The organism is Phytohabitans sp. LJ34 (assembly GCF_052068095.1).
In the GTDB taxonomy this organism is placed as follows: domain Bacteria; phylum Actinomycetota; class Actinomycetes; order Mycobacteriales; family Micromonosporaceae; genus Phytohabitans.
In genome coordinates this window covers 390,339-485,542 of record NZ_JBQHDG010000005.1, presented here as the reverse complement: position 1 = coordinate 485,542, position 95,204 = coordinate 390,339, and the positions used below count along the sequence as shown (strand labels likewise).

General features: G+C 70.5%; 76 protein-coding genes (1 of these 76 only partly in view). 25 read left to right on the top strand and 51 right to left on the bottom strand.

Going from position 1 to position 95,204, the window contains the following annotated elements:
- Positions 1-125 precede the first annotated feature (125 nt).
- Positions 126-1,451, top strand: a complete 1,326-nt coding sequence (locus tag ACTMTJ_RS12240; RefSeq protein WP_441216302.1) for an outer membrane protein assembly factor BamB family protein — start codon at positions 126-128, stop codon at positions 1,449-1,451.
- 73 nt (positions 1,452-1,524) lie between these two features.
- A complete protein-coding gene (locus ACTMTJ_RS12235) occupies positions 1,525-1,980 on the top strand; it encodes an SRPBCC family protein (protein ID WP_441216300.1) in 456 nt (151 codons plus the stop codon).
- Here ACTMTJ_RS12235 and ACTMTJ_RS12230 read toward each other — a convergent pair.
- Together ACTMTJ_RS12230 and ACTMTJ_RS12225 are read right to left on the bottom strand one after the other, a co-directional pair.
- On the bottom strand, positions 1,970-2,578 hold the full coding sequence (locus ACTMTJ_RS12230; RefSeq protein ID WP_441216299.1) for a histidine phosphatase family protein: 609 nt from the start codon (positions 2,576-2,578) through the stop codon (positions 1,970-1,972). The two genes, ACTMTJ_RS12235 and ACTMTJ_RS12230, sit on opposite strands and share 11 nt — an antisense overlap.
- A gap of 11 nt (positions 2,579-2,589) precedes the next feature.
- Entirely contained in the window at positions 2,590-3,768 is a 1,179-nt protein-coding gene (locus ACTMTJ_RS12225) for a PEP/pyruvate-binding domain-containing protein (RefSeq protein WP_441216297.1), read from the bottom strand.
- Between the two features lie 58 nt (positions 3,769-3,826).
- Between ACTMTJ_RS12225 and ACTMTJ_RS12220 the strand changes: the two genes are divergently transcribed.
- Positions 3,827-4,204 (top strand): DNA-binding protein, encoded by a 378-nt coding sequence (locus ACTMTJ_RS12220; protein WP_441216295.1) that lies wholly within the window; start codon positions 3,827-3,829, stop codon positions 4,202-4,204.
- Positions 4,201-4,836: a transcriptional regulator gene (locus tag ACTMTJ_RS12215; protein ID WP_441216294.1), complete on the top strand. Its 636-nt coding sequence runs from the start codon at positions 4,201-4,203 to the stop codon at positions 4,834-4,836. The genes ACTMTJ_RS12220 and ACTMTJ_RS12215 overlap by 4 nt, the downstream gene beginning before the upstream one ends.
- A gap of 9 nt (positions 4,837-4,845) precedes the next feature.
- Here ACTMTJ_RS12215 and ACTMTJ_RS12210 read toward each other — a convergent pair whose 3' ends face one another.
- The 4 genes from ACTMTJ_RS12210 to ACTMTJ_RS12195 form a co-directional block, all read right to left on the bottom strand.
- Positions 4,846-5,229, bottom strand: coding sequence for a DUF6582 domain-containing protein (locus ACTMTJ_RS12210; RefSeq protein WP_441216293.1), 384 nt, complete (start codon positions 5,227-5,229; stop codon positions 4,846-4,848).
- Positions 5,230-5,324: 95 nt separating this feature from the next.
- Positions 5,325-6,455: a hypothetical protein gene (locus ACTMTJ_RS12205; RefSeq protein WP_441216292.1), complete on the bottom strand. Its 1,131-nt coding sequence runs from the start codon at positions 6,453-6,455 to the stop codon at positions 5,325-5,327.
- Positions 6,452-7,546: a helix-turn-helix domain-containing protein gene (locus ACTMTJ_RS12200; RefSeq protein WP_441216290.1), complete on the bottom strand. Its 1,095-nt coding sequence runs from the start codon at positions 7,544-7,546 to the stop codon at positions 6,452-6,454. Before ACTMTJ_RS12200 ends, ACTMTJ_RS12205 begins: the two co-directional genes overlap by 4 nt.
- Before the next feature lie 518 nt (positions 7,547-8,064).
- On the bottom strand, positions 8,065-8,199 hold the full coding sequence (locus ACTMTJ_RS12195) for a hypothetical protein (RefSeq protein WP_441216289.1): 135 nt from the start codon (positions 8,197-8,199) through the stop codon (positions 8,065-8,067).
- A gap of 28 nt (positions 8,200-8,227) precedes the next feature.
- On the opposite strand from ACTMTJ_RS12195, the gene ACTMTJ_RS12190 reads away from it, so the two are divergent.
- Entirely contained in the window at positions 8,228-8,734 is a 507-nt protein-coding gene (locus ACTMTJ_RS12190; protein WP_441216287.1) for a GNAT family N-acetyltransferase, read from the top strand.
- Here the strand turns inward: ACTMTJ_RS12190 and ACTMTJ_RS12185 are convergent.
- A complete protein-coding gene (locus ACTMTJ_RS12185) occupies positions 8,731-11,064 on the bottom strand; it encodes a PKD domain-containing protein (RefSeq protein ID WP_441216285.1) in 2,334 nt (777 codons plus the stop codon). The two genes, ACTMTJ_RS12190 and ACTMTJ_RS12185, sit on opposite strands and share 4 nt — an antisense overlap.
- Before the next feature lie 172 nt (positions 11,065-11,236).
- On the opposite strand from ACTMTJ_RS12185, the gene ACTMTJ_RS12180 reads away from it, so the two are divergent.
- Positions 11,237-13,093 carry a Xaa-Pro dipeptidyl-peptidase gene (locus ACTMTJ_RS12180; RefSeq protein WP_441216284.1) on the top strand — a complete coding sequence of 619 codons (1,857 nt, stop codon included), beginning with the start codon at positions 11,237-11,239 and terminating at the stop codon, positions 13,091-13,093.
- Between the two features lie 7 nt (positions 13,094-13,100).
- Here ACTMTJ_RS12180 and ACTMTJ_RS12175 read toward each other — a convergent pair whose 3' ends face one another.
- Entirely contained in the window at positions 13,101-15,884 is a 2,784-nt protein-coding gene (locus ACTMTJ_RS12175; protein WP_441216283.1) for a BTAD domain-containing putative transcriptional regulator, read from the bottom strand.
- 75 nt (positions 15,885-15,959) lie between these two features.
- Positions 15,960-18,134, bottom strand: a complete 2,175-nt coding sequence (gene katG, locus ACTMTJ_RS12170; protein WP_441216281.1) for a catalase/peroxidase HPI — start codon at positions 18,132-18,134, stop codon at positions 15,960-15,962.
- A 308-nt stretch (positions 18,135-18,442) separates the two neighbouring features.
- On the opposite strand from katG, the gene ACTMTJ_RS12165 reads away from it, so the two are divergent.
- The 6 genes from ACTMTJ_RS12165 (at position 18,443) to ACTMTJ_RS12140 (ending at position 26,697) form a co-directional block, all read left to right on the top strand.
- Complete coding sequence (locus tag ACTMTJ_RS12165; protein WP_441216279.1) at positions 18,443-19,453, top strand: coiled-coil domain-containing protein; 1,011 nt, start codon at positions 18,443-18,445, stop codon at positions 19,451-19,453.
- A gap of 180 nt (positions 19,454-19,633) precedes the next feature.
- Positions 19,634-20,617: a TerC family protein gene (locus tag ACTMTJ_RS12160; RefSeq protein ID WP_441216277.1), complete on the top strand. Its 984-nt coding sequence runs from the start codon at positions 19,634-19,636 to the stop codon at positions 20,615-20,617.
- A gap of 182 nt (positions 20,618-20,799) precedes the next feature.
- Positions 20,800-21,645, top strand: coding sequence for a S1 family peptidase (locus tag ACTMTJ_RS12155; RefSeq protein ID WP_441216276.1), 846 nt, complete (start codon positions 20,800-20,802; stop codon positions 21,643-21,645).
- Between the two features lie 97 nt (positions 21,646-21,742).
- Entirely contained in the window at positions 21,743-23,179 is a 1,437-nt protein-coding gene (locus ACTMTJ_RS12150) for a serine/threonine-protein kinase (protein ID WP_441216275.1), read from the top strand.
- Positions 23,180-23,248: 69 nt separating this feature from the next.
- On the top strand, positions 23,249-23,488 hold the full coding sequence (locus ACTMTJ_RS12145) for a DUF6458 family protein (RefSeq protein ID WP_441216274.1): 240 nt from the start codon (positions 23,249-23,251) through the stop codon (positions 23,486-23,488).
- Between the two features lie 221 nt (positions 23,489-23,709).
- Entirely contained in the window at positions 23,710-26,697 is a 2,988-nt protein-coding gene (locus ACTMTJ_RS12140) for a tetratricopeptide repeat protein (RefSeq protein ID WP_441216272.1), read from the top strand.
- 52 nt (positions 26,698-26,749) lie between these two features.
- On the opposite strand, the gene ACTMTJ_RS12135 is transcribed toward ACTMTJ_RS12140, so the two are convergent.
- The 16 genes from ACTMTJ_RS12135 to ACTMTJ_RS12060 all read right to left on the bottom strand — a co-directional run bounded on the left by ACTMTJ_RS12135 (position 26,750) and on the right by ACTMTJ_RS12060 (position 47,610).
- Positions 26,750-27,505, bottom strand: a complete 756-nt coding sequence (locus ACTMTJ_RS12135; RefSeq protein WP_441216270.1) for a hypothetical protein — start codon at positions 27,503-27,505, stop codon at positions 26,750-26,752.
- Between the two features lie 94 nt (positions 27,506-27,599).
- Positions 27,600-28,739 (bottom strand): molybdopterin molybdotransferase MoeA, encoded by a 1,140-nt coding sequence (locus ACTMTJ_RS12130; protein ID WP_441216268.1) that lies wholly within the window; start codon positions 28,737-28,739, stop codon positions 27,600-27,602.
- 170 nt (positions 28,740-28,909) lie between these two features.
- Positions 28,910-30,370, bottom strand: a complete 1,461-nt coding sequence (gene ahcY / locus ACTMTJ_RS12125; RefSeq protein WP_441216266.1) for an adenosylhomocysteinase — start codon at positions 30,368-30,370, stop codon at positions 28,910-28,912.
- 184 nt (positions 30,371-30,554) lie between these two features.
- On the bottom strand, positions 30,555-32,729 hold the full coding sequence (locus ACTMTJ_RS12120) for an MMPL family transporter (RefSeq protein WP_441216264.1): 2,175 nt from the start codon (positions 32,727-32,729) through the stop codon (positions 30,555-30,557).
- An 84-nt stretch (positions 32,730-32,813) separates the two neighbouring features.
- On the bottom strand, positions 32,814-33,416 hold the full coding sequence (locus ACTMTJ_RS12115) for a TetR/AcrR family transcriptional regulator (RefSeq protein WP_441216262.1): 603 nt from the start codon (positions 33,414-33,416) through the stop codon (positions 32,814-32,816).
- Between the two features lie 135 nt (positions 33,417-33,551).
- Positions 33,552-34,985 (bottom strand): RICIN domain-containing protein, encoded by a 1,434-nt coding sequence (locus ACTMTJ_RS12110; RefSeq protein ID WP_441216261.1) that lies wholly within the window; start codon positions 34,983-34,985, stop codon positions 33,552-33,554.
- A 26-nt stretch (positions 34,986-35,011) separates the two neighbouring features.
- Positions 35,012-36,457 (bottom strand): pectinesterase family protein, encoded by a 1,446-nt coding sequence (locus ACTMTJ_RS12105; RefSeq protein WP_441216260.1) that lies wholly within the window; start codon positions 36,455-36,457, stop codon positions 35,012-35,014.
- A 219-nt stretch (positions 36,458-36,676) separates the two neighbouring features.
- A complete protein-coding gene (locus tag ACTMTJ_RS12100) occupies positions 36,677-37,912 on the bottom strand; it encodes an ROK family protein (RefSeq protein WP_441216258.1) in 1,236 nt (411 codons plus the stop codon).
- Positions 37,909-38,856 (bottom strand): PmoA family protein, encoded by a 948-nt coding sequence (locus ACTMTJ_RS12095; protein WP_441216257.1) that lies wholly within the window; start codon positions 38,854-38,856, stop codon positions 37,909-37,911. Before ACTMTJ_RS12095 ends, ACTMTJ_RS12100 begins: the two co-directional genes overlap by 4 nt.
- Positions 38,853-39,713, bottom strand: a complete 861-nt coding sequence (locus ACTMTJ_RS12090; protein ID WP_441216256.1) for a PmoA family protein — start codon at positions 39,711-39,713, stop codon at positions 38,853-38,855. Before ACTMTJ_RS12090 ends, ACTMTJ_RS12095 begins: the two co-directional genes overlap by 4 nt.
- Positions 39,710-41,146, bottom strand: a complete 1,437-nt coding sequence (locus ACTMTJ_RS12085; RefSeq protein ID WP_441216254.1) for a family 43 glycosylhydrolase — start codon at positions 41,144-41,146, stop codon at positions 39,710-39,712. The genes ACTMTJ_RS12090 and ACTMTJ_RS12085 overlap by 4 nt, the downstream gene beginning before the upstream one ends.
- Positions 41,143-42,342, bottom strand: coding sequence for a Gfo/Idh/MocA family protein (locus ACTMTJ_RS12080; protein WP_441216252.1), 1,200 nt, complete (start codon positions 42,340-42,342; stop codon positions 41,143-41,145). The genes ACTMTJ_RS12085 and ACTMTJ_RS12080 overlap by 4 nt, the downstream gene beginning before the upstream one ends.
- Entirely contained in the window at positions 42,339-43,166 is an 828-nt protein-coding gene (locus tag ACTMTJ_RS12075; protein ID WP_441216250.1) for a carbohydrate ABC transporter permease, read from the bottom strand. The genes ACTMTJ_RS12080 and ACTMTJ_RS12075 overlap by 4 nt, the downstream gene beginning before the upstream one ends.
- Positions 43,156-44,097, bottom strand: coding sequence for a carbohydrate ABC transporter permease (locus ACTMTJ_RS12070; RefSeq protein ID WP_441216249.1), 942 nt, complete (start codon positions 44,095-44,097; stop codon positions 43,156-43,158). The genes ACTMTJ_RS12075 and ACTMTJ_RS12070 overlap by 11 nt, the downstream gene beginning before the upstream one ends.
- The gene (locus ACTMTJ_RS12065) at positions 44,094-45,410 is read right to left on the bottom strand and encodes an ABC transporter substrate-binding protein (RefSeq protein ID WP_441216248.1); all 1,317 of its coding nucleotides are present in this window, start codon (positions 45,408-45,410) and stop codon (positions 44,094-44,096) included. The genes ACTMTJ_RS12070 and ACTMTJ_RS12065 overlap by 4 nt, the downstream gene beginning before the upstream one ends.
- 193 nt (positions 45,411-45,603) lie before the next feature.
- Positions 45,604-47,610, bottom strand: coding sequence for a glycosyl hydrolase family 28-related protein (locus ACTMTJ_RS12060; protein ID WP_441216247.1), 2,007 nt, complete (start codon positions 47,608-47,610; stop codon positions 45,604-45,606).
- A gap of 77 nt (positions 47,611-47,687) precedes the next feature.
- Between ACTMTJ_RS12060 and ACTMTJ_RS12055 the strand changes: the two genes are divergently transcribed.
- The gene (locus tag ACTMTJ_RS12055; protein WP_441216246.1) at positions 47,688-48,347 is read left to right on the top strand and encodes a hypothetical protein; all 660 of its coding nucleotides are present in this window, start codon (positions 47,688-47,690) and stop codon (positions 48,345-48,347) included.
- Positions 48,348-48,378: 31 nt separating this feature from the next.
- On the opposite strand, the gene ACTMTJ_RS12050 is transcribed toward ACTMTJ_RS12055, so the two are convergent.
- Together ACTMTJ_RS12050 and ACTMTJ_RS12045 are read right to left on the bottom strand one after the other, a co-directional pair.
- A complete protein-coding gene (locus ACTMTJ_RS12050) occupies positions 48,379-50,223 on the bottom strand; it encodes an adenylyl cyclase (RefSeq protein WP_441216245.1) in 1,845 nt (614 codons plus the stop codon).
- A 174-nt stretch (positions 50,224-50,397) separates the two neighbouring features.
- A complete protein-coding gene (locus ACTMTJ_RS12045) occupies positions 50,398-51,402 on the bottom strand; it encodes an NAD(P)-dependent alcohol dehydrogenase (protein WP_441216244.1) in 1,005 nt (334 codons plus the stop codon).
- Between the two features lie 401 nt (positions 51,403-51,803).
- Between ACTMTJ_RS12045 and ACTMTJ_RS12040 the strand changes: the two genes are divergently transcribed.
- Together ACTMTJ_RS12040 and ACTMTJ_RS12035 are read left to right on the top strand one after the other, a co-directional pair.
- The gene (locus tag ACTMTJ_RS12040) at positions 51,804-52,133 is read left to right on the top strand and encodes a hypothetical protein (protein WP_441216242.1); all 330 of its coding nucleotides are present in this window, start codon (positions 51,804-51,806) and stop codon (positions 52,131-52,133) included.
- A 96-nt stretch (positions 52,134-52,229) separates the two neighbouring features.
- A complete protein-coding gene (locus ACTMTJ_RS12035) occupies positions 52,230-53,159 on the top strand; it encodes an aldo/keto reductase (RefSeq protein ID WP_441216240.1) in 930 nt (309 codons plus the stop codon).
- A 104-nt stretch (positions 53,160-53,263) separates the two neighbouring features.
- On the opposite strand, the gene ACTMTJ_RS12030 is transcribed toward ACTMTJ_RS12035, so the two are convergent.
- Positions 53,264-54,601 carry an MFS transporter gene (locus tag ACTMTJ_RS12030; protein WP_441216239.1) on the bottom strand — a complete coding sequence of 446 codons (1,338 nt, stop codon included), beginning with the start codon at positions 54,599-54,601 and terminating at the stop codon, positions 53,264-53,266.
- 727 nt (positions 54,602-55,328) lie between these two features.
- Between ACTMTJ_RS12030 and ACTMTJ_RS12025 the strand changes: the two genes are divergently transcribed.
- Positions 55,329-55,931, top strand: a complete 603-nt coding sequence (locus ACTMTJ_RS12025; RefSeq protein WP_441216237.1) for an RNA polymerase sigma factor — start codon at positions 55,329-55,331, stop codon at positions 55,929-55,931.
- Positions 55,932-55,935: 4 nt separating this feature from the next.
- Positions 55,936-56,616 (top strand): hypothetical protein, encoded by a 681-nt coding sequence (locus ACTMTJ_RS12020; RefSeq protein WP_441216235.1) that lies wholly within the window; start codon positions 55,936-55,938, stop codon positions 56,614-56,616.
- Here ACTMTJ_RS12020 and ACTMTJ_RS12015 read toward each other — a convergent pair.
- Together ACTMTJ_RS12015 and ACTMTJ_RS12010 are read right to left on the bottom strand one after the other, a co-directional pair.
- Positions 56,613-60,653 (bottom strand): galactose-binding domain-containing protein, encoded by a 4,041-nt coding sequence (locus ACTMTJ_RS12015; RefSeq protein WP_441216233.1) that lies wholly within the window; start codon positions 60,651-60,653, stop codon positions 56,613-56,615. The genes ACTMTJ_RS12020 and ACTMTJ_RS12015 overlap by 4 nt on opposite strands.
- A 153-nt stretch (positions 60,654-60,806) precedes the next feature.
- Positions 60,807-61,772: an oxidoreductase gene (locus ACTMTJ_RS12010; protein WP_441216232.1), complete on the bottom strand. Its 966-nt coding sequence runs from the start codon at positions 61,770-61,772 to the stop codon at positions 60,807-60,809.
- A gap of 91 nt (positions 61,773-61,863) precedes the next feature.
- On the opposite strand from ACTMTJ_RS12010, the gene ACTMTJ_RS12005 reads away from it, so the two are divergent.
- On the top strand, positions 61,864-62,418 hold the full coding sequence (locus ACTMTJ_RS12005) for a TetR/AcrR family transcriptional regulator (RefSeq protein ID WP_441216230.1): 555 nt from the start codon (positions 61,864-61,866) through the stop codon (positions 62,416-62,418).
- A 48-nt stretch (positions 62,419-62,466) separates the two neighbouring features.
- On the opposite strand, the gene ACTMTJ_RS12000 is transcribed toward ACTMTJ_RS12005, so the two are convergent.
- The 4 genes from ACTMTJ_RS12000 to ACTMTJ_RS11985 form a co-directional block, all read right to left on the bottom strand.
- Positions 62,467-62,778 (bottom strand): hypothetical protein, encoded by a 312-nt coding sequence (locus ACTMTJ_RS12000; protein ID WP_441216228.1) that lies wholly within the window; start codon positions 62,776-62,778, stop codon positions 62,467-62,469.
- A 3-nt stretch (positions 62,779-62,781) separates the two neighbouring features.
- Positions 62,782-63,201 carry a protein-tyrosine phosphatase family protein gene (locus ACTMTJ_RS11995; protein WP_441216226.1) on the bottom strand — a complete coding sequence of 140 codons (420 nt, stop codon included), beginning with the start codon at positions 63,199-63,201 and terminating at the stop codon, positions 62,782-62,784.
- Between the two features lie 76 nt (positions 63,202-63,277).
- Positions 63,278-66,814: a choice-of-anchor D domain-containing protein gene (locus tag ACTMTJ_RS11990; RefSeq protein ID WP_441216225.1), complete on the bottom strand. Its 3,537-nt coding sequence runs from the start codon at positions 66,812-66,814 to the stop codon at positions 63,278-63,280.
- A 106-nt stretch (positions 66,815-66,920) separates the two neighbouring features.
- A complete protein-coding gene (locus ACTMTJ_RS11985) occupies positions 66,921-68,462 on the bottom strand; it encodes an MFS transporter (RefSeq protein ID WP_441216224.1) in 1,542 nt (513 codons plus the stop codon).
- 113 nt (positions 68,463-68,575) lie between these two features.
- Between ACTMTJ_RS11985 and ACTMTJ_RS11980 the strand changes: the two genes are divergently transcribed.
- Positions 68,576-69,829: a chloride channel protein gene (locus ACTMTJ_RS11980; protein WP_441216223.1), complete on the top strand. Its 1,254-nt coding sequence runs from the start codon at positions 68,576-68,578 to the stop codon at positions 69,827-69,829.
- A gap of 300 nt (positions 69,830-70,129) precedes the next feature.
- On the opposite strand, the gene ACTMTJ_RS11975 is transcribed toward ACTMTJ_RS11980, so the two are convergent.
- The 4 genes from ACTMTJ_RS11975 to ACTMTJ_RS11960 are packed head-to-tail and all read right to left on the bottom strand — an operon-like array spanning position 70,130 to position 74,616.
- Complete coding sequence (locus tag ACTMTJ_RS11975; protein ID WP_441216222.1) at positions 70,130-72,355, bottom strand: FtsX-like permease family protein; 2,226 nt, start codon at positions 72,353-72,355, stop codon at positions 70,130-70,132.
- Positions 72,352-73,029, bottom strand: a complete 678-nt coding sequence (locus tag ACTMTJ_RS11970; RefSeq protein ID WP_441216221.1) for an ABC transporter ATP-binding protein — start codon at positions 73,027-73,029, stop codon at positions 72,352-72,354. The genes ACTMTJ_RS11975 and ACTMTJ_RS11970 overlap by 4 nt, the downstream gene beginning before the upstream one ends.
- Before the next feature lie 53 nt (positions 73,030-73,082).
- A complete protein-coding gene (locus ACTMTJ_RS11965; protein ID WP_441216220.1) occupies positions 73,083-73,610 on the bottom strand; it encodes a PadR family transcriptional regulator in 528 nt (175 codons plus the stop codon).
- Between the two features lie 58 nt (positions 73,611-73,668).
- Complete coding sequence (locus ACTMTJ_RS11960) at positions 73,669-74,616, bottom strand: LLM class F420-dependent oxidoreductase (RefSeq protein WP_441216219.1); 948 nt, start codon at positions 74,614-74,616, stop codon at positions 73,669-73,671.
- A gap of 152 nt (positions 74,617-74,768) precedes the next feature.
- Here ACTMTJ_RS11960 and fgd point away from each other — a divergent pair, with 152 nt between their 5' ends.
- Together fgd and ACTMTJ_RS11950 are read left to right on the top strand one after the other, a co-directional pair.
- Positions 74,769-75,773: a glucose-6-phosphate dehydrogenase (coenzyme-F420) gene (fgd, locus tag ACTMTJ_RS11955; protein ID WP_441216218.1), complete on the top strand. Its 1,005-nt coding sequence runs from the start codon at positions 74,769-74,771 to the stop codon at positions 75,771-75,773.
- A gap of 5 nt (positions 75,774-75,778) precedes the next feature.
- Positions 75,779-76,609, top strand: coding sequence for an alpha/beta fold hydrolase (locus ACTMTJ_RS11950; RefSeq protein WP_441216217.1), 831 nt, complete (start codon positions 75,779-75,781; stop codon positions 76,607-76,609).
- Here ACTMTJ_RS11950 and ACTMTJ_RS11945 read toward each other — a convergent pair.
- Genes ACTMTJ_RS11945 through ACTMTJ_RS11935 form a run of 3 tightly spaced genes read right to left on the bottom strand, consistent with a single transcriptional unit; the run spans position 76,590 to position 77,959 of the window.
- A complete protein-coding gene (locus ACTMTJ_RS11945) occupies positions 76,590-77,120 on the bottom strand; it encodes a TetR/AcrR family transcriptional regulator (RefSeq protein ID WP_441216216.1) in 531 nt (176 codons plus the stop codon). The genes ACTMTJ_RS11950 and ACTMTJ_RS11945 overlap by 20 nt on opposite strands.
- Positions 77,117-77,440, bottom strand: a complete 324-nt coding sequence (locus tag ACTMTJ_RS11940) for a DMT family transporter (protein WP_441216215.1) — start codon at positions 77,438-77,440, stop codon at positions 77,117-77,119. The genes ACTMTJ_RS11945 and ACTMTJ_RS11940 overlap by 4 nt, the downstream gene beginning before the upstream one ends.
- Before the next feature lie 51 nt (positions 77,441-77,491).
- On the bottom strand, positions 77,492-77,959 hold the full coding sequence (locus ACTMTJ_RS11935) for an aminoacyl-tRNA deacylase (RefSeq protein ID WP_441216214.1): 468 nt from the start codon (positions 77,957-77,959) through the stop codon (positions 77,492-77,494).
- An 18-nt stretch (positions 77,960-77,977) separates the two neighbouring features.
- Between ACTMTJ_RS11935 and ACTMTJ_RS11930 the strand changes: the two genes are divergently transcribed.
- Positions 77,978-80,545, top strand: a complete 2,568-nt coding sequence (locus ACTMTJ_RS11930; RefSeq protein WP_441216213.1) for a hypothetical protein — start codon at positions 77,978-77,980, stop codon at positions 80,543-80,545.
- On the opposite strand, the gene ACTMTJ_RS11925 is transcribed toward ACTMTJ_RS11930, so the two are convergent.
- Positions 80,490-81,512, bottom strand: coding sequence for an alcohol dehydrogenase catalytic domain-containing protein (locus tag ACTMTJ_RS11925; RefSeq protein ID WP_441216212.1), 1,023 nt, complete (start codon positions 81,510-81,512; stop codon positions 80,490-80,492). The two genes, ACTMTJ_RS11930 and ACTMTJ_RS11925, sit on opposite strands and share 56 nt — an antisense overlap.
- Positions 81,512-82,144 carry an adenylate kinase family protein gene (locus ACTMTJ_RS11920; RefSeq protein ID WP_441216211.1) on the bottom strand — a complete coding sequence of 211 codons (633 nt, stop codon included), beginning with the start codon at positions 82,142-82,144 and terminating at the stop codon, positions 81,512-81,514. Before ACTMTJ_RS11920 ends, ACTMTJ_RS11925 begins: the two co-directional genes overlap by 1 nt.
- A gap of 28 nt (positions 82,145-82,172) precedes the next feature.
- Here ACTMTJ_RS11920 and ACTMTJ_RS11915 point away from each other — a divergent pair, with 28 nt between their 5' ends.
- Together ACTMTJ_RS11915 and ACTMTJ_RS11910 are read left to right on the top strand one after the other, a co-directional pair.
- A complete protein-coding gene (locus ACTMTJ_RS11915) occupies positions 82,173-83,168 on the top strand; it encodes a Kelch repeat-containing protein (protein ID WP_441216210.1) in 996 nt (331 codons plus the stop codon).
- 71 nt (positions 83,169-83,239) lie between these two features.
- A complete protein-coding gene (locus ACTMTJ_RS11910) occupies positions 83,240-84,739 on the top strand; it encodes an Nramp family divalent metal transporter (RefSeq protein ID WP_441216209.1) in 1,500 nt (499 codons plus the stop codon).
- A 331-nt stretch (positions 84,740-85,070) separates the two neighbouring features.
- On the opposite strand, the gene ACTMTJ_RS11905 is transcribed toward ACTMTJ_RS11910, so the two are convergent.
- From ACTMTJ_RS11905 to ACTMTJ_RS11870, 8 genes are all read right to left on the bottom strand, one after another.
- The gene (locus tag ACTMTJ_RS11905) at positions 85,071-85,622 is read right to left on the bottom strand and encodes a sigma-70 family RNA polymerase sigma factor (protein WP_441216208.1); all 552 of its coding nucleotides are present in this window, start codon (positions 85,620-85,622) and stop codon (positions 85,071-85,073) included.
- A 147-nt stretch (positions 85,623-85,769) separates the two neighbouring features.
- Complete coding sequence (locus ACTMTJ_RS11900; RefSeq protein WP_441216207.1) at positions 85,770-88,100, bottom strand: Tex family protein; 2,331 nt, start codon at positions 88,098-88,100, stop codon at positions 85,770-85,772.
- A gap of 202 nt (positions 88,101-88,302) precedes the next feature.
- Positions 88,303-88,557 carry a helix-turn-helix transcriptional regulator gene (locus ACTMTJ_RS11895; RefSeq protein WP_441216206.1) on the bottom strand — a complete coding sequence of 85 codons (255 nt, stop codon included), beginning with the start codon at positions 88,555-88,557 and terminating at the stop codon, positions 88,303-88,305.
- A gap of 12 nt (positions 88,558-88,569) precedes the next feature.
- Positions 88,570-89,439 (bottom strand): ABC transporter permease, encoded by an 870-nt coding sequence (locus ACTMTJ_RS11890; protein WP_441216205.1) that lies wholly within the window; start codon positions 89,437-89,439, stop codon positions 88,570-88,572.
- Complete coding sequence (locus tag ACTMTJ_RS11885; RefSeq protein ID WP_441216204.1) at positions 89,436-90,407, bottom strand: ABC transporter ATP-binding protein; 972 nt, start codon at positions 90,405-90,407, stop codon at positions 89,436-89,438. Before ACTMTJ_RS11885 ends, ACTMTJ_RS11890 begins: the two co-directional genes overlap by 4 nt.
- Before the next feature lie 49 nt (positions 90,408-90,456).
- Positions 90,457-90,684 carry a hypothetical protein gene (locus ACTMTJ_RS11880; RefSeq protein ID WP_441216203.1) on the bottom strand — a complete coding sequence of 76 codons (228 nt, stop codon included), beginning with the start codon at positions 90,682-90,684 and terminating at the stop codon, positions 90,457-90,459.
- Positions 90,685-90,802: 118 nt separating this feature from the next.
- Positions 90,803-91,993 (bottom strand): helix-turn-helix domain-containing protein, encoded by a 1,191-nt coding sequence (locus ACTMTJ_RS11875; protein WP_441216202.1) that lies wholly within the window; start codon positions 91,991-91,993, stop codon positions 90,803-90,805.
- Positions 91,994-92,315: 322 nt separating this feature from the next.
- Positions 92,316-93,830 carry a deoxyguanosinetriphosphate triphosphohydrolase family protein gene (locus tag ACTMTJ_RS11870; RefSeq protein WP_441216201.1) on the bottom strand — a complete coding sequence of 505 codons (1,515 nt, stop codon included), beginning with the start codon at positions 93,828-93,830 and terminating at the stop codon, positions 92,316-92,318.
- Between the two features lie 118 nt (positions 93,831-93,948).
- On the opposite strand from ACTMTJ_RS11870, the gene ACTMTJ_RS11865 reads away from it, so the two are divergent.
- Positions 93,949-95,204: the 5' portion of a S8 family serine peptidase gene (locus tag ACTMTJ_RS11865; RefSeq protein ID WP_441216200.1), read on the top strand. 448 nt of this gene lie beyond the right edge of the window; the window shows 1,256 of its 1,704 coding nt (coding positions 1-1,256); the start codon lies at positions 93,949-93,951; its stop codon lies off the right edge, out of view.

Below are 95,204 nucleotides of genomic sequence, written 5' to 3'. Positions count from 1 at the left end.
GCAACGGGTGTGACGTACAAGTTCGAGGGCAACGGCGAGCTTGACCCCACCCAGGTCATCGTCTGGGCGTTCAAGGTCCAGGCCGGGAAACTGGTCCCGGACCAGGAGATCGCGAAGGCCTGACTGTGGTAGCGGCGGTGGCGGCCGGCGGCGTCATCGACCTCGGCGAGATGCGGCACGAGACCGAGGTGTCCATGCCCGAGCCACGGCGCATGCCGGTCCGGTGGCGGTTGGCCTGGGCGCTCGCCGGGCTTGTCGCGCTGGCCGCCGCGCTCGGGCCGGCTGTGCCCACGCCGGCGGCGCTGATCGAGGCCACCATCCCGGCGCGGCTGGGCGATATGACGTTCGCGACGGGTGAGCAGTTCTACGTGGTCACCTCCGACCGGGCCGAGGGGGCCGGGCCGCGGACCATCACCGCCTACGCCCTACCGGACGCCCAACGGCTGTGGCAGGCGCCGCTCCCGCTGTCCGGCGCGCTGCGCGGGGTCGGCGCCACGGCCGGGCAGCTGCTCGTCCGGACCCAGCCCGAGCTTCCGCAACAGGTCGAGACCGTCTCCATCCGGGAGGCGACGGGCCAGATCGCGTGGCGCCGCCGGGCACTTTTCGAGGGTATGACGCCGGTGCGTGGTCAGGTGCTGCTCTGGACGTCGCCGGACGGCACGCCCACCGCCAGCACCGGGCAGGACACTCTGGAGGCCGTCGACCCGGTGACCGGCGCGGTCCGCTGGTCCTACCGGGTGCCGAACGGGGGATGGCTCTCCTACCGGTACGCCGGCCAGGCACTCACCCACGTTGTCACGCTCCTGCCCGCGGGGCGGGTCGAGGTGCGCGACGCCGAGGATGGGCGGATCCTGTCGGCCGCCGACCTCCTGCCGCCACGCCCGCCGTCGGTGCCGGCGACCTACGTGCAGTTCACCGGCGACCTGATGCTGGTGCGCCAGGAATCGATGGTCACCGCATACGACCTGAACGGCCTCGACCGGCGGTGGACGGCCGCGGTCGACCTGCCGACGGAGTACGTCCCGGACTGCGGCGACACGCTTTGCGTCACCTCCCAACTCGGCGGCGTGCGCGTGCTCGACCCCGCGACCGGTCGGACGCTGTGGTCAGACCCGACCCGGACATATGCCGGCCGGTCCGGCGGCCACCTCGTGGCGGCGGTCCGCACTCGGGACGGCCTCACCGACCTGACCGTGCTCGATCCGGAGACCGGCCGCACGGTGGAACACCTCGGCGTCTGGACCCTCATCAGCCCGCCCGGCGCCGATGGCAAGCTGATCGGGATGCGCACCGACCTGGCCACCTCGCGCGCCTGGCTGGCCCACCTCGACCCGGCCAGCGGCAGGGCGCGCTTCTTCGGCCTGGTCGGGGGCGTCACCCGCGACTGCGAGGTACAAGCCGGTGCGGTCATCTGCCGCCGCCTCGACGCCACGATCGGCGTGTGGCGCTAATCCCGCCGTACGCCTGCGCTTAATCCGGTAAGGGACGGGAAACGAGCGGAAACGGCTTCGAGAGGGGAAGGCGATGCCGCGGAAATCGAGGATGTTCGGCACATCGCCGGAGCGTGTGTTCGCTGTGCTGGCTGACGGTTGGACCTACGCCAGCTGGGTCGTCGGTGCGTCGCACATCCGCGATGTCGACGACGGCTGGCCCGCCGCGGGGACCCGGATACACCATCAGGTCGGACCGTGGCCGCTGCACGTCAAAGACACGACCTGGGTACACGCGGTCGTCCCAGGACGGATGCTCGAGCTGCACGCCAGGGCTTGGCCACTCGGGGAGGCGATGGTCCGATTGGATCTCGAACCGGTCAACGGGGCGACCCGAGTGACGTTGACGTACGACCTGATCGCCGGCGTCGGCCGGTTTGTGCCGCACCTGGTGCAGTCGGTCCTGCTCGGTCCGCGCAGCACCGAGATGCTCAGCCGTTTGAACGACATAGCGGTACGGCGGCGCGTAGGCGGGCAGGTCATGGCCTGACGGCGTCCGGAAACCCGGTCCAGCGCAGGTCGGCCGGGAGGTGGCTCATGTCGTTGAACATGATGACCGCGGGTGGCAGGCCGGCGCGGCACTCGATGACGGTCAGGCCCGTGTTGGCGCTGTTGAGGCCGAGCCACCGGGATGGCGGCGCCTCCAGCGCGTGACGCACCAGCCAGGCGACCTGGTACGCGTGGGTTATCAGCACCTCGTGGGTGTCCGCCGGGTGCGTGGTCGGATCCAGTGCCGTCGTGAAGCGGGCGACGAGGGCTTGTGCCAGCCGGTGCCCCGAGGCGGCTTCGGCGTCGTCGTACCCGTCGAAGAAGGCTGTCCAGGCCGGGTGCCTTTCGGCCACGCTGGGCACGTACGGCACGTGGTCGACGAGCTCGACGGCCTCGGCCACGGGCACGTGGGGTAGATGTCGGGCGAGTTCGTGCGCGGTGGCGACCGCGCGCGGCAGCGGCGAGTGCCATACGGCGTCGACGGGGATGCCGGCGAGGCGTTCGCCCAGCAGGTTCGCCTGCTGGCGCCCGGTGTCGGTGAGCGTACCGAACGCGTCAGCCGAGCCGTGGCGGGCGAGATAGAGGTGTCGAGTTCCCATGAGGCCTCCCATCAGGAGATGGTCACGGTGCCGGTGGTGCCGTCGATGGTGATGGTGGCGCCGTCGTGGAGCGTGGTGGTCGCGTTCGCCATGCCGAGCACGGCGGGGATTTGACGCTCGCGGGCCACGATCGCGGCGTGGGAGAGCACGCCACCGACTTCGGTCACGACGCCCGCGGCGAGGCGCAGCAAGGGCGTCCAGGCCGGGTCGGTGTAGCGGCAGACGAGGATGTCACCGGAGCGCACGCGGGCGAACTCGCCGGGACCGCGGACGACCCGCGCCGTGCCGGTCGCGATCCCGTGGCTGCCAGGGATCCCGGCCAGCGTGGCGGCCGAGGTCGTCGAGGCGCCGGACGGTGGTGGCGGCGGAGCGGCGGTGACCGGCCGGGCCTGAAGCAACCAGATCGTCCGGCCAGCGATCGCCCACTCGATGTCCTGCGCACCACCGAGCACGGCGGCGACCTGCTGCCCGAGCCGGGCGAGCCGCACGGCAGTCGCGTCGTCGAGCGAGGGCTGGCGCCGGGCGGCGGTGGGCACGTCGTGCGCGACGAGGCCCGTGCCGCGCCGGTCAAGGCGGGTCCTCTTGTCAGCCACGGTGCGGGTGACCAACCCGCCCTCCGTCACGCGGTAGGCGTCCGGAGTGACCGTGCCGCCGACGACGCTGGGGCCGAGGCCCCAAGACGCCTCGATCCGGGTCACGCCGCCCGGGCCCGTGGGGGTGAACATGACCCCGGAGACATCTGCGTCCACGTGGCACTGGACGAGGACCGCCATCGCCAGAACGCCGGCCGGTCGGTCGTGGCCGACCGCGTCCCGGTACGCGACGGCGCGGTGCGAGTGGAGCGAGGCCCAGCAGGCACGCACCGCCTGCACGACCGCACCGATGCCGTACACGGCGAGGGTGCTCTCGTGCTGGCCGGCCGCCGACGCCGCGGCCGTGTCCTCGCCCACAGCTGACGAGCGCACCGCGACCGGCGGATCGCCGAGCGCTTCGAGCGCGCGACCGAGGGCCTCGAGCAGGCCGGGGTCGAGTGGGCCGGCCTCGATCGCCCGCCGTGACGCGTCGCGGTACGCGCTGAAGGGAATCACGAAGCCGTCGGGCACCGGGAGGCCCGTGCGAAGGAGCACACCGAGGACACCCGCCTTGCCCCCGCAGGTCCCTACATCCGCGTCCGCGAGCGGCACGATCATCCAGACACCCTTCAACGAAGCGTTGACAACAATTTGTTGATTGTGCAGGATCGGCGGCATGCCAGGCAAGGAAGACGCCGATCACGCTCAAGCACGCCGCGAACAGGACGCGACCAAGCGCCTACTGGGCCTTGGCGCGAGTGCGCTTGACGCCCGCCCGTGGCGACCCGCCCCCGTCCCGCCGTCGGCGGTCGACCTGACGCACTTCGCGCTCTGGCGCGCCGCCGACCTGGCCGCGGGAGACATCCTGAGCGCGCTCGCTCTCCTGCCGGCGGCGCGTGCCGAGATCGAAGGGATCGAGGCCGGCCTGCTGTTCGTGGCCCGCGGTGCGGGTCTCACCTGGGCGCAGATGGCGGAGGCGATGGGGTTCAACTCCCCGCAGGCGTGCCAGCAGCACTACACCCGGCTGACGGCACGGCAGGAGGCTGACTCGTGACTCACGAGTCGCCGCTTGAACTGCTGGTGCTGCACGCGGTCCGCATCACGGGGTTCGCCGACACTCCGGTGATCGCCCGGCGGTTCGGGCTCGACGCCGCCGAGACCACCGAGATCCTGCTCGACGCCGAGGCACACGGGTGGGTGACCCACGCCGCGTTCGCCGATGTTGGAGGCTGGTCACTGACCGAGTCCGGCCGTGCGGAAAACGAACGCCAGCTGGCAGCCGAGCTGGCCCGCGCCGGGGCGGCGGAGGAGGTTCGCGAGGTCTACCGCGAGTTTCTCCCGCTGAACGCCCGCCTACAGCGCGCCTGCACCGACTGGCAGCTCCGGCCGACCGCCGGCGACCGGCTCGCCGTCAACGACCACACCGATCCCGCCTGGGACGCCGGTGTCCTCGACGAGCTCGCCGCCATCGACGCCGCCCTCGCCCCACTCGCCGACCGGCTCGGACACGTCCTCGCCCGGCTGGGCGGCTACCACAGGCGATTCGCGGCGGCACGACAGCGCGTGCTCGCGGGCGAAGGCGGCTGGGTCGACCGCACCGACGTCGACTCCTGCCACCGCGTCTGGTTCGAGCTCCACGAAGACCTCATCGCGACGCTCGGCCTCGATCGCACGGCGGAAGCCTGAACGCCGACCTCAGGCGCGGTCGAGTGCGCGTTGCAGTTGGGCCTTGGTCATGGTCGACCGGCCCTTGACGCCACGGCGCTGCGCCTCGCTGTAGAGCTCGTCCCGGGAACGGTCGCCGCGGCGTGCCGCCGCGCGTTCGGCCTTCGTCGGGGTGCGGGGCTTGTCGGACGACTTCATCGTCGCGGTCGGCTTGCCCAGGTCTTGCCAGCGCTTCGCGGTCATCTCCACGCCGAACTTGTCGGCCGCCTTGCGGATCCGCCGGAACGCTTCGCGCCGCTCGTCGTCCGTCACGTCCCGGACCTGATCGAATCGGGCGATCGCGTTGCGCACATGGGACGCGTCGTTGAGTGGCTCCTTGCGTACCCGGGGAAACGCGTAGGCGCTGTCTGACATCGAGTTGCGCTTGGCGGCGTCTAGCTCGCGTGTTGCTCGTTTCGCAGCCATAAGCGGGACCTACCCCGGTCGGGTGGGTTCTATGCGCTCGGGCGCTATCTGGTGAGCGCTATGTGGGCGGACAGGCCGAGGTGTTCCAGCGCCTTACGCGGCGTCAGCCCGGTCGGGAGGTGAAGCACGTAATCCCGCCACGTCTTACGGTCCGCCTGCCAGGCGTCCAGGTACTCCACGCAGAAGGCCGGGGTGATGAGCTGCCGCCGGCCCTGGGCCGCTTTGAGCGCTTCGACCATCCGGATCTTGTCCTTCGGATGCATGTCGAGCCCGGGCACCTTCTCCAGGACGCGCTGGATCAGCAGGTAGCGGTCGTGGAGGAAGCCGCGCCAGAACTCTTCGTCGGCGTCGGCCAGCGACTTGCCGTCGTCGAGGAGGGCATAAACGCCCTCTGCCAGGCAGTCGCCCAGCTCCTCAGCCCGCGCGCGACGCGGATCGGAGAAGGGGTCGAACTCCTTCTGCGCCACCTTGCCGGTGACCGCTACCCGGCCGAATCCGGTGTCGTCGAGGAGGAAGAACCAGTCTTCGTTGTAGATGTTGGGGAAGAACGAGGTGGATCGGCCCGGCACCGCCATCGCCCCGCCGCCGACGAAGCTGTCCTGGTACTCGCCCACGGCGCGGTACGCGTGGCAGACGACGGAGTTGTCGGGGAAGCCGACATTCTCCAGGCCGACAGCGCTGTAGCTCGACAACAGGGCGGCCGCCGAACGCATGTCATCCGGGCGGATGTCCGTGATGTCGTCGTCGAGAAACACCACGTTGTCCCACCCGACCATGCGGGCCAGGGCGAGGCCGAGGTTGCGCTTGAGGCTCACGTCCGTCGACCGGGCGAACTTCGTGCCGGCCAGCAACACGGACGTCTTGAGCGGTATCTGGCCCGAGGCCTCGGGCACGTCCGCCGCGATCAGAGTCGCGTTCATGCCACGCGCCTCGCGAAACGCCCTGTCCGCGTGGGCCCATTTGCTGCACAGGGCGACGACCGGACAGCCAAGCTCCATGGCCAGGCTCATCGCGTCTCTGAGATAGGCCGACGGGCGTGCCGTCGGGACGAGGATGGCATCGACATGGGCGTAATCGGCTGAGACGACAGGGTCGAGCAGCAACGAGTGAGAGGGGTGGTGGCTGGGCTGCCCAGACGCCGGATTCGCGTCTGTGTCGACCAGGGCAGTTGTCATGTGGCAATCCCTACCCACTCGTGCAGCCGGGTGTCGGCCTCTGTCCAATCTGGAGTGACCACCGTACCCGCCGTCACCTTCGCACGGGCCAGAATGCTGTACGTGGCTCCGTCTGGCACCCGCGAACGGATGAACTCGGCGTTGCGGTCCCGGAAGACAGCGTCAGTCAGGGTGCGGACCGCGGCGTATGTTCCGCGCCCGTACATGCCGTTGCAGATCGTGACGGTCAGTTTCCGGTTGTGCGGGTTGGGTCCGCGGACGAACTGTGCGACATCCTCGACGAGGACCGTGCCGCCCTTGTTCTTGAACACCGGCTCGAAGACGCGGCGCCGACCGTCCTCGTCGACCGCGAAGGCACCCGTGTCACGGTCGCCCTCCCGGGCTACTTGCGTGACGGGCACACCAAGAAGCTCCACCATGTCGCGCGTCAACGGATTCCAGTCCACGCCGCCCAGAAGCACCAGGTGCTTGGTGAGATCGTCGCGATCTATGACATGGTCCGGCTCGGCCAGATGGAAGGTCACCTGGCTACGCGGATTCGCCGCCCGCACATGCCCGTACAGCTCGACGAGCGCGTCGAGGTCGGCGTAGTTGTACAGCTCGATGTAATCCGGGCTGTGCGGGTTCGTGTACGACTCGTCGGCTCGCAGCTCCGGCGGCAGGGAAGCACAGATGATCGTCACCGGCGCCCCGTCAGGGAAGTGCCACGGCCCAGTGTTGAGCGCGGCCGTTTGGGCACCCGGGCCGTTGTCACTCACGATGCCGGTCGCGCTTGCTCGCAACGCGGTCAGTTCGCGAAGCAGCTCTTCTCTACGGGCGCGCTCCGACTCTGTCAGGTCATCGATGTCGATCAGCCGTGGCCGGCCGCCGTCCATCGAGCGCGTCGTCGAGAAGAACAGGGCATAGTGCTCCAAGTGCTGCGGTGGGGGAATCGTCAGCTTCTTCAGGCTTTCCCACGAAGAGATCAGCGGGACGCTCACTCCGAACGCCTTGGCCAGGACGGGTTGAGTGACGGCTTGGCTCCACTCTTCAGTCCGCAGTCTCCGGAGGCGCCGGGCGAGGGCAGTAGCGTTGTCGGCTTTCGTCGCCATCGGGGCCCACCTCCTCCAGTAAAGTTCAGCCTGCTACTGAAGCCTGCTCCACCGTGTCAATAGCGCCGACCTACGACTCCTACTTGGTTAGCAGCGCATGAGGCATGACTAATACCGCATTTTCCTCGATATGGTGATTCAAGGGACAGCCGACAAGTAAGGTAACGCTTGATTCAGTGGTTCACTGAAGTTTACTCTGAAGATCCAAAGTTTCCTGGACTTCACCAAAGTCCGCTGAGGTACCGGGGGATCATACCATGATCTTCAGCCTCTTACTACGCGGAAACGTCGTCGCGTCAGCGGCAAGAGCGCCGCCACGCATCGATCATCGACTACTCCCGCGGAGCACGCGGGGGTCGCCACGGGGACGGATCACGCGACGAAAGACACCCCCGGATCGCGGCCAGGGGTGTCCGGAACGGCAAGGCCCCTGCTCAGGATGCCGAGGAACTCGCCATGCCAAGCCTAGCCCCATTCAACCCTTTGTTGGGTCACCTTTTTGACGCAAGTGCCCCCCATCAGCGTCCGCAACCGCGTCCGACCACCGGTTCGGACGCGGCCGCCCTGACCGTCGTCGCACTGGCGATAGCTTTGGTGATGCTGGTGTGGATGGCGTGCCTGCTGTTGGTCATCGTCTTGATCGTCTCGGCCACCTAATCCATCGAGAGGAATCATTAGGTCGTGAGTGATGACGAGGACCTTGACATCCGCTACGTCGACTCCGAGGACCTGCCTGAGCTCGGACAGGTCCTCGGTATGACGCATGCGCACTTCTACCGGGCCCGGCTCGCTCGGCGCGGTGTAGTGCTGTCCGCCTGGCGAAAAGACGAACTCGCCGGCGCGATCCTCGTCTCCTGGGAGCCGGCGGACGAGCCGGAAATCCGACTGCACCTGCCCGGCGTTCCGCTGCTCTACCGGCTTCAGGTGCGCACCGAGATGCGCCGGCGCGGGGTGGCGACCGCGCTGGTGCGAGCGGCTGAGGAGTTGCTGATCGGCCGCGGCCACCACGCGGTGGCCTCGGGCGTCGACCGGCAGAACGAACCCGCCGTCCAGCTCTACCGGTCGCTGGGTTTCGAGCAGTGGGCCCACGGCGAGATCACAACAGTCCGCGAGCACTACGACGACGACGGCCGGCTGGTCACCACACCGGACCGATGCCTGATCTTCGTCCGGCCGCTCTCCGCCTAGCCGAGCGTGAACCTCTCCCAGGTGCCGATCGCCGTGCGGCCGGCGAGCAGCGGCTTTGTGCCCGCGCCCTCCGCCGCGACGTAGCGGTCGTTGACCACCGCCTTGAGGCTCACCGAGCCGTCGCTGTTTTGGACCATCGTGAACCGTTCCCACCCACCGACGGCCACCCGCCCGGCGAGCAGCGGCTGCGTTCCGGCGCTCTCCGCGGATACGAATCGGTTGTTGGCGCGGGCGAAGAGGGCGATCTGGCCGTTGCCGAGGTCGACGATGTCGAACCGCTCCCAGGTGTTGGCGGCCGGCCGGCTCGCGATCAGCGGCTTGGTGCCGGCACTCTCGGCCGATACGAAGTTGCCGTTCGCGTGGGCCTTCAGCGTGCGCGCGGCATCCGTGAGCCGCACCTGGTGAAACTTCTCCCACGTGCCGATCGCGGTGCGGCTGGCTATCAGGAACGGGGTGAACGCCGGTTGGAGGCTCACGTACCGGCCGTTGTACTTCGACCGCAGGCTGATGCTGCCGTCCGCGTTGCGGATCAGGGCGAACCGCTCCCGCTCTCCGATCGCCACCTGGGTGATCCCGAGCGGGTCGGTGTCGGTCAGGCCAGTCGTGACGTAGCGTCCGAGCGACCGAGCGAAGAGGGCCACGTCCGCCTGGCCCGCGTCCACGAGGTCGAAGTGGCCGGCCGCCGTCACACCCGCCTGGCTCGGTTCGAGGGTCGGATACTCGGTGTTCGTGGCGACGTACTTGTGGTTGTAGAGCGACAGCAGGCCGAAGCTGCCGATGACCGGCAGCATGCTGATCGAGGTGTCCATCTGGCCGGACCGGCCGTCGGTGTCGGTCACCTTTATGACGATCGAGTAGCGGCCCGTCTGGGCATAGGTGTGTGTGATGACCGGCGAGGTCTGCGTGACGACCGAGCCGTCACCAAGCCTGAACTCGTACGAGGCGATCGGCGCGATGCCCGGCTGGGTCGCGGAGGCGTCGACGGTCACCGTGCGCGTGGCGACGTTCAAGGTGGTGTCGGACCAGACCACCGGGACGCGGATGTTCTCGACGGCGCCGCGGTCGGCATACGCCACCGGGCCGGTCCCCACGTTCGGCATCGCCGGGTCGTCGATCCGGGCCCGGCCGGCCATGTCGGTCGCCCGGTATCCGGGCGCCGCCGAGTTGGCCGAGTCGGTGTTGTCGCGGGTCTGGCCCATGGTCTCTTTGTCGTGCGCGGCCTGCCCGGAGGCGGTGCGGAAGGCGGCCATGCTCATCCGGGTGCCGTTCCACGCGTAGATCCTCGGCGACTTCGCCTCGCTGTCGCCGTGGTTGGCGTTGTTGTAGTCGACCGTGGTGCGCCCGACGGCGCCGTCGAATACCCCGATCTCGAAGCCGTCGGTGGGCACGCCCGCGCACTGGGACTGGCCGTAGTTGAAGTTGAGCTGGAGCACGTTGTTCTGCACCGATACGCCGGACGAGGCGCCGTCGACCCGGATCCCGCCGCGGCAGTAGGCCGTGACCGAGTTGTTGGTGATCGCGGTGCCGGTGGCGCCCCTGTTGTGGATGCCGTAAGTGCTGCCGAACTGCACCAGGTTGTTGGCCACGACGGTGTCGACGGCCCCGGACTCGATCGCGATCGCGGCGCCGGTGAAGCCGATGACGAAGTTGTTGACGATCGTGTTGGCCGGACCGGCGACGTCGATCCCCACGGCCCCGGTGATCGGCCCCGACCCGGGCTGAGAGAGTTCGAGGTGGTCGACCGTCACCCCGGAGGTGGCGGCGTCGAGGCTCACACCACCGCCGGCCATGCGGCCGTTGACGGTGATGTTCCTCAGCCGTGAGTTGGTCACGCCGGCGAGCCGCACGGGCGGCACGGTCGTCGCGTCGTCCACGGTGAGGTTGCCGCCCTCGACCGTGATGGCCGACGAATCGCGGATGTCCAGCACCGGGACGTCCCTGGTGCCGTACGTCTCGATATTTCGGATCCTGAGGTCGTGCTGGCCGTCGATGACGAACCCGGCCGTCGGCCCGGACATGTGGACGCCGGCAAACAGCTGAGCCTGGAAGGTGATCGGCTCCCCCGGTGCTCCGGAGGTGGCGACCGTGACCCGCTCGGCGTACCGGCCGGCGCCGATGTCGACGGTCTGCCCGGCGGCGACGACCGCGGCTGCCGCGCCGATCGTGCAAAACGGCTGCTGTGACGTGCCCGCGCCGCTGTCCGAACATGTGGAGGACGCCTGGCGGACGTACAGGGTGGTGACGGCGGCCTCCGCGGGAGCCGCCGCACCTACGAGGGTGCCGCCGGTCAGGGCCAGCGCGGTGATTCCGGCACGAAGCGATAAGCGCATGCTGCCCTCGTGTGATCAAGGAAGGGGAACCGGATAACACCACACGGATCCCGGTGTTCACAACTGCGCGAACGTGCAAACAGTCCCGCTGCCACCGGCGAGAGGTAGACGCCCGGTACATCCGTCGATATGTTCTGGGCCTCCATCAAAAGTGGACACTTCGGGGGTTCTCATGCCGCAAGCTCGACATCTGCTCCTCGCCAGCGCCGCCGTCGCCAGTGGACTCGTGTTCGCCGCGCCGGCGAGCGTGGCCGCCGCGCCGGCCGATTCGCCGCCGAAGATCGTCGTCGAGGACGGGATGACCCAGCCGGTCTTCTCGTTCGCCGACGCGATCGAGGAGCGGGTCTACGTGGAGACTCCGCTCGACACCAACCACGACGGCAAACGTGACCGGGTGGCGATCGACATCTCCCGGCCCCGGGAGACGGCCACGGCCGGCTTCAAGGTGCCGGTGATTTTCGAGCACAGCCCGTACCGCAAGGGTGTCTGGGGCGACGTGCCGTATCACAGTGTCCTGGTCGACGAGCTGCCCCAGAACGGTCTGGGCGACCGCGCCGGGGCGCGGTCGGCGGACGCCGGCGTCCAGGCCGCACAGGCCAAGGCCGACCTGCCCGGCTCGCTCGACAACTACTACGTGCCGCGCGGATACGCGGTCGTGCTCGGCCAGAGCGTCGGCACCGCCGACTCCGACGGCTGCTCGACCAGCGGAGACTCGGCCGAGACCCTGGGCACCAAGGCCGTCATCGACTGGCTCAACGGGCGCGTCAGGGGATGGGACGCCAACGGCGCCCCGGCCAGGGCGACGTGGACCACCGGCGCGGTCGGCATGACCGGCGGCTCGTACGCGGGCACCCTGCCGAACCAGGTCGCCACGACCGGCGTCGAGGGCCTCAAGACGATCGTCCCGGTGGCCGCGATCAGCAGCTGGTACGACTACTACCGGGCCAACGGGCTCGTCGTCGCGCCCGGCACCTTCCAGGGCGAAGACCTCGACGTGCTGGCCAAGTTCACCGCCGGGCAGGCCCGCTCCGAAGGAGACTGCGCCGACGAGATGGCCACCATCACGACCAAGCAGGACCGGGTCACCGGCGACTACTCGCGGTTCTGGGCCGAGCGCGACTACCTCGACGCGCGCCGGGTCAAGGCCAGCGTGTTCGTGGTGCACGGGCTCAACGACTGGAACGTCAAGACCGAGCACTTCGGCGGCTGGTGGGACCAGCTCACCAAGTGGCACGTGCCGCGCAAGATCTGGCTGCACCAGGGCGGGCACAGCAGCCCCAGCGGAGTGCCCGTCACGCTGCCGAACGGCAAGGCCTGGACGTACAAGCAGACCGAAAACCGGTGGTTCGACTACTGGCTCTGGGGTGTCCGCAACGGCATCATGAGCGAGCCGACGGCTGTCGTACAGCGGGAAAACCTCGCGTACACCACGTACCGCAACTGGCCCGACCCCGGCGCCCGCGACGTGGCGGTGCGCCTTGCCGCGCCCGGCTCGCTGACCACCGGCAGGACCCGCGGTGACGTCGAGCAGTCCTTTGTGGACGAGGGTCGCACCATCCACCCGGACGCCCTGGTCGCCAACCCGGACGCGGCGAGCCCCAACCGCCTCGCGTACACCTCACCTGTACTCACCCGCGACGTGCGGCTCTCCGGGCGTCCGGAGATGCGGCTGCGGATGGCGATCGACAACAAGCCGGACGCCAACCTGACCGCGTACCTCGTCGACTACGGTCCGGCCGGCTCGACCGCCGCGCCGTTCGTGGTCACGCGCGGCTGGATGGACCCGCAAAACCGCAAGGCCGCCAACCGCAGCGAGCCGGTCCGCACCGGCAAGCTGTACGACTACCGCTGGACCATGCAGCCCAAGGACTACGTCTTCCCAGCCGGCCACCGGATCGGGGTCGTGGTCTTCTCCACCGACCAGGAGTACACGCTGCTCCCGCTCGGCGGCACCCGCCTGCGGGTCGCGCCGCACGACAGCGAGCTGCACATCCCGGTCGTCGGCGGGCGGCGGGCGCTCGGCTTCTGACCCGGTGTCACGGCTGGTCCGCGCGCAGCTTGAGGTTGGCGCGGACCAGCTGGGCGTCGGGGTGGTCAAGCTCTTCGAGGATCGGGAGCGCGCGCCGCCACGCCTCGTGCGCGGCGTCGTGTTCACCGGCCGCGTGATGCGCGTCGCCCTTGTGCACGAGGTTTTCCGCGGCGAACCGGCGGTCGCCGATTTCCTCGTGCATCTGGGCGGAGCGCTCGAAGCAGGCGATGGCCTCGGCGTACCGGCCGAGCTGGTGCTGGGCAAAGCCGATGCTGTCCCAGACGTCCGCCGCGCCGGCGTAGTCGCCGAGCTCCTCAAGGAGCGCGAGAGACCGCTGGCAGTCGACCAGCGCCTGCTGTGGCTCCCCGAGCTGGGCCCGGTACCAGCCGATCGCGTTGAGCGCGGCAGCCTGACCGTGCCGGTGCCCCACCTCGGTGTAGAGGCGCAGCGCCGTCTTGACATGCTCCAGCGCCGCGGTGCGTTCGCCCTGCCGCCCGAGGAGCGACGCCAGGGCGTGGTGCGTGTGCGCCTGCCCGACCGGGTCGCCGTCCCGCTCGCACAGTGCCAGTGCGAGCCTCATGTGCCGGTTGGTGTCATCGAGGCGCCGCAGCTGGTAAAGCGCTCGGGCGAAGAAGCGGTGTGCGCGGGCCTGGGCACCGATTGACGCCGACCGCTCGGCGGCGGCCACGGCGGCACCGGCGACGGCGGCCCAGTCGTGCCCGTACCCGTTGCGGTCGAGGAAGTCGGTCAGGGTCCAGGCCAGTTGCCACGTGTGGGTGTCCAGCTCGGCGGCCACGGCACGGTCGACGGCCGCGAGCAGGACAGTGTGCTCGGCGACGAACCATTCCATCGCCTGCTCGACGGAGTCGAGACTCTCCGGCACGACGCCGGGCTGCGCCGGTGCGAGGTCGATGGGGTCTCGGGCCGAGTACAGGAGCCGGGCCGCGGTGTACGCGGTGTGGAGGTAGTGGTCGAGCACGCGGAGGACCGCCGCCTGCCGCTCGGCCTCGGGGTCGGTCTCCGCGGCGAGGTCGGCGGCGTACGCCCGGAGCAGGTCGTGAAACGTGTACCGGCCGGGGTGGTGCTCGAAGAGCAGGTGCGCACCGGTCAGCTCGGCGAGCAGGCCGCGGGTGAGCCGCGGGGGCAGCGCCGCCAGGCTGGCCGCCCCCGCGGCGGAGGTGTCCGGGCCGGGATGCAGCCCGAGGAGCCGAAACAGGCGGGCTGCCTGCGGCGAGAGCGTGCGGTACGACCAGGAGAAGACCTCTCGGACGTTCGCCAGGGCGTCGAGCCGGCCGGCGGGCTCGCGCAGCTCGGCGGCGAGCGCGCTGAGCGGAAACTCCGGATAGGTGGCCGCGCGGGCGGCGACGATAGCCAGCGCGAGCGGCAGCTGCGCGCAGCGGTTGACGATGTCGTCGACCGCCTCCGGCTCGGCGGCGACCCGGCCGGCGCCGAGCCGGGTCGACAGCAGCTGCCGCGCCTCGGTGTACGTGAGCAGGTCGATGGTGACCGGAACGGCGGCCTTCGCGGCGACGAGACCGGAGAGCTGGCTGCGGCTCGTCACCACCACGAGGCTGCCAGGCGCGCCGGGCAGCAGCGGGCGGACCTGCTCCGCGTCGCGCGCGTTGTCGAGCAGGATGAGTATCCGTTTGCCGGCCACCAGGCTGCGGAACATGGCGGCCTGCGCCTCCAGGCCCGGCGGGATGCGCTGCGGCGGCACACCGAGCGCATGGAGAAACCCGCGGACCGCCTCGCCCGCGTCCATGAACCGGCCGGAGTGGTCGAAGCCGCGGAGGTTCACATACAGCTGGCCGTCCGGGAAGCGGTTGGCCACCCGGTGCGCCCAGTGCAGCGCGAGGGCCGTCTTGCCGACGCCGGCGGTGCCGATGACCGCCGAGATCACCACCGCTGCCGGCTCCGGCGTGCCCGTGTCCGGCAGTAGTGCGTCGAGCCGGTCCAGCGCCTCGGACCGTCCGGCGAAGTCGGCGACGCCTGGCGGCATCTGCCGCGGCACCGGACCGTCCGCGAGCCGGGAGTCGACCGGCTCGGCGAGCGCGCTGTCCTCGGTGAGGATCCGCCGGTGCAGCTCGCGGAGCGCCGGCTCGGGCTCGAGGCCCAGCTCGTCGTCGAGCACCTGGCGTAGCCGCTGGTAGGCGTTGAGCGCGTCGGACCGCCGCCCGGCGCGAAACAGGGCCTGCATCAGCAGGGCACACAGCCTCTCCCGCGTCGGGTGCTGCGCGGTCAAACGGCTCAGCTGCGGGATGAGCTCTTCGTGGCGGCCCTGCGCCAACTCCAGCTCGGCGCGGCGTTCCACGGCGGTCAGGTGGCGCTCGACGAGGCCTGGCGCGTCGACCGACTCCAGCCACGCCGAGCGTGCGCCCTCGAACGGCGCCCCGCGCCACAGGGCCAGCGCCTCGCCGAGCCGCGCACGCTCCACTGTGGTGTCAGGCACGGTGGCCGCGGCGTCGAGCAACTGTCCAAATCGGACGGCGTCGACCTGCTCGGGCTCGATCATCAGCGCGTACCCGGCTGGTTCGGTGCGGATCCGGTCGGCGCCGAGCGCGCCCCGCAGCCGGGTGACGTAGAGCTGGACCGCGCGGCGCGCGTTGGCCGGCAGGTCTTCGTCCCAGATCGCGGTGGCCAACCGATCGACCGAGACCGGCCGGCCCGGGGCGAGGGCCAGCACCGCGAGCAGCGTGCGAAGCCGCGCCGATGTCAGGGGGACGGTGTGCCCGCCCATCGAAACGTCGAGCGGCCCCAGCAACCGGATCGTCAGGTTTGAATCCCCGCTCACCCGCCGATGGTACGCGTTCCAGAAACGGCGAGGCGCCGTGCCAGATCGCACGGCGCCTCCGCGGATCGGTTGGGATTACTTGACGTCGAACCGGTCGAGCATCATCACCTTGTTCCACGCGGCGACGAAGTCGTGCACGAACTTCTCCTGCGCGTCGTCGCTGGCGTAGACCTCGGCCAGCGCGCGCAGGATGGAGTTCGAGCCGAAGATCAGGTCGGCCCGGGTGGCGGTCCACTTGACCTCGCCCGTCGCGGTGTCGCGGCCCTCGAACGTCTCCTCCGCGTCCGAGGTCGCTTCCCACGTGGTGCCGAAGTCGAGCAGGTTGACGAAGAAGTCGGTGGTCAACGCCTCCGGCCGCTGCGTCAGCACACCGTCCTGCGACTGCTGGAAGTTGGCGTTCAGCACGCGCAGGCCGCCCACGAGCACGGTCATCTCGGGGGCGCTGAGCGTGAGCAGCTGCGCCCGGTCGACGAGCAGCTGCTCGGTCGGCTTCACCTGCCCCTTGGCGAGGTAGTTGCGGAAGCCGTCGGCGGTCGGCTCCAGGACGGCGAAGGACTCGACGTCGGTCTGCTCCTGCGACGCGTCGGTGCGACCCGGCGTGAAGGGAACCACGACGTCGTACCCGGCGGCCTTCGCGGCCTTCTCGACGGCCGCGTTGCCGGCCAGCACGATGAGGTCGGCGAGCGAGACCGTGCCGTCGAACTCCCGCTGGATGCCCTCCAGGACACCGAGCACCCGCCGCAGCTGCGCCGGGTCGTTGACCTCCCACGCGTTCTGCGGAGCGAGCCGGATGCGCGCACCGTTGGCACCACCGCGCTTGTCGGTGCCCCGGAACGTCGAAGCCGACGCCCAGGCGGTCGCGACGAGCTCGGAGACGGACAGCCCGGAGGCGAGGACCTTCTCCTTGAGGGCGGCGACGTCCTCGGCACCGATCAGCTCGTGCGTGACCGGAGGCACCGGGTCCTGCCAGATCTGCGGTTCGGCCGGCACCAGCGGGCCCAGGTACCGCGTGATCGGTCCCATGTCGCGGTGGGTGAGCTTGAACCACGCCTTGGCGAACGCGTCGGCGAACTCCTGCGGGTTTTCGTAGAAGCGGCGCGCGATCGGCTCGTAAATCGGGTCGACGCGGAGCGCGAGGTCGGTCGTGAGCATCATCGGCGCGTGGCGCTTCGACGCATCGTGGGCGTCCGGCACCAGCTCGCCCGCGGCCGGGTCGGTCGGCTCCCACTGCTTCGCGCCGGCCGGGCTCGTGGTCTGCTGCCACTCGAAGCTGAACAGCGTCTCGAAGAAGCTGTTGTCCCACGCCGTCGGCGTCGGCGTCCACGCACCCTCGAGGCCCGAGGTGATGGTGTCGCCACCCTTGCCGGAGCCGTGCGCGTTCTTCCAGCCGAGGCCCATCTCCTGGATCGGGGCGGCCTCGGGCTCCGGACCGACGTTGCGGTCGGGGTTGGCGGCACCGTGCGCCTTGCCGAACGTGTGCCCGCCGGCGATGAGCGCGACGGTCTCTTCGTCGTTCATGGCCATCCGGCCGAACGTCTCCCGGATGTCGCGGGCCGCGGCGAGCGCGTCCGGGTTGCCGTTGGGGCCTTCCGGGTTGACGTAGATCAGGCCCATCTGCACCGCGCCGTACGGCTTGGCCAGCTCGCGGTCGCCGCTGTAGCGCTTGTCACCGAGCCACGTGTCCTCGGTGCCCCAGTTGATCTCCTCGGGCTCCCAGACGTCCGCGCGGCCGCCGGCGAAGCCGAAGGTCCTGAAGCCCATCGACTCCAGGGCCACGTTGCCGGCGAGGATCATCAGGTCGGCCCACGAGATCTTCTTGCCGTACTTCTTCTTCACCGGCCACAGCAGGCGCCGGGCCTTGTCGAGGCTCGCGTTGTCCGGCCAGCTGTTCAGCGGTGCGAAGCGCTGGTCGCCGGAGCCCCCGCCGCCACGACCGTCGCTGGTGCGGTAGGTGCCCGCGCTGTGCCAGGCCATCCGGATGAAGAGCGGCCCGTAGTGCCCGAAGTCGGCCGGCCACCAGTCCTGCGAGGTGGTCATCACCGCGTGGATGTCCGCCTTCAGCGCGTCGAGATCGAGGCTCTTGAACTCGGCGGCGTAGTCGAACCCCTGGCTCATGGGGTCGCCCGATGGCGGGTTCTGGTGGAGGACGCCCACGTCCAGCTGGTTGGGCCACCAGTCCCGGTTGGACCGGGCTTTCGGCGGGCGGACCGGCGCTTCACCGGAGATGAGGCCGTCGTGCTCAGTTCCCACGTGTGCTCTCCTTGCGCTAGAAAGGGTGCCGGTCGCGTGAGATTGTCGATCACTTTTCTGGACTCAGTCAAGAATATTGGTTGCCCTTCTCCCGCCAAGGTCCGACGAACCGATTCAGTCGCACGTGATCCTGCTCACAGCGTTGATCCGCTTTCGCGGCTATGCACGTGGTGCTTCATCGATGTCTGAAAGCATCGAGACGGTCACTGAAAGTCGTTGTGGTGTAACGGATTCTTTGTGCGCCTGGCTACCAGTGCCGTTGGGTAAGCTGGCCGCCGGTCACACGCAGCACGCAGGGAAGGGAAGGTATGACGGCGCCTGTCCGACGGTGGTGCACCCTCGCACTAGTGGCGATCGCCGCCGCGACCTTGTTCCTCACCGCGCCGACCGGTGCGCTGGCCAAGCCGGGCGACCCGGCCGTGCCGAACGAGAGCGGACCAGCGCTCCTCGGCGACGTCCTGACCGCCACCGGCAAGCGGCACGCGCAGGCCAAGGCCGCGCTCAACAAGTCGCGGGCCAAGCAGCTCCAGCTCAGCCTGGAGCTACGCAAGGCCAACGAGCGGTTGAACGAACTCGCGCCGCAGATCGGCGAGATGGCCGCCACCTCCTACCGCACAGGCAAGCTCACCGCGGTGTCGGCGCTGCTCGACACCAGCTCCCGCGACCAGTTCGTCGAGCGGGCATCCATGCTCACCGAGATCAACATGGTCAACGACCGAAAGCTCGCCGACCTCAACGCCGCACGCGACAAGGCAGCACAGGCCAAGAAGGCGCTCGACGCCGAGGTCGCCGAGGAGCAGCGCCAGCTGGCGGTCATCGCGCGGCAGAAGACCGAGGCGGAAAAGGCCCTCGCCCTAGTCGGCGGCACCAAGCTGACCGGCGGTTTCGTCTCCGCCACCTCACCGGTGGCCAAGGCCGCGCCGCGCGCCTCGGACGGCTCGTGGCCGGACGAGTCGTGCAGCGTCAACGACCCGACCACCTCGGGCTGCATCACGCCACGCACACTCAACGCGTATACGGAGGTCCGTAAGGCGGGCTTCCGCCGGTTCGTCGGGTGCTACCGGCCGGGTGGACCGTTCGAGCATCCCAAGGGCCGCGCGTGTGACTGGTCACTTCAGGGCAGCGGTTTCTCCAACGCGCACAACGACGACATGCGGCTATACGGCAACAACCTGACCGCGTTCCTTGTGCGCAACGCCGACCGGCTCGGCGTCCTCTACGTCATCTGGTATCGACAGATCTGGTTCCCGGCCACCGGTTGGAAGAGCTACAGCGGGCCGCAGGACCACAAGGACCACGTCCATATGTCGATCATCTGAGCCGATTCCCAGCGAGCTTTCAGGTCCCGCCCATATCCTGACCAGGAGGGGAGTACTTCGCCAAGATCGTTCCGGTCAGTACGGGCTTTGCAATACCGCCCCCGGAGCGAGCACCCGCCAGCGCCTGGCGGGTGAGGGAGACCTCGGACGTTGCCGTGTGTCCGAGGGAGGGATTGGCGAGTGCTGGAATCGATCGGGTCGCCGCTGCTGTGGGCGGTGACCATCGCGGTCCTGGTTGTGCTGCTGGCGCTGGATTTCGCCGTGACGAGGCGCCCGCACGACGTGCCGATGCGCGAGGCCGTCGGCTGGACAGTGTTCTATCTCGCACTTCCGGCCGTCTTCGGTGTGGTGGTCTGGTGGGCCTACGGCGGCACACCGGCCGTCGAGTTCTTCACCGGATACGTGGTGGAAAAGTCGCTGTCGGTCGACAACCTGTTCGTGTTCATGCTGCTGCTGGCGTCGTTCGCGGTGCCGCCGGCGCTCGCCCAGCGGGTCCTGCTGTACGGAATCGTCGGCGCCCTCGTGCTGCGCGGCATCTTCATCGCCGCCGGCGCCGCGGTGATCGCCAGCGGGGCGTGGGCGTTCCTGCTCTTCGGTGCGGTGCTGCTCGTGACGGCGGTGAAGGTGATCCGCGACGCGGTCCGGGGCGCCGACCACGAGATCGACATCGACAAGATGCGCGCGGTGCGCCTGCTCCGCCGGCTGATGCCGGTCACCTCCGACTACCACGGGTCCAAGCTGACCGTCCGCGTCGCCGGCCGCCGGGCGCTGACGCCGATGGCGCTGGTCGTCGCCGCGGTGTTCATGACCGACGTGGTCTTCGCGGTCGACTCCGTCCCCGCCGTGTACGGCGTGACCGAGGACCCGTACCTGGTGTTCGTCACCAACGCGTTCGCGCTGCTCGGCCTCCGCGCCCTGTACTTCGTGCTGCGCAACGTCCTCGCGCGGCTGCGTCACCTCAACTACGGCCTCGGCCTGATCCTCGCATTCATCGGGGTCAAGCTGGTGCTGCACTGGGCGCACGGCGTCTGGGACCAGGTGCCCGAGGTGCCGACCCCGCTGTCGCTGGGTGTCATCCTCGTCACCCTCGCGACAGTAACCGTGACGAGCATGGCCGCCAACCGCCGCGACAGCCTTGCCCCAGCCTCCCAGTCGCCCCACTGACCTGCGAACGGCGATCCGTTGAGGTCCGTGGCGAGTTTTGGCCCCCATGGGGGCGCATTTTCGCCACGGACATAGGTGTCCGCTAGCGACGTGACGCGTTGTCGGGGTAGGGCGTAACGCCTGGTGGCGCCGGTTCGCTTCTCCGAGTGGCAGCAAGCTCTCCACCGAGAGGACCGTTCCATATGCGTAATATCCGGCGCACCCTGGCCGCCCTCGCCCTCACCGGCGCCACCCTGGTCGCCACCGCACAGCCCGCCGCCGCCATCACCGGAGGGGAGCCGGACGGAAACCGGCACCCCAATGTCGGGTTGATCCTGTTCTACAGCGCCGAGGGCCGCTTCCGGTGCTCCGCGACGCTCGTCACGCCGACCGTGCTGGCCACCGCCGCGCACTGCACCGACGGCACGCTGGGCAAGACCCTCGTGACGTTCGACTCGGTGATCGCCGAGGCGCCGCCCAGCCCGTTCCCGGTCGCGGCCGACCCGAGCGCCGGCTACACCTCCGCCGAGATCACCGCTGCCGGGTATCTCGCCGGCACCGCGCTGACCCACCCGGAGTACTCGGACTTCACCGACCTCCGCAACTGGAACGACTTCGGCGTCGTGGTGCTGGACAAGCCGGTCACCGGTATCGCACCCGCCACGATCGCTCCCGAGGGGTACCTGGACCAGGTCGCGCAGCCGGCCCTCAACAGCACCCTCTTCGACGTGGTCGGGTACGGCACCGAGGTCCGCAAGCCGGAGTCGGGTCCGCAGAAGCCGCAGCCGATGAGCTACCCGCTGATCCGGCGCTACACGACCTCGCCCGGCCAGAAGCTGACTCCGCAGATCCTCCAGCTCAACGGCACGGTCAACGACACCCGCGGAGGCGGCGGCACCTGCTTCGGCGACTCCGGCGGCCCGGTGTTCCTGGACGGCTACCTGGTCGCGGTCACCAGCTACGGCTACACCCAGAACTGCCGCTACCTCGGCGGTTACCAGCGCGTCGACATCCCCGTCGTGCAGGACTGGTTCGCCAGCGTCAGCTAGCCAGCCACCCCCACCGGGGTGATACGGCCGGTGCCCAGCTCCGGAGGGCACCGGCCGTACCCCGTCTATCGCCAATCGCACGGAGGGACCGCGACGCATGGGGGACCGCATCATCGGCGACCGGTACCGGCTGGAGGAAGAAGTAGGCCGCGGCGGGACCGCGACCGTCTGGCGCGCCGTCGACCTCGACACCGGTGTGCCGGTAGCCGTGAAGATCCTGGACCGCGAGCAGGCGGCCCGGCCGGTGGCGCTGGAGCGGCTGCGCCGGGAGGCCGAGACCGTGGCCCGGCTGGAGCACCCGAACATCGTCGCCAGTCACGACCTCGGCGCCGGGTTTCTGGCCATGGAGCTCGTCGAGGGCCACACCGTGGCGCAGCTGCTGACGGGCGGCGGGCGGCTGCCGGTCGACCAGGCCCTGTCGATCGCCGAGCAGGTCGGTGCCGCGCTCGCGGCCGCACACGAAGCGGGCGTCATCCACCGCGACATCAAGCCCGGCAACCTGATCGTCAGCCACTCCGGCACCGTGAAGGTGTGCGACTTCGGCATCGCCCGGCTACAGGCGCGGGACGGCGACGCCGCGCTCACCTCGCACAGCCAGGCGGTCGGCACGTGCGAGTACATGGCGCCGGAGCAGGCCACCGGGGACGGGGTCGACGCGCGCACAGACCTGTACTCGCTCGGCTGTGTGCTGTACGCGATGCTGACCGGCCGGCCGCCGTTCCTCGGCGAGACCGCGATCGCGGTCATGCACCATCACCTGAACAGGGCACCCGCGACGGTACGGTCCGTGCGCGACGACGTACCCCCGGAGGTCGACGACCTGATCGGGCGGCTGCTGGCCAAGGATCCGGCCGGCCGCCCGGCCACCGCCACCGAGGTCCGCGAAGAGCTGGCCGCCATCCGCGCCGCGCCGGCACCCGCGGAGCCCGCGACGGCGGTGGTCGCCAGGGTCATTGTGGCGCCCCAACGGCCGGCGGGCCGGCACCGGATGCCGCACGACCTGCCCGCCTGGTTGCTGGCCTGGCCCACCGCCGAGGCGTGGCTGCGCCGGTGGTGGATCGCGGCGGTGTCCGGGGCGCTGATCGTGCTCACCGTGGTAGCTGTGGTGCTGCTGCTCCCCGGCGGTGATCCGGATCGGCCGCCCGCCGCCGCACCGGCCGTGGACCCGCCCGCGGCTACTCAACCCGCGGAGCCGACGCCGGCCCCGACGAGCGTCGAGCCCAGCGCCACGGCGAGCTCGCCGAGCGCCTCCCGCACATCACCGGCCGGCCCCGTCGACCGCCTCGCCGCCTTCGCGACCACGGTCCAGCGGCTTGTGGACAGCGGTGACCTCGGCCGGAAAGAGGGCCGGGAGTTGCAGCGCAAGGCCGCCTCGATCGCCGAATCGGTGCAGAACGGACGAAGCGAAGGAGCCACCGAAAAGCTGCACGACCTGGACGAGCGACTCGCCGAACTCCGACGGGACGGCAAGCTCAGCCGCGCCGCGTTCGAGGCGCTCGACGTCATCGACCCGATCATCGCGGCGCTCGGCTGAGGCTCGCGGGTTCGGTGGTCGAAGCGCTGGGTACTGCGAGGTTGTCCCCCAAAACCAAGGAGGCCCCTCATGGGTATCGGTGCGTGCGTTTTCCTGATCGCGGTCGGCGCGATCCTCACGTTCGCGGTCGACGCCAGCGTGGCCGGCATCGACATCGACGTCGTCGGCTGGATCCTGATGGGTGCCGGCGTGCTCGGCCTGATCCTGACGATGACGATCTGGGGCAACCGCCGGCGGACGGTGGTCGCCGAGGAGCCGGCGGAGTATCGGCGGGTCGAGGAACGGCGGGACGTCTCCCCGCCGTTGTGACGGGGATGTGAGGGGCACTGCCGGTACAGCACCGCCAGATCATGTAGGTGGTGCTCCTCCACTCCGCCGCGAGCGCGCTCTCCGGCGGCCATCCACAAGTGGCAGAAGCTCCGGCGCACCGGCGAGCTTGCCGCAGACCCGACAGCCTAGGTCGGGCCCCCCGGGATAAATTGACGAACGGGAATCGACCAAAGTCCTGGGGGTTGGTCGTGGAGCTGAGCTTGCTCGGTCCTGTCGAGGTGCACGCGGGCGGCCGGCGATTGGCCGGGGGGCGGCCGCAGCAGGCGGTGGTGCTGGCAGCGCTGGCGGTCGACGCGGGCCGGCTGGTGCCGGTGGAGTCCCTGATCGGGCGGGTGTGGGGATCGGCGGCGCCGCCACGGGCGCGCCAGCTGGTGCAGACGCACATCAACCGGATCCGCCGGCTGCTCGGTCAGGCCGCCGGCGATGTCGTGGTCGCGCGGCGCGGCGACGGATACGTGCTGGAGCTGCCTCCGGAACGCGTCGACCTGCACCGCTTCGGCCGGCTCGTCGAGCGGGCGGCGGCACCCGAGCGTTCGGATACCGACCGGGTCGGGCTGCTGCGCGAGGCATTGGGGCTGTGGCGTGGCGAGCCGCTGGCCGGGCTGTCCGGGCAGTGGGTGGAGCACACCCGCCACGTGTGGCAGCAGCTGCGCCTATCCGCGGTGCTCGCCTGGGCCAGGGCCGAGCTGGCGGTGGGCAACGCGCCGGCGGTGATCGACCGGGTGACCGGCGAGCTGGCCGAGCACCCGCTGGTCGAGCCGCTGGCCGCGGTGTTGATGCGGGCGCTGGCCGCGGCGGGGCGGGGCGCGGAGGCCCTCGACCGGTACGCCGCCACCCGCGTGCACCTGGCCGAAGAGCTCGGCGCCGACCCGGGACCGGAGCTCCAGGAGGTGCACCGGGCGATCCTGCGCGGCGAGGCTTCGGCCGCCGCCGCGAGCCCGCAGGTGCCGGCACAGCTGCCCGCCGACGTCGCCGCGTTCACCGGTCGCGGCGACGAGCTCGCGCGGCTCGATACGCTCCTCGCCGCACCTGCCGGGGCCGCCGTGGTGCTCTCCGCCGTCTCGGGTACGGCCGGCGTCGGCAAGACCGCGCTCGCGATCCACTGGGCCCACCAGGTCCGCGGCCGGTTTCCCGACGGGCAGCTCTATGTCAACCTGCGCGGGTACGACCCGGATCGGCCGATGACCGCCGCCGACGCGCTCGCCCGGTTCCTGGCCGCGCTCGGCGTGCCCGGTCCGGACATCCCGCTCGACCTGGAGGAGCGGGCGGCGCGTTACCGCACGGCGGTTGACGGCCGGCGGATGCTGATCCTGCTCGACAACGCCTCCTCGGCCGAGCAGGTCCGCCCGCTGCTGCCGGGCACGGGCGGGTGCGCTGTAGTGATCACGAGCAGGGACAGCCTGGCCGGCCTCGTCGCCCGGGACGGCGCGCACCGGCTCGATCTCGACCTGCTCCCACCGGCCGACGCGTACGCGCTGCTCCACCGGCTGATCGGCGACCGCGCCGGCGCCGAGCCCGCGGCGACGGCCGCCCTCGTCGGCCGCTGCGCCCGTCTGCCACTGGCGTTGCGGGTCGCCGCCGAGCTGGCGATCTCGCGTCCCGCGACGCCGCTGGCCGACCTCGCCGGCGAGCTGGCCGAGCGGCAGCAGCGGCTATCCCTGCTGGACGCCGGCGGTGACCCGCGGGCGACCGTGGCGACGGTGTTCTCCTGGTCGGTGCAGCACCTGCCACGCGACGCCGCGCGCACGTTCCGGCTGCTCGGCCTGCACCCCGGCGCGGACACCGATGTGTACGCCGTCGCCGCCCTCGCCAGCACGGACCTCGCGGGCGCCTACCGGGCGCTGGGCGTGCTCACCCGCGCGCACCTCGTGGACGCCACCACCGCCGGCCGGTACGGGATGCACGACCTCCTGCGCGCGTACGCGGCGACAATCGCGTCCACACAGGACACCGAGCAGGCGCGGGCGGCCGCGGTCGATCGGCTGTTGGCTTACTACCTCGCCAACGCCATGACCGCGATGGACCAGCTGTACCCCGCGGAGGCCCACCGCCGTCCCCGCGTGCCGCGGCCCGCCACGCCGAGCCCGGATCTGTCCAGCGCCGCCACCGCTCGGGCCTGGCTGGACGCCGAGCGGGCCTCCCTCGTCGCGACCGCACGCGGTGCCCCGCCCGGCTCGACGTACCCGGTCCGGCTCTCCACCACGCTCTTCCGCTACCTCGACGGCGGCCACTACACGGACGCCATGGCGCTGCACGACGCCGCCTGGGTGGCTGCCCGGCGGGCCGGTGACCTGGCCGGCCAGGCACACGCGGTACGCGGCGTCGGCGCCGTGCACCTGAAACTAGGGCGCTACGACGCGGCCGAGGAACGTTTCGAGCGGGCCGCCGCCCTCTTCGCGAAGGCCGACGACACCACCGGCCAGGCCGTCGCGCTGACCGCACTCGGCACGGTCGAGCAACGGCAGGGCGCGTACGCCTCGGCGGCCGAGCACCACCAGCAGGCCATCGTCCTCTTCCGGCAGGCGGGCGACGGCTCCGGCGAAGGCCGCGCGTTGAACAACCTGGCGATCATCGAGACGCTCGTGGGCCGGCACACCGAAGCCGCTCGCCACCACGAGGAGGCGGCCACCCTGGCCCGGCAGTCGGGAGACGGCTCGGGCGAGGCCGCCGCGCTCAACAACCTCGGCCTCGTCGAGCAGCGGCTCGGCCGGGACCGGGAGGCCGCCGAGCACCACCGGCAGGCGGTGGCGCTGTTTCGGCAGCTCGGCGACCACTCCGGCGAGGCGAGCTCACTCGACAACCTGGGCATCGCGTACACCCGCATCGGGCTGCCGGGCCGGGCCACCGGGTACTTCGAACAGGCGCTCGCGCTGTTTCGCCGGATCGGTGACCGGGAGGGCCAGGCGTGGGTTCTCAACGGCCTCGGCGAGGCGGCGCACGCCGGCGGGCGACCGGGCGACGCCCTCGACCACCACGCCACCGCGCTCGCCATCACGCTCGACATCGGCGCGGTGGATCAGCAGGCCCGTGCCCTCGCCGGCCTGGGCCACGCCCACGAGGCACTCGACGACCCGAGGCGGGCGCGGGTGCGGTACGACGAGGCGCTCGCCCTCTACACCGATCTCGAATCCTTCGAGGCGGCCAAGGTCCGGGCCCGTCTCGAAGCGCTGACGGGCGCCCTGAAATAGAGGTTTGGGCTACCGCGATATCCGTCGGTAGCCCAAACCGCTGGCGGTCCTTCTAGATGCTGTACAGCGGGACGGCGTTCATGGCCAGCGCGCGGAACGTCCGTTGTGTCGCGCGTGCCTCGGCCGCCGGCCTGTCTCCCGGTGGGCCCGGGAAGTACATGTCCGCGACATCACCGTTGTAGGCGGCACAGTAGATCTCCCAGAACGGGATGTCGTTTTCGAACCATGCCCACCCTTCCACGCACCGTGGTGCCAGGGTCTGTATGGCGACCTGGTTGGCGCTGCGCAGCTCGCTCGTCAGGCCGAACGTCTGGAAGCCCGCCCTGGCCCGCGCGGCCATCGCGATCGGGCCGATGATGTTGACGACCGCCGCGAGGTTGTCTGCCGCAGCCTTGTCCGAGACCGCGCGCAGCACGCTGCTGGCCAGCGTCGCGCACCCGGTCGCGTCCTGCGCCCACAGCTGAAGCACTGTCTGGTTGTCGAACCGGTCGATGTCGGCGAACTCGATGACGTGGTGGCGTACGCACCCCTGCACCTCGGCCGCGGCTAGCGCGTCCACATGCGCGATGATCTGCGTCTTCGCGCCCTCCACCGCGGCGATGATCTGCTGCACCGCGCTCTTGATCGCGGCGTCCGAGGCACCGCCACCAAGGATGCTCTTGACCAGAGTGACGGCCTTGTTCGCGATGTCCAGGTACTTGTTGATCTCGTCGGCGGTGTCTGCCTGAGCCGGCCGGACCGTGCCCGGCACCACCACCGCGACCGCGACCAGCGCGGCGACCAACACCCGGACTACCCGTGCTCTCATCCCACTCCCTGTCGTGTGGTCCCCATGAGCCTTTGCCGAAGACTTTGTGGGGCAGGGCTGGACGGATTCTCGACAAGAACTGGACGCGCGGAGCTCAGGGCAGCGTGAGCAGGGCGGCGGCCTTTCCGGTCGACCAGTGCGGGTGCAGCACGGCGAGCGCGTCCGCGGTCGCGGCGGCGCGGAGGCTGCCGGACCGGGCGCCCGGCACGATCCGCGCCTGCCCGTCGCCGATCTCCACGGGCGCCAGTCGCACGCCCTCCGGGTACGGGCTGGCGGCGCCCACCACGGGCAGCGTCACCGGCGTTGCCAGCATCCGGCCGGCCAGCGCGGCCACCACCGGTTCGAGGAGGGTCAACCCGGCGACCAGGCCGGCGAAGGGGTTTCCGGGCAGCCCGACGACCCACCGGCCGGCGGCGGTCACGGCCAGCGCCTGCGGATGGCCAGGGCGGCAGCGGACCCCGTTGACGAGCCAGCGCGCGCCGAGGCCGGCGAGCACCGTGGGCAGGTGGTCGGCGGCGCCGGCCGAGGACGACCCGGTCACCACGACCACGTCGGCCGTGGCGCTCTCGATCGCGGTCCGGAGGAGGTCGGCGTCGTCCCGCAGGAAGTGGTCCTCGACCGGCTCGCCGCCCGCCCGCCCGGCGATGGCGGCCACGATCGGGCTCAGCGCGTCGCGCACCTGCCCGGCGCCCGGTATGCCCCGGGTCACCACCTCGTCACCGGTGACCAGCACCGCGACCGCGGGCCGGCGGTGGACCGTCAGCTCGTCGGCGCCGGCCTGCGCGGCCGCGCCGAGCACGGCGGCCGTCGCGATCCGGCCGGCGGGCACCACCTCGTCACCGGCGTGGGCGTCCTCACCGGCCCGCCGGATGTGGTCCTTGGCTTCACGCGCGCCGCTCACCAGGCCGCCGTCGACATGGCAGATCTCGTACGGCAGCACGGCTTCGGCCCCGTCCGGCACGATCGCGCCGGTGGCGATCTCGACCGCCTCGCCGGCGGCGAGCACACCCGGCCAGCCCGGACGCCCGGCCAGCACCCGGCCGGCGATCCGCCACGGGCCGCACCCGGCCACCGCGAACCCGTCCATGGCGGCCGTGTCGAATGCGGGCGCGGCGACCAGTGCCCGCACGGGGGCGGCGAGGACCCGCCCGGCGGCCGCACCGAGCGGGACCCGCTCAGCGCCCAAGGCGGCCGGTGCGGTGGCGGCCACCGCCCGCGCCTGCGCCCACGGCATCCCGCGAGCGCTCTGGGATGCGGGCGGTAGGATCGCGGTCGCGTACATCACACGGCCCAGTGCACCGCGCCGATGTGTCACCTGTAGGCCATACCCGCTTCCGGCGTGCGACGAACGCCTCTCCACGCCGCCCCGGGCGGTTGTGAGGACCGCCCGGGGCGACTTCGTGGTCAGTAGCGGTAGTGGTCGGCCTTGTACGGCCCCTCGACATCCACGCCGAGGTACTCCGCCTGCTTCTTCGTGAGGGTGGTCAGCCGCACGCCAAGCGCGTCGAGGTGCAGCCGCGCCACCTTCTCGTCGAGGTGCTTCGGCAGCGTGTACACCTTGGTCTCGTACTCGCCCGGCTTGGTGAACAGCTCGATCTGGGCGATCGTCTGGTTCGTGAACGAGTTGGACATCACGAAGCTCGGGTGACCGGTCGCGTTGCCGAGGTTCATCAGGCGGCCCTCGGAGAGCACGAGAATCGCGTGCCCGTCCGGGAAGAGCCACTCGTGCACCTGCGGCTTCACCTCGGTCTTCACGATGCCGGGCACGCGCGCCAGCCCGGCCATGTCGATCTCGGTGTCGAAGTGACCGACGTTGGCGACGATCGCGTTGTGCTTCATCCGGGCCATCTGGTCGGCCATGATGATGTCGGTGCCGCCGGTCGTGGTGATGAAGATGTCGGCCTGCTCGACCACGTCTTCGAGCTCCACGACCTGGAGGCCCTCCATCGCCGCCTGAAGCGCGCAGATCGGGTCGATCTCGGTGACCACGACCCGTGCGCCCTGGCCGCGCAGCGACTCGACCGCGCCCTTGCCGACGTCGCCGAAGCCGCAGACCACCGCGAGCTTGCCGCCGAGCATCACGTCGGTGGCGCGGTTGAGGCCGTCGACGAGGGAGTGCCGGATGCCGTACTTGTTGTCGAACTTCGACTTCGTCACCGAGTCGTTCACGTTGATCGCCGGGAAGAGCAGGCGCCCTTCGCGGGCCAGCCGGTAGAGCCGGGCGACGCCGTTGGTGGTCTCCTCGGAGACACCGCGGATGCCCGCCGCGAGCCGGGTGAACCGCTTGGTGTCGGCCGCGAAGCTGCCCCGCAGCGACTCGAGGATCAGCCGGTACTCTTCGTGGTCGTCCGCCTGGGCCTCCGGCACCGCGCCGGCCGTCTCGAACTCGACGCCCTTGTGCACCAGCAGCGTCACGTCACCGCCGTCGTCGACGATCATGTTCGGCCCCTGGCCGTCGCCGAAGTCGAACAGCTGCATCGTGCACCACCAGTACTCCTCCAGCGTCTCGCCCTTCCAGGCGAACACCGGGGTACCCGACGGCGCCTCGATCGTCCCCTCCGGACCGACGACGACCGCGGCCGCCGCCTCGTCCTGGGTGGAGAAGATGTTGCAGGACACCCAGCGCACCTGCGCGCCAAGGGCGACCAGCGTCTCGATCAGCACCGCGGTCTGGATGGTCATGTGCAGCGAGCCCGCGACCCGTGCGCCACGCAGCGGCTGCTGGTCGGCGAACTCCCGCCGGATCGCCATCAGGCCCGGCATCTCCTGCTCGGCCAGCCGCATCTGATGCCGGCCGAAGTCGGCCAGCGAGAGGTCGCGAACAGCGAACTCGACACCGTTCAGCTTTTGGATGGACACAGACATAGGAAGAGGACACCTCCTCTGTAGGAGGCGCCCTTCAAACCTGGCAACCATGTCGAGCGTGGCGGGCTCAAAGGCCCGTTGCAGCGCCTCTCGACCGGTGCTACGCCGATGGCGGCGTAGCACCCACCATAACCCGAGACCCGCCACCCGCGCGACGCCGAGAGCACCTTTCAAGAAGTGCCGTCTATCTCAGAGCGGCCACCTGTGCGGAGTCGGGGGCCGGCTCGGCGAGCTCGTGGCGGAGCTTCTCGCCCTCGACGTCCACATTGGGCATGAGGCGGTCGAGCCAGCGCGGCAGCCACCACGCAGACCGTCCGAGCAGGGTCATCACCGCGGGAACGATCGTCATACGCACGACGAACGCGTCGAAGAGGATCGCCACCGAGAGCGCGAAGCCGATCGATTTGATCAGCGCCTCGTGGGAGAGGATGAAGCCGGCGAAGACACTGATCATGATGATCGCCGCCGCGGTCACGACGCGCGCGCCGTGGCCGAAGCCGGTGACCACCGCCTCGGTGGGTTTGGCGCCGTGCACGTACTCCTCGCGCATCCGGGTGACCAGGAAGACCTGGTAGTCCATCGCGAGGCCGAAGACGATGCCGACCAGCAGCACGGGCAGCAACGACATGATCGGCGCGGTCTCCTCGACGCCGAAGAGCCCGGCCAGCCACCCCCACTGGAAGACAGCCACGACCGCGCCGAACGTGGCCACCACCGACAGCAGGAAGCCGAGCGTCGCCTTGAGCGGCACGACGATCGAGCGGAACACGAGCGCGAGCAGCACGAACGCGAGGCCGACCACCACCGCGAGGTACGGCACAAGCGCACCGCCCATCTTGTCGGAAACGTCGATGTTCAACGCCGTCTGCCCGGTGACGGAAAGGTCCGCGCTGAGCGCGCCGTCGGTGTGGCGGATGGCGGTGACGAGGTCCTCGGTGGCGGCGCTGCTGGGCGCGCTGGCCGGGATGACGGTCAGCAGGGCGGTGTCACCAGCCGGGTTGAGCACCGGCGGCGCGACGGCGGCCACGTCGGGCAGGGCCTTGATGGCCGTCGTAGCCTCGTCGGCCGCGGCCGGCGCGTCCGGCGCGTCCACGACGACGGTCAGCGGGCCGTTGAACCCTGGCCCGAAGCCCTGGCTGAGCAGGTCGTACGCCTTGCGCTGCGTGGTGTCGGGCGCGGCGGTGCCGTCGTCCGGCAGGCCGAGCCGCAGGCTCAGCGCGGGGATCGCGATCACGCCGAGGGCGAGCACCGCGGCCACCAGCACCGCCGCCGGTCGCCGGGTGACGAAGCGGGCCCATCGGGTACCGGCGGTGGGCTTGCCGTTGCCCGCGGTCTCCGGGTCGCGTCCGCGCCGGCCCATGATCCGTCGCCCGGCGAAGCCGAGCAGGGCGGGTAGCAGGGTCAGCGCGATCAGCACGGCGACGACCACTGTGGACGCGGCGGCGAGACCCATCTCGGTCAGCAGCGGGATGTTCACGACGGCGAGCGCGGCAAGCGCGATCACCACGGTCAGTCCGGCGAAAACCACGGCGGAACCGGCCGTGCCCACCGCGCGGCCCGCGGCCTCCTCGCCCTCGCGCCCGGTGGCCAGCTCGTGCCGGTACCGGGAGACGATGAACAGCGCGTAGTCGATGGCGACGGCCAGGCCCAGCATCAGCGCGAGGATCGAGGTCGTCGAGGCCATGTCGACGAAGCCGCTGACAACGAAGATGCCGCTGATGCCGATGCCGATCCCGATGATCGCGGTGAGCAGCGGCAGCCCGGCGGCGACGAGCGACCCGAATGTGATCACCAGTACCACCGCGGCCACCACGAGGCCGAGTACCTCCGTCGCCGAGGTGCCGACCGGTGGACTCAGCGCGTCACCGCCCATCTCGACGGTGAGCCCGGCCGCGCGGGCGGGCTCTGCGGCGGCGGTGAGCGCGTCGCGGGACGCGTCGGTGACGTCCAACCCCTGCACGGCGTAGGTCACCTGGCTGTACGCGACCGTGCCGGCCGGGTTGACGCCGCCCGCCTGGTACGGGTCGGACACGCCGCCCACCTGCGGCGCCACCTTGAGCGCGGCGACCGTCTGCTCGATCGCGGTCTTGTTGGCCGGGTCGGCGAGCGTCTCCCCGGACGGCGCGGCGAACACCACCCGCGCGGTCGCGCCGCCCGCACCCGCCTGCGGAAACCGCTCGCCCAGCAGGTCGATGGCCTTCTGCGACTCGGTGCCGGGGACGGTGAACGCGCTGGACGTCGGCCCCGACAGCGTGAGGGCACCGACGCCGAAGGCGGCCAGCACCGCCAGCCACAGCACCAGGACCAGCTTTCGGCGCCGGTACGAGAACCGCGCAAGGCGGTACAGATAGGTCGCCATGGGTCGTTTTCCCCCCTGTATTCGGGCGTGCGTGCTCGACCCCGCGACCGGTCGGTGGCGAGGCTCGTGGGCTCTGGGTGGGTGTTAGCGGGGCGGCTCGCGCAGCCCCGCGCCGAGCTGGTCGAACGCCTCGCCCAGCAGGTCGGTCAGTTCGCGCCCGGTCTTACCCGCGCGCCAGACGTCGATGGAGGCGATCAGCGCCGCGTGCAGGCTGGCGACGAGCAGGCGCGGGTAGATGTCGCGCTCGGGGTCGGTGCCGGACCGCTCGGCCACCGCCTCGACGACCATGCGCCCGACCTCTTCGCGCAGCACGTCGTTACGCGAGGTGAGGGACGGGCTGGTCTCCATCAGCCGCATCCGGACGGCGATCTGCTCGATGCTGGTGCCGCTGCCCGCGATCAGGTCGTCGGCGATATGCCGGATCGCCTCCAGTGCCGACTCCGCTGCCGGCCGGGCTCGCAGCGCGCCCACGACATCGCGGACGAAGTCCCAGGTCGCGGCCAGGATGGCCTCTTCTTTGTTGGCGAAATAGTTGTGAAACGTGCGCGGTGAGACGCCCGCGGCCTCGGCGATCGCCTCCGCGGTCACGTGCTCGACGCCACGCTCCTGCGCGAGCCGCATCGCCGCCTCGCTCAACGCGGCGCGCGTCGCCGCCTTCTTCCGCTCCCGCAGTCCGGCATCACTCACCCTGCCGAAGCTAGCAAACAAACTTGCTGGCGCCCAGCAAGATTGCCGAGAGCCAGCAAGTTTCCTGAGATCATTCTCAGGTTCGGGGGCGCTGCCGGCCTTCCCCGTGGGGAAGAGAAGGCCGGCAGGCCCGGATCAGTTGCCGATACTCGCCTGTGGCCCGGCGTACTGGCGCAGCAGCGCGGGCACGTCGGTGGCGGCGTGGAGCGTGTACGAGTAGAAGCTGGACGGGTTGAAGGCCGCGCCCTTCGACGTCACCTTGCCGGAGTCCCACGGGCTGTTGACCCGGATGTTGCCCCGGTTGACCAGCTCGCCGGCCTCCACGTAGTACGGATTGCGGCTGTTTTCGAAGTAGCTGTTTTCGATGACGCCCTTTGTCAGGCCGCGGATGTAGTTGCCGTACGACGAGGTGTTCTGGACGTAGTTGTTGTACAGGTGGCAGTACGCGATGTTGTCCGCGCTGGGGTTGCGCGTGCGCGTGTTCTGCAACCAGTTGTGGTGGATGGTGATCCGCGCGGTTACGTTCTCCGTCCAGCCGATGCCGAAGGTCTTGTTGTTGTCCACCAGGTGGTTCCACGAGACGGTCAGGTTGGTGGTGTCCTTGCGGCTGTCGATGAGACCGTCGTTCATCCGCGACAGCCGGTTGTGGTCGATCCAGATCCGGTTGGCGGTGTCCATCTGGATCGCGTCGTAGTCATACGCGTCGTCACCCGGGTCGTCGTCGGGCATGAGCGTGTCGCGGATCGTCAGGTTGCGGATGATGACGTTGCTGACCCCGGCGCCGAGGAAGAACCCGCCGCCGACGATGTGCCCGCTGGTGCCGACGCCGATGATGCTCTTGTTGGAGGCGACCCGCAGCTCCGTCCCCTTCGGACTGATGTTGATGGTGCCGGCCACCCGGATCACGTACGGGGCGCTCGCGGTCACGTACTGGTTGAGCTGAGACTGGTTGGTGACGGTCACCGTCTGACCGCCGGCGCCGCCGGTGACACCCTGGGCGAAGCCGTCCGGCACGTTGGAGTACGGCACGCCCGGCGTCCCGCCGCCGACCTGGCTGAAGAGCCATTGCATGCGGGCGACGTCGGAGCACGCCTCCTGCACGGTCGCGGCGCTGCCCGGGTCACTCACACACAGCCCACTCGCCGCGCTCCTGACGGTGTATTTGCCGGATGCCGCGCCCGAGGCGGTGAAGGACCACCGCTGGTTCACTTTCGTGCCGTCGCCGCAGCCCCACTGCTGGAGCTGCACACCCGAGGTGGACGAGCCCGACGGCACGTCCGCACAGCGGGTGCTGTTGACGTTCACCAGGTTGAAACCACCGGCGGACGACGACACCACCCGCCACTGCTGCCGGGTCGAACCCGCGCTGCACGAGGCCTGCTGGAGCAACGCGCCGTTGTCGGCCGAGCCGCCGGTGACCTCCAGGCACCGGCCCGAGGCACCCGCGGCGAGCGTGTAGACGCCACCGTTGGTCGGCGTGGCGGCGTTCGCCGGGAGCACCGACACCGCGACGATCGCGGCCGGCACGACCAGGCCGACCACGGACAGGCCGATCAGTTTCCGTTTCATGCTTGTCCTTTCGGGAGAGGGTGTGGTCATAGCGGGTTCCAGCCGTCGGAGCCGGCGAGATAGCGCTGCGGCGTGTAGCTGGCGGCCTGGGAGTCGGACAGCTGCGGGCGGTTGCCGTTCGTGCCCGCGCCCGACCCCGTGTTCCGGTACTCCAGGAAGCGCGCGTTCTGCCAGAGGTTGCCGGACATGTCGGTCCAGGGCTGGGCGGTGCGGATGGTCGCGCTGAGCGTCGACTCGCGGTAGAGCACCTGCGCGTCCGGGCGCCACGGGCGGCCGAGCTGGGTGGTGTTGTTCGTCGCCCCGGTGATGTTCGAGCGATAGAACAGGAACCCGTACGTCTTCGTGGCGGCGGTGCTGGCCGCGGTGATCGGCCCGCCCGTCGAGCGCTTCTCGTAGATGGAGCAGTTGTCGAAGACGATCGTGCCGCCGCCGAAGATGAAGTCGACGGTGCCCTCCACATAGGAGTTCACGACATACGCGCGGGTGGCGTCGTTCACCAGGAAGGTGTCCTGGTCGCCGAGCAGCCGCACGTTGTCGAAGACGGCCCGGTCGGCGTTGAGGTTGAGCGCCACGGCCTGGTGACCGCTGCTCGCCGAGTTCTCGTCGAAGTCGTTCGAGATGGTCAGGTTGGTCGCGACGAAGTCGCGGCCGTCGACGAACGCGGTGGCGCTGCCGGACGTGCCGTGCGTGCCGGCGGAGTTGTGGTAGACGATGACCACATTCGACGGTCCGGAGCCGAGACCCTGAAGCGTGACGAGCGGCTTGTTGGACGGCACCCGGATGACCTCGCGGTAGGTGCCGGCCTTGATGGTGATGACCCGGCGGGTGGTGTTGTCGGCCGGGACCGCGTCGATCGCCGCCTGCACGGTGCGGTACGTGCCGGTGCCGTCGGACGCCACGGTCGGCGTTCCGGTCGGCGGCGGTGTCGTGCCGCCCACCTGGTTGAAGAGCCACTGCATCCGCGCGACGTCCGAGCATCCCTCTTGGACGATCGGGTTGTTGCCCGCCGTCGAGCCGTCCTTGTCGCTCACGCACAGCCCGCTCGCCGCGCTCGCGATGGTGTATTTGCCGGACGCGGCGCCCGAAGCGGCGAAGGACCACCGCTGGTTCACCTTCGTGCCGTCACCGCAGCCCCACTGCTGCAACCGCACACCGGAAGCGGTCGAGGCGGACGGCACGTCGGCACAGCGCGTGCTGTTCACGTTGACCAGGTTGAACCCGCCGGCCGACGACGATGTGACGCGCCACTGCTGCCGGGTCGAGCCGGCGGTGCACGAGGCCTGCTGGAGCAGGGCTCCGTTGTCCACCGAGCCGCCCGCGACCTCCAGGCACTTGCCGGACGCTCCGACGGCGAGCGTGTAGACACCGCCGTTCGCCGGTGTGGCGGCACTCGCCGGGAGCGCGGACACCGCGACGATCGCCGCCGGCACCGCGACAGCCAGGGCGGCGGCCAGCGTCAGTCGTTTGAACATGCGCATCCCTTCTTGCACAGGGGACGGCCGCGCGTGCGATGGGAGAGTGGCGCCGGCCGTCGTCGAGTGGCTGCGTGATAGTTCGCCGCGAGCCCGGACAGGCGACGAGACCGGGGACGGCGGTTGCCCAGCCACCGATCCCAGTCGATGCGTAGATGAGGCTATGCCACGCCCGACCGTTATGTCAATCGATGAAACAAACCCCCTGTGCTGGGGTTTCTACCTCACCGACGCCTTGTGAAGGAGCCACGTCGCGGGGCGCTGGCGGATCTGGTCGATCGAGGTGAGGGCGGCGCCGATGACCGCGGCGTCGGGACCGAGGATCGCCGGGCGGACCGTGACCGGCGCCCAGTCGGTGGTGAGGACCCGCTGGTCGATCTCCGCCCGCGCGTTCGCGGTCAGCCAGGACGCCAGGAGGGCGAAGCTGCCGCCGAGCAGCACCGTGTCGATGTCGAGGATGTTGAGCACATCGGACAGTGCGATCCCGAGCGTGGTGCCGGCGGTTTCGAGCGCGGCGAGGGTGGCCGGCTCCCCCGCGTCGGCACGGGTGAGGATCGCGGCGTCGGGCGTGATCCCGGGCGGGACTGGCTCGCCACCGAGGATCGCCTCCAGGCTCGCGTACGTGTGCAGGCACCCCCGCGCCCCGCACGGGCACGGCTTGCCGTCCGGGTAGACCGTGACGTGCCCCAGCTCGCCGCTCCAGCCGCGCATGCCGCGCAGCAACTGTCCATCGAGGACGATGCCGGCGCCGATGCCGAGCCCGCCGGAGACGTACACGAAGCCGCTGAGCGCGTTGCCGCCCGCGTACAGCTCGCCGAGGGCGGCGAGGTTGGCCTCGTTTTCCACCCGCACCGGAAGGTCGAGGTGGCTCGTCGCGTCGCGCAGCAGGGCACCGGCGTCGACATCGCGCCAGCCGAGCGCGGGCGCGGACCGGACCACCCCGGCATCCACCGGTCCGGGTACCGCCAAGGTGGCCGTGACGACGGTGAGGCTCTCCGCGGCGATGGCCTCGATGGCGGCGCCGGCCATCCGCGCGAGGTCGGCCAGCACGGCGTCCGCGGTCCGCCCGGCGTAGGGCGACGGCGCGAAGGCGAGGTGGCGCACGTTGCCGGTCAGGTCGACGGCGCACGCGGCCAGGCCGTCCGCGCGGATGTCGAGGCCGAGGCCGGCGGGTCCGCGGTCGGAGAGGGTGAGCCCCACCCGCGGCCGGCCGGCGCGCCCGTCGTGTGCGGTGCCGGTCTCGGTGATCAGCTGTCCGGCGCGGAGGTCTTCGACGATCCGGGTGATAGTGGGCCGGGTGAGCCCGGTGGCGGCCGCGAGCTCGGTGCGGGAGATCGGGTCGGTGGCGGCGAGGATGTGCCGGAAGACGAGCTCGAGGTTGATGATGCGCAGGCTTTCCTGCCGGACCGGCTCTTGGCGCTGTCGTGGGCTGCTCGGCCGGATCGGAGTCGTCATGTCGCTGGCCGGGCGTCGGCGGCGAGGGCGGCGGCCTCAGCCGTGGTCAGCGCGCCGTCTACGACGAACGCGACGAGGCTGCGCTCGATCGTCTCCTCCGGGCCGAGCACCAGCGGCTCGTCCCAGGTGAGCGACGAGCCGACCCCGAGGTAGTCGCGAGCCCGGACGAACCAACGGTCACGCGCGGTGGTCTCGTCGCCCGGCGTGAAGAGCACCGTCCAGGTGGCACCGGCGGCCGTGCCGGTGACCGCGAGCCAGGCCGCGGTGCTGCCGTGCACGGGCTGCACGCCCGCGCCGGCCGGGCTCAGGATGCGCGCGCTCTCCACCGCCGCGCCGCGCCAGAAGAAGCCGCCGTAGCCGGCGCCCGGACGTCCTTGCGCCGCCGGACTGCGGATGGTGAGCGGTGCGCCGGTCGCGTTGGTCAGCCGCGTGTGTGTGGTCAGCGCCCAGGCGGTCTCGCTGACCGGGCGGCACGTGATCGTGCGGTGCTCGTGCAGCAGCGCCGCCCCGTGCGCGTCCGCCCACCGCAACGCGTGCACGAGCTCGTCGCTGGTGTGGCGCAGCCACCGCTGGTGGTGCTGGCGGCCGTGGTTGTCGAGCCAGGCCGGGCCGTGGCCGGCGACGAACGTGCGGCCGCCCCAGAAGTTTCGGCCGCCCACGTCGGGGGCGGCGATGCTGATGCCGAACTGGTGGCGGTGCGAGTCGGGTGCGGCGTCGGTGACGGTGCTCCCGCCGAGCGTGCGGACGGGATGCAGGTACGGGCGGGGAGACATGGCGAGCGGCAGGTCGGGCTCCCACACGTATCGCGCGACGTGGAGCCCGCGCACGCTCAGTGTGGCGGTGCCGTGCGGCTGGTCGGCGCCCGCCATCGTCACCTCGCCGTCTCTCGTCGCCAACCCCGCGCCGGCCCGGACGGCTGGGGCGGGCCGGCGACTGGCGGTCACGGCGGCCACCCGTCGTGCAGCGCCGTGACCTCACCGGCGAGGTCGGCGACCTCGCGCGTGCGAAGCCGGCCGTCGGCCACCACGGTGATGATACGGCGACGCAGCGCGGTGCCCGAGGCGACGACGAGCGGCTGGTCCCAGGCGAGCGAGGAGCCCACACCGGCGTAGTCGCGGCTGCGCACGAACCAGAGGTCCGCCCGGCTCGGCACGAAGATCAAGGTCCACGGGTCGGTACTGGTGCCGCTCAGCGCCAGCCACGCGGTGCGCTTGCCGTGCAGCCGCCGCTCCCCGGTGCGGTCCGGGCCGAGCACGTGCACCCGCCGGTCGCCACGCCGCGCCCGCCAGAAGAAGCCGCCGTACCCCGCGCCGGGACGCCCGTTGGTGGCCGGACTGGCGAACGCGAGCGGCTCGCCGGTCACGTTGGTGAGCTCGAAGCCGAAGTCCAGCGCCCACGCGCGGCCGTCCAGCGGCAGGGCGGCAATGCGGCGCCGCTCGCGTACCAGGTCAGCGCCGGCCGGGCCGATCCACCGCAGCTCGTGCCGGATGCTGCCGGCGTCGCGCGTGGTCCACCGGTGGTGCCGCTGGGTGCCGTGGTTGGGCAGGTGCACCGGCCCGCGGCCGGGCACGAACGTGCGGCCGCCCCAGAAGTTGGCGCCGCCGACGTCCGCGACCGCGACGCTCACGCCGAGGTGGTGCAGGTGGTCCGCGGGCATCGACTCGGTGACCTCGGTGCCCGCCAATGTGCGCACCGGGTGCAGGAACGGGCGCGGTGAGACGGCCGCGGGGAGGCTGGGCTGCCAGGCGTACTCGGCGACCTGGCGGTCGCCCAGTCGCAGGCTGATCGTCTCGCCGGTCATGTTATGCCCAGCGGCGTAACGTCGACCGCGCCACCGTCGCCGGTGGCGAACAGCCCGAGGGTCGCGCCCACCCAGTGCCCGGCGGTCGCGGGAAACGGCGGCCCAATCGGCCGCAGCGGCTCGCCGGCCAGGAACTGGCAACGCGCGTCGGGAGTGACCAGGACTCCCACCGGGACCGCCGCGCCGTCGACGGGCGCCGGTGGCACGGCGTCGCCCAGACCGGCCACGCGGTGGACGAGCATGAGGCCGTCCGGCGTGTGTTCGAGGCCGATCCAGGCGTAGGTGCGGCCGACGATCGCCAGGCCGGCCCGCGCGTCGGGGGTGGTGCCGGTCAGCCGGAGCGTCGTCGTGGCCAGAAAGCGCTCGGCGGGCAGCCGCTGGCCGAGCAGGTTGGGCAGCTGGCGCAGGTCGGTGTCGCCGGGCACGCAGGCGAGCCGTAGCCCGCCGCCGGGGCGAAAACTCCGCCATCCAGGTCTGGGGTTGGCCGCCCAGAACCACTGCGCCCCAAAGGGAGGCCCGGCCGCGGGCGCGGTGGGCGTGCCCCATCCGGCCGGCTTCTCCCACAACGGGACCGGCTGGCCGGGCGGTGACCCGATCGACGGCCAGCCGTCCACCCAACGCATCGGCTGGAGGTGCACGACCCGCCCGAACGGCCCCTTGTCCTGGAAGTGCAGAAACCAGTCCCGCCCGTCCACTGTGGTCACCCAGGCGCCCTGGTGCGGACCGTTGACCGCTGTGTCGCCCTGGGCCAGCACGATCCGGTCCTCGTACGGGCCGAAGACGTGCCGCGACCGGAAGGCCGACTGCCATCCCTCGGCGACCCCGCCGGCCGGCGCGAAGATCCAGTACCAGCCGTCCCGGCGGTAGAACTTGGGGCCTTCGAGCGTGCGGTAGCCGGGCAGCGCGTCGCCGTCGACGACGTGGCGCCCGCCGTCCAGCAACACGGTGCCGTCCGGGCTCATCTCGTGGCAGGTGAGCTTGTTGTTGAACCCGGCCCGGCTCTTGGCCCAGGCGTGCACCAGGTACGCCGAGCCGTCGTCGTCCCACAGTGGACACGGGTCGATCAGCCCTCGGCCGGCCTTGAGGAGGTGCGGCGGGCTCCAGGGGCCGGTGGGCGCGGTGGCGGTGATGACGAAGATGCCGCGGTCGGGATCTGGGTAGAAGATCCAGAACAGCCCGTCGTGGTGACGGATGGCCGGCGCCCACACGCCGCATCCGTGCTGGGGCGTCTGAAACGCCTCCTCGGGCTCCAGCCGTGCCAGCCCGTGCCCGACGATCGACCAGTTGACGAGGTCGCGGCTGTGCAGGATCGGCAGCCCGGGTACCCGGTGAAAGCTCGACGCGACAAGGTAGAAGTCCTCGCCGACCCGGACGGCGTCGGGATCGGACCAGTCCGCGTGCAGCACGGGGTTGCGGTAGCTGCGATCGGTCATCGCGCGCCGATCTCCGCCACCCGCACGGCTTCTCCGGTGCGCAGCGACTCGTTGCCCGCGATGCCGACAAGCACGCTCGCCGCGCCGTCGGCGTAGCCGGCCGCCCGGCGCAGCGGGTCGCTGTTCGGCCCATGGAAGACGTCGTCGAGCAGCATCCCGTCGCCGCCGCCGTGCCCGCCCCGCCCGGACGGGATCGGCACCTCCTCGGCCGCCTCCCAATGCCGCTGGAGGATCACCCGGGACCTGCGCGGCCGGCCACGCTCGACAACGTCCAGCTCGATCCGCCCGGCCGTGCCGTTGACGGCCACCCGGTAGCCCTCCCACGGGCTGTGCGCGTGCAGCGTGTACGACATCGAGGCGCCACCCCGGTAGCCGACCACGACGTTGAGGTTGTCTTCGATGGTGATCCCGCCGGAGAAGACGTCCCGGTCCCGGATGTACCCGTCCAGGTGCTCACCGTCCTTGTAGAGCTCGCGCAGCTCGGCGGTGATCTCCAACTCGAACGGGTCACTGGCCGCGCCCCGGCGCCGGGCGTTGTCCGCCCCGTAGAAGCGCAGCCCGCCGCGGGCGAAGACGACCTCCGGGCGGTCGGCGAGCCACCAGTTGACGAGGTCGAAGTGGTGGCTCGCCTTGTGCACCAGCAGCCCGCCCGACGTGGCCTTGTCGCGGTGCCACCGGCGGAAGTAGTCGGCGCCGTGCACGGTGTCCAGGCACCACTCGAACGCCACCGAGGTGACCTCGCCGATCGCGCCGTCCGCGACGAGCCGCCGGACCAAGGTGTTGCGGGGCGAGTACCGGTAGTTGAAGGTGACGGTCAGCCGGCCGTCACTGGCCGCCAGCGCGTCGTGGATCTCGTCGAGCCCGGCGGTGTCGGTCGTCATGGGCTTTTCCACGACCACGTCCGCGCCGTGGCGCAGCGCCGCGCTGACGTACCCGGCGTGGGTGGCGTCCGGCGAGGTCACGATCACCACGTCGGGCCGCTCCCGGGCCAGCAGCGCCTTGAAGTCGGCCGCCGCGTAGTGCGGCACCCGCAGGTCCGGCCGCGCCCGCCGCACGAGCCGGTCGTGGTAGGCCATCCGCACCTCGTTCGTGTCGCAGAACGCCACCGGCCGCCCGGCGTCCGCGTGCGTGTCGAGCAACGCGCCGAGGTACATCCGCGCCCTCGACCCGGTGCCGACGAATGCGTAGCGCCTCATTTGAGCCCCGTCGTCGCGATGCCCTTGACGAGGTACTTCTGGCCGGCGATGAAGAACCCGATGACCGGCGCCAGCGACAGGAACGACATCGCGAACATCTGCCCCCACTGCGACTGGCCCTCCGAGTCGATGAACTGCCGCAGCGCCAGTGGCACGGTGTACAGCTCCGAGTCGGTCAGGTAGATCAGCGGCCCGAAGAACTCGTTCCACACCGAGATGAACGTGAAGATGGCCGTCGTCGCGAACGCCGGCAGGCAGAGCGGCATGATCACGCTCCAGAACGTGCGGAACGGCCCGCAGCCGTCGATCCGCGCGGCGTCGTCGAGCTCGCGCGGCAGCGACCGCATGAACTGCACCATCAGGAAGATGTAGAACGCGTTGGTGGCGAGGAAGTTCGGCACGAGCAGCGGGTAGTACGTGTTGATCCAGTCGAGCTTGGCGAACACGATGTACTGCGGCACCAGCAGCACGTGGCCGGGGAGCATCATCGTGCCGAGCATCAGCGCGAAGAAGAGCTTGCGGCCGGTGAAGTTGAGCCGGGCGAAGCCGTACGCCGCCAGCGAGCACGAGATCAGGTTGCCGATGATGCTCAACACCACGATTACGAACGAGTTGACCATGTACACGGTGAACGGGTGCTCGAGGGCGACCCAACCCCGCGGGTAGTTGCTCAGGTCCCAGTCGGACGGCCACAGCGACAGGTCGGTGAAGACCGTCTTGCTTGGCTTGAGCGAGCTGGAGACCATCCACAGCAGCGGATACATCATGACCACGCCGGCGAGGCAGAGCAGCACGTGCCGGGCGAAGCGCTTTCTAGTTGTCATAGAACACCCAATACTTCGCGGCCAGGAAGTTGAGCGCGGTGAACGCGGCGATGATGACCAGCAGCATCCAGGCCATGGCCGCGGCGTAGCCCATGTTGAACTGCGAGAAACCCTGCTGGTACAGGTAGAGGTTGTAGAACATCGTGGAGTCGGCCGGCCCGCCGGTGCCGCCGCTCATGATGAATCCCTGTGTGAAGGTCTGAAACGACGAGATCAGCGACTGGATCAGGTTGAAGAAGATGATCGGGCTCAGCAGTGGCAGCGTGACCGAGCGAAACTGCCGCCACTTCGACGCGCCGTCCACGGCGGCCGCCTCGTAGTACATCGTCGGGATCTGCCGCAGGCCGGCGAGGAAAATCACCATCGGCGAGCCGAAGGTCCAGATATGCAGGATGATCAGCGTGGTCAGCGCGTAGTCCGGATCGGACGTCCATCCTGGACCGTCGATGCCAAACCAGCCGAGAAACGCGTTGACGATGCCGTCGAGGCCGAAGATGTACCGCCACAGCAGCACCACCGCGACGCTCCCGCCGAGCAGCGAGGGCAGATAGAAGATCGCCCGGTACACCGGCAGGCCGCGCACGCCGCGGTTGAGCAGCATCGCCACGCCCAGCGCCACCACCAGCGACAGCGGCACCGACACGAACGTGTAGACGAAGGTGACCTTCAGCGACTGGCGCAGCAGCGGGTCGTCGAGCATCTCCCGGAAGTTGTCCAAGCCGATCCACTGTGGAGCGTTGAGCAGGTTGTAGTCGGTGAAGGCGAGGTACAGCGAGGCGAAGAACGGGATGACCGTGAAGAGCATCCCGATGAACCAGGGCAACAGGAAGAGGTACCCGGCGCGGTCCTTGCGTCGCTTGACCCGCCGCGGCGGTGGCGCGGGTCGCGCGGTCGAGCCGGTGGGGAGCGTGACCCGCGTCGTGGTGGTCACTTGCCCAGGGCTTTCCGCCCCGCGTCGAGAAACGCCTTGGCGGCCTGCTGCGCCGTCTGCCGCTTGAACTCCACCTCCGTGGCGATGCTCAGCAGGCTCGACGCGATCTTCGAGGAGCCCGGCGGGTAGGTGAACGAGCGCGGCAGCGTCTCCTTCTGTAGGGCGCCGAGATACTCGGTGGCCACCTGGTCGTCCGGGCTGAGCGCCGGCTTGATCTCGTCGGCGACCTTCGTGCTGGGCGGGACGCCCCGAGTCGTGCCGGTCGCCTTGGCCGCCTCGACGTCGTTGACGAGGAAGTTGAGCAGCTTGAGCGCCTCGTCGCGGTGCTTGGACTGGGCCGCGACCGACCACAGGTGCGGGCAGTCGACGGACTGGCCCCGCCGCGGCCCCTGCGTCTCGCCGGGGATGCGCAGCAGCGCGAGGTTGCCGCCCGCCGCCTTGTTGTACCCGAGGAAGTTGTTGGTCGGGATGATCTGGGACGCGATCGAGCCCTTGGCCAGGTACGACTGCTCGGGCGAACCACCCACGGTCTCGACGAAGCCGGCCGGCGGGAAGCCACCCTCGGCCCGCATCTTCTCCACCAGCTCGAACCAGGCGACCACCGTGGCCTCGCTGATGCCGAGCGCGCCGTCCTCGGTGTAGAAGTCCTCGCCGCGCTGCCGGGTGTACACGATGATGTTGGCCAGCGTCGCCGGCTCGAATGCCGTGCCGTAGACCTTGCGCCCGCTGGCCTTGGTGATGTCGCGGGCGAACGCGGCAAGGTCGTCCCAGCTCCACGTATCGCCGTCCGGGATCTTCACGCCGTACTTCTCGGTCATGGTCTTGTTGACCACGAAGCCGATCGCGTTGAGGCCGGCGGGCACCCCGTAGGTCTTTTCGCCGACCGCGGCGAGCGCCTTCGCGTTGTCGCTCAGGCCGGACAGGTCGACGGCGCCGGCGTGCTGGCCGAGGTCGAGCAGCGCGCCACGGTCGGCGTACTCGCGGAGGCTGTCCATCCGCATCGCCATCACGTCCGGCGGGTCGCCCGCCGCGAAGCGGGTGGCCAGCTTGTCCTTGTACGGGCCGCTGTCCTGGTACTCCGTCTTGACGGTGACGCCGGGATTTTGCCGCTGGAAGATGTCCAGGGCCGCCTGCGTCTTCTGGGCACGGTCGGCCGCGCCCCACCAGACCATGTTGAGCTGGACGCCGCCGCCGTCGGACTCGTCGCCGCCGCCGCCGAAACCACGGCCGCACGCGGCGAGGCCGAGCCCAAGGCCGGCGAGCCCGGCCATCCGCAACATGTCCCGTCGGCTTCGCAGAGGCTGTTCGATCATGGGGCACGTCCCTTCACAGGCGTGGCGAACCGCACCGGGCCGGGCAGACGCCCCGGTCAGAGGGGGTGGCAAGAGACTTAAACCGCTCGATGTACGGTACGACCCACCCTCATTTACGTCAACCCATGAAACAAAACGGGAGGGGCCGCGCGGTGCCATTGAGCGCGACCCCTCCCGTCTTACCTGCCGCTGGTCACCAGGGGGATGGCGGTGCCGGCGGCACGACCGGTGGACGGTCGTCGCAGGTGATGGTGTTGGGCAGCATCCACGGGGCGAGCCACGGCCCGGTGACGCCACCGCCGTCGTTGCCGCCGAGGTCGGTCACCGCGAACTCGGAGCCGGCCGGCGTGAAGTGGAACGTGCCGCAGTTGTTGACGCCGACCGCACCGACGTTGCGGGCGTCCACGTTTTCGAAGGACGCGCTGCCCGCGACCCGGGCGCTCACCACGGATGTACCCGTGCCGTCGACCCTGATGTTCTTGAACTTGACGCCGTTGATCGAGTACAGGTCCTTCACCGGCCAGTCGCTCACCAGCATGATCGCGTTGTACGTGCTGTCGAGGTAGTGGTCGCCGGTCACCTGCACGTCGGCGGCGATGCTCTTGTCGAGCGCGTAGAGCCAGATCGCGCCGAGCCCGATGTTCCAGTTGAGCTCGTAGGTGCCGGCGCGTACCACCGTGTTGTTGGTGATGGCCAGCCGGCCGGCGAACGCCTCGGCGCCGAAGCGCGATCCGGCGTGTATGCCGCTGCCCTCGCGGATCGGGTCGGCGACGAGGTTGTTCGACACGGTGTTGTCGGTGCCGCCGTAGATGGCGATGCCGTTGGCCAGTGTCGGCGTCTGCACGGTGTTGTGGTCGAACGTGTTGTTGGCATTCGTCGTCTTCTCGGCCCACATGGCCAAGCCGTCGTCGCCGGTGTTGCGGACGAAGTTGTTGGCCACGACCGAGTTGGTGACGCCGGTGTGGAAGTTGAGCGCGTCGGCGATCTGGTCGACGATCACGTTGTTGGTGATCCGGGTGTTCGTCATCGGCCCGTCGAACCACATGCCGACCTTGGTGTGGCGGATGTAGAGACCGTCGATCGTGGAGTTGCTCAGCGCGCCGCCGATGCCGTTGACCTGGTCGGTGTCGATCCGCTCGCGCACGTCGCCCTCGATCGTGAAGCCGGACAGATGCACGTTGCTGCTGCCGCCGTCCTTCACGTACCTGCCGTAGAAACCGACGCCGGTGTGCACCGACAGGTCCGGCGCCGGCTCGGGGAGCGCGACCTCCTTGCCCTTGATGATCGTGTACCAGCTGCCCGCGCCCTCGATGGTCACGTTGTCGACGATGATGTGGCGGTTGACCTGGTACGTGCCCGGCGGGATGTAGACCTTGAGCTTGGCCCGCTTGGCGAAGGCGATCGCCCGGTCGAATGCGTCCGACGACTCGCGGCGCCCGGTCGGGTCGGCGCCGAAGAGCAGCACGTTGGCCGCGACGAGCCGCACGTGCGGCGGGCCGACGAGCTGCGAGTCGAGCAGGTCGATGACCGTCCACGCGGCGTTGGTGCCGGCCGGGGCGGTGAGCCGCACCCGGTCGCCGGCCCGGTAGGTCTTGCCGAGCAGCAGCCGCTGCTCGTCGTAGAAGTGCATCGGGCGGAACGGCTTGGTGATCGTGGGTGTTGGCGTGGTGGCGGCCGGCACGCACGAGCACTCGGTGATCCACCAGTCGGGGTGCAGCAGGTCCGCGTTGGGGTCGTTGGTGAACGGGTATTGGTTGTACAGCCACGCGTACTGCGAGGTCAGCGTCATGGTTTTCTTGGCCTTGCCGTTGACCGTCACGTCGAGCGGCGCGGTGATGCCACCCCCGTTGGGCGCGTCCGGGATGCTGTAGCGCACGTTGACGGCGTTGGCCGCCGCGGGCAGCGTGAACTCCACGTACTGGCCGGGCGCCAGCTTCACCGCCTTGCGGCCGGAGGCCTCCGCGGGAAGGGTGTAGGCGGTGCGGTCCGGCCCGATGACCGCGCCGTTCGTCACGGCGTTTTCCGCCTCCTGCTCCAGGAAGTCGACCCGCGCGCCGCGGCCGGTGACGAGGGCGGGGTCGAGGGCGGCCCGGGTCACGACCGGGGCGGCGGTGCGGGCACCCGCGCTGGCCGGGGCGGCCCAGGCGGTCGCGGACAATGTCAACACAACGGGCAGTGCCAGCATGCGTCTGTAGGTCATCAGCACGGGCTCGATTCTGCGAGTGCGGGAGTGTTGCGATGACGTTAAATCCCGACGCGAGAGGAGACAAGAGCCGATTGGATGACGAAAGAAGGCGTGCTGATGACGAAAGAACAGCACACCCGCTGCTCGCCTACCTCCTTGCGGCCGCCGACGGCGAGTTTCCGCCGGTCGACGGCGCCTGCACGGTGCTTCCGCCGCTCGCGAGTGGCCTGGCCTGTTCGGTCGCCTTCACCGGCCACGCGCTGGTAGCCACCGCGCATCCGCCGGAGGCCGTGCTGGCTCAGCGGCCGGACGGGTTCGGCGGGTCGATGAGCCCGGATTTCCTGCGCTGGCTGGCCGGACCAGCCGGCTGGATCGGCGTCGTCGACGCCACGCTCGTCGCACGCGGGCGGGGCGGCGCGAGCCTTCCGCTCCGCCCGGACGCGGCCGACCATCCGCGGGTACGGCACGCGACGGAGCTGCGGCACGACGTCCGGGTGTACGGCGACGCGCGGGGCCTCGTCACGCTTTCCGAAGGCTTGGCCGGACGCACCGAGATCAGCGTCGAGGCGGCGTCCGAGGGTCAGGGACGCGGCTGGGGCCGGAGCCTGGTGCACGACGCGCTCGGGCTGGTGCCGCCCGGCGAGCCGGTCTTCGCCGCCGTCTCGCCCGGCAACGCCCGCTCGTTGCGCGCGTTTCTCGCGGTCGGCTTCACCCCGATCGGCAGCGAGGTCATCCTCCGGCCCGGAGAGTGACACGGGCCGGAGGATCACCATTCACCGTGTCCTACGGGATCGGGTAGTCCGCGATGTACACCGGAACGCCGATCTTCGTGGTGTCGGCCGCCTCGCCCACACCGTTGACCACGTGGTCGATCGTGCCGGCGCTGAGGTTGACGGTCATGATGTGGTGCAGCTTGACACCCGGCCGCTGCGGCACCTCGAAGCCGTTCTCGGTGTGGATCGACGGGTTGTTCTGGTTGAAGACGTACACGCCCGCGCCGTAGAGGTTGTGGGTCTTCACCTTGTCGCCGACCTTGTAGCCGGCGTACCCCTCGACGCTTCCGTTCATCCAGTCGGCCTGTGTCGGTGGGTCGTACGGCAGCTCGTTCTGGTAGAGGACCACCGTGCCGCGCTCGCCGTTCCACACGGTGTTGTACCGCTGGAAGTGCTCGACGAACAGGCCCGTGGCGGTCACGTCGTCGCCGTTGATGACGGCGCCGTACCGGCCGGTGTTGGTGTTCCACCGCTCGGTGTCGGTGAAGCCCTCGACGCCGTGGTCACCACGCCACACCCAGGTGTGGTCGATGAGGACGTTGTCGCTGTTGACCTCCAGCGCGATGTTCGTCTTGCCGACGTGCGGGCCGCCGACCCGGAAGTACACGTCGTTGAGCGTGGTGGGGTTGCTCGGCGAGTCGAAGCCCAGGCCGTGCTTGCGGCCCACCCGCAGCAGCACCGGCGACTCCTTGAGGCCGGCGTCGATCGTGACGCCGGCGACGATCACGCCGGGCACGTCGGCGACGTCCAGCGGGATCGAGCCGTTGACCGCGGTGAGCGTGGCGTGGCCGAGGCCGAGGACGACCGTGTTGGGGCGCCACACCTCGATGCTGCGGGCGATGTCGTACACGCCCGGCGTGAGCAGCAAGTGCTTGCCGAGCGCCAGCGCCAGGTTGATCTTCAGGACCGAGTCGCCCGGCTTCGCCACGTAGAAGTCGGAGAGCGGGATCGTGCGGCCCGGCGTGAGGCCGTTGGCCCAGGTGACGCCGCTGGTGTTGCGGTGCGCCGACGGCACGCGGACCTGGTATCGGCCCTTCGCGTCGACGAAGAGGAACGGCTTCTCCCGGCTCAGCGGGGTGGTCTCCAGCGTCGTGTACGGCGGGCTGGGGAACGCCGAGTCGTCGGGCGCGCCGGTCACGCCCGCGAAGACCTGGTTCCACACGGCGTTCGACCAGCCGGCGACCTCGCTGTTGCGGGTCAGCCACTGCTGCTGCGAACCGTTCGTGGTGGCGGGCAGGCGGGAGTCGGCGATGAAGCCGCCGCTGGCGTACTGCGGGCCGGCCGTGCAGTAGTCCATCAGCGACAGGTTGCCGCCGGTGATGTTCACGCGGCGCAGGGACACGGCCTGGGAGACGGCCCAGAAGTTGGCCGACGCGCGGCAGCCGTCCTGCCCTAGTGCGTTGATGTTGAGCGAGAGGTTGGAGAGCGTGCGCCAGAAGTTGACCAGCGCGAGGCAGTTGCTCGTGCCGCCGTTCTCCAGGCAGCGGTTGTAGACCTCGATCTTGCCGTTGATCACCACGTCGGTGGGCGAGGCGCCGAGGCCCGCGATCTCCGTGTAGTAGCCGACCTTGACCTGGAGCGGCTGCTCCGCCGTGCCGTACGTGCCCGGCTTGAACAGGAACGTGTACCGGTTGGTGCCCATCTCGGCGTTGACCTGGGCGGCATGCGTGGCGTCGAGCGTGGCCTGGATCTGGCTGATCGGCATGCTCGGGTCGAAGATCGTGACGTTCGGCCCGAAGACCGACGCGGGACTGGCTGACGTGGATGGTGCGGCGACGGCGGCGGTCCCGGTGCCCGCGGTGGCCGTCGCCAGTACGAGGCCGAGCGTGAGTGCCCGTCTCAGGTGCCTTTTCATGCGGTTCGTCCTCTCCGCTGCGGCCCTGGGTGAGAGCGCTCTCCCGCCAGGACCACTTCGTTCACGTCGTGGAATAAGGGGACGCTTGTTTCTACCGCGTGAATCGACGCAGCGCCATGCCCGTACGGGTGCTGATTTCCGTACGGGCCGGCGAGGGAAAACCGTAAGGCGGCCTCAGACGGTGATGACCACCTTCGCCCGCGCGTGCTCCACCTCCAGGTACCGGATGGCCTCCGGCACCTCCGCGAGCGTGAACGTCCGGTCGATGGCCGGCACGACCTTGCCCGACTCGATGAGCTCGCGCAGCGTGGCGAGGTGTTCCGCGCGCGGCGCCATACCCATCAGGGAAGTCAGCCGGTGGCGGGCGAACCGGGCCGCGACCTGCGCCTTGATCTGTAGGCCCATCGGTCCCGTGACGTGCGGGCGGCCGTTGCGCGACACACCGCCGCCGGAAAGCAGGAGCACACCATCGGCGGTGAGCACCCGCCGGAGGTCGGCCAGCGTGCGGTTGGCGACAAGGTCGAAGACCATGTGGTACCGCTGCCCGTCCTGGGCGAAGTCTTCCTTCGTGTAGTCGATCACGCGGTCCGCACCCAGCGACTCAACGAGTTCGACGTTGCGCGTGCTGCACACGGCGGTCACCTCCGCGCCGAAGGCCCTGGCGATCTGCACGGCGAACGTCCCCACGCCGCCGGACGCGCCGTTGATCAGGATCCGCTGCCCCGCCGTGACCCGGGCGACGTCGCGCAGCCCGACCAGCGCTGTGCAGCCGGCCATCGGCACTGCCGCCGCCTGCTCGAAGGTCAGGTTGGCCGGCTTGTGCTCCACCTGGCCATCCGGCACGCACACGTACTCCGCGAAGGCGCCGTCCATGTCGCACACGTCGCCGTACACCTCGTCGCCCGGCCGGAAGCGGGTCACGCCTTTACCGACCGCCTCCACCCGGCCGGCCACGTCGCTGCCCCGGATCCGCCGCTTCGGTGCGTTGAAGCCGAAGACTTTGGGCATGGCCAGGCGGGCCAGATAGGGGTCGCCGCGCATGACGTGCCAGTCGCGCGCGTTGACCGCCGCCGCATGCACGCGCACGAGCACCTCGCCGTCGGCGGGTGCCGGTTTGTCCACCTCGCGCAGCGCGAGGTCGTCGGGTGAGCCGTACCGCTCCTGGACGATCGCCTTCATAGCATCGATGGTGACGAGCGCAGGGCATCACTTTCATCGGTACATGGGCCGCGTCTGGGACGGCCCATGGTCGGGTCCGCCGACCGTACTTAAGGACGACTCCATTGACGACGTGCCCACAGCTGCCCGCGGGCGAGGCGCGCGTCTGCGGGTCCTATGTGTACCCGGCGGCCACGAAATTGTTTGACTAACGTCTATGTGCGTTACCAGCGCAACCACGCCGCTTTTCCATATGACGAAAGAACCATCTGTTGACATCAATGGCTCCACGGCGCGGGTCTCTTCTCGGGTTATCGTCCCTCCTTCGTGCTCGGGGTTGTAAACGGCGGCGGGGAGGAGACCGGATGCAGCCCTGCGGGACAAAGGAGGGTCTGCCTATGACCCTGAAACGTGCGGCGGTCGTGGCGGCGACCGTCGCGGTCACCCAGTGCCTAACTGTCAACATCCTCGTCGAAGCGCTAACCGGCGGCGAGGTCCCGACCATCGTCAACCTCTTCACCCTCGCGACCGCGTCGGTGTCCACCGTCGTCGCAGTACAGGCAGAATTCCACAATCGCACTCAGGATCGCCTGAATGCACTGACCGACTTCCTCGTCACCCGGCTGTCCGAAATCGACGAGCGCACCACCGACCACAACGCCGGGTTCGTGGAGGGCTACCTGCTCAGCCACGGACGTGAAAGCACGGTGCGGCCGTTGGCATCACCGGGCAACGGCCGCCGCACCGACTGAACCACCCACCCCGCCGCCGACTCCCAGAGGCAGCGCGGTGTCAGGGCCGCCGGGCCGCGGCCCTGACACCAGTCGCCGGCGAGGTACCTTCGGCGGATGCCCTCCCAGCCCATCACCGCCGCAGCGGCCGGCACCTGGACACTCGCCGGCCGCACCGTCCACCGGATGGGCTTCGGCTCGATGCGCATCACCGCCAACCCGGATCGCGAGCTCGCCGTCAGCGTGCTCCGGCGGGCGGTCGAGCTTGGCGTAAACCACATCGACACGGCCGCCTTCTACTTCTCGCCCGGCGGCATACTTCGCGTGGGCAGCGGCCCGACGCGGTACGCCACCGAACTGATCCGCGAAGCCCTCTCGCCGTACCCGGAGGATCTGCTCATCGCGACGAAGGTCGGGCCCGGCGTCGATCCGGTGACCGGCGCATACACCGACGCGACCTCGGCGGCCGAGCTGCGCGCGCAGGTCGAGGAAAACCTGCGCCGGCTCGGCCGCGACCACCTCGACCTCGTCAACCTGCGGATCGTGAAACGACCCGGCCGCGACTCGGTGGCGGAGCGCTTCGGCGCGCTCGCGCAGCTCCGCGACGCCGGGCTGATCCGCCACTTGGGACTGTCCAATGTGCGCCTCGACCACGTCGACGAGGCTGCGGCCATCGCGCCGGTGGCGTGCGTGCAAAACAGCTACGCCCTCGACAACAACCGCAAGGACGACGCGCTCCTGCGTACCTGCGGCGAGCGCGGCATCGCCTTCGTGCCGTTCTTCGCGATCGCCGGCGCACGGCGCGAGGAGGGCGCCGGCACCGACCACGACGAAGCCGTGCGGGCCGTCGCCAGCGCCCACGGCGTAACCCCGCACCAGGTGCGCCTGGCGTGGACGCTGTACCAGGGCCCGCACGTGCTGGCCATCCCCGGCACCGGCGACCCGCACCACCTCGAGCAAAACATCGCCGCCAGCGCACTCCGTCTCACCGCAAATGACCTGGCGACCCTGGACGCTGACCGACACTTTCACGGGCGGGTGGCTTGAGTTGGGCTGCCGAGGTAACAACAGCAGATCTGAAGCTGGCGCACGTGGGCCTCGCTGGTGGCGAAGCCCATGTGCGCCAGCTTGATCGTGCGCGCTGCCGCCGGCTAGGCGGCGGCGCCGACGAGCTGCCTGGGATCCTCGGCGTCGGCGCTCTCCTCGTCGGCCGGTGCGGTGTCGAGCGGATGGGCCAGCTCGTCCTTCGGCATCCTGGCCAGCACGATCGCTGCCACGGCGAAGGCGGTGGGCAGCAGGCCGGCGACCGCGAACGTGACGCCCAGCCCGATGCCGCTGCTGACCGGGCCGGCTAGCGCCATCGACACCGGCATGAAGACCAACGAGACGAAGAAGTCGAGGCTGGAGACCCGGCCGAGCATGTGCGGCGGCACCCGGCGCTGCAACAGCGTGCCCCAGATGACCATCGGCGCGGAGAAGCAGATGCCGACCACGAAGACGGCCGCGGCGATCACCCAGACGTTGGCGATCAGGCCGATCAGCACCAGCGGGAGGCAGCCGGCGCCCCAGAAGAGGTTCATGACCGTGAGGTAGCGGCGGGGCATCTTGAACATCGCCATGCCGAGCGACCCGATCGCACCGCCGATGCCGAACGCCGCCATGACGATCGCGTGGTCGCCGGGGCCACCGCCGGCGCGGTCCTTGATGACGAACGGGATCAGCACCTCGACCGGGCCCATGATCAGCAGGATCAGCGCCGAGGCGAAGAGCAGCGTCGCCAGCAGCCACGGGGTGCGGGCCATGTAGACGAAGCCGTCCTTGAGGTCGACGAGCGCGGCGCGGACCGGGTGGGCCGGCTCGGCGGACCTGTCGCGGCGCAGCGGCACCGGGCGGACGAGCAGCAGGAACGCCACGCCGATCGCCTCCAGCACCGCCACCATGACGATCGCCGCGCCAGGTGAGGAGGCCGCGATCAGCGCGCTGGCCACGGCCGGGCCACCGGCCTGCATGATGGTCGGCCGCAGCATGCCCTCGACGCCGTTGGCCGCCATCAGGTCTTCGGCCGGCAGGATCGACGGGAGCAGCGCCGAGTAAGCGGGGTAGGTGAACCCGTTGCCGAGGCCGATCACGCCGGCCACCACGATCAGGTGCCAAAGGTGAAGCAGATCACCGACCGCGAGCGCGGCGACCACCGCGATCGCGACCGTGCGCGCGCCGGCGACCGCGAGCAGGATGCGGCGCTGCGGCACCCGGTCGGCCAGCACGCCGCCGAGCAGCGTGGTGGCCACCATGCCACCGGCCGCGGCGGCGGAGACCAGCGAAAGCTCGGTGGGACCGCCGCCGAGCGCGATGACCTGCCAGACCAGCGCGATCAGCCAGACACCGGCGGCGAAGAGCGACATCGTGACGGAGCCGGCGAGCAGCCTGTACTGCCCCAAGCGAAACGGGCGCAGCGGCCCGCGCAGCCATCGGGATCCGGTGTCGCTCATCGTCCTGCCCCCTTGGTGTCGACCCTCTGGGGACTATGACGGACGGGACCGACAAAACTCATCGACGTTTCGGCGGACGGGCGCCGGTGGCCGGCATGCGGTCGGCCTGCCACCGGCGCCCTGGTCGCTTTTCTCGGGAGGAGGAGCCGGCGGAGGAGGAGGGGGCCTCCAGCGCCAGCGAGCCACGAGAAGAGCGACCTCGCCCGCTGCCGAGCCCACGCCAGCCATACCGGAGACCGGCGCAGCGGGCCGGGCGGGCGTGCCCGGCGCACCCGTTCCGGAAGCGGTGGGAATCGGGGGGTGTCCCACCACCGCCGGCCGAGCTGCCGGGAGCTGAGGCGAACGCCATGGTGGGCACGCTGCCGGGGTTGGTGCCGGCCGTCGTGCCAGCCGGGCGGGCGCCACCGCTCCGACCGCGGCCGATAGCCGCCCCGGCCAATGTGCCCCCATTGCGGATTCCTCCCACGTGCCCACCAGGCGCTTCCGAAAGACGATGCCAACAGACCCGGTACAGGTGGCGCGACCGGTCGATCGGGCCGAGGCGGCGGAGGAAGGGGTAACGAGTGAAGACGTCCGTACACATTTCCGGTTCGCGGCCCGATATCGGTAACAGGGCGCTGATGACCTTGCGTGTACCCGGCTCAACCGTGCGGCCCGCGACCCTGGTCACGATCACGGCGAGCGGGTGTAACCTGCTGGCCGGACCAGCGCGACAGGGATCGGGGCTTTGGACGACGAGGAACTCGAGAGCGCCCTCGCCGGTGCGGTGCGGGGAGACTCCGCGGCCTTCGCCTGCCTGTGGCGAGCGCAGCAGCCGGCGCTGCTGCGCTATCTGCGGGTGATCGTAGGCGACGCGGCCGAAGACGTGGCCTCCGAGACGTGGCTTCAGACCGCGCGGGCTCTGCGCGGGTTCACGGGCACGGCGGCCGGGTTTCGCGTCTGGCTCTTCACGATCGCCCGTAACCGCGCGATCGACGAGCGGCGGCGGGTCCGGCGGCGCCCGGAGGAGCCTCGCGACCTGACGGAGCGTGAGCTGCCGGCGACTTATCCGGATGCGGCCACCGAGGTGATCCAGCACTCCGAGACCGACTGGGCACTGAGTGTGATCGCCACGTTGCCCAAGGAGCAGGCCGAGGCCGTGACGCTCCGGGTCGTGGCCGGGCTCGACGTGGCGCAGACCGCCCAGGTGCTGGGCAAGCGGCCGGGAGCGGTACGGATCGCGTCGATGCGGGGCCTGCGCCGGCTCGCCGAGCACGCCGAGGTGCAGGCCCGCCGCGCCGCGTCGAGGCCGCCGCTCGACCTCCATTCGCCGCGGACCGAGGGGGTGTGACGCCGTGATTCGTCGGCCATGGCGGCGCCGGATCAAGCCGGACGAGGCCGAGCGGCTGCTCGCCGGCCGGCCGGACACCGAGCACCCGGAGCTGGGCCGCCTGCTGGCCGCGGCCGCCGCCCCGCCCCGGCCGGAGGAGCTGACCGGGCTCGACTCGGCCCTCGCCGCGTTCGAGGAGGCCGGCCGGGTCGAGCGCCCGGCACCGGCGCCCCGCCGGCGGCACGTGCTCCGGCCGCTCGCCGCCGCGGCGGCCGTGTCGGTGCTGCTCGTCGGCGGCGTCGCGGTGGCCGCCGAGACCGGCTACCTGCCCGGCACCGGCCCGCCCGCGAAGGAGAGCCTCGCGCCGCGCGAGGTGCCGTCTTCCGCCGCGCGGACGAGCCCGGGTGGTGGTGCCACGAGCGGACCGGCCCCCACGCCCAGCCCCACTGCCAGCGGCCCGACGGCCGGCCCTGCCGACAAGACCGCGGCCAGGCTCTGCCGCCAGTGGGACGACCGGCGTGTGAAGGGCAAGCCGATGAAGCCCAAGGACCTGGCCGAGCTTGCTCGGTTGGCCGGCGGAGAGCCACGGATTCCCGGATTTTGCGCACCGCTGCTCCCGCCGACGCCGACGGAGTCGCCGAAACACCCGGACAAGAAGAAGGGTGGCCCGCCCACATCGGCCAGGCCACCCTCCGTGACGGGCTAGCCGCCGGTTATCTGGAACTGCGAACCCGGCTCGACGACGATGTGTCCGGTCGCCGAGTTGGTGATGGTGACGTTGGTCAGCGTCGCGCTGCCGCGTGCGCTGCCTTGTGCCAGGATGCCGGCGCCGTTGTTGGACTTGTCGATCCGCACGTTGGTGATCACCACGCCCGGTATGTTGCCACCGCCGCCCTTGAACTGGATGCCGTCGTACGTGGAATCCATGATTTCGGAGTCGCGGATGACGACGCCGGGGATGTCCCGGCCCGGGGCGAATATCGTGATGGCGCCAAACTTCTGCTGCTCACCCCAGAAGACGCCGCCACAGCGGTAGAGCCCGTTGTTGGCGAGCAGCGTGGTTCCGGAAAATGGCTGCGGGCTGTGGTCGGTCGCCAGCATGATGCCCGGGTAGTTCATCGTGTCGTAGATCAGGTTGTTTTCGGCGGTGTTTCCGTAGCCGCCGTAGATGGCGATACCGTTCGCCCGCCACGGCAACTGGATGGTGTTGTTGGTGAAGTGGTTGTCGTGCCCGATGTCCGTCGCCTGGTCACGGACGAAGGTGCTCGACCAGACCGCCAGCGAATCGTCACCCGTGGTACGGAACGACGAGTTGAAGACGCGCGAGTTTCGCGTGCTGTTGGCGAAGTTGATGCCGTCCGCGTATGTGTTGCGGATCCGCATGCCGCTGAAATCGAGGCCGTCGCCCGGGTTCCAGTACGCCGGGGTGTCCGAGTAGTCGCGGCCGACCCAGGCGCCGACGTTGACGTGTTCGATCCAGACGTTGCTGATCCGCGTGTTCTTGCCGAGCCGGCCGTTGATCCCGTGCCCCCGGTTGGCCCGGTTGGTGGTCATACCGAAGATGGCCAGGTCCGAGATCTGGGTGTTGTCGTCGATGTCGAAACCGACGTTGCCCTCGTGCGGGTGGTTGATGTTGCCGACGACGTTCTGCGGCTCGGTGTTCGTGTAGAGCCGCGTGTGCCACATGCCCGCGCCACGGATGACCGCGTTGCGGATGCCCTTCTGGTTGTACTGGCCCCGGGTCGGGTCCGGCGACAGGATCTTCTGCTCCTGGCGCCATTGGCCGGCCGGGATCCAGACGCAGCTGATCACGCCGTTTTCGTCGTCGGTGACGGCCCGCTGGATGGCCGCGCTGTCGTCGACGTTGTCGTTGGCCACCGCGCCGTACTGCGTGATCGAGGTGCAGCCGGCCGGCTGGCTCAGCGCCGGCGCCACCTGCTCCAGGTCGATCAGGTCGATGATGTAGAACTGCGCGCTGTCGTTGGCGTCCCGCTGTAGCTTGAACTTCGTGCCCGGCGGATAACTCTGGCCGAGCAACAGGTTTGACTCGTCGAAGAGCCGGCGGGCGTTGGCCTGCGGCGAGTTCGAGAGCCCCTCGGTGTCGTCCGTCGTGCCGTACAGCCAGCTGTTGCGCGACGACAGCGTGACCTTCTGGGCGAACGTGCCATTGATGTAGAGGCTGATGGTGGCTTCCATGCCACCGCCGCCCGGCGAGTCCGGGATGGAGTTTCGCACGACGATCGAGTTGGCCTGGTTTGTCGAGGTGAACTCGACGAACTGCCCCGTGCTGTTGAGCCGCACCGACTGCCGCCCCGACGACTCGGTGGCGAAGTTGGTGTGCCCGAACGTACGCAGCGGGTCGGCGACCAGCAGCGTGCCCTGGTAGTCGGCGGCCTCGGCCTCGTACTCGGTGTACGGAACAGCGGCACCGCGACCGACCACTATGGACCGGGCGAGCGAGTTGTTGTTTTCGTTCGTCTCGGTGACCGCGTTCGTCGCGTCGGCGGTGGCCCTGATGGTGGCGCCGCCACTCGTCGCCGTCCAGCTGCCGCTGATCGCCACGTTGACGGTCGCGCCGGCGGCGATCGAGGCGGTGTTCGTGTTGAGCGTCGTGCCGCCGGCCACCACGCGGGTCACCGTGGTGGCGCCGCTCGCGGCGGTGCCGCGGTTGTTGACCGTCACCGTGAACGTGACGGAGGCGCCCACCGCCGGGTTCGGCGGGTTCGAGGTGATACCGGTGACCTGGAGGTCAGGGCCGGGCGCCTGCGCCACCACCAGCGGCGAGGGCGCGGTGAAGCTGTTGTTGTCGTTGCTCTGCTCGACGACCTGGTTGGCCGGGTCGACCGTCGCGGTGTAGCTGTAGCTGCCCATCGGCCGCGTCCCGGCGTTGAACGTGACGGTCGCCGAGGCGCCGGCGGCGAGGCCGGCCACCGGGGTGCTGCCGGCCAGCGCGCCACCGAGGTTGAAGTTGACCGAGGTCGCGCCGGAGGCCGCCGAGCCGTCGTTGCGCACCGTGGCCGAGAGGGTGATCGCGCTCGCCTCGTTCGGCGATGCCGGACTCCAACTGCCCGCGCTCACGACGAGGTCGGGGTTGGGCGCCATGGTGCCGACGACCTGTACCTCGGCGACCTGCCCACCGGGCGCGCCGCTGTTGGCGGTAAAGCGCAGCTGCACGTCGGCGGTGCGGCCGGTCACCGGGACGGTCACCGAGTTCTGGTTCGTCGACGAGCTGAAGCTGTACGTCCCGCTCGCCTTCAGCGACGTGTACCCGGTCGCGCCCTGGTCCCGGCCGAGGATCTCGAAGGTCTGTGTGCGCGGACCCCACGCCGGGTCGGGGTTGAGCTTGACGGTCACCGACGTGACATCCGCGTTCGCGCCGAGCTTGACGGTCAGCGTCCCCGGCTGGCCGTTGGACTCCCAGTAGGTCGCGAGGTTGCCGTCGTTGGCGTTGGTCGCGACGAAAGTGTGCACGAACGAGGACGCGTCGATCGGCTTGCCCGCGGCAAGGTTGGTGCCGCCCGGCGGGTTCTCACCGACCCTGGTGACGTGGTTGCTGTCCGCCGACTCGTTGGTGGCCGCGTCGCGGGCGCGCACGAAGTACTCCACCGTCGCGCTCGCCGGCTGGGTGTCCGTGTACGTCAGGACGTTGCCCGCCACGCTCGCCCGCTCGGCACCGTTCGCGAAGATCGTGTAACCGGTGACGCCGACGTTGTCGGTGGAAGCGTTCCAGGTCAGCCTGATCTGGCCGGCGGCCGGCTGGGTGAAGGCGAGGCCGCCCGGCGCGGTCGGCGCCTGGGTGTCGCCGCCGGTGGTCGTCCCGTAAACCTCGAACTCGGCGATCTGCCCCGCCGGCCAGCCGGTGTTGGCGGTGATGTGCACCCGCACGTACCGGACCGTCGTGGCCGCGAAGTCGATCGTGACGGTGTTGGCCGAGGCCGGGTCGAACGCCCGGCCCGCCGAGGCGGAGAGTGTGCTGGAGGTGCCGGCCTCGGTGCCGCCCTGCACCGCCAGCGTCTGGGTGCGGGCGCCCCAGCCGGTCGGCAGCTTCAGCACGACGCGGCTGACGCTCGCGGCCGTGCCGAGGTCCACCTGGAGCCATTGCGGGAACGCGTTGTTGGTGCTTTCCCAGTAGCTGCCCGGGTTGCCGTCGTTGGTCAGGTTGGCGCCGAAGCCGCCCTGCGCACTGCTCGCCGTCATCACCTTGCCGGTGGCGAGGTTTCCGCCGCCGCCCCCGGCGCCGTAGATCTCCATCTCGGAGACCTGCGCGGCCGGCCAGCCGGTGTTGGCCGTGATGTTCGCCCGCACGTACCGGGCGCTCGCCGTGGTGAAGTTGATCGTGACCGCGTTGCCGCTCGCCGGGTTGAACATCCGTCCCGCCGACGCGGAGAGGGTGCTGAAGTTGGTGCCGTTGGTGCTGCCCTGGACGCTGAGTGTCTGTGTGCGGGTCTCCCAGCCGCTCGGCAGCTTGAGCACGACCTGGTCGATGCTCACGCTGCTGCCGAGGTCGATCTGTACCCACTGGGGAAACGTGTTGCCGGGGCTCTCCCAGTAGGTGGCCGGGTTGCCGTCGTTGACGTTGCCCGCGGTGTACTGCCCGTTGGACCCGCTGGCCGACGCGGTGCGCCCGGCGGCCAGGTTGGGCCCGCCGGCCGCCATCGCGGGCGTGGGCGCGAGCCCGGCGTAGACCAGACCTGCGGCGAGAACGCCGCTGATCAGCCGCCAGCTGAGCTGTTTCCGTCTCATGGTGTCCCCTTGCGCTGGTGAACGACGAGGTGGAGCGCCGCTGGTCCGGGACAGCCGTGCGGCATGGCGGTGTGGTTTAACGCGCACTTCTGCTAGCTTCTTGCACGCAAGCATCGATTTCTTGCGGGCCAGGGGTCTAAGGTTTCAGATGTGTCACTGGTTCGTCAACAGTTCGCCCACATCGATCGTCACGCCGGTCGATCTTTCGGAGAGTTCCCAGAGCCGGCGCTGCGCCGCGACCTCGTACGACTGCGGTGAGGACCTGATCTTGACCGGATGTCCGGTGAACTGGAGCCGGCCGGGCGGCCCGAAGAAGTCGCCGCCGCGCGCCTCCGGGTCGACGGCGGCCCGCAGCGTGGCCAGCGCGCCGACCCGTGGATCCTGAAGCAGCCACCACGTGAGCGGCCGAAACCACCGCCCGGCCACCGCACGGGAGACCGGATCGAGCTCGCGGGTGAACTCCGTACGCGCGTTGCCCGGATGCGCGGCCACGGCGATGGTGGGCGCGCCGGCGGCCGCGAGCCGCCGTTGCAACTCGTACGTGAAGAGCAGGTTGGCGAGCTTCGACTGGAAGTAGGCGGCGCGGTCGCGGGCGGTGTACACCCAGCCGCGCGCGAAGTGCGGATCGTCGAAGTTGAACGTGCCGGCGCCGAACCGGTGGCCGATGCTGCTCACCGTCACGACGCGCGAGCCGGGGACCGCGAGCAGCCGGTCGAGCACCAGCCCGGTGAACGCGAACGGGCCGAGGTGGTTGGTGGCGAGCGTCCGCTCGAAGCCGTCCACTGTGGTCTCCCGGCGCGGCCACAGGCCACCGGCGTTGTTGACGAGCAGGTCGATCCGCGGATGGGTGGCGCGCAGCTCGGCGGCGGCACGCCGCACCGACTCCAGCGAGGCCAGGTCGAGCCGGAGCGTCTCGACGGTCGCGCCCGGGGCGGCGGCCCGGATGCGCTCCGCCGCGCCGGCCGCCCGCTCGTCGCTGCGGCACGCCAGCACCACGGTCGCCCCACGCGCGGCGAGCACCCGGGCCGTCACGAACCCCAGACCGGTGTTACCGCCTGTGACGACCGCGACGCGGCCGCTTTGATCCGACACTTCCGCCTCGGTCCATCGCCGTGCCATCGCACACCTCCTGAGATAGAATCCGGGACGTACGTCCCGCTTCTTCGACTATACGGGACGGTCGTCCCGCTTAGCAATGGAGGAGTGCGCGTTGGCGAGAGAGCTCCGTGCCGACGCCCGGCGCAACAGGGCCCGGGTGCTGGCGGTCGCCGCCGAGGTCTTCGCCGCCGAAGGTCTGGCGGTGCCGATCCACGAGATCGCCCGCCGGGCGGGCGTAGGCACCGGCACGGTCAGCCGCCATTTCCCCACAAAGGAGTCGCTGTACGCGGCGATCCTGCTGGAACGGATGGAACGGCTCACCGCCGAGGCGGACGCGCTCGCCACGAGCGAGGAGCCGGGCGAGGCGTTCTTCCGGTTCTTCGCCACGCTGGTCCACGAGGGCGCCGCCAACCGCGGACTGGCCGAGGCGCTCGCCGGCGCCGGCTACGACCTGGACGCGGCCGGCGTCGAGGCCGGCCACGACGTCTCGGGCCGCCTCCGCACACTGCTCGCGATGGCGCAGGCCGCCGGCACGATCCGGTCCGATGTGGAGTTTGCCGACGTCAAGGCACTCATGGTCGGCTGCCAGGCCCACCCGGGTGGCAGCACAGACAAGGCCGCGCTAGACCGCATAATCACGGTTGTCTGCACCGGCCTCCGCGCCTGACCCCGGCTATTGGGAGTACTGGCGCTAACGCGAGCGGGCGGTGTTGCGTCAGCCCAGGCCGACTGGTGGGTTGAAGAGGCTGACGGCCATCAGCACCTCGAACGGGTCGGTGGCCACCCGGCGGTCGACGCGGGCCTCGGCTCCGGTGTCGCTGCGGATCAGCACGGCGGTGTCGGCGGTCTGGCGGACCACGAAGCTGGTCACGGCGTTGAAGAGCGGCGCCACACCGGACAGTCCGATATGGATGGTGTAGGCGCCGTCGGCGGCCGGCTCGGCAGCTATCGGTGGATCGGCGGCAGCCAGCGCGTCGGCGAGTGCCGACAGGTCACCGGGGCCGTCTGGGGAAAGTGTCACCCGCATCCGTCAGCCTCCTCGTACGAAGCGCTTCTGCCATGGTGTCTCGACGGCGTGCTTGTCGTACCTCGCACGGATCCACGCCACCGCCTCGTCCGGCGGCACGCCGTCGAGCACGGCGAGGCAGGCGAGAGCGGTGCCCGTACGCCCGCGACCGCCGCCGCAGGCGATTTCGACACGCTCGCCGGCCGCCCGCTCCCATGCCTCACGCAGCGTGTCACGGGCCTGGCGGCGGTCGCTGGGCAGCCAGAAGTCCGGCCACCGGATCCACCGGCTCGCCCAGCCGACGGCCGGCGGCGGACGCCCCAGCAGGTAGACCCCGAAGGTCGGCGGCGGCCCGGCCGGCATGGGCCGCCGCAGCCCGCGCCCCCGCACGGTGCGCCCGGACGGCAGCTCCACGACGCCCGGCTCACTCGCGTCCCAACCCACCGGACCACCCTACCCACGCCGTTGACCAGGGACCTGGTGTCGCGGCGCGTCGCACGACCCCGCCCACCATGACGCGTCAGGTGTTCCAGATCTGGAAGGTCGAGAGCTGGCCGGCGGGCCAGCCGGTGTTGGCGGTGATGTTCAGGCGGAAGTATCGCTGGGTTGTCGCTGGGAAGGTGATCGTCACCGTCGGGGCGAAGTTGTACGTGGCTGACGCGGCCACCGTCGTCCAGGTGCTGCCGTTGGTGCTGCCCTGGATGGAGAGCGTCTGGTTGCGGGCGCCCCACGACGCGGGCAGTTGGAGCACCACGCGGCTGGCGCTCTGTGCCGAGCCGAGGTCGACCTGCACCCACTGGGGGAAGGCGTTGTTGGCGCTCTCCCAGTAGGTGTTCTGGTCGGCGTCGGTCACATTGGACGGTGCGTAGCTCTGCTGCTGGCTGGATGCGGTGGCCGGCCGGCCCGCCGCCAGGTTGGCGCTCGTGGTGCCGCCACCCGTGCCGGAGAGCGCCACCGTCGTGGGGCTGTTGGTGGCGCTGCTGTTGACCGTGAGCGTGCCCGTGCGGTTGCCCGTGGCGGCTGGCCGGAAGGTCACGTCGAGCGTGCAGGAGGCGCCTGCGGCAAGTGCGGTGCCGCAGTTGTTGGTCTGTGTGAAGTCGCCGGTCACCGAGACGCCGGTGACCGTGGCCGCCGCGCTGCCCGTGTTGGACACGGTCACCGCTTGGGCGGTGCTCGCACCGCCGACCGGCACCGACCCGAAGGTCAGCGACGACGCGCCGGCCGACAGCGTTGCCCCGCCTGGGTTGCCGGCGCCCGGGTACACCTCGAACTCGGAAGCCTGGCCCGCCGGCCAGCCGGTGTTGCCGGTGATGTTCACGCGGACGTACCGGGCGCTCGTGCCCGCCGGGAGCCCGATGCTCACCGTGTTGCCGGTCGCCGGGTTGAGCGTGTGCCCCGCGGACGGGACGACCGTGGTGAACGACGAGCCGTTTGTGCTCGTCTGCACCGAGAGCGTCTGCGTACGGGTGGCCCAGGCCGCGTCCGGCGGGAGTTTCAGCGCGATCCGGCCGACGCCGGTGGCCGCGCCGAGGTCCACCTGCACCCACTGCGGGAAGGAGCCGTTGACACTTTCCCAGTAGGTGGCGGCGTTTCCGTCCGTCACGTTGCCGGGTGCCAGTGACGGGTTCGCCTGGCTGCTCGCGGACGCGGGCTTGCCGGCGGCGATGTTGGTGTTGGAGCCGATACCGCTGCCGGAAAGGGCGACCGTGGCGGGGCTGTTGTTGGCATTGCTTGTCACCGTGACCGAGCCGGTGCGGCTGCCCTCGGCGGTGGGCCGGAACGTCACGTTGACCGTGCAGGAGGCACCCGCCGCGAGCGTGCCGCAGTTGTTGGTCTGTGCGAAATCGCCCGAGGCGGAGACGCCGGAGACGGTCGCGCTGGAGGTGCCGCTGTTGGTGACCGTCACGCTCTGCGCGGCCGTGGTCGAGCCGACCGCCGCCGCGCCGAACGAGAGCGAGCCGGGGTTGGCGTTCAGGACCGGGCCCGGTGCCACGCCCACGCCGGAGAGGCTGGCGGTGGCGGGTGCGGCCGCGTTGGCGACGGTGAGCGTGCCGGTGCGGTTGCCCGCGGCGGTCGGCCGGAAGGTCACGCTTACCGCGCACGACGCGCCCGCCGCGAGCGACGCGCCGCAGTTGTTGGTCTGCGCGAAGTCGCCGGTCACCGACACACCGCTGAGCGACACCGCGGCCGAGCCGTTGTTGCTGACCGAGACGGCCCGCGCGGCGCTGGTCGTGCCGGTGGCCTGGGAGCCGAAGTCGAGCGCGCTCGGCGCGACCGTGAGGCCCGACGAGTCCGGCCAGAAGACCGGCTGCGGCCACTGTCCACACTGGGCGTACGTGGGTCCGTTGATCCACGAGCCGTTGCCACCCGCGTTGACGATCTGGAAGCCGCCGCCGAGGCAGTTGTAGATCGGCGCGTTGGCCTGGCCGATCCGGGTCGCCTGCACGTTGGCGAACGACACCGAACCACCCACCTGCGCCTGGAGCACGAACGTGCCGACGCCGTCGATCGTCGCGTTGCGGATGCTCACGTTGGTGATGCTGGACCCCGAGACGAAGTGGATCGCCTCGTACGGCGCGTTGCGGATGACCAGGTCGTCGACCACCACCGCGCCGGTCATCGCCTGGTCGCGGGCGTCGAACCAGAGCGCGCCGACGCCGAACTGCCAGTTGGGGTCGAGGCTGCCGGACCGGATGATCGTGTTGCGCAGCACGTTGGTGGTGCCGGCGAGCGGCGTCGAGGCGAAGCGGTTGGCCACGTGCATGCCGCCGCCCTGCGAAATGCCGGAGTCGATCACCACGTTGTCGGTCATGCTGTTGTTGCGGCCGCCGTAGATCACCATGCCGTTCGCCCACTGGGTCTGCTCGACGGTGTTGTGGTGGAACGTGTTGCCGGAGTTTTCCACCTGGTCGGACCACATCGCCATCGCGTCGTCACCGGTGTTGCGGAAGTGGCTGTTGGAGACGACGGAGTTGGTCACTCCCTTGTGGAAGTTCATGCCGTCGGCGGTCTGGTCGCGGACCCGCATGCGGTCGAACGTCAGGTTGGTCATCGGACCGTCCATCCACATGCCGACCTTGGTGTGTTCGATCCAGATGTTGTTGATGTTCGAGTTGGAGATCGCCCCGCCGATGCCGTTGACCTGGCAGGCGTCACACCGCTCGATGACCTCGCCGCGGATCTGGAAGTGCGACATGTTGACGTTCGAGCTGCCGCCCTGGTCGATCCAGCGGCCGTAGAAGCCGATGCCCTCGCCGCCCACGATGGAGTGCCACATGCCGGCGCCCCGGATGTTGATGTTGTTGAGCACCAGGTGGCCGGTGACGAGGAAGCGGCCCGCCGGGATCCACACGGTGCCGCCCGGACCGGCGGCCGAGATCGCCGCGTTGAAGGCGGCGGTGGAGTTGACCGCGCCGCTCGGGTCGGCGCCGTGGCTCGTCACCGAGACCGAGCCGGCCGGCTGCGGGAGCGCGCCCGCCACCTGCTCGAACTCCATGAAGTCCACTGTGTACGAGGACGCCGAGCTGTTCGAATCCTTCTGGATGCGCACCTTGGCGCCAGGGTTCATCTGCGGCAGCAGTCGCTGGTACTCGTCGTAGAACCAGTGGTGGTTGCCCTGCGGCGTGTTCGAGAACTGGTAGCCGCCGTAGAGGTGGCTGTACTTGTTCGTCGTCGTGATGTCGGCCTGGCGCGCGCCATCGATGTAGAGCGAGAGCGGCGCGGTGTAGACCGAGCCGGTCGCGGTGTCCGGGATGCTGAGGCGGACCACCATCGAGTTTGCCGTCGACGGGACGGTGAACTCGACGTACTCGCCGGTGGCGTCGAGCGTTACCGCACGGCGGCCGGACGCCTCGGCCTCGAGCGTGTTGTAGGTGTAGCCGGGGCCGATCACGGTGCCGTTGGTCGCCGAGGCCTCGGCCTCGACGTGCACATAGGGCAAGGGGGCGCCGGCACCACCGGCGGCGGAGGCGGGGCCGGCGAGGATGGCGCTCGCGGCGGCGGCGACGAGCACGCCGCTCGCGACCGCGCCGGCGAGGGTGGAAGTCCGGGGACGCATGCGCTGCTCACTTTCGTGGGGGTCGATGAAAGTGGGTGCCGGGCTACCCGGGACCGTAACTCTCTCGACACAACAGCGCAATATCTAGATGGATCTCTGCAACTTCCTAGCGGTCTGCCGCAAGAGTCGTGCGCCTAGGCCAGAGCCAAAGCAGCAGAACAACCGCTAACAGGGCAAACAGTCCCACGATCCGCACCGAGCCGGCGACGCCCGTGGCGTACGCGTCCTGATATGCCGCCATGACCGCCTGCCGCTCGTCCGGCGGCAGCCTTTCGAGCACCGTGGCCGCGGCGTCCGACCCGTTCAACGCGTTGTCGAGCTTCGCGAGGTCGTCTTCGGTGAGACCGGCGGCGATGGCGTCGTCGCGGGCCCGGCTCGTCCCGATCCCCTTGGCCAGCGCCGCGCAGAGCGCCACACCGATCGCGCCGCCGAGCATGCTGCTCATCTTGAACAGGCCGGAGGCGGTGCCGGCGAGCTCGGGCGGCGGCCCGGCGACGGCGGTGTCGGAGATAGGCACCGAAAGCAGGCCCAGGCCGGCGCCGAGCACGAGCAGGCCGACCAGCAGCAGCCAGTACGGCGAGTCGGTGCTCACCAGGCCGGCGAGCAGAGTACCCACACCGAGCAGCACCAGGCCGCACGCGACCGGCAGGCGTGGACCGAGGCGCGCGGCCATCCGCGAGCCGACCGGGTTGAGCGCGAGGATCGTGAGCGTCGAGGGAAAGAGCAGGAGCCCGGCTTCCAGCGCGCTGTACCCGCGCACGGTCTGTAGGTAGAGCGCGAGCAGAAAGCTGAGGCCGGCGAAGACGATGTTCATGACGAGGTTGGCGGTCAGCGCGCCGTCGAAGTCGCGGGCGCGAAACAGCCGGAGGTCGACGAGCGGCTCGCGCACCCGCCGTTCGACGAGCACGAACCCGACGCCCAGGGCGGCGGCGACGACCAGCAGCCCGATGATCAGCGGGTCGTCGAAGCCGGTCGACTGCCCTTCCGTGAACGCGTACAGCAGGCAGAACGCCGCCGCCGCGCTGGCCACCAGGCCCACCACGTCGACGCCGCCGGAGGCGCCCACGTCCCGCGACTCAGGCGTGTACCGGAGGATTACCAGGAACGCGGCCGCGGCGAGCGGCGCGGCGATCCAGAAGAGCGAGCGCCAGCCAAGTGCGCTGGTGAGCGCCCCGCCGACGGCCGGCCCGGCCGCCTGCCCCACCCAGGCGACGGCCATCCACGCGCCGAACGCCTTGGGCTGCTCCTCGCGTGGAAACAGCGGCGGGATCAGGGCCAGCGTGGCCGGCAGGATCATCGCCGCACCGACCCCCATGAGCGCGCGGCCGGCGACGAGCCCGGGCAGGCTGGAGAGAAACGCGGTCAGCAGCGAGAAGCCGCCGAACATCGCGACACCGATCAGCAGCAGGCGGCGGCGCCCGTAGAGGTCGCTCAAGCGGCCCGCGGCGAGCACGAGCGCGCCGCAGGCGAGGCTGAAGGCGTTGTTTGTCCACTGTAGATCGGTAAGCCCGATGGTCAGCTCGGTGGAGATGGTCGGTAGCGCGACAGCCAGTTCCGCGAACGCGAGCCACACGAGACCGGCGGCACCGCAGAGCCCGGCGAGCGCGACCCACCGGTGCGTCACCTGGCTCGTTGTGGAGACGGCCATGAGACCCCTCCCGTCTTCCCGGTTTTCCCAGCATGCCCTGATATACGCAATTAGTCTCACGTTTTGGGGCTCGCTCGAGCGGGGGGCACGACATGACCGGGCAGGCGGCATGAGTGGGTGACGGGCGGCCGAGCGGCGCGGTGTACCTGCGGCTTGTCGGGCTCGGCGCGGCCATCGGCATCCCGGCGGCGTTGGTGGCCGCGCTCTTCCTGACGCTGATCCACGAGCTGGAGCACTGGCTCTGGCCCGACTCGCCGCCCTGGTACCTGGTGCTCGGCCTGCCCACCTGCGGCGCGCTCATCGTTCTCGCCGCCCGCCGGCTGCTGCCCGGCGACGGCGGCCACTCACCGCTCGGCGGCCTGAGCACCACACCGACACCGCCGCGGTACGTGCCCGGCGTCGCACTTGCCGCGCTCGGCACGCTGGGCTTCGGCGCCGTGCTCGGCCCGGAAGCGCCGGTCATCGCCCTCGGCTCGGCGGTCGGCGTGGCGGTCAGCCGCCTCTACCGCGCCGCCGGCGACCAGGGCACGGCGATGCTCTCCAACGCCGGCTCGTTCTCGGCGGTATCCGCACTCTTCGGCGGCCCGATCGTCGCCGGCATGCTGCTCGTGGAGGGCGGCGTCGGGATCGGCGCGGCCCTGCTTCCCGCCCTCCTACCCGGCCTGGTCGCCGCGGCGATCGGCTACCTGATCTTCGTCGGAGTCCGCGACTGGCCAGGCCTCGACGCACCCGGCCTCGCGGTGCCGAACCTGCCCGAGTACACCGGCGTCCACCTCTACGACCTGCTGGTCGCCATCGCGATCGGGCTCGCCGCCGCACTCACCGTCACCGGCGTCCGCGCGGTCGCCACCCGGATCGAACGGCTCGACGCCTGGCCGGTCGTCGTCCTGGGCGGCGCGGCGGTCGGCGCGCTCGCCCTGGCCGGTGACGCGCTCGGTGCCGACTCGCAGGACGTGCTCTTCTCCGGCCAGACCTCGATCGCGACCGTGGTGGAGACGAACTCGACGCGGCTCGTGGTCGTGCTCCTGGTCACGAAGTTCCTCGCGTACGCGGTCAGCCTCGGCTGCGGCTTTCGCGGCGGCCCGATCTTCCCGGCGGTCTTCCTCGGCGTCGCGCTCGCCGCCCTGGCGGTCGTCTGGTTCGACACGTCGCCGACGCTCGCCATCGCGGTCGGCGCCGCCGCCGGGATGGCCGCGCAGACGAAGCTGCTCTTCTCGCCGCTCATCTTTGGCGCGCTGCTCGTTGGCACCGCGGGGACGGACGCTGTGCCCGCCGCCGCGCTCGCGTCCGCCACCGCATGGCTCGCCACCTCCCGACTGGAGAACCTTCAAGAGGGCTTTCGGGGTCAGGGTCGCCGCTCGTCGTGACGTTTCTTCGAGGCAGATTTGCCCACGTCCGCGTCAGCTGCGGACCGTATGCTCCCGCGGGCACCGCTCCCGGCCGGCGGCTCGCAGCGCTCGCCGAAACCCCGACCGTCCACTGCCAGCTCCGCGAAACAAGCCCCCTACCCCAATAGGGGTGAGCGGGACCAGCGGCGGACGGGTAAGGCCGCGGGAGCAGCGGTCTGGACCACGACGGACGCCGCGGTAGCTCAAATCTCTGTCTAAATAAGGGATTCAGGGCCGAAGCCACCACCGGCTCGGAAAGCCTCTCGAACGCTCGAATATCTACTCGTTTCGCGCGGTCTCTGGGCCGGTGATCCGGCGGAGCATCGGCAGGGTCGAGGCGATGATCGCGAGGGAGGCGACGAGGCCGGCCGCGACCGCCGCGTAGTAGCTCGGCCCGGGCGCGCGCAGGTTGTAGTCGAGCTGCGAGGTGAGGAACAGCTGCGCGGCGAGGAAGCCCATCCCGATCGCGAGCACCGCGACGAAGAGCAGCGGCACCGTGCTCTCCAGCGCGACCACCCGGCGCAGCAGCGCGAGCCGCATGCCGGTGAGCCGCAGCAGGCTGAACGGGCGCTTGCGCTCGGTAAGGCCGCCGGCGACGCTGACCGCAAGGCTGCACCCGGCGATCGCCAGGCTGGTGACGATCACGACGTTGGCCAGCTGCTGCCACTGCACCAGCGTGTTTCGAAAGTCGCTCTCGAAGTCGGCGATGGTGTTCGGCAGCCGGTTGCTGTCTGGGAAGGCCGCCTCGAGCATGGTGCGCGACCGCTCGACGGCCGGCGCCGACCCGTCCGTGGCCACGACGACCGACGCAAGTGGCAGTCGCTGGACGCCGGCGGCGTCTACCGGCGCGACCGGCCAGACCGGTGCGTCGTCGGAAGTGTTGCGCGGCCCGACCAGATCCGGCCACACGTAGGCGGCCTGCGCGCCGGGCGCGCACGTGCCGAACTCAGGCGAGCGGGCCAGGTCGGCGCAGGAGATCACGCCGGGATACCAGTCGGGGTCGTCCCGATTCGTACTCCCATCCTGCGGGCTGGCATGGACCAGGTGGACGGCCTCGACGCCGGGAATCGACGCGAGACCAGACGGCACCTCCGATGCGCTCGGCCCGTTACCGTCCTTGGTGTCGAACGGCTGGGTGAGGGCGCTGCTCACCACCGACCCGCTGCGCGCGCCGCCCACCTCGGCCACGATCGTGGACATCACGCCGGTGGCGACGCTGGTGACGAAGAGCGCCAGGACCACCCCGCTGACCGCGCGGAAGCCGGCCTGCGGGTTGTCCGCCAGGCGCCGGCCGGCGATCAGGGCGGCGGCGTGGCGGGCCCGCCCGGCCAGCACCCGCGAACCGACCAGCGTCAGCCACGGTCCGGCGACCACGAGGCCAATCATGATCATCACAAACCCGGACATGTACGCCATCAGCTGGCCGCTTGTCGTGTCCGGGCGCCGGCTGGCGAAGTAGCAGAGCTCGGCGACACCGGCCGCGAGCAGGATCAGCCGCCAGGCCCGCGGCGGGCGCGGCGTGACCCGCCGGGTGACGCCCAGCGGGGAGATCTGCACCCGGCGCAAGGCGAACCGTGCGGCCACGGCCGCGCCCACCGGCACGCCGAGCACGACGAGCACGACGTCGAGCGGCCGGAGCGAGAGGTCGCTGGCGAAGAAACGCTGACCGGTGAACGCGATCGTGGCGAGCGCCGACCGGAAGGCGAAGAACAGGCCGATGCCGGCGATCGTGCCGGCCATCGCCGCCACGGTCGACTCCACCGCCGAGATCACCGAGACCTGGCGGGGCGTCGCGCCGACGAGGCGCATGGCGGCGAAGCGCTGCTCGCGGCGGGCGGCGGCGAGGCGGGTCGCCGTGCCGATAAGGATGAGCACCGGCACGATCAGCGCGCCGGCCACGACCCACAGGACCAGGGTCATGCCGTCGGCGCCGATGCCGATCACGCAGCGGTCGCACGCGCTCGGGTCGGTGGTCATGATGCTGGCCACCCGGTCGGCTCCGGGCACTGTGGACAGCTCGTCGGGCGTGCGGCCGACGACGATCAGCAGCGAGTCGGGCGAGGGCAGGGCGCGGTCGCCGATCGTGCCGATCTCGCGTCCGGGAAACCGGTCGGCCAGCTCCGCCGGCGGGTGGGACCGCAGCAGCTCGCGGAGGGCCGGAGACACGTAGTACTCCCCCGGGCCGGGCAGGCGCGGGATGCCGGGCGGCACCGGCGAGTCCGGGCCGGTGGCCGCGATGTCGAGCCGGCCGATGCTCTGGGTCTGGTAGTAGTCGTCGCGCAGCACCCACCAGCTCGGGTTTGCCGCCTTTGGCCCGGAGGTCTCACCCACGAGGCCGCTGTTGAGCCACGCGTACCGCATGTTTTGCGCGTCCACCGCGTTGATGCCCGCGAGCGCGGTCAGGAGGAGCCCCACCCCGAGCGCCACCGCGGCCGAGATGACGACCAGCCGGACGAGCGCCTCGCGACCCGTGGCCAGCGTGAGGCGCAAGCCGAAGCGGATCATGAGAGCACCCGCTCCGGCCTGAGCGCGGCCACCTTGCCGTCGCGGACCATGATGTGCCGGTCGGCGTACGCCGCGACGCGCGCCTCGTGCGTCACCAGGACGACCGTGGTGCCGTGCTCGCGCGCCGCCCCGACGAGCTGGTCCATCACCTGCTCGCCGGTGAGCGAGTCGAGCGACCCGGTCGGCTCGTCGGCGAAGAGCACCTTGGGGCTCGTGACGAGGCCGCGAGCGAGCGCCACCCGCTGGGCCTGCCCGCCCGACAGCTCACCGGACCGGCGGCGCTCCAGCCCGTCGAGCCCCAGCCGGCCAAACCACGGCCGGGCCTCGCGCAGCGCCGCGTCGCGCCGGGCGCCGCCGAGCAGCAGCGGCAGCGCGACGTTTTCCTCCGCGGTGAGCTCGGGCACGAGCTGGCCGAACTGGAAGACGAACCCGAAGCCGTCGCGGCGCAGCGTGCTCCGCCCAGCCTCGTCCATCGTGTCGACCCGGCGGCCGTCGAAGTGGATCTCTCCGGAGTCGGGCACAAGGATGCCGGCCAGGCAGTGCAGCAACGTCGACTTGCCGGATCCACTCGGACCCATGATCGCCAGGATCTCGCCGGGCGCGACCGCCACCGTGGCCCCGCGCAGCGCCGACGTCTGCCCGAAGGAGCGCACGACGTCGCGTGCCTCGATCATCACCTCGGCTGAAAACGCTTGCTGGGTCCCATTCCGACGAGCTGCACGTGACGTCATGCCTTCACCACCTCGGCGCGGAGGGCGTCGAGTCGGGCCGTCGTGGTGTCTATCCAGCGGAGGTCGGCCTCCAGGTGGAAGAGGCCGTGGTCGGCGAGGAGCGTGTCGACGAGGCTGCCACTGCGCCGGATCTCGGTCAGCTGGCGCATGCGCTCCAGGTGGGCGCCGCGCTGGATGTCGAGGTATTCGTGCGCGGGGCGCCCGAGCATGAGCGCGAGCACCACCTTGGAGAAGAGCACCGACTGTAGGTGTGGCTCGGCCTCGAGTGGCTCGGTCAGCCAGGCGTCGAACTCGGTCGCGCCCGCCTCGGTGATGACGTAGCGCTTGCGCTCCGGCCCGACGCCCGGCTGCACCTCGCTGATCACCACCTTGCCGTCTCGGGCCAGGCGTCCCAGCGTCGCGTACACCTGCCCGAACGGCAGGGGACGGCCGCGACTGAAGTAGGCGTCGTAGTCGCGCTTGAGGTCGTAGCCGTGGCTGGGCTCGCGCTCAAGCAGGCCGAGGAGGGTCAACGGAACGCTCATGGAAGGGAGCGTACCCTGAGCGTATACCTCGCGTATATACCCTCGGCGTATATCTGTCTCAGTTGATGAATTCGGCGGCGAAGCGTTCGACAAGCTCCACGTTCGTCGGGTCGCTGAAGCCGACAATCAGCTCCTGCACGCCCGCGTCCGCGTAGACGGCGATCCGCTCGCGCACGGTCTCGAAGGTGCCGACCAGGCCGTACGAGCCGACGTCGCCCGGGTACGCGAACTCGATGCCCGGCGGCACCTGCGCCCGCGCCGCCTCGTCGGTGTCCGCGATGATGCAGAGCGTCGTCGCGGTGCGGCGGATGCTGTCGTACTCGCGGCCGAGCTCGTCACAGTGCCGGCGCAGGATGGCGTACTTGCGCGCCAGCACCTCCGGCGACTCCAGCATGTTGCAGGCGTCGGCGTACTCGGCGACAAGCCGGAGCGTGACCTTCTCGCCGCCGCCAGCGATCATCAGCGGGATGTGCGGCGCCTGCACCCCCTTGGGCTGGTTGATCGCGCCCCGCACCCGGTAGTGCCGCCCCTCGAAGGTGGCTTCCTTCTCTGTCCACATCGCTCGCATCACCTGGACCGCCTCGCCCAGCTTGCGCAGCCGTTCGCCGGGGGTGCCGAAGTCGTAGCCGTACCCGACGTAGTCCGGCTCGTACCAACCGGAACCGATCCCGAACGAGAGCCGGCCGTGCGAGATGACGTCCACGGTCGAGGCGAGCTTGGCCTGCAACGCGGGGTTGCGGTACCCGTTGCCGGTGACGAGCTGCCCGAGCCGCACCCGGGACGTCTCCCGGGCCAGCGCGGTGACCACCGACCACGCCTCGAAGACGAAGTCCTGCGAGGGCGGGATCGTCACAAGGTGGTCCGGCGCCCACAGCGTCCGATAGCCGAGCGGGTCGGCGGCCCGCGCCACCCGGACCACCGACTCGAACGCCTCGACCGGATCCGTCACATGCGCGAACTCGCGCCCGAATCCGGTCGGCAGAAAGATGCTGAACGAGATCGTCACGATGATCGTCCTTCCTGGGCGTCGCCGCCGAGAGGGCCGTACGGTTCAGGAGTGGTGACCCGGCGGCGGCCGGAAAGGAGTCGCACCGATTCCTCCGGCGCGGGCGGGTGGTCCAAAAACGGGTGGTCAAACCAGCGACGGAAGGGACGGCGATGGGCCTCACGATCGGCTACAAGGCGTCGGCGGAGCAGTTCGGGCCGCGGCAGCTCGTCGAGTACGCCGTGCGCGCGGAAGAGGTCGGCCTGGACAGCGTGCTGGTGTCGGACCACTTCCTGCCCTGGCGGCACGAGGGCGGGCACGCGCCGTTCGCCCTGGCCTGGATGGCCGCTGTCGGCGAGCGCACCAGCCGCGTGAAGATGGGCACGAGCGTGCTCACGCCCACGTTCCGCTACAACCCGGCGGTGATCGCCCAGGCGTTCGCGACGATGGCGCTGCTGTACGACAACCGGGTGATGCTGGGCGTGGGCACCGGTGAGGCGCTCAACGAGATCGCCGTCTCCGGTTTGGACTGGCCTGAGTTCAAGGAACGCTTCGCGCGGCTGCGCGAGGCGGTGCGGCTCATCCGCGACCTGTGGACCAAGGACGAGGTCAGCTTCGACGGCGACTACTACAAGCTCGTCGACGCCGTGATCTACGACCGTCCCGAGCGGCCAGTGCCGATCTACGTCGCGGCCGGCGGCCCGGTCGTCGCGAAGTACGCCGGTCGGTCCGGCGACGGCTTCATCTGCACGTCCGGCAAGGGCATGGACCTGTACACGGAGAAGCTGATGCCCGCGGTGGCCGAGGGCGCGGCGGCGGCCGGGCGCGACGTGGCCCAGATCGACAAGATGATCGAGATCAAGCTGTCGTACGACCGTGACCACGACGCCGCGCTGGAAAACACCCGCTTCTGGGCGCCGCTGTCGCTGACCCCGGAGCAGAAGCACACCGTCGACAGCGCCACGGAGATGGAGCGCCTGGCCGACGAGCTACCCATCGAGCAGGTCGCGAGGCGGTGGATCGTCGCGTCCGATCCGGACGAGGCGCTCGCGCAGATCAAGCCGTACGTGGACGCCGGCCTCAACCACCTGGTCTTTCATGGGCCCGGGCACGACCAGGAGCGCTTCCTGACCCAGTTCGGCGAGGACCTCCTGCCGCGGCTGCGCGCCCTAGGCTGAGGCGCATGGAGATCGATCTGACGCTCCCCGACGGCGGACGGCTGCACGCGTACGACACGGGTGGCGACGACCGGCTCGCCGTCCTGTGGCACCACGGCACACCCAACATCGGCGCGCCGCCCAAGCCGCTCTTCGCGGCCGCCGACCGCCTCGGCATCCGGTGGATCGGGTACGACCGCCCGGGTTACGGCGGATCGCCCCGCACCCCGGGCCGCACGGTCGGCGACGCGGGCACCTGGGCCACGACGGTCGCCGACGCGCTGGGCATCGAGCGGTTCGCGGTGATGGGACACTCCGGGGGCGGCTCACACGCGCTGGCCACCGCCGCCCTGCTGCCCGACCGGGTGCTCGCCGCCGTGAGCGCGGCCGGCCTCGCCCCACCCGACGCCGAAGGGCTCGACTGGTGGGCCGGCATGGGCGACTCCGGTGTCGCCGCGCTCACCGCCGCCCGCGAAGGGCTCGCGGTCAAGGAGGCCTTCGAGGCGTCGGGGGTGGAGTACGACCACCAGTTCACGCCGGCCGACTTCGCCGCGTTCGAGAGTGGCTGGTCGTGGTTCAGCGAGGTGGTCGGTCCGGCCGAGGCGGGCGGGCCGGGCGGGCAGGTCGACGACGACATCGCGTACGTCACGCCGTGGGGCTGTGACCCCGCGCAGATCACCGCGCCGGTGCTCCTCGTCCACGGCGGCCGCGACATCGTGGTGCCGAGCGGGCACGCACAGTGGCTCGCCAAGCGCATCCCGCGGGCCGAGCTGCGCCTCGACCCCGACGGCGCACACATCTCGGTCATGACCTCCGGCGCGGCGGCGCTGGAGTGGATCAGGTCAGCAGCTTCGTGAGCGTCGTGGTGAGCGCGGGCACGTCGACCGGCTCGTCCCGCACCAAGGCGTAGACCAGCACCCCGCACAGGAAGATCGAGGTGGCCCGCGCCGTCGCTGGATCGGTGTGCGCGCCGAGGAGCCGGACCAGCCCTTCGTCCCACTCCTGGGCCAGCGGCCGTAGCTCGGGCCGGCGCGCGGCGGCGACGTAGAGCTCGGTCTCCAGGAGCGCCCGGCTCCGGTCCGCGAGGTACTCCGCGGCGAGGTCGGCCAGCGTCGCCGGCACGTCGTCGCTGGCGTCGAGCAGGGCCGCCCATCCGGCGAGGTCCGCCATCACGCGGTCGGTGAGGTGCCGCAGCGCGGCGGCGGACAGCTCGTCGAGGTCGGTGAAGTAGTACGTGGTCGCGCCCAGCGGCACCCCGGCGCGGGCGGCGACCAGCCGGTGCGTCAGCCCTGCCACGCCCACCTCGGGGATCAGCTCCCCCGCCGCCTCGACGATCTTTCGCCGCCGCCCTTCCGGGTCACGTTTCAATGGGCACCGCCAAGGTTGAGCACGACGACGCCGGCGACCACCAGCCCCGCGCCGATCACCTTTGCCGGCGTGACCGGCTCGCTGAGGAAGAGCGCCCCGATGGTGACGATCAGCGTGGTGCCGAGCCCGGACCAGATCGCGTATCCGACACCGACCTGGAGCCCTTTCTGGATCGCCGTCGACAGCGCGAGGAACGAGACCGCGTAGGCGCTCAGGCTGGCGACGGTCGGCCACAGCCTGGTGAAGCCTTCGGTGCTCTTGAGCAGGCTCGTGCCGAGCACCTCAGCCGCGATGGCCAGCCCGAGAAGTACGTACGCCATGATCGCCCCCATCTAGTACGCCTGTACATGTACAAGCGTACAGAAGAGAAGTCAGGGCGTCTCGGGGTCGGTGACGTCGGCGTACGTGGCGTCGAGCACAGCCAGCGCCGCCTCGGCGTCGAAGGCGACCGCCACGCCGTGCTCCCCCGCGCCGAGCGTGATCTCCCGGCCGCGTACCCGCTCGTCGGCGATGACCGGCCAGCTCGTGGTGGAGCCGAAAGGGGTGATGGTGCCGCGCTCGTATCCGGTCGCCTCCTTGGCCGAGGCGGCGTCCGGCATGGACAGCCGGCTCACGCCGAGCAGCGTGCGCAGCTTGGGCCAGGAGATGACGCGGTCGCCGGGCACGAGCACGAAGAGGAAGTCGTCGCTGCCGCGGCGCACCACGATGGTCTTCACCACGTCGGGGATCTCGACGCCCCGTGCCTCGGCCGCCTCGGGCAGACTGCGCACCGGGCCGTGCCGGAGAATCCGATAGACGACACCTGATCTGTCAAGCGCTTGCAGCGCTGGTGAAGACATGCCCAGGAGACTAGCCGCATGGCTGTCCGAAGCTCTGGTAAAGCGCGCCAGGCACTCCAGCAGCTCATCGGCGGAGGCCGGGTGCCCTACGCGACATTGCTCCGCGCGGGCGACCTGCCCGGTGGTCTCACCATCCCCGATCCCGACGGTGGGCGGCAGTGGCTGTGGTCCGAGCCGCCGCCCGGCGAGGTCGGCGGATACGGCGACCCCGAGACGTACGCACTTTCCGGCGCGCCACCGCAGGTGTGGGCGCCGCCCTACACAGTGGACGGTGCCGACGACGACACGCGCCGCTCGTACGTGCGGCACAGCGTCGACCTCACCATGCGCGGCGGCACCACGTCCGGTGTCGTCTACCCGCTGGCCGTCTGCGAGGTGGCCAGCCGCTTTCGGGTGCGCAACGTGGGCGGCGCCTCGGCCGGCGCGATCGCCGCCGCCGTGACCGCTGCCGCCGAGGTCGGGCGGAGCAGCCGGCTGCCGGCGGAGGCATACGCGCCACTGTCCGAAGAGGACCGCCGCGACGGTCACGTGCGACCGGGCTTCGTGGGCATGTCCGACACGATCGCGTGGCTGGCCGAGGTGTCGCCGGACGACCTCGGCGGCGAGCGTGACGCGTACCGGCTGGCCCAGCTCTTCCGCCCCGGCCCGCGCGACCGGCGGCTCTACACGCTGGTCACCGCGTTCATGCGCAAGCAGGTGTGGGCCGGCGCGCTGGCGCTGCTGCTCGCGTTCGGCAAGTGGTCCAAGCTGATGGTCGCGGTGTTCGCCGCCGCGGGGCTCTACCTCGCGGTCTGGCTGGGCGCGCGGCTGCCCTCGTGGCCGGCGGTCGACCGGCCGGGCGGCGACCACGGCTCGTGGCGATACGCGTGGGCCGCGCTCGACCTCTACCTCTTCTTCGCCAGCGTCGGTGCGCTGCTGGTGCTCGTCCCGACGCTTGCCGGCCGGCGACCAAAACCATCAACACCACAGTGGCTGACCCTGCTGACCAGCGCCTCCAGCCGGCACCACACGGCAGGCCCGTCATGGCGATGGCCGGTGGCCGTCGTGGTCCTCGCCGTCGCCGGGGTCCTCACCTGGCTGCGCTGGTGGGACTGGGTCGCCGGTGCGCTGGCCGGCGCCGCACTGAGCCTCGCGATGGGCGCGGTGGTCGCCACCAGCACCTGGCGGTACTTCGCGCGGGTGGGCCGCCGCCACTTCGGCCTGCTCGCCGGGTCGGCCCCACAGACTTCGCGGCGCCCGTCGGAGCTCGTCGCCGGCGCGGCTCGGCCCACCGTGTCCCGTTCGGTGATCCCCTGGCTGAGCGGCTGCCTCAACGAGGTCGCCGCGCTCGACAAGGGCGAGGTGCTGCGCTTCGGTCACCTGTGGCAGGGGCGGTCGTTCAAGCCGCTGGCGCAGGGCACGGCGGAGATCCACAGGCTGGCTCGGGAGCCCGCCCGGCGGCTCGTCAACCTGGAGCTGATCACGACCGACCTGTCGCGCCAGCGGCCGTACCGCTTTCCGCTCGCCGCGGCCGGCCCGGACGACGCGCTGTACTTCCGGATGGACGACCTCGGCGACGGAGACGACGCGGTCTTCCCGCCGGACGTCATCGAGGCGATGCGCGACCCCGATCCGCAGACCGTGCCACAGACCGACCCCAACGCCGAAGCGGTCACCCTGCACCGGCTGCCCGACCCGTGGAACCTGCCGGTCATCTTCGCCGTACGGCTCAGCCTCGCGCTGCCCGGGCTCTTCAAAGCCATCCGCCTGTACCGGCTGGTGCCCGCCACCGAGATCGGTGACGAGTTCGGCCGGGGTATCCGCAACCGCGAGCAGCACCGTCTCATGTGGCCGGAGGACGGCCGGCCGCGGGCACAGGAGCTGTGGTTTTCCGACGGCGGCATCACGTCGAACTTTCCGGTGCACCTCTTCGACTCGCCGCTGCCGCGGTGGCCCACGTTCGGGCTCAACCTCGGCCAGCACCCGTACCAGTTTCCACACCAGGACGTGTGGCTGCCGCAAGACTGGGAGGACGCGGTGGTGCCCGCGACCGACCTGGGCACCGGGGCGGCGAGGTTCGCCGGGTCCATCTTGGACACGGCCCGCTCCTGGCGCGACTCGATGCAGACCGCGATGCCCGGCTACCGCGGCCGGGTGGCCTGGGTGCGCCAGCGGGCCGACGAGGGCGGCACCAACCTCTACATGCCGCGCGAGATCATCGCCTCGATGGCGCTGCGCGGGGCACTGGCCGGCGCCCGGCTGAGCCGCCGCTTCGGCCACCCGACCCAGTGGGACCGGCATCGCTGGCTGCGCCTGCGCTCGGCACTGGACAACCTGGACGCTCTGCGCGGCTCGGTGCGGGAAAGCGTGCCGTACTACGCCGACATCCTCGCCGGGCGAGACGACTTCCTGCGGCAGGCCGGCGTCGACTACCCGTACGACCCGCCAGGCGGGCAGGAGGCGGTCTGGTTCGAGCCGGGCGACGCCACCTTCTGGCCCGCCGCCGGCGATCTGCTGGACAGCCTCGCCAAGGGCGACGCCGGCGACGTCTTCACGCTGGGGACGCCTCGCCCGCAACCGGATCTGCGCCAGGTACCACCGGAGTAGTGGGCTCCACCACGACCTTGAGGCCGCGGCGGGCGACCGCGGCCTCGAAGGCGTCGGCCGCCGCGTCCAGCGGATAGCGGGCGGTGACCACAGTGGAGACGTCGACGAGGCCACGGCGCACGAGGTCGATGGCGCGCGGGTAGACGTCCTTCATCCGACGCACCATGGCGATCGTCAGGCCCTTGCGGCGGGCCACCGACGCGGGAAACGTCGTGGTGTCGCCGTCCGGGATGCCCACCAGCACCACGCGGGCGCCCGGTCCGGCGGCCAGCATCGCCGCGTCGACGGCCGGGTCGGTGCCGGCGACCTCGAACGCGACGTCGACGTCGAGGCCAGCCGGATCGTCCACAATCGACGCGCCGTACGCCTCGGCCGACTGCCGGCGGTGCGGCAGCGGATCGGCGGCGTAGACGGCCCGCGCGCCCATCAGCTGGACGAGCTGCACGAGCAGCAGCCCGATCGGCCCGCAGCCGAAGACGCCGACGGTCATGCCCAGCCGCAGGTGGCCCAGGTCGAGCGCGTGCAGCGCGACACCGAGCGGCTCGAGCATCGCGCCGTCCGCGTCGGAGAGCGAGTCCGGCAGCGGGTGCAGGCGCGCGGTCGGCCAGGCCAGGTACTCCCGCAGTCCACCGTCGAGCGTGCCGTGGCCGGCGAAGCGGATGGCCGGGCAGAGGTTGGGGTGGCCGCGGCGGCACAGCTCGCAGTGCTCACACGGGATGGCGGGGTCGATCGCCACCCGCTCGCCGTGCCGCGGCCCGCCCTCGATCACGCCGGCCATCTCGTGCCCCACCGCGAGCGGCTGCTTGAGCCGGGCGTCGCCGATGCCGCCCTCGGTGTACCAGTGCAGGTCGGAGCCGCACAGACCCACCGCGGTCACCCGCACCAGGCTCTCCACCGCCGTCGGCTCGGGCGCCGGCTCGTCGACGACCCGGATGTCCTCGACGCCATACAGCCGCGCGACCCGCATCACAGGCCCAGCTTTCGGCGGATCTCCTGCTGCACCGTGTCCGCGTCGGGGCGGGCGTCGACGGTCACCACGAACTCCTTGCGGCGGAAGATGTCGAGCACCGGCTTCGTCTTGTCGTGGTACTCCCGGAGGCGGGCGTCCAGCGCCTCGGGGGTGTCGTCGGGGCGGGTGACGAGCTCGCCACCACACACGTCGCACTTGCCCTCTTCTTCGGGGCGGTCGGCGATGAGGTTGTAGTCCATGCCGCAGCGCGAGCAGAGCCGCCGGTTGAGCACCCGGCGGTGCACCTCGTCGTCGGGCAGATCGAGGTGGATCACGCTGTCGATGTCGTAGCTCTCCAGGAAGAACTCCGCCTGCCGCCCGTTGCGCGGGAAGCCGTCGATGACGAAGCCATAGTTCCAGTCGTGCTGGTGGAGGCGCTCCCGGACCACGGCCTCGACCTGGTCGTCGCCGATCAGCTCGCCCGCGGCCATGGTGCGTCGTACCTGGGCGCCGAGCTTGGTGTGATGCTGCACGTGCCACCGGAAGATGTCACCGACGCTGATATGTACGAGGTCGTACTCCTTGGAGAGCAGAGCGCACTGGGTGCCCTTGCCGCTGCCCTGGACGCCCATCACCACGTACTTGCGCATGAGGTGCACGATCGCACACCCTTGGTCGATGCGACTGCGGCACCCCAGTCTGCTCTTCGTCACCGTCTTGGCCACGGCGGCGTGCACCGGCTCGGACGAGCCGCGCACCCAGGAATCCGCCCCGGCGTCCCCGGCGCCGAGCGTGACCACCGGCCTGACCTGGCAGCGCCTGGCCGCCGCCCCCTCGGCCCGCACCGAGGTCGCGGCCGCGACCAGCGGCACCCGGGTGTACGTGGTGGGCGGTTACCGGGCGGACGGCGGGACGGTCCCGACCGTCGAGGTCTTCGACACGGCGACCGGCAAGTGGGAGGACGCCGCACCGCTGCCGGTCGCCGTCAACCACGCGATGGCGGCGACGGTCGACAACCAGGTGTATGTGTTCGGTGGCTTCGAGGCCAGCGGCGACCCGAGCAAGCACGCGTTCAAGCTCGACGGCGCCACGTGGCGGCCGATCGCGCCGCTGCCGCAGGAGCGGGCCGCCGGCACGGCGGTGGCACAGGGCGGCAAGGTGTACGTGGCGGGTGGCCTCAACGCCGGCGGTCTGGCCCGCCAGATGCTCGTCTACGACCCGGCGGCCGACACCTGGACCAACGCGCCCGGCCCGCCCACGCCCCGCGAGCACCTGGGCGGCGCCGGCTTCGGCGGCAAGGTCTACACCGTCGGCGGGCGCGCCGGCGGCAAGGGCAACTTCACCGCGTTCGAGTCCTTCGACCCGACCACCAACCAGTGGACGGTGCTGCCCGACCTGCCCACCCGCCGGGGTGGCCTCGCCGCGGCGGCGACCTGCTCCGGGCAGGTGGTGGCGGTCGGCGGGGAGGCGGAGGCCACGTTCGAGGAGGCGGAGGCCTTCGACGTGAAGACCGGTACGTGGGCCTCGCTTCCACCGACGCCCACGCCCCGCCACGGCTTGGGCGTCATCGCGATGGGCACGACCGTGTTCACGTTCGCCGGTGGTCCGAAGCCGGGCCTGCACGTCGCCGACTCGACGGAATCGATCGATTTGGCCCCACTTGGCGGCTGTTAGGGCGTGACATAAATCACTTGATAGATCATCCTTGATTACACGCAAGGGGGGTCTACTCAAGGAGGCGCCTCATGGCTGAGGTGACAGATGTTCGCACCTATCAACTCGGGGTCAGCCGCCCGCCGCTGACCGTGACCGACCTGCCGGAGCCCGAGGAGGTCTTCGGCGTCCGGCGTCTCGGACCGCGCGAACTGATCAAGTACGCCATCGGCCCCAGCCTTATCGCGCTGGGCATCTCCATCGGCAGCGGCGAGTGGCTGCTGGGCCCGCAGGCAGTCGGGCAGTACGGCTTCGTCGGTGTCGGCTGGGTCATCCTGGTGTCGGCGCTGCTGCAAACCTTCTACAACGTCGAGTGCTCGCGTTACGTGCTCGCCACCGGCGAGGTGCCGGTCGTGGGCTGGGGGCGGGTGCCACCGGGCTGGTTCCTGTGGGTGCCGATCTCGGTCGCGGTCGTCATCTTCGCGTTCATCGCCGGCGGCTGGGCGGCCAGCGCCGGCCAGGGCCTGTACGCGCTGGTGCACGGCGAGATCGCCCCGTCCGGCGCGGAGGAGCCACGGATCTGGGCGATCGCGCTGCTGGTGCTGGTCTTCCTGATCACGGCCTCGGCCCGCCGGATCAGCCGCGCGCTCGAGCTGGCCAACTGGGTGATGGTCGTGTCCATCCTGGTGGGACTGCTGCTCATCGACCTCTTCGTCGTGCCGTGGGAGCTGTGGTGGGACGGCCTCAAGGGCTTCGTCACACCCGCGGCGCCGCCGGAGGGCATCACGGCCACGCAGCTCGGCGCACTCGCCGGCTTCACCGCGCTCGCGTCGGGTCTCAACTGGTACGTCATGGGCCACTACCGCGACAAGGGCTACGGGATGGGCTACCGCACGGGGTTCATCGCCGGGCTCCGCGGCGAAGGCCGCAAGCTCGAACCGGTCGGCATGACCTTCCCCGAGGACGAGGCCAACACGGCGCGCTGGCGGCGGTGGTACAAGCTGCTGCTCACCGACATGTGGGGCGTCTTCTTCGTCGGGGCCATGCTGGGCATGCTGCTGCCCACGATCCTCATGGCCCACGCGGTCGAGTCCACCGGCGAGCGGCCCACGACGGCGAACGTGCCGACGTTCGTGGCCAGTGCGCTCGACGACGAGTACGGCTCCACGCTCTTCTACATCGCGCTCCTCCTCGGCGTGCTGATCCTCTTCAGCACGCAGCTGGGCATCTTCGAGGCGATGGTGCGGGTCACCACGGACGCCGCGCACGCGACCAGCCCCACCCTGCGCCGGCTGATCGAAGGCGATCCGCGCCGCTTCTACTACCCGTTCATGTTCCTGCTGATGGTGGTCATCTCGGTGATCCTGCACCTGGCGCTGCCGGTCAACCTGGTGCAGTGGTCGGCGAACATCTCCAACCTTGGCGCGCTGATCTTTCCGTTCATGCTGATGTACCTGAACAGCAAGCTCCCCCGCCCGGCCCGCCCGCGGGCGTACCACTACGTGATCCTGGGGCTCAACGTCCTCTTCTTCGGCTTCTTCTTCATCAACTTCGTCGCCGACTTCGTCGGGGATCCGCTGATCACGTTCTGACCCCATCGCCGGGGTCCGTCCCGCAAATGCGGGCGGGCCCCGACGATCCATCGCGGTTCACCACCCACCCCCCGGCATCGGGGTTTGGCAGGCCCGCGCAGCGTCTGGGTCACCCTCAGGCCCAACCACATTTGCTCTGCTTCCCTAGAGGAAGCAGAGCAAAGCATGCCCGGACCGCCCCGCCTGCCTGTGCCAACCCGACAGAGGCGCAAGGGGGTGACCGCAACCAACAGCGGACGGGTGAGGCCGCGGGAGCAACGGTCGGGACCACGACGGACGTCGCGGTAGCTCAAATCTGGAATCTGAGGTTCGAGAAGGCTGGCCTCTTCGGTCAGCCCGTGACGCCGCGCTTCTCCAGGGCACTGCGCAGGGCTCGGAGGGCGTAGTACACACGGGACTTCGCCGTGCCGAGCGGCAGACCGAGCGCCTCTGCCGCCTCGGCCACGGTGCGCCCCTTGAAGTACGTCTCCAGCAGCATCTCCTGGTGTGGCTGGCTGAGCGTCTTGAGCGCGTCGGTCACGGTCATCCGGCGCAGCACATGGTCGCTCTCGTCCGGCTCGGAGACGTTTTCCAGATCTACGCCGTAGGCCTCGGCTGGCCGCGCCCTCTGGCTGCGGTGCTCGTCGATCGCGATGCGGCGGGCCACGGTCACCAACCACGGGCGCAGCGAGACCTGCCCCTGAGCGCCCAGCCGGTGCGCGTTGCGCCAACCGCGCAGGAGCGTCTCCTGCACGATGTCTTCCGCCCGCTGCCGGTCACCCGCGACGAGCTGGAGGACGAACCTCAGCAGCGGCGCCGCGTGCTCCTCGTACAGCTGGCGGACCAGGGCGTCTTCGTTGCCCTCGCCCCGGTGGTGACGTCCCGCGGTCAGCCCCGACGTCATGCGCGGCCGCCCGACGCGAACACGGTCACTGACACCCTCACCTCACGGTCTTCGGCATGACCGGGCCGGGCGCGCCCGACCCCCTGTGTATAGGAGATGCTGCACGCGCGACGCGATAACAGAATTTATCTCGTATCTACTGACGAGTCAGCGGGGGCCGCCGATTCCCTTGTCGAGCCCGGCGCGCCGCAGCGCGTCGGCCATCGCCCCCTGCGGCTGGCGTGCCGGCTGAGCTGGGCGTTTGCCGCTCGGCCTGGCCGGCCGGTCGCGGCGCCCCGGTCCGCCGGCGGCGCCGTTGCCACCGGCCCGCGGGCCTTCGTCGTCGAGGCGCAGGGTCAGTGAGATCCGCTTGCGCGGCACGTCGACCTCGAGCACCTTCACCCGAACGATGTCGCCCGGTTTCACTACGTCACGAGGGTCCTTGACAAATGTCTTCGACATCGCCGATACGTGGACAAGCCCGTCCTGATGCACACCCACGTCTACGAAAGCGCCGAACGCTGCGACGTTGGTCACTACGCCCTCCAGCACCATCCCTGGCTGGAGGTCGGCGAGCGTCTCCACCCCTTCGGCGAAGGTCGCCGTCTTGAACGCCGGCCGCGGGTCACGCCCCGGCTTCTCCAGCTCCTTGAGGATGTCGGTGACGGTCGGCAGGCCGAACTTGTCGTCGACGAAGTCTGTGGGCTTGAGCCCCTTCAGGATCGGCCCGTTACCGATGAGCGAGCGAAGGTCACTCTTCGTGGCGGTCAAGATGCGGCGGACCACCGGGTATGCCTCCGGGTGCACGCTGGACGTGTCGAGCGGGTCGTCGCCGCCCGGGATGCGGAGGAAGCCGGCGCACTGCTCGAACGCCTTCGGCCCCAGGCGCGGCACCTCCTTGAGCGCCTGCCGGCTGCGAAACGGCCCATTGCTGTCACGGTGCATGACGATGCTCGCCGCCAGCCCCTCGCCGATGCCGGAAACCCTGGTCAACAGCGGCGCCGAGGCGGTGTTGACGTCGACACCCACGGCGTTGACGCAGTCTTCGACCACGGCGTCGAGCGAGCGGGAGAGCTTGACCTCCGAGAGATCGTGCTGGTACTGCCCCACGCCGATCGACTTGGGATCGATCTTCACCAGCTCGGCCAGCGGATCCTGGAGGCGGCGGGCGATGGAGACCGCGCCGCGCAGCGAGACGTTGAGGTCGGGCAGCTCCGACGAGGCGTACGCGGACGCCGAGTAGACCGACGCGCCGGCCTCGGAGACCACGATCTTGGTGAGCTTGAGCTCGGGATGGCGCGCGATCAGATCGCCGGCCAGCTTGTCGGTCTCTCGCGAGGCCGTGCCGTTGCCGATCGCGATCAGCTCCACCTTGTGAGCGGCGGCCAGCCTGGCCAGCGTGGCGATCGACTCGTCCCACCGGTGGGCGGGCACGTGCGGGTGGATGGTATCGGTGGCGACGACCTTGCCGGTCGCGTCGACAACCGCCACCTTCACACCGGTGCGGAAGCCGGGGTCGAGCCCCATCGTCGGGCGCGTGCCGGCGGGCGCGGCGAGCAGCAGGTCGCGCAAGTTGGCCGCGAAGACCCGGACCGCTTCCTCCTCGGCCGCCTGCCACAGCCGGCTGCGGATATTGGCATCCAGGTGGATCAGGATCCGGGTGCGCCACGCGGACCGCACGGTGTCGAGCAGCCACCGGTCGGCCGGCCGTCCCTTGTCGGCGATGCCAAAATGGCCCGCGATCCGCGGCTCGTACGAGTTGGGAAGGTCGGGATCCTCCGGCTGCGGCGTGAGGTCGAGCACCTCTTCTTTCTCACCGCGAAACATCGCCAGGATCCGGTGCGACGGCAGCTTGGTGAACGGCTCGGCGAAGTCGAAGTAGTCGGCGAACTTGGCGCCGTCGTCCTGCTTTCCGTCTCGCACCCGCGAAACGAGCTGGCCGCGCGACCACATCTGCTCGCGCAGGGCGCCGATCAGGTCGGCGTCTTCGGCGAACTTCTCCACGAGGATGTGCCGCGCCCCTTCGAGAGCGGCGGCCTTGTCGAGGTCTTCCTTTGTGAACGCCTCCGCCGCCACCAGCGGCTCCTGCGTCGGATCGCTGAGCAGCAACTCGGCCAACGGCTCCAGCCCGGCCTCGCGCGCGATCATCGCCTTCGTGCGCCGCTTTGGCTTGTAGGGCAGGTAGATGTCTTCGAGGCGCGCCTTCGAGTCGGCGGCCATGATCTGCGCCTCGAGCGCCTCGTCGAGCTTGCCCTGGCTGCGGATCGACTCCAGGATCGCGGTGCGCCGCTCCTCCATCTCGCGCAGGTAGCGCAGCCGCTCCTCCAATGTGCGCAGCTGTGCGTCGTCGAGCGCGCCGGTGGCCTCCTTGCGGTAGCGGGCGATGAACGGCACCGTGGCCCCGCCATCCAGCAGGTCGACAGCCGCCGTCACCTGTGTTTCCCGCACGCCGAGCTCGTCGGCGATCCGCTGCGTCGTCGAGATGCGATCCGATGTCACGCTGCGATCCTAGGTGCTCCGCCCCCGCGCTACGACCGACACTGTGTCCGGCGGTTTCGCGTTTTTGTGCCCCCTCGACGCCGGCCTCGACGACCCGCTCCTGGTCAGGGCCTGTCGCCTCGCCCGCCCGTAGCCGCCGACCAGCGCCACGACAATCACGCCGAACGATGGGTGGATCTTGCTGATAGCCACCAGAGCGTGACTATGCGCTGCGCTGGACGTCCGAAGTGGAGGCTGCGCCGATACGCGGAAACGGGTCGATGGAGAAGATGACCTCGACCGGCACCTCGAAGTAGCGGGACAGCCGCAGCGCCAGATGGAGGCTCGGGCTGAACTCGCCGCGCTCGAGATAGCCCACCGTCTGGTAGTGGACGCCCAGCGCCTCGGCCAGCTCCCGGCGGGAGATGCCCCGCTCGGCACGCAGCATGGCGATGCGGTTGTAGATGACCTCACTCATCCGCGTCGCCCCTCACGCGATCCGCTGCATGGCCTTTTCGCGGCGCTCGGCAACCCGGGAGCCGGATTCGCGGCGGGCCATGCGGCGCAACACTATCGGCGCGACGACAAGCCCGAGGACGGCCCACGCGCCCAACACGCCGACCATCTCCAGGTGGCGCCACGACTCGCCGATCTCGACCGCGGCCATGCTGTCGGGGAGCAGGGCGGACCGCATGCCAAGCCCCAGCCAGTAGACCGGAAAGACCTGGGCGATCCACTGTAGCCAGACGGGGAAGTTGGTGATCGGGTAGAAGATGCCCGAGGTGGCGATCAGGCCCATCAACGGCAGCATGATCATGCCCATGTTGCGCGGGTTGGCGATCAGCGAGCCGAAGATCGCACCGATCGGCATCGTGGCGACCATGCCCAGGAGCACCACCCAGATCAGCGTGAACCAGCTCGACGCGCCGCGCACGGACAGGCCGTCCAAGAAGATCAGTCCAGGGATGAGCTGCATCGCCAGGCTGATCAGCCCCATGCCGGCCACGAGTGTGATCTTTCCGATCAGGTAGCCGACCATCCCGTTGGGGATCGCCTTGGCCCGGAGCAGCGTGCCGTCTTCGCGGTCGATCGTCAGCACCATGGCCATCGTGACGAGGCCGCCGAACGCAATGCCCATGCCCAGCGCGCTCGGCATCGTGCGCGAGCCGAGCGAGAAGCTCGTGCCCGGCACCGTCGCGCCGCGCATGAAGAACAGGACCACCAGCAGGAGGACGGCGGGAAAAAGATAGTTCCACACGTCTTGGCCGTTGGTGAACGTGTGCCGCAGCTCGATGCGGCCGCGGGTAAGGCCCGCGCGAGCCGCACCCATCGCGGGGCGGCCAAAGGAGACTGTGGTCATCGGGTGACCTCCTCGAACGCGCGCAGGGCCGCCACGCCGCGTCCCGACTCGTACTCCCGGACGAAGGCCATGTAGGTGTCCTCCAGGCTGGCGCGGCGTACCTCGAGATCGGTGACGGCCTCGCCGTACTGCTGGAACAGCTCCCGCACGAACCGGGTGGCGTCGCTGGTGGCGTGCACGAACCGCTCGCCGTCGCGGCTCCACCGCACCTCGGCGTCGGCGGCGACGCCGCGGGAGAGCTGGTCGGGCGAGCCGTCCGCGATGATCGCGCCGCCGGCCAGGATGAGGATGCGGTCAGCGAGCTTTTCCGCCTCGTCGAGGTCGTGTGTGGTCAGCAGGATCGTGGTGTCGTCGATGTCGGAGAGCCGGTGCACGAGATCGTGGAACTCGCGGCGAGCCTCGGGGTCGAAGCCGGCGGTCGGCTCGTCGAGGAAGAGCATCTCGGGTCGGCCCACGATGCCGATCGCCACGTCGAGCCGGCGCCGCTGGCCGCCGGACAGCTGGCTGACCCGCTTGCCCGCGTGCGGGGTCAGGCCGACCGCGTCGATCAGGTCGTCGACATCCCACGGACGGGTGATCCGCGGCGTGGAATACGGCCGGTAGTAGAGCCCGAGGTGGGCGAGGATCTCGCGCACCTGCCACTTGCCGTGGTCACGCCACGACTGGAGCACCACGCCAAGCCGGGCCCGCCACCGCTCGTCGCCGTGGCCGGGGTCGACGCCGAGCACCCGCACCTCGCCCGCCGAACGGATCCGGAAGCCCTCGAGGATCTCGATCGTGGTGGTCTTGCCAGCGCCGTTTGGCCCGAGCAGCGCGAGCACCTCGCCGCGGTGGGCGGTGAAGCTGACCCCATCGAGCACATCGTTGGTGCCGTAACGCATCCGGAGGTCATGGACCTCGATCGCGGCGAGATCGTCGGACGGCTCCACAACCGCCGCCGGTGTCCGCAGCTGCCTCACGACGGTCATACGTATCCCCCGTCTCGTCTAAAGGCTCCTCCAAACTGTAGTACATGTACTACGGGCGGGTCCAGGCTATGAAGCGCTGGTACAGCTCGGTGGTCGACACGCCCGGCAGCTCCCCGGCCGCGTGGCCGAGCTGCGTCGCCATGTAGACGGCGAGGTTGACCCGCTGCTCGCCGTACTCCTTGTAGAGCTGGTCCCGAGCGTCGTCACACGGCCAGTCCGAGCCGCATGACGAGCACTTCCAGGACGGCCGGGTCGGCGTATGTTCGCCGTCGGCCATGCTCTCACCCCCATCGTCAGATCGAACTGAGGGAACGTACGGCGATGGGCGACCACCCCGGTGTGGCGCGATGGGCTACCCCGTCGCCGCCGAACGTGCGGCACGGGGACAACACGTCCTACCCGCCGGCCGCGATGCCGATCCGCTCGGCAAGACCCACGAGGCCGGGTAGGCGCTGCTTGCGCCGCCGCGGCAACAGCTCGGCGATGATCGTGTGGACGATCGTCTGGTGCGGCAGCATCTCCGCCGCCAGGGCTTCGACCGTGCGCAACGTGTCGACCGCGTCCTGCGAACGCCAGTCGGTCATCTGCGCCCACGCCACGTTGAGCAGGTAGCGGGCGTGCATCGCGGTGGGCGCCGCCTCGGGGTGCTCGACCCGCTCGGCCAGCTTGATCGCCTGCCGCGGGCGGTCGGCGGCGATCGCCACGTCCACGGCCTTCATCGCCGCGACCGTCGGGCCGAACGCCATCCCGACGTACGTGCTGCGCTGGTCCCCCGCCATCCGCGCGGCGGCGGCGCGGACCAACCCGAGCATCTCCTGCGCCTCGGACTGGCGGCCGGAGCGCGCCACGGCCGTGGTGCCGTAGCGCAGCAGCTCGCCCCAGACCGCGACCTGGTCGATGGAGGCCCGCGACAGCGCCGGCTCCACCTGCTCGGCCGCGGTCACCGCGACGTGCTCGGCCTCCGACCACAGGCCCTGGCGGGACAGCACCCACGAACGGGTGGCCTGCTGGCCGGCGAAGAGCAGCTCGTCGCCGGAGGCCTCGGCGGCACGCACGGCCTCCGCGAGGGCGAGGTGGGCCAGGTCCTCGTGCGCGAGGTGGGCCAGCAGCGACGCGGTGAGCTGCAACAACTCGGCAAGCGTCGCCGCGGCGGCCGCCCTGTCGGTGGCCGCCTCGACCGCCGCCCGCGCGCCGGCGATCAGGGCGGGCAGATCGCGGGCGAGTTCGGCGTAGCGGCCCGCCCAGTAGAGGCGCCACGCCTCCCGCCCCTCCGTGCGCAGGTCGTCGAGCACGGGCGGCTCCACCGCGGGCTCCCGCACGCCAAGCACGGCCCGCCTGATCGCGCCCACCTCGCCGCTCACCCGCCCCGCCGGCAACCCGCGCGGCTTGCCGAGCAGATCCGCGGGAGTGACGTCGAGCGCGTTGGCCAGCGCGGTGAGGCTGGCGATCCGGGTGGCGTGGCGCTGCCCCTGCTCAAGCTTGCGCACTAGGTCGACCGAGACGCCGGCCCGCTCGGCCAGGTCGCGCTGCGACATGGCCCGCCGTCGGCGCAGGGCGGACAGTTGAGCGCCGAGCGTCGATCGCATCGCAGCTCCCGGGGACCGTCTTAAATCGACGGTATGCGCTGCCCCTGATGTCGTGAAGACCCCGAACGGTGACGGAACAATTGGCTTAGTTCACTCATCTCAGCCCTACTGAAGGGCCAACTTCAAGATCCAGGTTTGAGCTACCGCGATCTCCGTCGTGGTCCGGACCGCTGCTCCCGCGGCCTCACCCGTCCGCCGTTGGTCGCGCTTCGCCCTCAAGAGGGCAGCCCTCTTGGGGATGAATTCTGAGGAGGGCTCCCGTACACCCGCCCAGGCGGTGACAGGCTGCCCTCTTGGGTCCCAGGCTGGGGCGGCGAGCTGGCTAGAGGACGAAAGCGTCCGTCCAGAGTTGGCGGGAGCGGCCGGAGAGCGCGTCGAGGAGGGCTACGGCCTGGCTGTCGGTCAGCGCGGCCACGAAGTCGATCACCGCGCGACCGCGGGCCTGCACCGCGCGTTCCGGGGCGGTGGCAGTCGCGTCCATGGCTTCCAGCTCGGCGTCGGCCAGCTCCACCAGATCGTGCAGGCGCCGGGGTAGGCGGGCCTGCTCGTCCGGGTCGAGCAGCCACTCGTACAGCGCCTCGACCAGGGTCGTGAGCAGGCTGGCCTGGCCGCGCTGGTGCAGCGCCAGGTCGGGCCGGGCGAGCACGAAGCCCTGGTGGACGAACTTAAGCACCTGCACCTCGTGCCACTGTGCGGGCGCGAGCATCACGTGGCCGGATCGCAGCGGCGGGTGTGGCGCCACCGTGATCGCGCCGATCAGGCGGCGGGTCCACTGTGCGGAGAAGCGGGCGACGTACTGCTCGGCCTCGACCGAGCCGTCGAACGGTGCGGCGAGCAGGCCGTCGACGAGTTCGTGCCGCACCTGCTCGACCGCCGCCGCGAACGCCTCGTCGTCGCTGATCCACCCGTCCTTGCGGTGCAGCTGGCGGCGCAGCCGCTCGACCGACCGGCCGGGGCGTCGTGTGCCGACGTCCAGCTCGGCGTCGGGAAGCTTGCGCAGCTCGGCGACCTCGTTCTGCCACGCGATCAGCTCGGTGGCCACCGAGCCCTGCTGGAGTACGCCCACCCGGTGGAAGTCCTCCACGTCGTGGATGGCGTACGCGATGTCGTCGGCGGTGTCCATCACGGACGCCTCGACGGTCTGCTGCCAGTCGGCGATCCGCCCGGCGAACGGCTCGCGTGCCTGCCGCATGTCCGCCACCTCGGTCGTGTACGCGCCGAACTTGGCCGAGCCGCCGTCCAGGTCGCCGGGTGACGGGCTCGCACCGCGCGGCGCCGGGTGGAGGTGGCGGGGGTGCGGCTGCGGGTACGAGTGGCGGGTCCACGGGTATTTGAGCATCGCCGCGCGCACCGCCGCGGTGAGGTCGAGGCCGATCGTCGTCGCGCGGCGGATCTCGGTGCTGGTCACGATCCGGTACGACTGCGCGTTGCCCTCGAAGCCGTCGGCCAGCCCGAGCCGCTGGCGGGCCAGCCGGTCGAGCACCTGCTCGCCGAGGTGCCCGAAGGGCGGGTGACCGAGGTCGTGGGCGAGTGCGGCCGCCTCCACCACGTCGGGGTCGCACCCGCCCAACTCGTCGAGCAGGCCGCTGTAGCGCTCGTCGGCGATCAGCCGCTCGGCGATCGCGCGTGCCACCTGGGCGACCTTGAGGCTGTGGGTGAGCCTGTTGTGCACCAGCAGCCCGGAGCCACCCGGACTGATCACCTGGGTTACGCCGCCGAGCCGGCTGAAGAACGGCGAGCTGACGATGCGGTCGCGATCGACCCGGAACGGACTCGCCGCGAGGTCGCCGGGCGCGATCGCGGTGCCGCCGAACAAGCGCCGGGCCCGCGGATCCATGATCAGACGTTAACTCAGCAGCTCGGCGAGCGTGAGTTCATCGGTTGGCGATCTTGATGTTTTCGAAACATCGTTCCGGTTGGATGCTCGGCTGAAGCCTCAACGAGAGGAAACAGATGTGAGCAAGAGACTGATGGCCGGAGCGATCGCCACCGCGACGTCGCTGGCCCTCGTGGCGATCGTCCCGACCGGACCGTCGAGCGCGGCGCCCGCCACCACTACGGAGTACACCGTGGTCGCCGAAGACGGCGTCGCGGCCGACGCGGCGGTCGCCGCGATCACCGCCGCCGGCGGCACGGTGGTCGCCCGCAACGACAGCGTCGGCGTGTTTCAGGTGAAGTCCGCCCGCACCGACTTCGCCAGCCGCGCCGCCGCGGACGGCGCGCTGGTGGGTGCGGCACAGCGCCGCGCGATCGGCTACGCGCCGAACGCCCCGAAGGTCGACGCGGTCGAGCAGGAAAACCTGCTGGCCGGCACGACCGGCAAGAGCAAGGGCACGGGCCACGCCTCGGCCGGGCTCGACCCGCTCGACGACAAGCTCTGGGGCCTGGAGATGGTGCGCTCGGACGAGTCGCGCCGCGAGCAGCCCGGCGACAAGGGCGTCACGGTGGGCATCCTCGACACCGGCCTCGACGCCAGCCACCCCGACCTGGCGCCCAACTTCAGCCGCGGCCTCTCCCGCAACTTCGCGCCCGACCTGACCGACATCGACGGCGCGTGCGAGGTGCCGAGCTGCCTCGACCCGGTCGGCACGGACGACGGCGGCCACGGCACCCACGTGGCCGGCACGATCGGCGCCGCCGTCAACGGCCTCGGCGTCTCCGGCGTCGCGCCCAACGTGACCCTTGTCGAGCTCAAGGGCGGCCAGGACTCCGGCTTCTTCTTCCTGGAGCCGGTCGTCAACGCGCTGACGTACGCCGCCGACGCCGGCATCGACGTGGTCAACATGTCGTTCTTCGTCGACCCGTGGCTGTACAACTGCCTCGACAACTCCGCGGACAGCGCGGCGGCGAAGGCCGAGCAGCGGGCCGTCCTCCGGGCCATGACGCGCGCGTTGACGTACGCCCACCTGCGCGGCGTCACGCTCGTCGGCGCGCTCGGCAACGAGCACACCGACCTCGGCAAGCCGCTGCCTGACACGATCAGCCCGGACTACGGCGCACCGGCTTACACCCGGCAGATCGACAACCGGTCCTGCTGGACCATGCCGGCCGAGGGCCCGTTCGTGATCGGCGTCTCGGCGCTCGGGCCGTCCGGCAAGAAGTCGGACTTCTCCAACTACGGCACCGAGCAGATCTCCGTGTCGGCGCCGGGTGGCTGGTTCCGGGACGGCTTCGGCACGCCGACGTTCCGCACCGACGAAAACATGATCCT

Excerpts from the sequence above, each read along its gene's own strand:
- ACTMTJ_RS12235 (WP_441216300.1), top strand. The coding sequence starts at position 1,525 with ATGCCGCGGAAATCGAGGATGTTCGGCACATCGCCGGAGCGTGTGTTC.
- ACTMTJ_RS12230 (WP_441216299.1), bottom strand. The coding sequence starts at position 2,578 with ATGGGAACTCGACACCTCTATCTCGCCCGCCACGGCTCGGCTGACGCG.
- ACTMTJ_RS12225 (WP_441216297.1), bottom strand. The coding sequence starts at position 3,768 with ATGATCGTGCCGCTCGCGGACGCGGATGTAGGGACCTGCGGGGGCAAG.
- ACTMTJ_RS12220 (WP_441216295.1), top strand. The coding sequence starts at position 3,827 with ATGCCAGGCAAGGAAGACGCCGATCACGCTCAAGCACGCCGCGAACAG.
- ACTMTJ_RS12210 (WP_441216293.1), bottom strand. The coding sequence starts at position 5,229 with ATGTCAGACAGCGCCTACGCGTTTCCCCGGGTACGCAAGGAGCCACTC.
- ACTMTJ_RS12205 (WP_441216292.1), bottom strand. The coding sequence starts at position 6,455 with ATGACAACTGCCCTGGTCGACACAGACGCGAATCCGGCGTCTGGGCAG.
- ACTMTJ_RS12200 (WP_441216290.1), bottom strand. The coding sequence starts at position 7,546 with ATGGCGACGAAAGCCGACAACGCTACTGCCCTCGCCCGGCGCCTCCGG.
- ACTMTJ_RS12185 (WP_441216285.1), bottom strand. The coding sequence starts at position 11,064 with ATGCGCTTATCGCTTCGTGCCGGAATCACCGCGCTGGCCCTGACCGGC.
- ACTMTJ_RS12180 (WP_441216284.1), top strand. The coding sequence starts at position 11,237 with ATGCCGCAAGCTCGACATCTGCTCCTCGCCAGCGCCGCCGTCGCCAGT.
- ACTMTJ_RS12165 (WP_441216279.1), top strand. The coding sequence starts at position 18,443 with ATGACGGCGCCTGTCCGACGGTGGTGCACCCTCGCACTAGTGGCGATC.
- ACTMTJ_RS12155 (WP_441216276.1), top strand. The coding sequence starts at position 20,800 with ATGCGTAATATCCGGCGCACCCTGGCCGCCCTCGCCCTCACCGGCGCC.
- ACTMTJ_RS12150 (WP_441216275.1), top strand. The coding sequence starts at position 21,743 with ATGGGGGACCGCATCATCGGCGACCGGTACCGGCTGGAGGAAGAAGTA.
- ACTMTJ_RS12145 (WP_441216274.1), top strand. The coding sequence starts at position 23,249 with ATGGGTATCGGTGCGTGCGTTTTCCTGATCGCGGTCGGCGCGATCCTC.
- ACTMTJ_RS12135 (WP_441216270.1), bottom strand. The coding sequence starts at position 27,505 with ATGAGAGCACGGGTAGTCCGGGTGTTGGTCGCCGCGCTGGTCGCGGTC.
- ACTMTJ_RS12130 (WP_441216268.1), bottom strand. The coding sequence starts at position 28,739 with ATGCCGTGGGCGCAGGCGCGGGCGGTGGCCGCCACCGCACCGGCCGCC.
- ahcY (WP_441216266.1), bottom strand. The coding sequence starts at position 30,370 with ATGTCTGTGTCCATCCAAAAGCTGAACGGTGTCGAGTTCGCTGTTCGC.
- ACTMTJ_RS12120 (WP_441216264.1), bottom strand. The coding sequence starts at position 32,729 with ATGGCGACCTATCTGTACCGCCTTGCGCGGTTCTCGTACCGGCGCCGA.
- ACTMTJ_RS12110 (WP_441216261.1), bottom strand. The coding sequence starts at position 34,985 with ATGAAACGGAAACTGATCGGCCTGTCCGTGGTCGGCCTGGTCGTGCCG.
- ACTMTJ_RS12105 (WP_441216260.1), bottom strand. The coding sequence starts at position 36,457 with ATGTTCAAACGACTGACGCTGGCCGCCGCCCTGGCTGTCGCGGTGCCG.
- ACTMTJ_RS12100 (WP_441216258.1), bottom strand. The coding sequence starts at position 37,912 with ATGACGACTCCGATCCGGCCGAGCAGCCCACGACAGCGCCAAGAGCCG.
- ACTMTJ_RS12090 (WP_441216256.1), bottom strand. The coding sequence starts at position 39,713 with ATGACCGGCGAGACGATCAGCCTGCGACTGGGCGACCGCCAGGTCGCC.
- ACTMTJ_RS12085 (WP_441216254.1), bottom strand. The coding sequence starts at position 41,146 with ATGACCGATCGCAGCTACCGCAACCCCGTGCTGCACGCGGACTGGTCC.
- ACTMTJ_RS12080 (WP_441216252.1), bottom strand. The coding sequence starts at position 42,342 with ATGAGGCGCTACGCATTCGTCGGCACCGGGTCGAGGGCGCGGATGTAC.
- ACTMTJ_RS12075 (WP_441216250.1), bottom strand. The coding sequence starts at position 43,166 with ATGACAACTAGAAAGCGCTTCGCCCGGCACGTGCTGCTCTGCCTCGCC.
- ACTMTJ_RS12065 (WP_441216248.1), bottom strand. The coding sequence starts at position 45,410 with ATGATCGAACAGCCTCTGCGAAGCCGACGGGACATGTTGCGGATGGCC.
- ACTMTJ_RS12060 (WP_441216247.1), bottom strand. The coding sequence starts at position 47,610 with ATGACCTACAGACGCATGCTGGCACTGCCCGTTGTGTTGACATTGTCC.
- ACTMTJ_RS12050 (WP_441216245.1), bottom strand. The coding sequence starts at position 50,223 with ATGAAAAGGCACCTGAGACGGGCACTCACGCTCGGCCTCGTACTGGCG.
- ACTMTJ_RS12045 (WP_441216244.1), bottom strand. The coding sequence starts at position 51,402 with ATGAAGGCGATCGTCCAGGAGCGGTACGGCTCACCCGACGACCTCGCG.
- ACTMTJ_RS12035 (WP_441216240.1), top strand. The coding sequence starts at position 52,230 with ATGCCCTCCCAGCCCATCACCGCCGCAGCGGCCGGCACCTGGACACTC.
- ACTMTJ_RS12030 (WP_441216239.1), bottom strand. The coding sequence starts at position 54,601 with ATGAGCGACACCGGATCCCGATGGCTGCGCGGGCCGCTGCGCCCGTTT.
- ACTMTJ_RS12015 (WP_441216233.1), bottom strand. The coding sequence starts at position 60,653 with ATGAGACGGAAACAGCTCAGCTGGCGGCTGATCAGCGGCGTTCTCGCC.
- ACTMTJ_RS12010 (WP_441216232.1), bottom strand. The coding sequence starts at position 61,772 with ATGGCACGGCGATGGACCGAGGCGGAAGTGTCGGATCAAAGCGGCCGC.
- ACTMTJ_RS12000 (WP_441216228.1), bottom strand. The coding sequence starts at position 62,778 with ATGCGGGTGACACTTTCCCCAGACGGCCCCGGTGACCTGTCGGCACTC.
- ACTMTJ_RS11990 (WP_441216225.1), bottom strand. The coding sequence starts at position 66,814 with ATGCGTCCCCGGACTTCCACCCTCGCCGGCGCGGTCGCGAGCGGCGTG.
- ACTMTJ_RS11985 (WP_441216224.1), bottom strand. The coding sequence starts at position 68,462 with ATGGCCGTCTCCACAACGAGCCAGGTGACGCACCGGTGGGTCGCGCTC.
- ACTMTJ_RS11975 (WP_441216222.1), bottom strand. The coding sequence starts at position 72,355 with ATGATCCGCTTCGGCTTGCGCCTCACGCTGGCCACGGGTCGCGAGGCG.
- ACTMTJ_RS11970 (WP_441216221.1), bottom strand. The coding sequence starts at position 73,029 with ATGATCGAGGCACGCGACGTCGTGCGCTCCTTCGGGCAGACGTCGGCG.
- ACTMTJ_RS11965 (WP_441216220.1), bottom strand. The coding sequence starts at position 73,610 with ATGAGCGTTCCGTTGACCCTCCTCGGCCTGCTTGAGCGCGAGCCCAGC.
- fgd (WP_441216218.1), top strand. The coding sequence starts at position 74,769 with ATGGGCCTCACGATCGGCTACAAGGCGTCGGCGGAGCAGTTCGGGCCG.
- ACTMTJ_RS11950 (WP_441216217.1), top strand. The coding sequence starts at position 75,779 with ATGGAGATCGATCTGACGCTCCCCGACGGCGGACGGCTGCACGCGTAC.
- ACTMTJ_RS11940 (WP_441216215.1), bottom strand. The coding sequence starts at position 77,440 with ATGGCGTACGTACTTCTCGGGCTGGCCATCGCGGCTGAGGTGCTCGGC.
- ACTMTJ_RS11935 (WP_441216214.1), bottom strand. The coding sequence starts at position 77,959 with ATGTCTTCACCAGCGCTGCAAGCGCTTGACAGATCAGGTGTCGTCTAT.
- ACTMTJ_RS11930 (WP_441216213.1), top strand. The coding sequence starts at position 77,978 with ATGGCTGTCCGAAGCTCTGGTAAAGCGCGCCAGGCACTCCAGCAGCTC.
- ACTMTJ_RS11925 (WP_441216212.1), bottom strand. The coding sequence starts at position 81,512 with ATGCGGGTCGCGCGGCTGTATGGCGTCGAGGACATCCGGGTCGTCGAC.
- ACTMTJ_RS11920 (WP_441216211.1), bottom strand. The coding sequence starts at position 82,144 with ATGCGCAAGTACGTGGTGATGGGCGTCCAGGGCAGCGGCAAGGGCACC.
- ACTMTJ_RS11915 (WP_441216210.1), top strand. The coding sequence starts at position 82,173 with ATGCGACTGCGGCACCCCAGTCTGCTCTTCGTCACCGTCTTGGCCACG.
- ACTMTJ_RS11910 (WP_441216209.1), top strand. The coding sequence starts at position 83,240 with ATGGCTGAGGTGACAGATGTTCGCACCTATCAACTCGGGGTCAGCCGC.
- ACTMTJ_RS11905 (WP_441216208.1), bottom strand. The coding sequence starts at position 85,622 with ATGACGTCGGGGCTGACCGCGGGACGTCACCACCGGGGCGAGGGCAAC.
- ACTMTJ_RS11895 (WP_441216206.1), bottom strand. The coding sequence starts at position 88,557 with ATGAGTGAGGTCATCTACAACCGCATCGCCATGCTGCGTGCCGAGCGG.
- ACTMTJ_RS11890 (WP_441216205.1), bottom strand. The coding sequence starts at position 89,439 with ATGACCACAGTCTCCTTTGGCCGCCCCGCGATGGGTGCGGCTCGCGCG.
- ACTMTJ_RS11885 (WP_441216204.1), bottom strand. The coding sequence starts at position 90,407 with ATGACCGTCGTGAGGCAGCTGCGGACACCGGCGGCGGTTGTGGAGCCG.
- ACTMTJ_RS11880 (WP_441216203.1), bottom strand. The coding sequence starts at position 90,684 with ATGGCCGACGGCGAACATACGCCGACCCGGCCGTCCTGGAAGTGCTCG.
- ACTMTJ_RS11875 (WP_441216202.1), bottom strand. The coding sequence starts at position 91,993 with ATGCGATCGACGCTCGGCGCTCAACTGTCCGCCCTGCGCCGACGGCGG.
- ACTMTJ_RS11870 (WP_441216201.1), bottom strand. The coding sequence starts at position 93,830 with ATGGATCCGCGGGCCCGGCGCTTGTTCGGCGGCACCGCGATCGCGCCC.